Origin of the sequence: Yoonia sediminilitoris, assembly GCF_003058085.1 — a bacterium.
In the GTDB taxonomy this organism is placed as follows: domain Bacteria; phylum Pseudomonadota; class Alphaproteobacteria; order Rhodobacterales; family Rhodobacteraceae; genus Yoonia; species Yoonia sediminilitoris.
In genome coordinates, this window is the sequence record NZ_QBUD01000005.1 from 1 (window position 1) to 115343 (window position 115343).

Genomic DNA, 115343 nt, shown 5'->3' on the forward strand with positions numbered 1-115343 from the left:
ATCGCTGCTGTCAATGTCGTCTTGCCGTGGTCAACGTGGCCGATTGTGCCGATGTTCACGTGCGGTTTGTTACGTTCAAACTTTGCCTTAGCCATATCAAAAGGGCCCTTACTTTTGCGGGGCCATAATGGCCCGTTTCAACATCGCGGGCGATGTATTTGCAAACTGCCGGGAAATCAAGGGAATTGCGCGCCTATCCGTCTGCAATCCCGGAAAAAATATCATACTGCGGTTTGTAGATATTGCTGCGCATGCCAAAGGCCCCCATCACGCTGTGAAACGGAAAATCATGGGGGAAGCTGACATCGCGCATGATCGTTTCTTTTGTCACCCCGTGGCTTTGCGTAAACCCCTTTGACATCCAGACGAGGAATGGCACCCGCCGCTGCTGATCGGGCGCGATGGCAGGCGGTGTGCCATGCAGATACAGCCCGCCTTCGCCCAGCGACTGGCCATGATCGGACACATAGATCAGCACGCTGTCGGTATCGGGTAGGGATTCGAGCTGGGCGATCAAATCCGCAATCAGAAAATCACTGTAACGCAGTGTATTGTCATAGGCGTTATAAAGCGCCTCCTGGCTGCAATCACTCACTTGCACGGTTTCACAAATGGGCTGGAAATGGGCAAATTCCGGCGGGTACTTCTTGAAGTAGCTGGGTCCGTGGCTGCCGGTTTGGTGCAGACCAATGAATATGCGCTCCGCATCTGACTTGGCAATCAGGTCAGCGACCCCCCAATTCAGCGCCGCATCATAGGCACCATCGGGGCAATCGTCGCCCGCACAATCGGCAACAATTTCACGGGCACGCTGGTACTGCGTGACCTCAAGAGGTGGCGGGCCACTGTTGTTGCTGCGCCAGACCGTTTCAACACCGTGGCGGGTCAGATAGGTCGGCAAGGGCTCTTGCACGGTCCGGGCAGAGGCATCGCGCCCTTCATGGGTCAGGATGCAGGCAGCCGATCCGATGGTATAGGTGGCGCAGGACAAGCCCGCAGGCAAAGCTACCAGATCGGTCTGCATGGTAAAGGGGTTGGTGTCACGGTCATAACCGTAAAGGGCGAAATTATCGGCGCGGGCGGCTTCACCAAGCACCAAAATCACCGCCTGTTTCCGGCCATTTTTATTTTCGGCAAAGGTGGCGTCCGGCAGCCGGATCACCTCACGGTTACGCAGGGCATATCTGTTCAGATACCGCCCGCTGTTCACAACATAGGACCACGGCAAGATCCGCGCGCCCATGCGTGTGGCGTGGGCATCATACCACAGCCACGTAAAAGAAGTGGCCACCAGAAACGCCAGAAGCAGCGCAAATACCCCAACCGAAGATACCAATCCAACCACCCAACGCGGCTTGACCAGCTTGACCCAGAACAGCAGAAGGCCCGGCAGCAGACCAAGGCCGCCAAGGTACACAAAGATCGACCAATGCAGCAAGTTCGACGTCTCGCGGCTGTCTGTGTTGAGGATATTGGCAATCATCGAGAGATCGATCTCGATCCCGTAGGTGTTCATGAAATAAAGGGCGGCGGCGTTTGTCAGCATCAGCAAGGTGCTGATCAGCTTGAACAGCAACTGCGACAGTGTGCCGATGAGCATCAGAAAGCTCGCCAGCAGGCAAAACTGCAGCATTTGCAGCGACGTGATCTGGATGAACCCGCCAAAGCCCGGCGCACTCACTGAATTGGCATATCGTAAAAGCGGCCCTTGAAACGCCAGCAGGTGCAGCAGGCAAACCAAGGCAACCGCCGTAAAAAGATGCAGTGTGGGACGCGATCGAAACAAGAGTGTACCGCCTGTTATTTCCTTCGGAGAGAGCAGTGGATGCATATGGTCCGGCGGCCTGCAAGACAAGATGCGTCTGCTGACATATGATGACCGCAAAGCCAATTTGAAAGGAGTACATTATGAAACTGGGCGCATTTTCAATCAGCCTGAACGTCAAGGACATTGCAGTATCCCGTGACTTCTATGGAAAACTGGGGTTTGAGCCATTTGGCGGTGACGCAGCTCAAGGATGGCTGATGCTGCGCAATGGTGAAACGGTCATCGGCTTGTTTGGCGGATTTCTGCAAGCCAATACACTGACGTTCAACCCCGGCTGGGATCAGAATGCGCAGAACCTCGAGGAATTCGAAGACGTGCGCGACATCCAGAAACGCCTCAAGGCGCAAGGGGTCGCGTTCTTTACCGAGGCTGACGAAACGACCAGCGGGCCCGCCAGTTTTGTGGTCATCGATCCTGACGGGAACCCGATCTTGGTGGATCAACATCGCTGAAACCGGGCAAGCATGTCCCGCCAGACCATATCCAAAAATCAGGATTTACACGGTGCGTTGCCATGCAATAGCCTAAAGCCATTCCGTTTTTAACATGCCCAGCTGTACTGTAATCCATTTGTGACAAAAGAGGTCTTGTGATGAGCAGACGCCGTTCCGTAGCGACCAAGCCGCCGCAACACGTCCCACATCGGCCCGCACCCCGGCGAACCGACAGCGCCCCGCATTCTTCTGAAATGCCCCGTGCGCTGGCCCATTTCCAAAGGCTTGCCAATGACAGCGGACCGGTGCAGCGGCTCCGGTCGCTTCAGCAATCCGCTAGTGAGGGCGGGCCGATCCAGCGTGTATTGGGTTATAATCAGGCCATCGCAAAGGCCGACGTCGCCAATGTTTCCAAACTCGCGCACAAAGTATGGCTGCTGGAAGGTCCGCAAGTACAGGGGAATGCACCGTCGGTCGTGATCAAGCTGGAACTCAGGGTCAGCCAAGGCGAAGCAATGACTGATTTTCGCGCGCGCGAGGGCATCACCCGCGAGATGGGCGCAATGGTTTTGGACGGTGTACCCGGCGCGAACCCCGCCAGCGCCAATGATCTGGCCGTCATCGGGACACTGGACAATGCAAACTGCCTGAACGTACAAGCGCAAAACGAACTGGCCGAATTAAAGGCTGAGTTGAATGGCCAGAATGCGGCGCAAACTGTGGTCATCAAGGTCGCCAAAGTTGCCAATATCCCCAAGTCGGTGGGGGATCAGATTTTTGAGGCCAAACAGCAAATGCAAGCCAATCTGTCAAAGGGCGGCAAGGTCAAATCTGTTGGCAACACCGCAGCGGGCGTCAACGCGGTTGCCAGAAACATCCTGCAATTGCCGGTCGCGACCAGCCTGGGAAAGATGGCCGCCTTTGATTTGATCGTTGGCAACTTTGACCGCTTCAGCCACGACGGAACGATCAATATTCAGAACCTTGAGGTATTTGGCAATCAGGCATTGGGATTGGACAACCTTAACCCCTACGGCGCCATCCGGGGCATTGACCCCGGCAATCAGGGGGCCGGGGTGGTAACGTTGCCTTGGCCGGGTGGGTCGATTGTCACCGACACCAGCAAAATTAACGTCTACGCAAAACGCATTCAGGGTGACATTCTCAAATCGGTCGACCTTTTTGGTGCGGTCGCGGATGAGTTGGGGCCAACCGGGCTGGCCACTTGGCAGATCACCTTCATCAATGGGCTGATCGCGGCGATCCGAACGCTCAAACACCACGAGACGAGCTTGCGTCAGCGCTTGGTGCAGCAGGCAGGATCTGCCGAAGACCGACAAGCCTGGACGATCATGGCTGATCGTCTGGCCCAAATTCCCAAGATGTAAGGGGCAGGGTCTTAGACCTGCCCCCACTATGCCTTAGTTTCAGCCAACCATCGCGTTGTCGTCGCGCTTGACCGCAACGATGGTTGAACGTGGCAACATGCCTTCACCATCAGGGAAGGGTGCGCCCGGATGCTGGATACCAACAAACATTGTCCGGCGATCCGCGGACCACGTCAGACCCGTCACTTCAGACCCTTTGGGTCCTGTCAGGAACCGCTCGATCTGGCCGGTGGCCGGATCGCCCGCAAGCATCTGGTTGTTGCCCATTCCGGCAAACCCTTCTTCGTTGCTGTCGTTCCCGTCGGTTTGAATCCACAGCAAACCGGTACTGTCAAACTGCATCCCGTCGGGCGAGTTGAACAGATTGCCCGCATTCACATTGGACGATCCGCCATATGCGTCATCATGCACCGTGGGGTTGCCCGCCATGACATAAAGGTCCCATGTAAGGGTGTCCGTTCCATGGTCATCATTGCTGGGATACCAGCGCACGATCTGGCCATAGTTGTTTTCATTGCGCGGGTTCGGACCGTTGGCCGATGTGTCATCACCGCCCGCGTTGGGCTTGACCCCGCGATTTCGGTTGTTGGTCAGGCAGCAGTACCCTTCAGCCGCAACCGGATTGACCGCAACCCATTCGGGCCGATCCATCGTCGTGGCCCCAACGGCAGAGGCCGCATCACGGCTGAAGATCGCGATTTCTGCTGCGTCCATGCCAGTGGCTTCTGGTGTGAGCGCCACCCATTGACCGGTCAGATCATTGTTGAATTTGGCCACATATAGCTGACCGTCATCGAGCAGGGCCGATGTGGGACCGCCGGGGGTATAGACCCCGTTCGAAACGTATTTATACATAAATTCGCCCCGTTCATCATCGCCCATATAGACGACAACGCGGCCATCGGGAGCAATAACAGCGGCGGCATTCTCGTGTTTGAAGCGGCCCAAAGCGGTGTGCTTGATTGGCGTGGATGTCGGGTCCGAAGGGTCGATTTCGACGATATAGCCAAAGCGGTGCGGCTCGTTCGGGTTTTGAGAAACATCAAACCGCGCATCGAACTTTTCATAGCCATAACGCCCCTCTTTGCCGATCCCGTACCGGGCGTAGTCGGCGGGCAATTCAAAGTCCGGATCAGACGATCCGAAATAGCCGTTAAAGTTCTCTTCGCAGGTCAGATAGGTGCCCCAAGGGGTCTTGCCTGCACCACAGTTGTTCATGGTGCCCAGCGCTGTTGTGCCCGCAGGATCGGCAGCGGTCTGCATCAGCGGATGCCCGGCGGCGGGACCTGCAATGGTCATCGGCGTGTTGTGGGTGATACGGCGGTTGAGGTCGCTATCTACCACAACGCCCCAGCCATCCGGCCCTTCGGCGACTTCCATGACCGTCACACCCTGCATGTTTTGCAGGGTCAGCACGTCGTCTGCGCTGGTTGTTTCGCCACCGCTTGCGGGCAGGTTTACCTTGGTGTTCACATACTCATGGTTCACCGCAATCACCTGACGGGCGCCGACAACGAACAGTTCCATCCCGTCGGTGTTTTCACCAAACACACGGTCAGAGCTGCCAACGCTGACACCATTTTCCTGGCTCAGCGGTTCAGCATCGGAAAACAGCGGATCGCCCCAGCTGATCAGCGCCTGCCAGCTATAACCGTCAGGCACGTGCACGGTGCCATCGGTCTGGATCGGAATCGGCGTGAACCCGAAACGGCTGACGGTCTGTGCCTCGGCCGAGGTGCCGGACAATAGCCCCGACCCCATGACAGCCGCGCCAGAGCCATAGGCCACAATACCGCTCAGAAATCCGCGCCGCGAAATTGCGGCTTCAACGACGTCATCAAATGCGACAGATTCCGCCGCTGGTCGTTGCAATTCGTCCCAGTCGTCCCATGACAGGTCAGTTGTATCAATATCTTTCATGTTGCTAGCCCTCCGCTTGCGTTACGACACTTTGCGACCCATAGGCGTGGCAATTAACAGGTTTGTGACAACAGGGTTGCTGCGTCAATTTCCCTGCCCCAACGACAAGGAAATCCCTCATCGCCTGGCACATCAGGTCGCCCGGTGGCCTTGCGCCACCTTCGGCTGCGTACATTAAACCCGCTGCATACCAAGAAACATTGGGGCACCCCCGCCAGAAGACAGAAACAACCAAACGCTTTTCCAGACAGTTGCGTTCATGCAAGCACTCAAACCACTGGCGCTGCGGGCATCACCCCCCTGATCTTGCCGGGCGGCATATCAACCGCTTAGCAAAACCAAACACCGAAAAACGGCATTCAAAACCACAGCATGTCCATTCTGCGACAAATTCAACCATTGGTAAAGCGCCATGGCCGCACGATCAGATGCACAACCTCATTTCCGGCTAATCCAGCAAGCCGCTATAGGCACCTACGTTGCGGTATGCGCGCTGACCAAATCAGCGCACGCATCACCGAGCGCCAGAACGCCGAGGGCAACATGTTTGGCCATAACTTACTGAAACAGCCGCAGGTTGGCGCGCCCGCCTATCTAATTGAATTTGTTGTCGCGCGGGAAGCCGCGCGGCGCCATCCGGCCAGCGCTGGCGCGCTTGCCTTTCCATTCGTCCAGATCGGTCTGGGTGCGGGTGCGCCCTGCGGGGTCGAGCCAGCTTAGCCCTGCCTCCAACACAAAGGTCGTCACATCGGACATGCCACCGTCTTTATATTTTTGCAGCCGAACGCCCTTGCCGCGCCCCATCTCGGGCAATTCATCCAGCGGGAACACCAGCACTTTGCGGTTTTCACCCACAACGGCCACATGATCCCCTTTGATCCGCTGGCAAACCCGTGCTGCACCGCTGCCCACATTCAAGACCTGTTTGCCGCTTCGGGTCTGGGCGACAATATCATCCTCGGGCACGACAAAACCGTTGCCCTCGGCAGAGGCCACGAGGATTTTTGACCCTGGCTTGTGAATCAGAATATCGATGATCTCTGCCTCGTTCGGCAAGTCGATCATCAGACGCAACGGTTCGCCCATGCCCCGTCCGCCGGGAAGGTTCGATGCGCCTACGGTATAGAATCGCCCATTCGCCCCGAAGACCAGCAAACGATCCGTGGTTTCCGCATGGAAGATAAAGCGCGGCCCATCGCCGTCCTTGAACTTCAGTTCCCGTGTCAGGTCGATATGGCCGGTCATGGCCCGGACCCAGCCCATTTTCGAACAGACGACCGTGATCGGCTCGCGCTCGATCATCGCCTCTAGCGGGACCTCAACAACCTCTGCGGCTTCGGCAAATTGTGTGCGACGTGCACCGCCCGCGCTGCTTTTACCGAATATCTTGCGGGTTTCGCGTAGCTGTTCCGCGATTTTGGACCATTGCAGGTCATCGCTGTCGAGCAAATCCTCGATCCCGGCGCGTTCTTCCATCAGCGCATCACGCTCGGCGATTAGTTCCATTTCCTCAAGCCGGCGCAGGCTGCGCAGACGCATGTTCAGAATCGCCTCGGCCTGCACCTCTGACAGGGTGACTTCGCCGTCGGTATCCAATGGCGGGCGATAGTCGGCCTCGGACGTGGCGCGGACATGATCCTTGGACCAATCCTCCCTCATCAGCGCCTGCTTGGGGTCGTCGTCATAGCGGATGATGTCGATCACACGGTCCAGATGCAGGAAGGCAATGATGAACCCTTCCAGCACTTCAAGACGGTGATCGATCTTTTCCAACCGGTATCTGCTACGCCGGACCAGTACATCGCGGCGATGGTCAAGGAACGCGCGCAACACTTCCTTGAGCGAGCAAACCTTGGGCGTCAGCCCATCAATCAGCACGTTCATGTTCAGGCTGAAGCGGGTCTCTAGGTCGGAATTGCGGAACAGCATCCCCATCATGACCTCGGGATCGACGGTCTTGGCGCGAGGTTCCAGCACCACGCGGATGTCATCCGCAGATTCGTCTCGCACATCAGCCAGCAGCGGGACCTTTTTGGTCTGAATAACCTCGGCCAGTTTTTCGATAAGCTTGGATTTCTGGACCTGATAGGGGATTTCAGTGACAACGACCTGCCATTGACCACGGCCCAGATCCTCAACCTCCCACTTCGCGCGCAGGCGGAAGGCGCCGCGCCCGGTGCGGTAGGCTTCGATGATGTTTTCGCGCGGCTCGACAATTGTACCACCCGTCGGGAAGTCAGGGCCGGGAATGATGTCGATCAAAGTCTCGTCGCGGGCATTGGGCGCCTTGATCAGATGCAGGCAGGCGTCGATCAATTCATGCAGGTTGTGCGGCGGGATGTTCGTGGCCATGCCCACGGCAATCCCGCTGGACCCATTGGCCAGCAGGTTTGGAAAGGTCGCGGGCAGCACCGATGGCTCGGTCAGGCGGCCATCATAATTGTCGCGAAAATCAACGGCATCCTCTGAAAGCCCCTCTAGCAAGGCCTCGGCGGCGGTCGTCATCCGGGCTTCTGTATAACGTGACGCTGCGGGGTTATCGCCGTCGATATTGCCAAAGTTCCCCTGCCCGTCCACCAAAGGATAGCGAACATTGAAATCCTGTGCCAGACGCGCCATCGCATCATAAATCGCCGCGTCACCATGGGGGTGAAAGTCGCCCATCGTGTCGCCACTGATCTTGGCCGATTTCAGAAATCCGCCCGTCGGTGACAGGCGCAGGCGGCTCATCGCGTAAAGGATACGGCGATGCACCGGTTTCAGCCCGTCGCGCGCGTCCGGCAACGCCCGGTGCATGATCGTAGACAGCGCATAGGTCAAATAGCGGTCGCCGATCGCGCGGCGCAGCGTTTCGGTTACATCGTTGGGGCCAAGGCCGCTGTCGGTATCATCATTCATAGGATTGGGTTTAGCGGGGCCGGATTCCCGCGTAAAGCCGAGAAAAGTCCAGCGTTTTTGTAATAATTCAGGTATAGGTTGTGTTAATATTTGTGAATGTGATTCTTTTCAATGAGTTGGGGGCACTGCCATGTCCAAGTTTATTATTTCGACCTGTCTTTTTACCTTCTGGGCATTTTACGAATTGTCCGGGGGCGCTGATTTTCAACCGCGCGAGCGGGTGATTATCGCCGCATCAACATCTTCTGCAAAAACCGAAGTACCCGTCATACAAGCGGCTTTGCCCGTTGCAGCACCGCAGCAACCCACTGCGGGCGTAACGCCCGTTGCCTATCGGGTGATCCCGGCGCCGGACGCAGAACCTGTTATCGCACAGGTTGCTCTGGTAAGGGAAAACGTCGTGACGGCGCCTGAACCGTCCTTCGCTGATATTCGTGTCGTCGCCGGGGACTGGGTCAATATGCGCGGCGGGCCAAGCACGCATGACATTGTACTGGACACCCTCCCGCGCGGCACACAAGCCGAAGTCATTGCCGTCAATCCCGATGGCTGGGCACAGATACGTCTGGCAGACAACGGGCAAATCGGTTGGATGGCCACGCGTTTGCTCTCTGACAGTTAAGGTCAGGGCCGATTAATCCTGCATCGTCAGTCTTTATCGGGCCTGACCCTAGGCGCTTGCCAGCCTGACCCGATGCGGGCAAACAGGCTGGCATGACACAGAAATCAATACTGATCACCGGCTGTTCCTCTGGTATTGGACTGGATGCAGCACGCGGCTTGCGCGATGCGGGGTGGCGCGTTTTTGCCAGTTGCCGCAAACCCGAGGATTGCGCCCGATTGCGGGCAGAAGGCTTTGAAAGCCCGCTGATCGACTATGCCGATACATCAAGCATCTTTGCCGGGTTGACCGAAACGCTCGAGGCCACGGGCGGTACGCTTGATGCCTTATTCAATAATGGGGCCTATGCCTGTCCCGGCGCTGTCGAGGATTTACCACTGGGCGCGCTTCGCGAGATATTCGAGACCAATCTGTTTGGCTGGCACGAACTGACGCGCCTTGCGATCCAGGTGATGCGGGCGCAGGGGCATGGGCGGATTATCAATAATTCATCTGTTCTTGGCTTTGTTGGGATGCGCTGGCGCGGGGCCTATGTGGCAACGAAATTCGCGCTGGAGGGGCTGACAGATGTCTTGCGGGTGGAAATGGCGGACACGCCAATCAAGGTGATCCTGATCGAACCGGGGCCGATCACATCCAAATTTCGGGAAAATACGATCCCGCATTTTGAAAAGTGGATTGACTGGCAAAATTCGGCGCGGCGCGGGCAATACAAGGAATTGCGCGACCGGTTCAAAGAGAAAACCGGACCCGACCGGTTTGAATTGCCCGCAAGCGCCGTTACCGCCAAACTGCTACAGGCGCTGACATCATCGCGCCCGAAACCACGTTACTATGTCACCACGCCGACCTATCTGATGGGTTTCTTGCGGCGGATTTTACCGACGCGGTTGCTGGATGCTGTAATATTGAGAGTCTGAGGGTTTTCTTGTCCGCGGCGCCTGCTACATAGCGAGTCAACTTATTGAAGGACTTCACAGATGGCAGATGATCCATTTTTCTGGCTGGTCGCCGTTGCTGTTCTGATCGTGCTGGGCATTCTTTTACTTGGGATCGGCGGATTCGGCAGAGGCGGCGACTTTAATCGCAAACATGCCAACAAGATCATGCGCTGGCGGATTGGAGCTCAATTTGTGGCCGTGATCCTCATTGTCCTTTATGTCTATTTACGTCGTGGAGCCTGAATATGGTTGTCTTGAACAAGATCTACACAAAAACCGGAGACGCGGGCGAAACCGCACTGGGCAATGGCAGCCGCGTGGCCAAATACGCGATGCGGGTCAATGCCTATGGCACAGTGGATGAAACGAACGCCACAGTCGGGCTGGCCCGGTTGCATGCATCAGGCGAGTTGGACGCGCAACTTGCGATGATCCAAAACGATCTGTTTGATCTGGGTGCCGATTTATGCCGCCCGGACATGGAAAAAGACGCCGAATCCGAATACCCCGTGTTGCGAATGACAGACGGACAGGTCAGTCGGCTGGAAACAGAAATTGACGCCATGACCAAACTGGTTGAGCCGCTGCGCAGCTTCATCCTGCCCGGCGGGTCGGCACTGGCTGCACAACTTCACCTTTGCCGGACGGTGTCGCGTCGGGCCGAACGTCTGGCGGTCGAACTGGCATCCCTTGAATCAGTCAACCCGGCCGCGGTGACCTATCTTAACCGCTTGTCGGACTGGTTTTTTCAGGCAGGCCGGATCGCCAACAACAATGGTCGTGATGATGTGCTTTGGGTGCCGGGGGCGAACCGTTAAAGGGGATGGGTTAAAACCCATCTTACGGTCGGGTGCCTGCCGCATGCTGTATCTGCGTGGCAATGGCGCAATCGCCTGTGCGAAAAGGACCATCGCTTAACCCGCTTGAGAAACGTGGCGTCCCTGACCTGCGCCGCGTCGATTTTGCACTGTTTTTGCCTGCCCGCGCACGATAGTAACGTCCCGAGAACAAATCAGATTAGATTCTTTGGGAGTGTAACGCAGATGAAGGTCATTGTACCCGTCAAGCGCGTGATCGATTACAACGTGAAAGTTCGTGTCAAGGCGGATGGTTCAGGTGTCGATCTGGCAAACGTCAAAATGTCGATGAACCCATTCGACGAAATCGCCGTGGAAGAAGCGATCCGTCTGCGCGAGGCAGGCAAGGTCGAGGAAGTGGTCGCTGTCTCTATCGGCGTCAAGCAAGCCCAGGAGACATTGCGCACCGCACTTGCGATGGGTGCTGACCGGGCTATCCTGATTGTCGCCACGGACGATGTACACACCGATATAGAGCCTTTGGCCGTTGCCAAACTGTTGGCCGCCGTTGTGAAGGAAGAAGAGCCGGGTCTTGTTATTTGCGGCAAGCAGGCCATTGACAACGATATGAACGCCACCGGCCAAATGCTGTCTGCATTGTTGGGCTGGTCACAGGCCACGTTTGCCTCTGACATCAATATTGACGGCGACAGCGCCTTTGTTACCCGCGAGGTCGATGGCGGTCTGCAGACCATCAAGGTGAAGATGCCCACAATCATCAGCGTGGATTTGCGCCTCAATGAGCCGCGCTATGCATCGCTCCCCAACATCATGAAGGCAAAAAAGAAGCCTTTGGATGAAAAGACACCAGCCGATTATGGCGTTGATGTCACGCCACGGCTGAATGTGGTCAGTACGACCGAACCAGAAACACGCAAGGCGGGTATCATTGTGGGTTCTGTGGATGAACTCGTCGAAAAACTCAAAGAAGCGGGGGCTGTGTAATGGCTGTTCTTTTGATTGGTGAAGTCACCGACGGCGCTCTGGCTGTTGATGCAACCGCAAAGGCGGTGACGGCTGCAACCGCGCTTGGCGATGTGACTGTTCTATGCGCCGGAGCCAATGCGCAGGCCGCCGCTGATGAGGCCGCCAAGATTGACGGCGTCGCCAAGGTGTTATGTGCAGAAGACCCCGCATTGGGCCATCGTCTGGCCGAACCGACTGCGGACCTGATTGTATCTTTGGCTGGCGACTATTCACATATCGTAGCGCCCGGCACGACCGATGCCAAAAATGTCATGCCACGCGTCGCGGCACTTTTGGACGCAATGGTGATTTCCGAAGTCACTGGCATCGTTGATGGCGACACGTTCGAGCGCCCGATTTACGCCGGGAACGCGATTCAGACCGTCAAATCATCGGATGCCACGAAAGTCATGACGATCCGTACAGCTGGTTTTGACGCGGCAGGCCTGGGTGGTTCTGCGTCAGTCGAGGCCATTGGAGGCGCTGGAAATCCGGGCCTGTCCGAATGGGTCGAGGACAAGGTCGCCGCCTCTGACCGGCCCGAGTTGACGTCGGCCGGGGTGGTTGTATCCGGCGGTCGCGGCGTCGGGTCAGAAGAAGATTTTGCTATCATTGAAAAGCTGGCGGACAAGCTGAATGCGGCGGTGGGCGCGTCCCGCGCAGCAGTCGATAGCGGCTATGCCCCCAATGATTGGCAGGTCGGCCAGACGGGCAAAGTTGTCGCCCCTGATTTGTATGTCGCCGTCGGAATTTCCGGCGCGATCCAGCACCTTGCCGGGATGAAAGACAGCAAGATCATCGTCGCGATCAACAAGGACGAAGAAGCGCCAATCTTCCAGGTTGCTGATTATGGTCTGGTTGCAGACCTGTTTGCGGCGGTGCCGGAACTGACCGAGAAAGTCTAGCCATAGGCAAAGCCTGACTTTCAGACAACACAAAAGGTCCGCAAAATATTGCGGACCTTTTGGATTCCACAGCCTTTCGCATTTAATCTGAGACTTCAGATAGCGTTGAGCCGCCCACACCATATAAACGATGCACGGCGTTGCGCGAAAATCTGTCAGAAAGCTCTTCCGCAGAACGCTTCAGACGGGTTTGTAAAGATTTTCGCGCAGCGACGGGATCAGGGCGGCACAGGCTTCCGTGTGGCAGTCAACGCCCATCATTTCAGATGCCGCACTTTCCTGACTTTCGGGGTAGATCATGCCGCAGGTGCCTTGGGAAAGCGCCTCTGATGAGGGGTTCACCACGACAATATCCTGCACAAGCGGCCGCAGGTCTTCAAGCATCGCGCGCGTGACAAAGAGGGGGTCAGCCTGCAACTGATTGCTGCGATCCGACCAATGCTCATCGTTTAAATCATCTTCGGAAAACCACAGCAGAATCGTACGCCGACCTGTCTGCCGCAGCATGTTTGTCATGCGGGCGGTCCACGCCTCGCGCAATTCCTTGACGACGGTTTCAAATCGATCCGGCGATTTGGCATGCAGAGCGCCCAGCATATGACGGATAAAGGAAAAGTCGGAAAAATCCACGTCCTGATAGATCGCCTGCAACACGGTCGAGGCGCGCAGGAAACGGTCATTGCGGCGCGGGTGGACCGAATAGAATCTGTTCGACAACAGGTTGGCGCCCATGATCTGCACCACGGTCATGTCGGCACCCTGACAGATTTCCATGATTGTCGGGTCGTTCACAAAGGCATCAATGCCCCCGTTCACACAGCCAAGATTAACACATGTCTGGCGCATGATTTTTTCGACCTGCGCGGGAAACGGCTTTGAAATGAATTTGCCATAGGTTTCAGTCCCACCGATAAAGGCGATGTAGGGACGATCCAAACGCCGCCTTGGCCCGCGAAACAACATCCGGGACGCCCCATAGCGACATGGGGAGTATGACAGTTCTTCTGTCTCGATGACTTCTTGCTTCATGATTCCCGCCTTCTGACTACCCGAACAGAGATTCGATGATTTCGGTTTCGAATTCGCTAATGGTACAATTCAACTAAAGTTTTACGCACGCTCTCTGCTTGAAGCCCCCCCATTCACAGGCCTATGGTGCTGACAGGTCAGTCAGGGGATTAGCATGACAATCGAACGTGTGGGCATCGTAGGTGCAGGGCAGATGGGCAACGGGATTGCACATGTTTTTGCATTGGCGGAATACGACGTGTTGATGACGGACATCAGCGAAGATGCGTTGAACGCGGCTGTCGCGCTCATTGACCGCAACCTTGACCGGCAGGTCACTCGCGACCTGATCAGCGCGGATGCCAAAGCCGCCGCAATGGCGCGGATCGACACGACCGTGACGCTGACCGAACTTGGGCAAACCGACCTGATCATCGAGGCCGCAACAGAGCGTGAAACAATCAAGACCGCCATTTTTGAGGATCTTGTGCCGCACCTGAAACCCAATACGATCCTGACGTCAAACACCTCTTCGATTTCGATCACGCGGCTTGCGTCCCGGACGGACCGCCCGGAAAAATTCATGGGGTTTCACTTTATGAACCCAGTCCCGATCATGCAGCTGGTCGAACTGATCCGCGGGATTGCTACTGATGAAGAGACATTCAAAGCCTGCCACGGCGTAGTCGAGCGGCTGGGCAAGACCTCTGCCACCGCCGAAGATTTCCCGGCTTTCATCGTCAACCGTATCCTGATGCCTATGATCAACGAAGCGATCTATACGTTGTACGAAGGTGTCGGGTCCGTGCAGTCCATTGATACGTCGCTCAAGCTGGGGGCAAATCATCCGATGGGGCCATTGGAACTGGCGGATTTCATCGGGCTTGATACTTGCCTTGCAATCATGAACGTACTTCATGACGGTCTGGCGGACACCAAATACCGGCCCTGCCCTTTGCTGACCAAATATGTCGAAGCAGGCTGGCTGGGCCGGAAATCAAAACGCGGCTTCTATGACTACCGGGGCGAAACGCCTGTTCCCACGCGCTAGGATCGGGACGCTACTCTGACTTGCCCAAAGCCATGGTCCGTTCGCGGAGCCACGCCATAAAGGCGCGCGGCTCGCCGATTCGCTTTGCCACGTCCTCCGCAGCGATCACTTTGCCGATAACCGGTTTCTGCGGCTTGCCACAGGCCTTGAGGACTTCTGAAAGCAAGAGCCCCTGCCGCCATGTTGCGGACACCCGATTTGCAATCTGGTACCAACGCGAATTCGAACCGGGGAAAAAGCAGGGCACGACCTGTGCCCCTGACTTGCGGATCATCTTTGCCGTGAACACGTTCCACTCGGCCTCTACCGCCGGGCCAAACATTGTCTCGGACGATGCGACGACACCGGACGGGAAAAGCGCCACAAGACCACCATTATTCAAGTGATCCATTGCGGCAGTGCGCATCGCGACCATCTTCTTTTGGGCGTCAGGTTCATGCGGGAAGGGCACCGGGATCATGAAGTTGGCAGCGTCTTCATCAATGCCAGTGAGGATGGACCGGGTCAGGATGCGGTAGTCAGAGCGGACGCGGCCTATCATATCGGCCAATATCATGCCATCCACCAGACCATGTGGATGATTGGCCACGAACACGACCGGACCCTCAGCAGGGATATTATCCAGCTGGGCCTGCGGCGTTTGTAGTTCAATCTCCATCACATCCAGCGTCCCGCGCCAGAATGCCTGCCCGTGGAACTTGCCGAGCCGCTCGAATTTGCGGGTCAGCCGCATTGCCCGGACCTTGCCGGTCAGCCATTCGATGGTGCGGATGATGTTGCGTTTGACGGGATTGTCGAAAGTGTTCGAATAGGTCAGGCTGCTCCGGTCGTAAACGCGTGGCGCATCCTCTGTAATGATCGGCTCAACTGAGACTTGGCGGCTGGTGTCGGTCAATGATTTGCCCCGTTTGGTCGCTCAGACTTTCAGTCTTCTTCCCCGAACTTGTCTGCGACAAGCTGTGTTATGGCCTCGGCCAAAGCATCCGCCTGCGGGCCGGAGGTTTCCACATCAATAAAGCTTCCACATGAAGCTGCCAACATCAAAAGTCCCATGATGCTGTCACCACTTGCGCTTTCGCCGTCCTTGCTGACGGTTGCATCTGCGTCAAAGCTTTCCACAAGCTCAACCAACCGGGCAGAGGCGCGGGCATGAAGTCCCTTGATATTCACGATTTTCAAGCGGTGTGTTGTCATTGCGGGGTCCCGCCTGCGTGGCTATTGATATATTTATGTGCGGCGGCAATTGCGGCCTCGACAGCGTCGGGCACCGAGCGTTTGCGCGATTTCGCCAGTTTTATCAGCATAGGCAGGTTTGCCCCGTAAAGGATCCGCCGGTTTTCGGGATTGCAGGCGCGCATCGACAGGTTGGATGGCGACCCGCCAAACATATCGGTCACAATAACGACGCCGTCCCCCTCGTCTACTGCATCGGCGGCGGCACAGATTTCGGCCTGCTTGGCGGCACGATCATCTTCCGCACCAATCGCGATACTGACCATACCGTCCTGCGGACCCACCACATGTTCGACCGCAGCAAGATATTCACGCGCCAGCCCGCCATGTGCCACAATCACGATACCAATCACGTCACTTGTCCCTTACCCGCAGGCGCATCCCCGCGGCGCCGCTCCATTTCCCGATGTCGTTTAGATACCGGCCATCCATCTTTCGCAAGAGCAGAGGCAAGCTGCTCCGCAACAACAACTGACCGGTGTTGCCCTCCGGTACATCCAAAGCCAATGGAAAGATGCGCCTTGCCTTCATCGGTATGGGCGGGCAGCAGCATATCAATCAAGCCTTTAACCCGGTCAAAGAACTCGTCAAAACGCGCGTCAGCCGCCACATAAGCCGCAACCGCCGGGTCGCGCCCGTCCAGAGCACGCAGGTCTTCATCCCAATGCGGGTTGCGCAGGAACCGGCAGTCAAACACAATATCCATCCCCCGCGGCAACCCGCGTTTGTAGGAAAAGGAATGTACTGTGACGCCCAACTGGCGCCCGTCCCCGGTCGCGAACCAGCGGTCGATTTCCGCACGCAGATTGTGTGGCGACAAATCTGATGTATCGATCAATACGTCGGCGCGGGCGCGGATCGGCACCAGCAGGTCTTTCTCGCGCATGATACCCGCCAGCGGTGGCCCCGCAGGGGCCAAAGGATGCCTGCGCCGCGTTTCGGAATAACGGCGCACCAGCACTTCCTCTTCTGCATCAAGGTACAGGACCTGTGCCGCCTGATCCGAACGCGCCGCCAATGCATCGATAATTTCGATAAGAGCGTTTGTGCTGAAATCCCGATTGCGCACATCAACACCCAACGCCAAGGGGCGGCTAGGCGGCGGTCCCTCAAGCAGGCGTGGCAGCAGGGATAGTGGTAAATTGTCGATTACTTCGAACCCAAGGTCTTCGAGCGCATTGATGGCTGTAGACCGCCCAGCCCCCGACGGCCCCGTGACCAATACGATAGTCGGGGCGATACGGTCCGCAGGATTTGTCCACTCTGTCATCGATTACTCCACCCTGCCTTGAGGAGTTGCAGGATTGCCGGTGCAAAATGTGGCCCCTCAACACGATCTATCAAGGGGACATCCAGTCCCAATAACGTGATAGACCGCCGGTCGGGCAATCTGTCTTTTTCCTCCCGATCAAGATCAACGACCAATGTAACCGCAGCCTTTTCCAGCGGATCACAATTCAGGATGCCGATGCCGCGCGCTTCGATAAGCCCAAGAATGGTCTGCGGCGCGCGCGCCCATAGCCTGCCCTCTTGGACAAAGAGTGCAACCCGGTCATCAGCGACCAATTGGCATTGCATACCGATCAGGGTCAAACCAAGAGTGGATTTGCCCGTACCAGACGCACCAATTATCAAAACGGCCCGATCATTCCACGCAACACAGGTGGCATGAATAGGTTGATTTTTCGTCAATTTGTCACCTTAGACCGGCAGGCCGACCACGAACCGCGCGCCAAGCGGTTCAGACGTGGCATCGGCATCGGTTGGACGGATGTTTTCTGCCCAGATAACACCCCCATGCGCTTCCACAATCTGCTTGGAAATCGCAAGGCCAAGTCCCGAGTTGTTACCAAACTGTCCTTCGGGGCGCTCGGAATAGAACCGCTGGAAAATCTTGGTCAGTGCCTCATCAGGGATCCCGGGGCCTGTGTCCTCGACCACGACCAACACACGGTCCTGACGGCGGCGGGTCCAGACCCTGATCGCATCGCCTTCTTGGCAAAAAGACACTGCGTTGGATATCAGGTTGACAAAGACCTGCGCCAGACGCCCTTCAAGCCCCTGCACATACATTGGCTCATCCGGCATGTCGGCAATGAAATCAATGCCCCTGTCTGTCGCGTCCTTGCTGAGGAACTCGATGATATTGCGCAGCATTTGCAGCAGATCGAAGGTTTCCTCTTCTTCCTTGACCAATTCGCTATCAAGCCGCGAGGCGTTCGAGATATCGCTGACCAGCCGGTCCAGCCGTTTGACATCATGTTCAATCACCACAAGCAGCTTTTCGCGCTGGTCATCACGCTTGGCCACACGCATCGTCCCCACAGCAGAGCGTAGCGACGCAAGCGGGTTCTTAATCTCGTGCGCCACATCGGCGGCAAACTGTTCGTTGCCTTCGATCCGTTCGTAAAGAGCCGAGACCATGCCGCGCAACGCGCCCGACAGACGGCCAATTTCATCTGGGCGATGTGTCAGATCAGGGATGCGGACACGCACCGGCGACATGCGGCGCGCATTCTTTTCGTGGCTTGTCTCGGCGGCGGCCGCCAGATCCGCCAGCGGGTTCGCGATCGTCGAAGCCAGAACAAGGCTCAGGCCGATGCTGACCATGATACCCACCAGGAACAGACGCAGGACAAGTTCGCGCTCTTTGCGGGTCAGGCTGTCCACCTCGCCCGCAGCAGTGATGACAGCAATCACACCAATGGTTTCATCAGCGCGCGTGATGGGGGTTGTGACGATGAAACTCGTTATCCCGCCGATTGAAGTCGCTTCCAGCAAAGTGCCCTTTTCGACCGACCGCGCAACGTTACGCTGGGCCAGTTCAATCAGCCGCTGTTCGGCGGTGATCGCGTCTTCATTGCCCATGAAGAGCGTGAAAAAGCTGTTCCATATACTGCCGAAGAAATCCGTGACAAACGTGCCGCCGGTCGATTGCACCAGTGCGGCAATTTCATTGGCACCCAGACTGCCGGTAGCCTTGGCCACAAGCGTGGCATCGGGCGAAAAGACCGAAACTTCGACACCGCCGCGCAGGTTCAGACCGCCAAGCGTTTCGGTGGGGTTTATGCCATCCGCTGTCACCAGATTGACCGGCGCAAGTTTGGGCAGTTGCGCTTCGAACACGTTGGCGATGAGTTGGGCTTCGTTCACGACGCCCTTGGCGCGCTGAAAAGCAAGGTTGTCGCGGGACGGGTTCAGATAAAGCACACCGGCAATCAGCAGGATCAGGGCAATCAAGTTGAAAATTACGATCTTGCGTGCAATCGGCGACCCGCTCAGAGAAAATATCCCGCGGGACGCAACCGGCGCAGAGTCATCGTCGTTGGATTGCTGATCGGAAGAGAGCCAGTCGTCGCCCAGTGAAACATCGGGCTCGCGCGCAGCCGCACGCACTGACTTCAGATCGCGTACGTCAACCTTGGGGGCGGCATTCATGCCTTACTCTTCGTTGTAGCGGTACCCGATTCCATAAAGTGTCTCGATCGCAGAAAACTCGTTATCAGTATTACGCATCTTCTTGCGCAAACGTTTAATATGGCTGTCGATTGTCCGGTCATCCACATAAACCTGATCATCGTAGGCCACATCCATCAACTGATCCCGGCTTTTTACAAATCCCGGACGCTGTGCCAAGGCCTGCAACAGCAAAAACTCGGTCACGGTCAAGGAAACGTCCTGCCCTTTCCATTTCACCGCGTGGCGCAGCGGATCCATGACAAGCTCTCCGCGGATCATGACCTTGGTCTCTTCGGTCTCTTCGATCTCTTCACCAGCAAGGGCGTCCTGACGGCGCAAGAGTGCGCGGATCCGTTCAACCAGTAACCGCTGCGAGAATGGTTTTTTGACGTAATCATCGGCCCCCATGCGCAGTCCCAGCACTTCGTCGATCTCGTCGTCCTTCGAGGTCAGAAAGATCACCGGCATCGCTGATTTCTGCCGCACCCGCTGGAGCAGGTCCATACCGTCCATGCGTGGCATCTTGATGTCGAATACCGCCATGTCGGGCATCCGCTTGTTGAACGCATCCAACGCCGCCTGACCATCGTTGTAGGTTTCGACCTCGAAACCTTCGGCTTCAAGTGTCATTGCCACTGACGTCAGGATATTCCGGTCATCATCGACCAATGCTATTCTCGACATGGGTTGCCCCCCTCATCTTATTAGAGTCTTTTTACTTCTTTAACTATTCGACTGTTTATCATGCCGAATCAATGCCTAACTCTAACCGAGAGGCATTCCCGCCTAAAATGCTTCAATTTTGCCAGTCCAGGACATCAAAAGCGGTTGGACGGACCTGGGCAAGGAAATGGTTGCGCTAACACCAAATTGGTTGCGCTAACTATGCAAACAACACTATCCGCCCTTCGAAACATGATGCTAATGATAATATGTTGCTAGGCCGTTCCGGCCAGTCATTCAAAGGAGCGAACCCATGGACCAAGGTAAGGTCAACCCCACGATGAAACTTGAAGATCAAGGCATCACAGGGCTGGGTTATGTGTATTACAACCGTTCGGAGGATGAATTGCACGCCGCCGCCGTTGAAGCAGGTGAAGGTGTCACGGGCAAAGGCGGCACGTTTCTTGTGACCACGGGAAAACATACCGGCAGGTCCCCGAAAGACAAGTTTGTGGTGCGCACCCCTTCGGTCGAGAATACGATCTGGTGGGAAAACAACCCGCCGATGGACCCGGAAAAGTTCGACTCTTTGTATGCCGACATGCTCGCGCACATGAAGGGCGGAACCTACAATGTGCAGGATCTTTTCGGCGGCGCGGACCCGGCGCACCGCCTGGACGTGCGGGTCGTGACCGAACTTGCATGGCACGGCCTTTTCATACGGCATTTGCTGCGTCGTCCCGAGGCGGCAGAACTGGAAACATTCAACCCGGACTTCACGATCATCAACTGCCCGACCTTCAAGGCCGACCCTGAAAAGCACGGCTGCCGCTCGGAAACAGTGATCGCCCTGAACATGGATGCCAAGCTGATCCTGATCGGCGGCACCGAATATGCCGGTGAAAACAAGAAATCTGTCTTCACCCTGTTGAATTACCTGCTGCCCGAAAAAGGCATCATGCCGATGCATTGTTCAGCCAACCACGCACCAGGCAACCCCGTCGATACGGCTGTGTTCTTCGGCTTGTCCGGGACGGGCAAAACGACATTGTCCGCTGATCCAGAGCGCGTGCTGATCGGCGACGATGAACATGGCTGGTCTGATCGCGGCATCTTCAACTTTGAAGGTGGCTGTTATGCGAAAACAATCAACCTGAGCGCCGAGGCCGAACCGGAAATCTTTGCGACCTGCTCCATGCCCAATACGGTCATCGAAAACATGGTCTTTGATCCCGATACGATGGAACTGGACTTCGAAGATGACAGCCTGACAGCGAATATGCGCTGCGCCTATCCGCTGAATTACATCTCCAACGCGTCTGATACGGCACTTGGCGGACACCCCAAGAATATCATCATGCTGACCTGTGACGCATTCGGGGTTCTGCCTCCAATCTCGCGTCTGACACCGGCCCAGGCGATGTATCACTTCCTGTCCGGCTTTACCTCCAAGGTGGCTGGCACCGAACGGGGCGTGACGGAACCAGAGCCCACATTCTCGACCTGCTTCGGCGCCCCCTTCATGCCACGCCGTCCCGAGGTGTATGGCGATCTGCTGCGCAGCAAGATCGCAAACCACGGGGCCTCATGCTGGCTGGTGAACACCGGCTGGACCGGTGGCGCATACGGGACAGGTAGCCGGATGCCGATTAAAGCAACACGCGCCCTGCTGAGTGCCGCACTTGACGGATCACTGAGCGAAAGCAGTTTCCGCAAGGACCCTTACTTCGGCTTTGATGTGCCGGTCGAGGTTGCCGGCGTCGACAAGACCTTGCTGAACCCGCGCGACACATGGGCTGACAAGGCTGCCTACGACGCGCAAGCCAAAAAGCTGGTCACGATGTTCAGTGACAATTTCGAGAAATACGTCCCCTATATTGACGAAGATGTCAAAGCCGCAGCCATCGGTTGATAGGGCTTCAAAGTGGGGTGGATCAAGATCCACCTTACGACCACAAGGCTGTCGCGCGGAAGGCTTGCTTTCGCGCAATGCGTCTGATGAGGGCCGGTTGCACTCGACATTGTGCTTGCAGGCTTTAGCTTGGGGCACATGAAACCTATCATTGCCCTGCTTGTCTGCCTGCCCTCAGTGCTGTTGTCCGAAACGCTTTCTGAAGATAGAATAAGTGACCAGATTGCCAGTTTCGAGGCCGGGATCATCTGCGCCCCGGAACCTGTCGGCAGCACACCGGCCCCCGGCACCGTCGCGGGCACGACCCATGTGATAGATGTGGACCCTCCTTTTGTCTCAACAAACCGCAGGGTCCCTGCCGTTATCGGCATCGGCTTCGGGGTCAAGGCAATGGCACGTGATCCCGCAGGACTTCAGGGGGTGACAATATTGGTGACACATCCCCCGATGGGCAAGGACCGGGTTGAAGAGCAAAATTTCGGGAGCAAAATCAGCGGGAGCGCCCCTTCAGTGACATTTTACCAATTCGATGCACCCTACGAAAGGGTCTACGGGACATGGAACATGACGGCGATAAAAAATGGAGAACAAATTTACAGCGCCGACTTCGAAGTCGTCCCGGCCAGTCAAGTGCTGGAACTGGCCAGCGTCTGTGGCTTTGAGGCCTTGCTGTCGTAGCGGAGCAGCGGCCAAACCGTAAGATGGGCTTTAACCCATCATCCCCCGCCGCAGAAGATTCAAACCCGCAATCAAAAGGACGATCAATGTGACCTGACGAAAGACCTGTTGATTTATGCGGTCCTGCACGCGAAACCCTACCGCCATTCCCGCCGACGCAGGCACAACCATACCGGCAGAAAGCAGCCAGGTCTCTGCCCGCATCACGCCCGAATGCGAATGCGCACCAAACAGGGCAACCGTCCCAAGCCCGTAAATCGCTCCCTGTACCCGCATCTGATCCGCTTTTGGAAGTATTCACAGCCATCAGGTAGGCCACGGTGGGCGGACCCCACACGCCCGATACCCCCCATGAAACTCGCAAGACTGCCCACCGCGGCTTCAAGCCGCAGTGGCTTTTTTGCTGAGCGGGGGGGCGCCTCCCGGCGATTTGCATCACCGTAAATAGTGTTAAAATAACGCCTGGAAACAAATATAGCAGCGACTGGGGAATGGTGCGCACCAATTGTGCGCTCAGAATCAGGACAAACAAACAAGTCACAAGATAGACCCGTTACTCCATCACGGAACGCCAGCTGCGACCACACCTTGCCGCATCACCTGCCAAATGTTGCTTGAAAGTGTTGGCAGGATCAAATCGGCCAAGGCGATCTCCGGGGACAAAAACATGCTCAGCCCCGAAATCAGGATCATCGGCATGGCAAAACCGACGGTCCCCTTCACGACACCCCCAAGGAAGGCTAAAGCTGCAGGGGCGCAAAGAAACCCGGGCGATATTAGCTGAAAAAGCTGGTCCATTGCCTGATCCCTTTCAGCGCATATTGATGCCTTGCACTCGAAATATCTTCGCGACACTTTTGTTCATAAAAAAACCTTTTACGGCATTATTATTGCGCTGCACCTGCAAAGCAGATATCTCTGCATCTGCATAAAAGAGGAATCGACATGGCACACGACGGACAGGACATGAGCATGCAACAGAATCCAATTCTGGATGATCTTCTGGGCCTGACTGCAGATGCACTGCCAGCGGTGAATGCTGTTCTTGCGGCAGCGAAATCTGCGGTGAAGTCCATTGTCAGCGACGAAAACCGCATTTCAGGACAGTTGATCGAGGCAAACCAGACCGCTGCGCACGGGTTTGCGTGGCTTGCGACCTATGCGCAGGCACTTGAGCAGATGCATAATTGGGCTCGCAAACTGAACAGCATGGGCCGATTCGGAGAGGTCGAAAAACTCATCCTTCAAATCACGTTCGGCGAATATCTTTGGCAAATCCATGGCGGCATCCAGATGAACCAAGGCGAAATCATTCGCCTACAGGACATTGGCGTGCCCGCAGGTGATCAGTCCGCCTTCCTGACCTCAACTGTCACAACCCTCACCCAGAACGGTAATACGCAGGCCGCGCGTACACGACTGGTTGAACTGATGCAGGAACAATCCGCAAATGTCACGGTAGGCGCGTCCGGGCTGGATGATGAGCTTGAAATGATCCGCGAACAGTTCCGCCGTTTCAGTGTCGAAAAGGTTGAACCCTACGCACATGAATGGCACCTCAAAGACGAACTGATCCCCATGGAGGTCATCGATGAAATGGCCGAATTGGGCGTCTTCGGCTTGACCATTCCCGAAGAATACGGTGGATTCGGGCTGTCGAAAGCCTCCATGTGCGTCGTGTCAGAGGAATTGTCCCGCGGGTATATCGGGGTCGGCTCGCTGGGGACGCGATCGGAAATCGCAGCCGAACTCATTCTTTGCGGCGGCACGGACGCACAAAAAGAAAAATGGCTGCCCGGCCTGGCCAGCGCCGAAATCCTGCCCACCGCCGTGTTTACCGAACCAAACACCGGGTCCGATCTGGGGGCCTTGCGGACCCGCGCGCGCAAGGATGGTGAAGACTGGATCATCACAGGCAACAAAACTTGGATCACCCATGCGGCCCGTACCCATGTCATGACGGTTTTGGCCCGCACCGTGGCAGACACAGACAATTACAAGGGGCTGTCCATGTTCCTTGCAGAAAAGACGCCAGGCACAGACGAACAGCCCTTTGTCGACCCCGGTATTTCCGGCGGCGAGATTGAAGTGCTGGGCTATCGCGGCATGAAGGAATACACGCTGAACTTTGACGATTTCAAAGTGAAAGGCGAAAACCTGCTGGGCGCAACCGAAGGTCAGGGCTTCAAGCAATTGATGCAGACCTTTGAATCCGCCCGCATCCAGACTGCCGCCCGCGCCGTCGGGGTGGCGCAATCAGCGCTGGACGAAGGGATGCGCTACGCGCAAGACCGCAAGCAGTTTGGCAAGGCCCTGATCGACTTTCCGCGGGTCTCTGGCAAACTGGCAATGATGGCGGTTGAAATCATGGTCGCACGTCAACTGACCTATTTCAGCGCCCACGAGAAAGACAACGACCGGCGTTGTGATCTGGAGGCCGGGATGGCCAAACTGCACGCCGCGCGCGTGGCTTGGGCCTGCGCCGATAACGCGCTGCAAATCCACGGCGGGAACGGGTTCGCGCTGGAATACAAGATCAGCCGGATATTGTGTGACGCGCGGATCCTGAACATCTTTGAAGGGGCTGCTGAAATTCAGGCGCAGGTCATTGCGCGTCGCCTGCTCGACTGATGGCATCCAAGAGCCGCCCCCGCGCTGCGGGCATGGGACGGTCGCCCAGACTGCGCATGAGCCTGTGTTCAATGAAATAGCCTGTCGTTTTCAAGGCAGTTAGAATATCTGCTGTGTTGGCATCACCCTTGCCCGCCAAAACAGGCGGCAGGGGCAACATGCGCTCTACCCATTCGCCTGCCGCCTCCCGGCTGACAGCCCGCCCTGACTTGGGTGAGACATAGATCAGGTCTTGGTTGACGCCCCGCACCGCACAGCGCGACAGATCCATCCCGAACCCCATTTCATCCAGCAAGGCCTGCTCCCACCGCAAATAGGCCAACGGCCAAACGTCGCCTTGCCCCAGCAAATCCAGCAGACTGATTGTGCGTTGATAAAGCGGTACATGCGCCTCGCGCTCTGGCAGCACATGCGCAAGGATGGCACAAACGGCATTGAGACCGGCAAGCGACAGCCGGTCCCGCATTGCCACTGCGGTGCGACTGCGCAGCGGTTCAACTGCAAAGGTCCCCAGATGGCTTTCCAGCCGTGCCTTCCATGTCAGCGAGACCTGCGCACCTGGCTGCAACGCAGGGCTGCGTTTGCGGCTATTCCCGCCGCGAACTACCCCCGCATGGCGACCATGTTGCGCGCAAAAGACTTCGATAATCACCGAAGTTTCACCAAACGGGCGGCTGGCCAGAATAGCACCTTCGTCGGTCCAATCGATCATGGGCTCAATATCATCGCAAAATAGCCATCTGTGCAACGTACATCAGTTTGCGGATGCCTCCGGCGGGGATATTTTTCGGCCATAAGAAGAGGGGGGATGCGCTAAAAAGATCAAGCATTGTCGGTAAAAAGATCAAGCATTGTCGGTCGCTCATCGTCGCTGTGCCCATCGCTTCTTATGGCCAGAAATATCCCCGCCGGAGGCAAAAAAACCTCATTCAAGCCCCGGTTCGTTCAAAAGGTGCCGCCCTTGTTTGTCCTCGACCTCGATCACCCAAAGGTCGGGGTCAAAGCTGCGTTGTTTGCTGATCGACGCATCGATATCCGGTTCTGGCCCTTCGGTCAGCACCATCCACTGGCGTTCGCCTGTGCTCAGATCAAAACTGCGCTGAAAACATCGCGCCATCCCGTCCAGGGTGTTCAGTTTCACCAGAACGGCCCCTGCCGTTGCGTCACCGCGGCTGACGACAAAGGCCGGGATATTCTGAAGCCTCAGCCGGGTCAAATAGGCCGACACCCATATGTCGGCGGTCAGTTTCACGAATTGCCGTCTTTGAAATCAAGGCCCATTTCAGAGTACCGCTCTGATTCCTCCAGCCAGTTTGGCCTGACTTTCACCTTGAGAAACAAATGCACGCGGCGGCCAAGGAATTCTTCCAATTCAAGCCGTGCCGCTGTGCTGACGCCCTTGACGGTCTCTCCACCTTTGCCCAGCACGATGCCTTTGTGCCCGTCGCGGGCGACATAGATCAATTGATCAATGCGCACCGATCCATCTGGGCGGTCTTCCCAATTCTCGGTCTCGACGGTCAACTCATACGGCAATTCCTGATGCAGGCGCAGCGTCAGCTTTTCGCGGGTCATTTCGGCCGCAATCATGCGCAGCGGCAAATCCGCAATCTGATCCTCGGGGTACAGATACGGCCCTTCGGGGACTTGTGCGACCAGCCAGTCGCGCAAAACGTCGCAGCCATGCCCACGTTCGGCCGAGATCATAAAGGTTTCGGCGAATGGATAAGCATCATTCATGTCCTTGGTCAGCGCCAAAAGCACTTCGGATTTCACTTTGTCGATCTTGTTGATCGCCAACGCTATCGGCGCTTGTCCTGCCCGTTCGGCAAGCGCCTCCAGAATGGCCTTCACCCCATCTGTCATGCCGCGGTGCGCCTCTATCATCAAGACGACCACATCTGCATCAGCGGCCCCGCCCCATGCGGCGGCGACCATGGCGCGATCCAACCGCCTACGGGGTTTGAACAGGCCCGGTGTATCGACAAAGATCAGTTGCGCATCGCCGGCCATCGCCACGCCGCGAATGCGCGCCCGCGTGGTTTGCACCTTATGCGTCACAATCGACACTTTCGCGCCGACCATGTGGTTGAGAAGGGTCGATTTCCCTGCGTTCGGTTCTCCGATCAAGGCAACGAATCCAGCTTTGGTCATGCGCTTACTTTCTTCAAAAGGGCCGTCGCCGCAGCCTGTTCAGCCTGTCTTTTTGATCCGGCTGTTGCCTGCTGGGACGGGCCAGAGGCAAGCCGCACCTCTATCGTGAATATGGGCTGGTGGTCAGGGCCACTGCGGCCCACTTCCACATATTGCGGGGGGACTTCGCCGCGTGCCTGTGCCCATTCTTGCAGCGCGGTCTTTGCGTCACGCGCATCTGCCGCAACATTGCGAATGCGGTCGCCCCATTGGGCAAGAACGACCCGGCGCGCAGCCTCGTATCCGCCATCCAGATAGACCGCAGCAATGACAGCTTCCATCGCATCGGCCAGCAAGGCTTCCTTGCGGCGGCCACCTGATTTCATCTCTGACCGGCCAAGCTTCAGCACGGCGCCAAGATCAATCTGTCGGGCCACATCGGCACAGGCTTCGCGGCGCACAAGCGCGTTGTAGCGAGGCGCAAGCAACCCTTCGGGCGCGGACGGGTCCGCTTGCAGCAAGGCTTCGGCCATCACCAGACCCAGCACCCGGTCCCCCAGAAATTCCAGACGCTGATTGTCATCGCGGTGCGGACTCAGCATCGACGCATGTGTGACCGACCGCACCAAGAGTTCCGGTTTGGTGAAGCTGTGACCAAGCCGGACAGACAAGGCGGACAGGTCTGCGGAAAGCTTCATGCACTTACCCCATTCTTGCCGTCTGCAATCATGCCAAGGCCCCTAGTCAAGCGCTTTGAAAAAACGGTCGCTGCGCCATGTCCAGAACGCCAGCATGGACCGGCCCGCAGATGAAAAGATCACGCGGTCGGCGCGGCCAACGATATCTTTGCGATCAACAAAACCGACCCCGCTGCGGTTTTGCGGCACCCGGCTATCGGTTGAATTATCGCGGTTGTCACCCATGAAGAAGAACTGGTTGTCCGGCACCGTGAAAACGCCCGTGTCATCAGTCGACGCCTGATCAATAATGTTGAGGATGCTGTGCTGCACCCCGTTGGGCAGCGTCTCGATCTGGCGGCTTTTGGTGCAGTCCGCCCCCGGCCCCACCGGTGCATTTTCGCACCGTGGCGTATTACGTAGGGGACCTTGTGGTTCCTTCACTTCGGTGAATACACCGCCATCTGCGACCTCGGTGGCCACGTCATTGATGTAAAGGCGACCTGCTTTCATCTGAATCCGGTCACCGGGCAAACCGATCAGCCGTTTGATGAAATCGACCCCTGTGACAGGGTGGCGGAACACCACGATATCACCTCTTTCAGGGTCCGATCCGAGCAGCCGGCCATCTTTTCCTTCGAACCAGCCACAGAAATCATCTGCACCCACATCAAGTCCAAGCTGCGGAATCCGCACAGACGGGCAGGACGCATAGGAATAGCCATAGGCCATCTTGTTTACGAACAGGAAATCTCCGATCAGCAACGTGTCTTTCATCGACCCTGACGGAATCCAGAATGGCTGGAAAAAGATCGTCCGAAAGATGCCCGCAATCAGCAGCGCCCAAAAGATTGTTTTGAGCGTTTCGATAATGCTGCCGATAAAGCCTGTTTTTTCGGCCATAGTCTGATCCTTTGTAACGGTTTCTCGCTACATGGGCGGATGGGCGTGCCCTGTCAAGCGATGGCCCTCGCTTCGATCACGACAAAAGCCTGTGCCCACGGGTGATCGTCAGTCAGCGTGACGTGGATAATGGCCTCGTGCCCATCTGGCGTCATGCTGTCCAGTCGTTCTTTGGCCCAGCCGGTGACATGCATAACGGGCTGTCCAGTGTACAGGTTGCTGACTGACATGTCTTTCCAGGCGATCCCCATGGCAAGCCCGGTACCCAGCGCCTTTGAACAGGCCTCCTTGGCGGCCCATCGTTTGGCGTAGGTGCCTGCCACGTCTTTGCGCCGCTCTGCCTTGGCCTGTTCAACGTCGGTGAACACCCGATTGCGGAACCGGTCGCCAAAGCGTTCTAATGTGCCTGCGATCCTGTCAATGTTGGCCAGATCAGTACCGACGCCGAGGATCATGCACCCGCATCCAGATCAACGACGGTAATCCCCGTCACCCCGCCATTGCATAGTGCTACCAATCGACGGCCCAATGCGGCATGTACCGGATGGACGATATAGGCCCGAGACGTATCTTCATTCGCGAACTCGCAGATGAATCCATAGTCGCATCCGGGTGACATCCCTTCAAAGTCGCGGTTTGGCCCGTGGTCAAAACCGACAAAACCGTCCAGCTGGGACCGAAGTTCATCCAGCCCGGTCATGACCGCCTGTAATTCAGCGGTGTCGTGGTCGGGCAATAAATCCAACGTAACAATATGCTTTATCATGACCGTTTCTTTTGTCCGTAAATATGGTGAACGCGATCTTCGTCCAACCCACCGTACCAGTCAAATGCGCCTTCACAAGCGGCATGAAAATCCAGAATTGTCAGTTTGGGAAACCTGAAAAAGGCCGGGGCGGTGTTGGCCTGCTGGGCGGCAAAGACCACCCTTGCGATCCGCGCCCAACGCATCGTGGACAAGCACATTTCACAGGGCTGACAGGACGAAACCAGCGTCGCCCCGGTCAGATCGCGTTTACCCAAGGCGTCGGTCGCTTTTGCAATTGCCACCACTTCCGCATGGCGGCTGACATCGTTTGTGTCCGCCGCTTCGTTTCTGGCGCGCGCGACAACCTTGCCATCCATCACAATAGCGGCGGTAAAGACAATATCCTTACCCTCGGCAGCCAGAGCGCAGGCATGGTCTGTGACCTCGCGCATTGTGGCGCGCTCCAACCGGGTCGGCTCAAGCTGCCCTTGCATCACGCGCGGGCCACGTCCATGCAGCGGCGCATTTCGGCAATCGCCGGCCCCAGCCCGCGAAAGATCGCCTCGCCGATGATGAAATGGCCGATGTTCAGCTCGGCCACGCCCGGCAGCGCCGCAATCGGACCAACGCTGTCATAGGTCAGGCCATGGCCCACATGGACCTCAAGCCCCAGTTCCTGGGCATAGGCGGCCATATCGGTGATCTTGGACAATTCGCTGTCACGTTCGTCCCAGCGTTCTTCGGCCCATGCATCGGCATAGGCGCCTGCGTGCAATTCGATGACAGGTGCGCCAATCCGTGCTGCCGCTTCTACCTGCGCCTTGTCGGCGGCGATAAACAGCGAAACACGCGACCCCGCGTCGGTGAAGGGTTTGATATATTGAGCGAGCGCATTGTCCTGCTTTGCCACCTCCAGCCCGCCTTCGGTCGTGCGCTCTTCGCGTTTTTCGGGGACAAGACAGACCGCATGGGGTTTGTGGCGCAGGGCAATCGCCTGCATTTCCTCTGTCGCCGCCATCTCGAAATTGAGCGGAACCGTCAATGCCTGCATCAAGCCGTCGATATCGGCATCGACAATATGGCGGCGGTCTTCGCGCAAATGCGCCGTGATCCCATCGGCACCAGCCTCTTGGGCGATGACCGCCGCACGAATAGGGTCAGGCACATTGCCCCCGCGCGCATTGCGCACGGTCGCGACATGATCGATGTTCACACCAAGACGCAGCTTGTTGGTCATGCAGATTTCCTTTGACAGCGACTATTTTCAGTCTCGCGATGATGTGGTTTTTTTCTTGAGTTGGTCAAGCTTTGCGCGCAGGGCCGACCGGCGCCGTTTCTGATAGGCTGCAATCAGCGGGACGGACATATAGTAAGAGGCCAGCGCACATATGGCGCCCGGCAGGATGCCGCCAATCATGTAGGGGTAGAACACCTCCACATAGAAATCGATAAGCCCGTGCCAGTCTGCCTTTTCAGGCGTAAAGATCGCCCGCAGATTGTGCCAGATATCGTTGAAGGCATTGCCAAACCGGCACCCCAGCCCACAAAAGTTGTCGTCGGTTCTTTCGCCAATCCCGAACAGAGCCGCGTTGAATGGTCGCCCGATCATCAAATAGCCGGTACCCAGCGATGCGACGCCGATGGGGATGTAAGTCAGCGGATTACCGAAGAAGGTGCCCAGTAATGACGCCAGAATATTCCCACGCATCAGTCGTGCGATAATCGCAGCAATGATGAAATGCAGACCATAAAAGGGAGTGAAACTCGTGAAAACGCCAGCGGCAATGCCGCGCGAAATCTTTTCGGGCGTATCCGGCAATCTGCGCAAACGGTGTTTTACATATTGCGCAGCACGCCCCCACCCGCCGCGCGGGTAGAGAACACCGACCGCAATCTTCCAGATCGGTCGCCTATCCCTGCGCTTAAACACCAATGAAAGCTATCCTTTGCGCCAAACCTAGCGAAGTCCCATTGTATTCAGCGCAGGGTCCCTGTGCCGCGCAATAGACGATACGTTGCTTTCCGCTTCAAGCGCCGTCATCACACGGTGCAGATGTTCGGCATCCCGCAAATCAATATCGATCAACAGTCTATAGTAGTCAGGTTTCCGGTCGATGAATCGCAAATCAGAGATATTTGCATCCTGTTCGCCGACCAATGTACAAATCCGCCCCAAGACCCCCGCATCGTTTGAAATCGTGATATCAAGGGTCACGGTGTTGACCGCACTGTGGGTGCCTTCCTGCCAGCGCAGGTCAATCCAACGCTCGGTCTGGTCTTCGTAATCCGCAAGGGCTGCGCAATCAATGGCATGGACCACCACGCCCTGACCGCGAAACGTGATGCCCACGATCCGTTCGCCTGGAACGGGCTGGCAGCAGTTCGCACGCTGCTGCGATTGCTCTGGCCCCAGCCCCACGACAGCGCGCTTCTGGTCAATGACCTCGCCTTCGTTGTCGTGCAGTTCAGGATAGATGGCACGCACCACTTCACGGCCGGTAATTTCGGCACTGCCAAGCTGGGCAAGCAGTTCATCAACGCTGTCGATTGCAAGGGATCTTGCGGCAGTACGCAGCGCCTTTTCGGTGGCTTTCTTGCCCATGTTTTCAAAGGCAACGCGAGCCAACTCGCGGCCCAGACGGACGAAACGTTCGCGGTCTTCTTCGCGCAGGCTGCGGCGAATGGCTGTCTTTGCACGGCCCGTCACGGCAATGTCGATCCAGGTTGCCTGCGGCGTCTGGCCTTCGGCGGTGATCACCTCGACCGACTGGCCATTCTTTAGCCGGGTCCAAAGCGGGACGCGCAAGCCATCCACCTTGGCCCCCACACATGCCGCGCCAATGCGCGTGTGGATGGCATAGGCAAAATCAATCGGTGTCGCCCCACGGGGCAATTTGATCACATCCCCCTTTGGCGTGAAACAAAACACCTGATCGGTGTACATTTCCAGCTTGACAGCCTCGAGGAATTCATCGTGGTCCTGATCGTCCTCGAACCTTTCGGTCAGCGACGAAATCCACTGCACAGGATCAACGGCAAACCGGTTTTCTACCCGCTCCCCGTTCTTGTAGGACCAATGGGCAGCAACCCCGGTTTCGGCCACCTCATGCATTTCGCGGGTGCGGATCTGTACCTCGACCCGTTTGCCATCACGACCCGACACGGTCGTGTGGATTGAACGGTAGCCGTTGCTTTTCGGCTGACTGATGTAATCCTTGAAACGACCAGGCACAGCGCGCCATCGCTGATGGATGGCACCCAGCGCCCGGTAACAGTCGCTTTCGTTAGCGACAATAATCCGAAAGCCGTAGATGTCGGACAGGCGGCTGAACCCTTGATCCTTTTCCTGCATCTTGCGCCAGATTGAATAGGGCTTTTTCGCCCGGCCATGCACGTCAGCAACGATATTGGCCTTTTCAAGCTCTGTGCGCATGTCCGCAGTGATCTTTTGCACCACATCGCCGGTTTCACGTTGCAGCGTGATGAAACGGCGAATGATGGAGTTGCGCCCCTCGGGGTTCAGGACCCGAAACGACAGATCCTCAAGCTCTTCACGCATCCATTGCATGCCCATGCGCCCTGCAAGGGGGGCAAAGATATCCATGGTTTCGCGGGCTTTTTGCGCCTGTTTTTCAGGGCGCATGGATTTGATCGTGCGCATATTATGCAAACGGTCCGCGAGTTTGACCAACGTCACCCGCAAATCGCGGCTGGTGGCCATGAACAGCTTGCGGAAATTCTCGGCCTGCTTTGTCTCGGTCGAATTAAGCTGGAGATTGGTCAGTTTTGTCACGCCATCGACCAGTTCGGCAATCTCGCGGCCAAACCGTTTTTCAACCTCTGCAAAAGAGGCAGGGGTATCTTCGATCGTGTCGTGCAACAACGCCGTGATCAGCGTGGCATCATCCATTTGCTGTTCAGCCAGAATGCTGGCAACGGCAACAGGATGGGTGAAGTAGGGTTCACCGGAATGGCGGAATTGCCCTTCATGCATTTGCGCACCAAAGGCAAACGCATCCTGAATAAGCACTTCGTTTGCGCGGGGATTGTAGGCGCGGACCGCCCCAATCAGATTATCGGCAGTCGACATCAGGGCCTAACACCTAGTTCATGAAAGGCCCCTTGCGTGACCCTAACGCTGTCCTTGCGCATCCATAAGCGCGCGCAGCAGCTTTTCTTCTGACATATCATCTTCGACCGGCTTGTCATTTTCGGCCCCCATCAACAAGGACATGCTGTCCTCTTCAGGTTCGTCAACCTCGATCTGGGTCTGGTTTGCTTCGATCATACGCTCGCGCAGATCGTCGGCCTGCTGTGTTTCTTCTGCAATCTCGCGCAGGGACACAACGGGGTTCTTGTCGTTGTCACGCTTGACAGTCAGCGGAGCGCCGGCCGAAATTTCGCGCGCACGGTGTGCCGCAAGCATGACAAGGTCAAACCGGTTAGGAACTTTGTCGACGCAATCTTCAACGGTGACGCGGGCCATAGCGTACTCCAGTAAGCAAAAAGGACTTAGAAGGCCTGTATTTAGTAGCAAGAGAAGCCAATGACAAGGGCAATGATGGGCGCGATCCCCTTGAAAACTGGGTTTTTGCCAGCAGTGCCTTCATTGCGGCACAGGTCTCGGGCCAAGATGCCCCGAATCGTCACAATGGCTGCACCGTGTCGCGTTCGGCGGCGGGCCGCGCGGCCAGCATGTCAGTGACCGTCTGCCCCAGCAACGGATGGCGCCAGTCCGGCGCGACATCGGCCAGCGGGACCAGCACGAATGACCGATCCTGCACACGGGGATGCGGCAGGATCAGCCGATCAGGCGTTTGTTCCATTTGCGCCTGCGGCGAAAGGGCCCGCCATGCTGTTTGGGTCGCGGCATCGGGCAAGACCTGATCGCCGAATGCGATCAGGTCCACATCCAGCGTCCGCTGCCCCCAGCGTTTGTGCCGTGTCCTACCCGCCTGCCGTTCAATATCCTGCAAGGCATCAAAAAGTGACGTCGCATCACCAGCCACCGTAATAGCCATGGCCGCATTGACGAATGGCGGGTCCGTCGGGTCCGGAAATGCAGGGGTTGCATAGAGTTTGCTGCAATTCGCCGGGGCCGGTGAAAGTTGCGCTGCGAGCAACATTGCTTTTTGGGCAGTTTCCCTTGCGTCACCCCAAATTGAATTTTCATTACTTCCCAATGCGATAAGGGCAATTGATTGATGAGCCGTCATGATTGCACCTTGTCTCTCTGCACCAAAAACGTACATTAACATATCCTCGCCGGGCATAACCACTCACCAAAGGCTCATTGGCGATGGATTTTGGAAGGAAAAATTATGTTTTATCGTGATGAGCGATTGGCGCTCTTTATCGATGGATCAAACCTCTATGCGGCGGCAAAGTCGCTGGGCTTTGACATCGACTATAAACTGTTGCGGCAGGAATTCATGCGACGCGGCAAGATGCTGCGGGCATTTTATTACACCGCTTTGCTGGAAAGTGACGAGTATTCCCCCATTCGTCCGCTGGTCGACTGGCTGCACTACAACGGCTTCACGATGGTGACAAAGCCAGCCAAGGAATACACCGACAGCATGGGCCGCCGTAAGGTCAAGGGCAACATGGACATCGAACTTGCTGTCGATGCGATGGAGCTTGCTCCGCATGTCGACCACGTTGTGCTGTTCTCAGGCGATGGCGATTTCCGCCCGCTGATCGAAGCTTTGCAGCGCAAGGGCGTGCGCGTGTCTGTCGTTTCGACCATTCGCAGCCAGCCCCCGATGATTGCCGATGAACTGCGCCGACAGGCCGATAACTTCATCGAGTTGGACGAATTGCGCGACGTCGTTGGCCGACCAAGCCGCGAGCCGCGCGTTGAACAGACCGAGGAAGTCGCTGAGGAAACCTAGGGTCGAGCCCTAGCACTTGCTGAAACCTTTCGTCACAGGTTTGGGCGCTGGACCTTGCGCGCCCAAACCCTTACCTCTGGCATAAGTATCGGAGGCTCAAATGACCAAATCCCCTCTCACGCTTTATCTGGCCGCGCCGCGTGGCTTTTGCGCTGGCGTTGACCGGGCCATCAAGATCGTCGAAATGGCCTTGGAAAAATGGGGCGCACCGGTCTATGTCCGCCACGAAATCGTCCACAACAAATTTGTCGTGGATGGCCTGCGGGACAAGGGCGCCGTCTTTGTCGAAGAACTGGATGAGTGCCCCGACGACAGGCCCGTAATCTTTTCCGCGCACGGTGTGCCCAAGGCCGTGCCTGCCGCCGCAGCCAAGCGCGAAATGATCTATGTTGATGCCACCTGCCCGCTTGTCAGCAAGGTCCATATCGAAGCCCAGCGCCATGCAGACAACGGCCTGCAAATGATCATGATCGGGCACGAGGGCCACCCAGAAACAGTCGGCACCATGGGCCAGTTGCCCTCTGGAGAGGTTTTGCTGGTCGAAACCGTGGATGATGTGGCCACAGTTGAGGTGCGCGACCCGGCCAAGCTGGCTTTCGTGACCCAGACCACCCTTTCGGTCGATGACACTGCTGATATCGTCGCGGCCCTGCATGCCCGGTTTCCCGGCATCGTAGGCCCCCACAAAGAAGATATCTGCTACGCCACGACAAACCGTCAGGAAGCCGTCAAAGCCATGGCACCCAAATGCGATGCCATGCTGGTCGTCGGCGCTCCCAATTCGTCAAACTCCAAACGGCTGGTCGAGGTCGGCGCACGTGCAGGATGCGACTATGCCCAACTGGTCCAACGCGCCGCCGATATCGACTGGCGTGCGCTTGAGGGGATCACATCCATGGGGATCACCGCAGGGGCCTCTGCCCCCGAAGTGCTGATCAACGAGGTCATCGACGCCTTCCGCGCCCGCTTTGACGTCACGGTCGAAATGGTCGTGACCGCCGAGGAAAACGTGGAATTCAAAGTCCCCCGCGTCTTGAGAGAGCCCGCATGATGCGGATAGAGACCATTCTGTTCTTGCCGCGTGTCATCCTGACGGTTGGCATTTTTGCGGCATGGGCCTTGCGACTGGCATTTGAAAAAGCATGACGGCAATTCCAAGATCCGCGCTCATTCTCGGCCTTGCGGGCCTGCTGCCGTTTCTGTGGGGGGCGCTGACTGTTCTGGTGCCGTCGCTCGGCGCATGGGGCCAGATTAATTTGGGGGGCCGTTTCATCGGCCCTTATGTCCAGTTGTTCTATGGGGCTGTCATCCTGTCGTTCATGTCAGGTGTTCTGTGGGGATTTGCGACCAAAGCGACCGGTCGCATCGCGACAGCAGGCTATGTGCTGTCCGTCATTCCCGCACTTTGGGCGTTCTTCATGACAGGTGGCGGCCCGGTGACGGCGGCAACCAACCTGATCGTGGGCTTTCTGGCCCTGCTGCTGCTGGATTGGCATTTCTGGCGGCTAAAACTCGCGCCGCCATGGTGGATGCACCTGAGGGTCCTTCTGACGACAATCGTTTGCCTTTCATTTCTGCCGGTGATTTTCTGATGCCGGACCCCAAGACAATCGCGGTCTACGACATCAAAGCCAGCGCCTATGCCGAACTTGCAAAAGGCGATGCCCCTGACACGGACTTGCAGGCCTTTATTGACCTCATGCAGCGGGACGCGCATGTGCTTGACCTTGGCTGCGGGCCTGCGTCTGCGTCGGCCTATATGCGCGCCGCAGGGCTGCGGCCTGATCCGGTGGATGCTTCACAAGGTATGGTGACGCTGGCGAACGACCGCCACGCCATTGGTGCGCGTCTGGCCACTTTTGACGAGATTTCGGGCAATGCGATATATGACGGGATCTGGGCCAACTTCAGTTTGTTGCACGCCAAGCGCACGGAACTTCCGCACCATCTAGCAGCACTTGCCGCGGCCCTTAAGCCCGGCGGTATTTTTCATATCGGGATGAAAACGGGTGACGGATCGGCACGCGATAGGATCGACCGTTACTACACATATGTGACGGTGCCGGAACTGCGCGGACTTCTGCAAGATGCCGGACTGACCGTCATTGCCGAACGCGAAGGCGCAGCCCCCGGTTTGGACGGCACCGTTGCCCCATTTGTGATCATGCGTGCGCGGAAGGACCAAAATGCCTGAGTATTTTGCCTATACGGACGGTGCCTGCTCGGGCAATCCCGGCCCCGGTGGCTGGGGTGCCTTGCTGATCGCCCGCGAGGGCGACACTGTTGTGAAAGAACGCGAACTCAGCGGTGGCGAGCCCGAGACGACCAACAACCGCATGGAACTGTTGGCTGCGATCAACGCGCTGGAAACGCTTGAGCGCGGGACCGCCCTGACCCTTGTGACCGATAGCGCTTATGTCAAAGACGGGATCACCAAGTGGATTCACAGCTGGAAACGCAACGGCTGGAAAAAGAAGGGCGGCTTGAAGAACGTGGACCTTTGGCAACGGCTTGACGCCGCCACCGCCCGCCATGACGTGACGTGGGAGTGGGTCAAGGGCCACGCAGGCCACCCCGAAAACGAACGCGCCGATGAATTGGCGCGCGCGGGCATGGCTCCGTTCAAGGCGTAAACTGAATAGCTTCAAGAATGCGTCCCGCCCGGCCGCCCTTCACTTCTTGTTGGCATGCTGCCAGCAATTGGATGTCACCTAACCCACCTTCAGGACGATCTTTCCGATATGCGCACTGCTTTCCATCCGTGCATGGGCGTCAGCGGCATCAACCAACGCAAATTCCTGATCCATGACAGGCGCGACCTTGCCCGCAGCCAAAAGCGGCCAGACATGGGTCCGCAATTCATCGGCAATTCGCGCCTTGGCCAAATCGGATTGCGGGCGCAGGGTCGATCCGGTCATGGTCAATCGGCGGGTCATGAGTTGCACCATGTTCAGTTCGGCCTTCATCCCCTGCAAAAACGCAATCTGCACCAGCCTGCCGTCATCGGCCAATGTCTTGAGGTTACGCTGCATATACGGACCGCCGACCATATCAAGGATCAGGTCGGCACCACCTTCAGCACGGACCGCCTCAACAAAATCCACATCACGGTAGTTGATCGCCATTTCGGCACCAAGTGCCATGCAAGCCGCGCATTTTTCGTCCGATCCAGCGGTCGTAAAAACGCGCGCGCCCTTTGCCTTGGCCAGTTGAATGGCGGTTGTACCAATCCCCGAACTGCCGCCATGTACCAGAAAACGCTCGCCCGCTTGCAGGCCCCCGCGCATAAAGACATTGGACCAGACGGTAAAGAATGTCTCTGGCAGGCAGGCCGCTTGTTTCAGGGTCAGACCGTCAGGCACGGGCAGACAATGCGCAGCAGATGTTGCGACATATTCCGCATAGCCGCCACCGGGCAACAGGGCGCAGACCTGATCGCCAACCTTTGGGGTCGTCACGCCCGCGCCAACGGCAACGACTTCGCCTGCGGCCTCAAGCCCCGGCAGGTTGCTGGCGTTCGGCGGCGGATTGTAAAGGCCCGCGCGTTGCAGCGCATCGGGTCGATTGACCCCGGCATAGGCGACCTTGATCACCACCTGATCATGGGCAGGCTCTGGCATGGGGCGGTCACACAGTTGCAGAACCTCTGGCCCGCCGGGTTTGGTAATTTCAATTGCTTGCATTACTGCGGTTCACTCCAGGTTCCGGGCAAATCAGCCCGTGGTGTTTGTGACGGGGCTTTGATGCTACCCATCAGACGGCCAAGCGGGCCAGTCAGGGGCTTGAGCAACGGGTTCTTGTTCACGCTGGCCTTGACCTTTTCGAACTGCATCACGTCGTCTATGCGCCGGTCGATAAAGGCATCGGTGGCTTGCTGGTCAAAACTGTCATCACCCAGCCAGAACAGAACGGTCGCACTATAGACACCCGACAGGATCAGGCGTTTGCTGTACCAGTTACCATCCTGCGAGGTATCGCCCAGCGCATCCCAGATCGCATCGGCGGTGCCCCAAATCAGTTTTGCCCCGTCGGGCGCCATGTGCGGCAGGGCAAACAGGGCAGTACCCCGGCGCACGGCCTCTTTGTCGTCGATCGCGGCCAAGCGCAGGCGAATGGCATAGGCCACTTTGTCACGAAAGCGCATGTCGGACATATCCGCCGTTGCCAATGCGGCGCGCATCTCCGCATCGCCACGCTGGTGATAGGCCACCGCCAGATCGACGGCACCACGCGGGCACAGGGTCTTGGCGTGGGCCGGGTCAATGTCGACTTCGGCCACAGCCGCATTGAACGCAGACGGGGCCCAGCCATCAAAGGCAACATGAGGCAGGATGGCATCCAGTAATTGCATCTTGGCCGGGTCGATAGGTGTATTCAGCATGGCTTGGTCTCCTGCGTGATAAGACTCGACAATGTAGCCCGTCATTGCTATGTGCCCAGTTCCTGCAAATTTTGCAAATTTAACTTAGAGAGGTGGTGAAAACCACATGCAGGTTAGTGTTCGTGATAACAACGTCGATCAGGCGTTGCGTGCTCTGAAGAAAAAACTTCAGCGTGAGGGCGTTTTTCGTGAAATGAAGCTCAAGCAGCATTTCGAAAAGCCGTCTGTGCGCAAGGCGCGCGAAAAAGCAGAAGCTATCCGCCGTCAGCGCAAGCTGGCGCGCAAGAAGCTTCAGCGTGAAGGTTTGCTGTAAAGCAACCTGACAGAACGAAATAATAACCTCCGGCTGAGAAATCAGGCGGGGGTTTTTTTATGGTACAATAGATGAGTTTTCGACCTATTGGCAACGTAACGGGAACAACACCCGTCAGGGTTTCGCCTCTACCCGCTGACAACGTCAAATTGAGTAGAATTTTCAGAAATCAGCGATTTTGAACAAGCTGACACCGCACGACATGCGCCACACGCATCTTGGCAAGCATCTGATAGCGGATTCTTATCCGGAAAATGGCTATGCCGCGATTGACATATGCATCTGCGACGCATGGCAACCCATGCGCAGCCTTGAGGTACTGCGCCGATAATTCGGTCCCGGTCGCGAAGATGTCCAACTGATTGAACGCGGTTGTCCAGTGCAGTTCATCGCCTGATTTTTCCGATGCGTGCATATCACTGGTGCCTTGATCAGCGGGAGGGGGCTGCCATGTTTGAATTCCTGTTCGGCAGCAAGGGCCGTGCCCTGAAACCCCTGCCGCCCACGCACATCGGGCGCGTGGTACGGTCGGACGGTCAGCGTTCCGGCAAGTAAGTCAGCCGGACACACCAAAGCCCAGCAAAGCGCCGCATTGTCGGTCTTATTCATGCACACATCGGAAAAATCAGATGTCACAACGTGAACATAGCTCTGTAGATTTGCCGCAGAAGCAGGCTGTGGTCCTGCTTGGCTCAATTCTGGCCGTTGCCGTTTGCGAAACGTCGCGCCCGGACCGAGGGAAGCACGAGAAGCGCCCGCCCCGTAGGGGCGGTTCGGGCGCTGTCCAAGCTTTGCTTGGGAATTGGGTGTGCACAGGATACGTCAGTTTGGAACTGCCAGTAGCCAGATTTTTTGAAGGTAAGCATCCTGAAATGCGCGATCATGGCGAAAACTTCGCCTGGCTGCAGAAATGATCAGGCACCGCGCCATGCGCCTTCGACTGGCCAATAATTCAAAGGCGAACTCCTTTCGAGCCCGCTCTATTGCTGTTCCGGCACCAGAATTTCGCGCTTGCCCACATGGTTGGCAGCACTGACCACACCTTCATCTTCCATCTGCTCGACCAGACGCGCGGCCTTGTTATAGCCGATCGCAAGTTTGCGCTGGATGTAAGAGGTTGAGCATTTGCGGTCCTTGATCACAATCGCCACGGCGGTGTCATAAAGCGCGTTCTCGGAGTCGGATCCGTCGCCAAGCCCCAGCACCATGTCGATGCTGCTTTCCTGATCGTCTGACGGGCCTTCAACCACGCCGGACATATACTCCGGCGGGCCGAAGCCCTTGAGGTGGTTGACGATTTCCTCGACCTCTTCATCGCTCACAAAGGGTCCATGCACACGCGTGATTTTGGAACCGCCCGCCATATAGAGCATGTCACCCATGCCCAAGAGTTGCTCGGCGCCCATTTCACCAAGGATCGTGCGACTGTCGATTTTCGACGTGACCTGAAATGAAATCCGGGTCGGGAAGTTGGCCTTGATCGTGCCGGTGATCACGTCCACCGACGGGCGTTGTGTGGCCATAATTAGGTGGATACCTGATGCACGCGCCATCTGCGCAAGGCGCTGGATACAGGCTTCGATTTCCTTGCCGGCGACCATCATCAGGTCGGCCATCTCATCCACAATAACAACGATATAGGGCAGGATTTCGGGCTGGAACTCCTCGGTTTCGAACACCGGATCACCGGTTTCATCGTCAAATCCGGTTTGCACCGTGCGGCTGAACATTTCATCCTTGGCCAGCGCGTCCTTCACCCGGCCATTATAGCCGTCAATGTTGCGCACGCCCATTTTGGACATCTTACGATAGCGTTCTTCCATCTCGCCCACGACCCATTTCAAGGCGACAACCGCCTTTTTGGGGTCGGTCACAACGGGGGACAGCAGATGCGGGATGCCATCATAGACGCTGAGTTCCAGCATCTTGGGGTCAATCATGATCATCCGGCATTCTTCGGGCGTCAGCTTGTAAAGCAGGCTGAGGATCATGGTGTTGATCGCAACCGATTTACCTGAACCGGTGGTCCCTGCAATCAAGAGGTGCGGCATCTTGGCAAGGTTCGCGATAATCGGCTCACCCCCGATATCCTTGCCCAAGGCCAGCGGCAGCTTGTGATTGCCATCGCCAAAATCGCGGTGCGACAGGATTTCGCGCAGGACAACCTTTTCGCGGTTTTCGTTGGGCAGTTCGATCCCGATAACCGACCGGCCCGGCACCGTGGACACGCGCGCTGATAGCGCCGACATGGAGCGCGCAATATCGTCCGACAGACCAATCACGCGGGATGCTTTCAGACCCGGCGCAGGTTCAAGTTCGTACATGGTCACAACCGGGCCGGGGCGGACCGACACGATATCACCTCTGACGCCGTAATCATCCAAGACGCTTTCCAGCATGCGCGCGTTTTGCTCCAGTGCTTCATCACTCAGATGATGGCGCTGGATTTCAATCGGGTTCATCAGCAAACCCAATGGTGGATGTGCGTAGTCAGCATATTGATCGTCGAATTTGAGGGCTGGCTGTGCCTCTGCCTTGGCCTGTTTGGAAGGCTGCTGCGGCTTTCTGGGCGGATGTTGCACGACGCTGCGCGGCTCTGGTGCAAAGCTGGGCGCAGGGGGGATATTCACCGCCGGGATTGGCGAATGCGGGGCCGCCATGCGCGGGGAGTCCGGCGCATCCTTCATCGGGTCGAAGTCTTCCAGAACCGGGTCAGCCTGTTGGTCTGACTCACTCTCGCGCCCAAAGACCAGCGGTTTGGGGCCTCGGCCTGCGGTCAATGACGGCTCTATCCGCACGCCGGTGGGCGACGGCGGCTTTGACCGGTTCTTGATCGCATCTGCAATGCGCGCGCTGACGCGGTCGGGATTTCCCGGCTCAGCGTCGGCTGCCAGCTCTGGCGCCACCAACTCCGGTTCCGGCATCGGGTCATTGCGCTTCAGCAGACTCGACAGAAACCCTGTTGGTGCAGGCGCGGGTGCGGCTTGCGGCACCTCGCGCGTGGCGGTGAGTGGTGGCGCAGGCGGCATCTTGCGCGCCGTCAGTGGTGGCTCTTGCGTTTGCAGCACCGGCTGGGAGCGCACAACAGCGGCAGCGCGGGCTTTGTAGTCGGGCACCTGCACAGAGCCTTCTGCTGGTCCATCAAGGATAAAATCATCTGAATGGCTGCGTGACCGGCGCTTTTGAAGGGTGGCCGTCATCCCTTGGGTCGCCTTTGCCGACAGCACTGCCCCACGACCAACCAGCTTCAAGAGCGTGGCATAAAGCAAGACCGTCCCCAGAAACAGAAACCGTCCGGTTGCTTTGACCTCTGGCTTGGTGAAGCCAAGCACAAAGGCCAGACAGCCGATCAGCGCCAGAAAAGAGAGCAGGGACAAAAACTTGACCCCAAAACTGGTGCCAAATGGCACAATTGTCAGGATCACACCCAGCACAGTGTCACCAAACAAACCGCCCAACCCAAAGTTGACCGGCCAGTCCGCGCCCGGTGTCAGCGTGGCCGTATAAATCGCGGCAAGAATGATCGCGACAGGCGCAAAAACCAGCCGCCCGATTGCGCGTTCCTGACCGTAATGTAATACAAATCGCCCTCCCCAGACCAGCAGCACAAGGGGCAGAACCCAAATCCCAAGGCCGATAATCATCATCAAGGGTGCGGCAATAGAGGCCCCAACGTGGCCCAGCCAGTTTTGCACTGGCGCGTCAGTTGCGGAAATCCAACTGGGATCATCTGGCGAATAGCTGCCCACCAACGCTGCCACCAGCAGGCCCACGACAATCAGGGCGATTCCGAGCAATTCGCGCCCGCGTTTTTCGATTGCCGCCTGCGTCGTGCTGTCCAATAGGGGGTCGCGTTGCCGTGTCTGATAAGATGCCATGATACCGTTCCTCAGCCGTACAAACAGTCACGGATCAGGGTCAGACCGCGCTGCATTTCTTGTGTTGGGGCCACCAGAGCGACCCGGATATATTTGGCTCCGGGGTTTTCCCCGTTCACCTCTTGACTCAGATAAGCACCGGGCAAGGTCCGCACACCAGTTTCCTGCCACAGCTTCAGTGCGGCAGCTTCACCATCATCGACCGGCAGCCACAAAAAGAACCCCGCCTGCGGGGATTGATAGCCATTGATGTGGCCCAAAATGTCGTCGGCGATCTGATACTTGCGATTGTAGAGCGCGCGGTTTTCGACGACATGCCCTTCGTCGGCCCACACCTTTGTCGCTACCGCCTGCAACGGGCCGGGCAAGGGCGCACCGGCAAAGGCGCGCAACTGCCGCATCCGCATGATAGATTTTGCGCCTCCCGCCGCAAAGCCGCAGCGCAGGCCCGGAAGGTTTGACCGTTTGGAAAGCGACTGGAAAATCACAACCCTGTCCGGATCGGCCCCCATGTCCGTTGCAACCTGCAAGGCACCGGGGGGCGGCGTGTCACGGTAGATTTCTGAATAGCATTCGTCGGCGAATATCTTGAAATCATGGGTTTCAGCCAGAGTGATCGTCCGGCGCCAGTAGTCTTCATCGGCCACTGCACCCTGCGGATTGGCCGGCGAACAGACATAGGCACAGGCCGTGCGCGCCAGCGTCTCGGGCGGCAGCGCTTCAAAATCAGGAAGATGGCCGGAGGCTTCGGTAGCAGGCACATAGATAGGTTCGGCCCCGACGGACAAAGCGGCAACGCCGTAGACCGGATAAAACGGATTGGGGGTCAGCACGACGGGTTGCTCGCCATTCTTTGTCTCGGGGCACAGGGCCATCGCCGCATTATACAGCCCTTCGCGGGTGCCGTTGAGCGCCAGAATTTGATCGTTTGGCACATCCAAACCGTACCGACGCTTGAGAAACCCACCCATCGCCGACAGCAGATCAGCCTGCCCTTCGTTACTGGGGTAGCTGTTGAAGCCCGCCAGATTGTCCGCAAGGATATCGCCCACAAAAGCGGGAAACGCATGGCGCGGCTCGCCAATCGTCATATTGATCACGTCCGACGCCTGACTTGGCACGTCCAATAACGCACGCAAGCGCGGCCACGTCGCAACCGGGAGGTTCGAAAACCGCTCGGGAAAATCCATAACTGCCTCAATACGCGGGATCATTTCGCCCCGCTTTTGTCCAAACTAGCCCGAGCACCGCCGCCCTGTCCAGAAGAAGGGACACAGGGGGCGCATTTTGTGGCTTTTTGGTCAGGCGGCTATGGGGCTGCCGGTTTACGCGCGCAACGCATCCGCGGCGGCTGCACAAATCCGCAGCAACGCCGCCTCTCCGCCCGCCTTCCCGTTGAACATGATCCCGCATGACGGCGTGTCTGTGGGCAGCGTGACGCTGCAGGTGCCCATCATGTTGGCCACGCGGGTATTGCGCAGGGCCAGCAGGTTTTCCGTCTTATAATATGCGTCATCATCCAGAAGCCGCTGCGCATGGGGGGGTAAAATCGGGGCCGTGGCCATGATAACCGCGTCAAAACCCGCAGTTTCTTTCGCATATTGGGCGCGCACATCATGCAGCAGTTGCCAGGCGGCAACAAAATCCGGCCCTGACACCTCTTTGCCCCCGCGCACCCGCTCAAGGATCTGCGGAAACATCTTTTCTGGATGTGCTTCAACCAGTTCGCGCCACCAGCCATAACTGTCGGCAGCATAAAGGGCACCTGCGACGTTAAAAGCGTCGTGCATACGCGGGAATTCACGGCGATGGGTCGTGGCGCCTGCGGCCTCCAGCTTGGCCACGGCCTTTTCAAAAGCGGAGCCGGGCGCATCGCGGACCTCATCCGACACGATGGTTTCGAGGATCATAAACCGCAGCCCCGCCAAGCTACCGCCAGCAAGATCGGTTGGCTTGTTCCCTTCCAGCGCGCCCAACAACAGCGATGCATCCTCAACCGAGCGGCACAGCGGCCCAACCGTATCAAAGGTCAGACATAGCGGCACGACCCCTTCAAGCGAAACGCGGCCATGGGTGGTTTTGAGGCCGACAAGGTCGTTCCACGCCGCCGGAATGCGCACCGACCCGCCCGTATCAGAACCTATTCCGGCTGCCGCCAACCCAAACGCGACCGACGCCGCAGCGCCAGACGATGAGCCGCCCGCAACAGCATCGGTGTCATTGACACAAGGCGGGGTCGCCGTGATCGGGTTCAATCCCAAACCGGAAAAGGCGATTTCCGACAAGTGGGTTTTGCCCAGACAAACCAGCCCGGCAGCGGTTGCGTTTTCCAGAACCTTTGCATCGCGGTCGGGGATGCGGCCCGCCATCAGTGCTGTGCCTGCCTCAGTCGCGATCCCGGCTGTGTCAAAAAGGTCTTTCCATGAAATCGGGACCCCGTCCAACGGCCCGCGACGAAAACCAGACTGCGCTCGTGTTGCGGCGGCGGCGGCCTCGGCGCGGGCGCGCTCATGGGTCACGCGCGCATAAATGCGGTCGCGGAATTCGTGCGCATCGATGGCGTCCAAATAGGTATCCGTCAGCGCAACAGGGTCAATCGTGCCCGCAGCAATCGCGCTGCCCAGATCCGCCGCCGTCATCCATCGCCAGTCTTGCATGTGATTATTCTCCATCGTTTGGCGAAACGGTAGCGGCCAAGAGGCGCATGGACAATCCCATCTTGCTACGCATATTTGGCGCATGGAGACTCAAATCATCATTGTTGGCGGCGGCCTGAATGGCCCTGCCCTTGCTTTGGCCGCAGCTCAGGCCGGATTTCATGTGACACTCATTGATCGTTTGCCGATCGACACCCGGACCGACCCCGCGTTTGACGGGCGCAGCTATGCTTTGGCGCTGGCCTCCAAGCGCCTGCTGCAAGGCATTGCGGTTTGGGATCAAGTCGCCGCGCAGGCGCAGCCGATGCTGGAAATCAAAGTCACCGATGGCCGTGCAGGTCAGGGGCCAAGCCCGTGGATGATGCATTTCGACCATGCCGAAATCGAAGAGGGCCCGATGGGCTTCATGGTCGAAGACAGGCACTTGCGCCGCGCCATGCTGGATGCTGTCGCCGCAGATGATCGGATCACCCATCTGGCGGGCGAAACTGTTGTCAGTCAATCCGTTACCGCCGCTGGCGTGACTGTAACGCTTGGTTCGGGCGGGACAGTCAGCGGGCAATTGGTCGTTGGCTCTGACGGGCGCAACAGCGAAACCGCCGCGCGTGCGGGCATCAAGCGGACCGGGTGGGACTACGGGCAGACCGCCGTGGTCTGCGCGCTGGAACACGAGCAGCCCCATCACGGCATCGCGCATCAATTCTTTATGCCGCATGGTCCGCTTGCGATCCTGCCACTGACCGGCAACCGCTGTTCCATCGTATGGAGCGAAAGCAGCGCCCGTGCCGCTGAACTGGCCGCGATGTCAGATGCCGATTTCTTAAGTGCCCTGAGGCCCGCCTTTGGCAGCTTCCTTGGGCAGATTGGCCTTGTCGGCGCGCGCTTTACCTATCCGCTGGGCCTGTCATTGACCACTGATCTGATCGCGGACCGCGTGGCGTTGGTGGGTGATGCGGCGCACGGGCTGCACCCGATTGCGGGCCAGGGATTGAACGCCGGGCTGCGCGATGTGGCCGCATTGATTGATGTTCTGACGCAAGCACGTGCGCGCGGCGAAGATATCGGCAGCCGCCAGACCCTTGAACGTTACCAACAATGGCGCAGGATCGAGATCGCGACGCTGGCCATAGCCACAGATACTTTCAACATACTGTTTTCAAACGATAATCCCCTGTTGCGTGCAGCACGTGACATCGGGATGGGCGTGATCAATGCAGCGCCCCAGCTGAAACGGGGGTTCATACGGCAGGCCGCCGGGCTGTCCGGCGAACTGCCGTCGCTGATGCGAGGCTAACCCGCCTGAAAAGGCAATTGCCGAAGTAAGATGCTTGTCGCCCGACAGGTGCCTGTCCGTGCTGCGCTCTTCCGCCGCAGCACGACAGCATTATCTCGGCCAATCTCACACCCAAAGCACGGCGGGTTGGGGCCCTGCCCCCGGATAGAACCAAATTTCCAAGATCTCCGTTTTCCCCGCTTGGTCACGCCATGCACGCATCTTTGCTACCGTTTGGGAGGCACCAATCGGCTCACAGTCGCAAAGTTTCCGTACAGGCCCATGCAAATTAGCAAATACTGGTGTCAGAAATCTGCCCACGCCTCATGTCTGGCAAACACCTTCTTACGCAAGACTAGCAGCGGCAGTTGCGGGGCGGGTTTGGGCGGCTTGGGCAACGTGCCGAGCGTGCTTTTGACAGGCGCGATTTTGGAGGCAACCGACCCTGTGCCCGCGGCCCCGCCCCCTGCATTCAGAACCAACAGATTTGTCTGGCGTGAAATGTCGGACATAGCTTCGGTGATTTTCGTAATCATTTTTAACGAATCCTCGCCCGCGTCAATTGTGTTGATCGTGTTGGCGCCCATTTTTGCGCGCTCTGCCGAAAGTTTCACGCTTGCTGTCAGGTCTTCCAGCGCAGCCACGGTCTGTTCAAGCGGAGTGGCCTGCCCTGCTGTCGGCGCAGTTGCCCCGCCGTGCAGCGGGCGTTTGATCCATCGCCCGACCGCGATGCTGATTGCACCGGACAGGAGCAGCGCCACCACCCCCAAGGCGGGTATGGCGAAGAGCATCTGGCGGGCCAACGCACGCCCTCGAAGGCCAAGTTCATTCTGTTGGTCCACAATATCATGGGCCGGGTTGTCCGGAATGTCGCGCATCTGCGCGGCGGTCCAGATGCGTGATCGGTCACGCAGGGTCACATACTGCAAAAGCGCGCCGCGCATATCAGCCGCCGCGCCTTGCAGCGCATCAATTTCGGCAAATGCTGTATCAACCAGCGCAATCGCCTCATTTTCCCAGCCGTATATGCCGCCCCTTGCCAAGCCAGACTTTGCCATGGTCAAGGATGTGGCAGCACTTTGAAAAGCACTTGCGGCGGCCTGATATTGCGCCTCATCGGCTGCGCTGAAATATGCATCAACATGCATATGGGCAAGCAACAGCGCCTCGGTCGCTTGTGACTGGCGGCGCAGGACCGAGACGCTGCCGTTTCCGGCGGCCAACTGGCCAAGGGCCGTCAAGCTGGCGCGCGTATCCTCGCTCAAATGCGACAATGCATCATGCGCCAGCGCCGCATCTGCGCGCGCTTCACTGATCGTCTGAAAATCATGGCCGTAGGCCGCTGCTAGCTGCACAATCCGGTCCGCCACAGCAATACCGGCCGCATCTGACTGTGTGTCACGATAGTTTTCGGCCGCGCGTCGCAGGGCGGCAAACCGGCTGTTTCCCACGTCCTTTGCCGCGTCTGTGGGGACGTCACGATATGCAAATGCAGCGGTGCGTGCCTGTAACAGACCATCCGCCAAACCATTGATCGCAAGCGTTTGTTTGGACGCTTCGCGATAACTTTGGTAGTTTTGGCCCACGGCTGCAACCGCGCAATAGGCCAGCAGACCCAACACCAAAACGAGCAGGGTCATCGCCAGAAAAGCAAGGTTTACACGCGTGGCAATTGAAAAGCGCGTCACTGTCAGGCCCCAAAGAGGTCGGTTCCTACTCTGTCTATGGCCTCCCCGTTAACAATCGCTAAACTACGATTCCGCGCTCGGCCTGAACCCGCCGACCATATTTCCAACCGCAAACGGGGTTAATCCTCTGCCGGTGCAAGCAAGCCCATGACCGCCCGGCGCAATTCCCACGTACTCACCGGCTTGCTAAAGACCTCCCGCTGGGCCAGCGACGCAGGCAAGTTGACTTGATCCCCATAACCCGTGACGAAAGCGAACGGGATGTCACTTTCCTGAAGCTCTTGCGCAAAGGGAAGCGATGTTACCTCTGGCCCGAGGTAGATGTCGAGCAAGACAGCATCCGGCGTGTCCCACTCCATCATTGATTTGGCTTGTTTGACGTCGGCCGCGATTTCAATATTCGCAAATCCAAGATTGCGCAGGACTGATTTCATATCGATGGCAATCATGAAATTGTCCTCAACAATCAAAATCTGTTTTTGGGAAATTGGCGCGGTCACTCTGTCTAATTTCGCCTGAGGCAACCGGGTTGGATCGGGGTCAGACACTGACGGCAGCTTGGTTCCCAGCGGTTTCAATATCCTGTTGGGCAGGAATAAGCGTGCAAAAACACCTTCGGGACGGAAATCAAGCTCGGACTCGCCACCAAGTTCGTAGGGCACAGCCTGTTTGATCAATGTCGTACCAAAGCCCTGATTTGTGGGCAACTGTACTGGCGGACCACCGGATTCTTTCCAAGTGATGTCAAGACCGGAATCAACAGGTTCAAGGTTGATCTCAACAACGCCTTTGGCGAAAGTTAGCGCGCCATATTTGGCAGAGTTGGTCAGCAACTCATGTACAACCAGCGCAAAAAGGGGGGCCGCTTCGGCAGAGATTTCCAGATCAGCACCTGTAATCCGGACATTGTTCTTGAAATCGTCGGAAAGGTATGGCGCCGCCTCGACCTGCAAGAGCCGTGAAATTGGCACAGCAGAGACAGCAGCACCCGACCCGATGTCATGAGCGGCAGCCAATGCCTGAATCCGGGCCTCCAATGCTGACGAATAGCTTTCGAGCGAACCGTAATGAAACCGCGCCTGACGAGAGACTGAGCGCACAAGTGAAAGGATATTCCGGACCCTGTGGTTGAGTTCATCAATCATTAATGCCTGCTTGCGATTCATCGCATTCATCAAAGAATGGCGATCCGCCGTCGCCAGCAGGCCCCAAAGCTGCTCAGCAATGCGCATGTCGCGGACAGTCCATGGGGCCGATCTGTCTTCAACAGTTTGCAGATACAGCGCGAATGAATTGCGCGGATGCAGAATAGCTTTATCACCGACAAGGTCGATTCCCTTTTGCGGCTCGCCCGCCCATGAGATCTGCTTGGTTGTTGGCCGCCGAAAGACAAGGATCGCCCGGTCATCAAGGAAAGGCGTGATCAGGCACCCGGCCAATCCATTCAGATCGGCCTTCAGCGCAGGGAATGTTTCGCCCAAGTTGTCATAGGTACGCATCTTGCCGCGCGCGGCATATGCAATCTCCAGCAAATGCCTTTGGGCAACCTCATTGGGAACGTCCCCATAACTGGACGTGAAATCCGGCGACATCAAGACAGTGCCGTCAGCGTCAAACGCTGTCAGGATGTGCGGTGCAAAGCGCGTCAGGCTCTCGTCAAGCGAGTTGCCAAGGTCGATCGCATTTTCAAGGTCGGCTTTGACCTGTTCCAGCTCTCGCCCGAATGCCAATTGGGCTTCTTGCAGCAAAGTAACCGTGCGGGTGGCTATGATTGGCTGAAACGTCCGCAGAATTGTACGGTGGTCCACGTCAGGTATCTTGGGACTATAGTGGTGAAATGAAATGATGCCCCAAAGCCTGTCTTCGATCACAATCGACAGAGTCATCGTCGCCTGGGTTCCCATATTTCTAAGGTATTCGAGGTGTACAGGCGACACACCACGCAGTTGCGCATAGGTGATATCCAGGGGCGGCAGATCATCGCTGGCGGCCTTGATCAGCACAATTTCCTGATCAACATCTGCTATGAATCTTATCGGGGCAACCTTCATTATTTCGCGCACTTGCTTTGGAATATCCCAACTGGGGAAACGCAGACCCAAAAAGGGCTCAAGTCTGCTGCGCCGGGCTTCTGCAAGCACTTCGCCATTAAAGTCGGAATCAAATTTGTAGGCCATGACCCTGTCGTACTGGGTCATATGCCGCAACAGTTCAACGGCCTGTTGGAACAGTGCGGTTTCGCTCTTGGCGTTCTGAATATGATCCATCATGACGGCGAGGTTCGACGTGAAGTTTGCGGACAACCCGCTTTCGCCTTCTTCTCGCTCGATTTCGACAATCACGTCGGTCTGACTGGGCAAAGCATTGAATGCATATCGGGTGCCCGCAATATCAAATACACCGACCAAGTCGCGCTTTGACTGCGCCCCCAGCATGGAAAGCGAGTTTGTCACCCCGTGCCAGACTTGCGGTCCAAAAATATCTCGCAGTTTCTTTCCAAAAAAGCCGCCTTTGATATGGGGTAACAGCTCTGACAGATTTTCACTGGCGTAACGGATCAATCCGGTGTTCTGGTCAAAGGCCAGAAGATATCCAATCGGCTGGATACAACCAGCCAGATGAACCTGTTCGCTTTCGCAGGTCGCCAGCGCCGCTGCAAAATCCGCACTAGTAGGTTTGTTCTCGTGTCCCATGTTTGCCCCAACTGCGCGGGACACTTCCCCACATCTTCACCCACAATCAAAAATACTACCACTGGGGCAACGGATAATCCTTAAGTTGTGAAGCTGATGTTTGGTGCAGTACCTTGAGTCAAATCGTCCCAATTCTCTTGAGACACGGTCGTTTGACACGACGAAAGTCGGCATCGCGATGCCTAAGTCATTACAATTGCTATGATCTGGTGCACCAAAACACCGATAAATGATGTATTTCTTCGCCCCGGCGCCGCTGCAACTCACGCATTACCGGGCGGGAGTTACCTTTTGTTAATCTGCGATTGACGCACCCACATTCGGGTCAGGCGATGTTTTTAAAGTGTGAAGTGTCCTGTGAAATCCTTTTTGGGCAATCTGAAGGCGTCTTTGACGCGCTCAGATTCTGCGCGAGACACGCAGGCGTCAGCCTCGAACAAACAAGCCGCCGACCACGGTCAAGGCAAATACAAGGCCGATCAGGCAGATCCGGTCGATTCATCAAGCATCTCTGGCGAAGGGACACTGTTGGTGGCGCTCGCCGTTCTGTCAGGGCTGATAAAAGCTGACGAGACACAAGCAGGCCCGGTCGAAAGTGCAGTCACACCGCCTTCGACAACTGCCCGCTCCAACGGATCAACCCCGCCAGCCAGCGCCGTGCGTGCAACACGGCAGCAAAATGCGATCCAACCGCAGTCGGACAACGATGCCCTTCGTCCGGCACCGGACAACCTACCGAAATTTACCGAGCGTCTTATCGCTGGTACCACAGACGCCGCTGAAACTGCCATCAAAAGCCCTGAAGTGGCAGTGCCAGACATTGATGAAGCCACCGCACCGCAGACCTTGACCGTGACGCCAAAAGAAGCGGTCGCTCAGGGTAATGAAACAAAAGAAAATATCCGGAGTTCTGACACCCCGACAGAAAATGACCCGACCATTGCGTCCGAACTTCCGACAGAGCAATCCGCCCCGATTGCGCCAACTGAAACGCCGCAGGACAACCCGGAGCCGCAAAACACTACGCCCAGACAGGCCAGTGTTGCCAGCGGCGGGGCCGTTGCGGAAAATGCCGCCGATGGCACGGTAGTGGCCGCACTCACCGCCACCGATGCGGATGCCCTGCTACTTGTGGCTGTTGTCGGCATCCATCTGGTTGTCGGGCTCATCAGCTATCCCAAGATCACGCGGGCCTCGCAGGATTTGGCTGGCCTGCGTCCGGAATGCTTACGCCTCCAGAAGGAAACTATCAGCCAGCGCGATCAGATTGTGCAACGGGATCTCGGTCGGGTTTGGGCGGCAAGGATTGCCCCCAGTATGCAGGAATTGTGCAGAGCACGCGGCAGTCTAGAGCAGGTCTGGCGAACACTTAACAGTCTGATCACCGTGATGTCGCCCCTTGCCATCGGTGGCGTGATTGTCGTCGGGGCGACGCGGGTGGTGGCTGATAAAATGTCAGGGGGGTTTCCTGATTGTTTGCATGGTTGTCTCAACCCGGCTGCTCGGTCCTGTACAACAAGCACTTGTTCTTGCCGTTCGCGCACCTGAGCTGACCAATATGTTCAGGCAAGTCGGCACAACGACGCAAATCACTTCGGGAGATTCACCCAAGCCGCAAAATGCGCCTCATCTTGAAGACAGCACCGTCACGGCCCCCGATATCACGCTTGATAGTCTTGTCTTGCGTTAACCACGCGCTGTCACACCTGCCTTCAAGGGTGTCAGCCTTCGCTTCAAAGGGGGCAGCCTGACATGTATCACCGGTCCGTCAGGCGCAGGCAAATCGTCCCTGCTGCGGGTCATTATGGGGCACTACCGGCCCCAAAACGGGATCGTGCTTGTCGGCAACGACAACATCGAACAATTCAGTTCACAACGCAAAACAGACGTCATCGGCTACCTTGGGCACCGTGCGCTGCAAATCCACGGGACGATTGCACAAAACCTGCTGCTGACACGCCCCGAAGCGACACAAACAGAAATTGAAGCCATTTGTGACGAGGTCGGCCTTATGGAGACCATTTCCCGGCTACCCGAGGGCTTTCAAACCCGCCTGGATCAGCTGTTTCGTTTCCGCTGCTCACCTACGACTTCACCCGCTTCGGCGACATCACTGTAATAGTCGAGCGGATTTCGCCCACCAGTTTTGTCAAGGATAACGGCGACACCGTGTTTCGCGTGCGACTGTCATTGTCTGATGACAGTATGGACCCGGAAGGTATGCCCATGCAGAACGCCCATCCCACCTCTCCGGGCATGACGGTTGTTGCAGACATCAAGTCCGAACGCCGGACGGTCCTGTCGTTCCTTCTCAAATCCGTTCACGTCATATCCGACCGCGCCATGACAGAAGCCTAGAACAGGTCCTGCCAGATCGTGCCATCAAAGCAGCGCAGTTTGTTCGTCGTGTTGTCAAAATAGATGTCACCCGCCGCAGCGTTGGGCGGTGTTGCACTTGGTGTTACACCCAACAAATCACCGATCTGTACCTTGGCCGTTGCAGCATCGATAAGCAACGCAGTCGCAAATGTGGTTCCGTCGCCCGAGACTTTGATGCTGAAATCATCACTTCCGGCAAGCCCCATTTCAGCGCGTCCGGAAAACCCGCTTTGATAAACAAGTGATGCCGTATCTGCCAAGGTGGCCTTGTTGACCTTAAGCTGATGACCCGTCCCCTCATGACTAAGCAGTGTTGCATCGCTGGCAACGCTCAGCCGGTTTGTCGAATCCGCGGTTGTATTGACACCCACACCGGCCAGATTGTTCAGATCATTCTGGTACTGTGCTGCCCATTGACCATCTGTAAAAACATGCAGCCCGTTGCTGGCACGGACCCAAGCCAGCCAGCCATCGCGAGGCGTCACAAACAACCAGCCACCGCCACGCCATGTGGCGACCCTATCATCCTGTCCCGACCATTGCCCTGTGGCCGCGGCCCCCACCCCCCACGCCTGCCCTTCGGTTGCACCAACCGGTGGCGCTGTCACATCAATGTTTTCCAGAGTGAGTTGCACGATCATATCCAGCAACTCAATCGCTTCATTGTGGGTGACGTGCTTTTGCGCCTGTGCGGGCAAAATGAAGGGCAAAGACAAGTTGGGCGTCTGATCTGGCATGGCGTTTCACCTTCCGGGGCGTAAATGAACATCGCTCGCAGTATTGCGCCAGATTCATCAATGAAACACTGCCGCACCGTACGGTGGTTAACCCAAACTTAATCCAACTGAGCCACCAACAGGGTTAAGGGCAGCTTAACGTGCGTAGCGAAAAGGAAATGACGGATGAAGACAGCACTGATTACCGGTGTAACGGGGCAAGACGGATCGTATCTGGCAGAGTTCTTGCTGGAAAAAGGCTATCAGGTCCATGGCATCAAGCGTCGCGCATCACAACTGAACACAGACCGGATTGATCATATCTACCAAGGTACGCAAACCGAACACGCCCGTTTCAGGCTGCACTACGGCGATTTGACTGATAGCTCCAACCTTACCCGGATCATCGCGCAAATTGCGCCTGATGAAATCTACAATCTGGGGGCACAGTCCCATGTTGCTGTCAGTTTTGAAGCCCCCGAATATACCGCCGATGTGGATGCATTAGGCACATTACGCCTGCTTGAGGCGATCCGTTTTCTGGGGCTCGAAAAAAAGACGCGATTCTATCAAGCGTCGACGTCCGAGCTTTATGGTCAGGTACAACAAAGCCCGCAGTCGGAGATGACTCCGTTCCATCCGCGCAGCCCTTACGCAGTTGCCAAGATGTTCGCCTATTGGACATGTGTAAACTATCGCGAAGCCTACGGTATGTTTGCCTGCAACGGAATTCTGTTCAACCACGAAAGCCCACGCCGGGGTGAAACCTTTGTTACGCGCAAGATAACCCGTGGTCTGGCAAACATCGCCATGGGCCTCAGCGATTGCCTGTATTTGGGCAATATCGACGCCAAACGCGACTGGGGCCACGCCAAAGACTATGTCGAAATGCAATGGCTGATGCTCCAACAGGACATACCGGAGGATTACGTCATAGCGACAGGTGTGCAGCACTCCGTACGCGAATTCGTTATGTGGGCCGCCGCCGAATTAGGTGTCTCACTCAGGTTTTCAGGACAGGGCCCACATGAAATCGCAACGGTCAAGGCGATCACAAGTGACCGGGCAGGCCATGTAAAGGTTGGTGACGTTATTATGCGCATCGACCCGCGGTACTACCGGCCAGCCGAAGTTGAAACACTGTTGGGCGACGCATCCAAAGCCAAAGAAAAGCTGAACTGGTACCCGAAAACGACGGCCCATGAAATGTGCCGTGAAATGGTCGCAGCCGACCTTCAGGAAGCGGAACGTCATGCGCTCCTGAAACGTCACGGGCTGGCCCTGCCCATGCGGATTGATGCTTGACGATGCGTATCTACGTTGCCGGACACAACGGAATGGTTGGTCAGGCCATTTGTCGTGCCCTGATCGCGCATGGCCAGCACGACCTGATTACCGCAGATCGCGAACAGCTTGATTTGCGCGATCAGGCCGCAGTACAGGCATTTTTCAAGGCAGAGCGACCGGATTCTGTTATCCTTGCTGCCGCAAAGGTTGGCGGCATCGCGGCAAATAGCGCTTATCCAGCGGATTTTCTGTACGACAATCTGATGATTGAGGCGAACGTCATTCGGGCCGCATTTGAAACCGGCGTCGGACGTCTTTTGCAGCTTGGGTCATCATGCATCTATCCGCGTGACGCCCCGCAACCCATCAACGAAGAGTACCTTTTGACAGGCCCGCTTGAGCCGACGAATGCGCCCTATGCGCTGGCAAAGATCGCAGGCATCAAACTGTGCGAAAGCTTCAACCGGCAGCACGGTACGGACTATCGGTCTGTGATGCCGACCAATCTTTATGGTCCCGGAGACAACTTCCACCCAGAGAACGCCCATGTCTTGCCGGCACTTATCGCACGGTTCCATGATGCGACCAGAACACACGCACCGGAGGTCAAGATCTGGGGGTCTGGCAGGCCACTGCGGGAATTCTTGCATGTTGACGATATGGCCACGGCCTGTCTGTTCGTTTTAGACCTCACGCCCGATATATATGGCAGTGCGACATCACCCACCCGCAGCCATCTCAACGTTGGCTCCGGACAAGAAATCAGCATTGTAGCACTTGCCGAACTTACTGCAGAGGTAACTGGCTATACGGGGTGCATCACTTTTGATCCCGCAAGGCCCGATGGCACACCCCGCAAACTATTGGATGTTACGCGCCTGACCGACCTGGGTTGGGTCGCGGGAATACCGTTGCGTGACGGGATCGTTTCAACTTATGACTGGTACAAGCGCCAGCTTTTTTCTGGCGAGATACGACAGAAATAGGAATTATAAGTGATGATTACGCCTGTTTTGCTTTGTGGCGGTTCCGGAACGCGACTTTGGCCGCTGTCACGCAAAAGCTATCCAAAACAATTCTCCCCGCTCACCGGCGAGGAAAGCCTGTTTCAGGCCAGCGCACGGCGCTTGAATGGTGAAGGTTATGATGATCCCGTGGTCGTGACCGCTGATCCCTTTCGCTTTATTGTCGTCCAGCAATTGGCGGCCACAGGGATCACCCCCGATGCCGTCCTGATCGAGCCAGAAGGGCGCGACACCGCACCCGCGATCCTGTCAGCGGCGCTGCATGTGGCCAGGACCGCACCTGATGGACTGATGCTGGTGGCCCCTTCTGACCATGTTATCCCCGACACGGACGCATTTGCGCAAAGCGTGGCAGCGGCTGTACCTGCTGCACAGGCAGGCCAGTTGGTGACATTTGGCATTGCCCCCGACAGGCCCGAAACCGGCTACGGCTATCTGGAACTTGACGCCGCTTTGACGGACGATATTGCACCAACGCCCCTGCGATCATTCGTCGAGAAACCCGATGCCGCGCAAGCGGCAAAGCTTATCGCCACTGGCCGCCATTTGTGGAACGCGGGCATCTTTTTGTTCAGAGCCGATACCATCATTGCTGCGTTTCAGGAAAAAACGCCCGACTTGTTGACGGCCGTAAAGGCCGCCGTCGATGAAGCGCGGGCCGATCTGGGCTTTCTGCGCCTCGCTCCTGAACCATGGGCAAAGGCAGAAGCGATTTCTATCGACTATGCGGTCATGGAAAAGGCCAAAAATCTCAGTGTTGTGCCTTATCGCGGCAAATGGTCAGACCTTGGTGATTGGGCGGCTGTCTGGCGGGAAACGGCGCAGGACGGGATGTCACTCTCTGGTCCGGCCACTGCGATTGACTGCACCAACACGTTGCTGCGGTCCGAGGTTGCCGAACAAACGGTCGTCGGCATCGGATTGGACAATATCGTTGCAATCGCAATGCCTGACGCCGTACTCATCAGTCACAAGGACCGGGCGCAAGACGTGAAACAAGCGGTGCAGGTTCTCAAGACGAAACAGGCCCCACAGGCCGAAAGCTTTCCCAAGGATCACCGTCCGTGGGGGTGGTTTGAAAGCCTTGTGATCGGCAACCGGTTTCAGGTGAAACGCATTGTCGTGAACCCCGGTGCAGCATTGTCATTGCAATCACACCATCACCGGTCCGAACATTGGATCGTGGTCGAGGGTACCGCCAAGGTGACTGTAGACGAGGACGTGAAACTGGTCACGGAAAACCAGTCTGTCTATATCCCGCTTGGTGCCACACACAGAATGGAAAACCCCGGCAAGGTGCCGATGGTTTTGATCGAGGTCCAGACCGGCAGTTACCTCGGTGAAGATGACATCATTCGTTATGAAGATGTTTACTCAAGAGAATAGAAACTTAGGAAAATCAGCCGGAATAGAACAGATTTGACCGCCAGCCTGCAGTAAATTTGGCGCTCTGGGGCCATAATGTCGCCCTACCCCAATCAACACACGGATTGTGTTTTTGATGGGGGTCATCCAATGTCTGATATTCCGGCGAACGCCGCAACAACTGCAACACTTGGCTTTGACAGGGCCGTTTCCGGTCGTCTGGATTACTCTGGCGACCGCGACTGGTTTCGCATCGATGTCGCCGCGGGGGACTGGGTGAAAGTGACCCAACGCGCTGCGGGCAGTGACCCTCTCGAGGATTCGATGATCAGGGTCTATGACGCCGATGGGCGTCTGATTACCGCAGATGACGAGTTGAACACATCCACCTCAAACACCGATGGCGCAGTCACTTTTGGCGGTGGCGCCGGCGGCACATATTTCATCGAGGCCGCGTCATACAGAAACTATTACAGCGGCGACTACAAATTGAGCGCCGATCTTGTCAATGCGCCAAGCGGCAACCCGGTCGAGGCCCTTGATAGCGGCACACAGCGCAGCGACAGCAACATCACTGTTCACTTCGTCACTGGTGGGCAGCGCGCTAAATTCGGATATCTGACCGGCGACACCCAAGACGACATTCGCTCGGAAGGCTGGAGCAGTTACGAAAAATCCCGCTTTATGTCCGCCCTTGATACGATCACGGCCGTGACCAACCTGACCTTTACGCAAACTACGGACAAGAACGCAGATTTTCAGGTGGTTCTGGACACGAACGAACTGAACAATTCTGGTCTGCTCGGGTATTTCTATCTGCCGTCAGGGACCCGCGCGAGTGTCGGGGTATTTAACGGTAACGGACTGGGCTGGGATGACTATGCCGGCGGCGGGCTGGAAGCAGGTGGTTTGGGCTTTTCAACAATCGTGCACGAGGTCCTGCATGGGCTTGGCCTGACGCATCCCCACGATTCCGATGCTGCGATTCCTGGTGTAGACACACCATTTCGGGACTTGGGTGCAAATGGCCTGAATCAAGGCATTTTTACTGCCATGACCTATAACAGCGGCTATGCCGACCAGCCAACCTATAGCAACCGCAGCGGCTACGAATCCGGGCCGATGGCGCTGGATATTGCGGCGCTGCAAGATTTGTACGGTGCAAACACCAGCACGGCGACAGGCAATAACACCTATGTCTTGCCCGATCTTGGCGATACCTATCGCTGGCAGGCGATCTGGGATGCAGGCGGGAATGACACCATGCGCTATGACGGCGCGCGCGACAGTATCATTGATCTGCGCGCTGCCAGCCTGACCTATGACATCGGAGGCGGCGGGTTTGTGTCTCATGCCGGCGGGATCACCGGCGGGTTCACAATTGCAAATGGCGTCACAATCGAAAATGCGGTTGGCGGCATCGGTGATGACCGATTGATCGGCAATAGCGCTGCGAACACCCTGTCCGGCGGCGCTGGCGATGACGACCTGCGCGGTGGCGCGGGCAATGACACGTTGAACGGAGGTGCGGACAATGATCGCTTGTCGGGCGGTACCGGTCGCGACACGATTGATGCAGGATCAGGCAACGATGTGGCCAGCGGCGGAGCCCAAGACGATCTGATCATCGGCGGCGCTGGCAACGATCAACTGACCGGTAATTCGGGCGATGATGTTATTTCTGCCGCGAGCGGGGCGAATACCATTCTTGGCAGAGGCGGGGCAGATAGGCTGACAGGTGGAACCGGTCAGGACAGGATCGAGGGCGGCAGCGGTGCCGATGTGATTGACGGACAAGGTGCGGACGACACCGTGATTGGTGGTCGTGGAGATGACACGATCGATGGCGGCGACGGCGACGACGTGATCAAGGGAGGCATGGGTGCGGACTTGCTTATTGGCGGTCTGGGTGCTGACAGGTTCGTCTTTGATTTCGTGACTGACAGCGCACCCAATAGTGCCCTGCGCGATGCAATCAGCGACTTTGCGCAGGGTCAGGACAAGATCGACCTATCTGCTATTGACGCCGATCGCTCCGCCGTTGGGGATCAGCTTTTCGTCTTCGTCGGCACTGATGCATTTGATGCCGCAGGCCAACTGCGGCTGGACGAACAGGCCGGTGACACCATCGTACAGCTTGACCGCGACGGCGACGGCTTCGCCGACATGGAGGTTTTGATTACGGGCATCACCGGCCTGACCAGCGAAGATTTCATCCTCTAAGGCGCCGCAAAAACATTGCGCAATGCGGCCAATCCCTTTTGCAGCATTTCATCTGCAATCGCCTCACTTTCAGCCTCTATGTAAAGCCGGAATTCGGGCGCATTGCCAGAGGGCCGCAGATGAACAATGCGGTCATTTTCCAGCGTCATGCGTAACCCGTCCAAGCTATCCAGCCCCGCCTCTGCGGCACTGAATGTCTGCAAGAAGGCCGCGCGTTTTTCAGCATCCTTGGCCAACGCGTTCACATAAGCGCCCGAACTTTCGCTCGCAATCCCTTGCAGTCGGTCTGCGGCGGTAAACCGGGGAGGCTGATCCTTGACCAATGCGCTGACGGTGCGCCCGCGCGCGGATGCCAGACAGCACAAGATGGGCAAGACCGCATCCCTTGTCATCAGCTTGGCGATTGGCCCGGTCGGGCCTGCGGCATCAAAACCCAAAAGAAATCCGCCATTTGCCTCGTAACCGACGGTGTCATCATCCGCCGCTTGCATCTCGGCTATCACATAGGGCGACCCGATTTTGGTCCGCATGACAGTCGTGAAAGCTCCTGACTTCTCAACCCCGCTGTTGGATGAAATTGGAGTCACAACTGTCGTTGCCCCCAACATCGCCGCCGTGATCTGACCCAACACATCGCCAACCACGATGCGCCCATCCTCGTCAGCGACAAGCGGGCGATCACCGTCAGCATCGGTCGAAATGATCGCGTCGGTTTGATGTACGCGCGCCCACTCCATCATCTGCTGTCGAATGGTGGGGTCCACTGCCTCTGTGTCGACGGGAATGAATGTATCGGACCAGCCCAGAACGATCACCTTGGCACCCAGCCGTTCCAGCAAGCTCTGCATCAACTCACGGCCCACGGCGCTATGAGCATAAAGACCGATGCGCGTGCCAGTCAGGGCACCCGCGAAAGCAGCTTGATAGCGGTCAATATAGTGCTGCGCGACATGTTCGTTCTGCGCAAACTGGCCATGCCGGGCGGTCGCACTCACCGCCCCTTTTGCAGCGACAATAGCCGCTTCATCATCTTTGGTGATTTCGCCCGAGGGCGTGTAAAACTTTAATCCGTTGCGATCTGCCGGAATGTGACTGCCTGTCACCATCAAGGCCGCAGCCCCGGAAGACATCGCCGCAAGCGCAAGTGCTGGTGTTGGCACCGGACCACAGGCGGTCACGTCAACGCCTTGGATCTTTGCGGCCTGTGCCACCATATTTGCAATATCCGGCGACGAGGCCCGCAAATCATGCCCCACGAACAGGCCGGTGCCCATATCGCAGGATGCCACAAAAGCGTTGATATAGTCGGTGATGCAATCGGCCGTCAGCTCTGTCACCAAACCACGCAAACCACTTGTGCCAAACTTCGGTGCCATCTTCACCCTTTCCCCGGTTGTCAGATCATTCCTAGCAAAGCCGCCCCGATAGATACAACGTTAACCACGACCATACTTGGTTAACTTCTCTGTCCTAGGTTGCGGGTGGAGGGGCAATTATGCCGTCATTGATTGCAGTGGACTATATCACCGACGGGGTGGAACTAGGCCATTCGCGCATTACAGATCTGGATATTCTCGACAATAACGGCACGCCGTTATTGATCAGTTCAACGCGTTATGACGGCCTGTTGGAAAGCTGGGATATTGCAACAGGCACACTGGCCAGGATTGACAGTTTCGCCTTTGGCGGCGTCGGGCAGGCCGGGGTCACACCATCACCAACCGATCTCGAAATTGCGGGAAATCCGGGCCTGTTCAGTGGCGGTGGGGTGGGCGGTGATCTGCAAACGCTACGGCTGAATGCCAATGGGACTTTTGGCGCTGTCACGCTGCTGACCAGCCTGCCCCACGCCATGGCCAGTTTTCAATCTGGTATCACGGTTGCGTTGCCTGATGGGTCTCAAGCCATTTTTGGCAGTCTGGCAGAGGAGGCCGGCATAACCCGCCTGACATTCAGTGCAGCAGGCATCCTGACCAACACCCAGACGTTCCTGACGGCACCGACAAGTGCCGTATCCGCCCTTGGTGCCGCAGTCGTTGATGGGCAGCAATTCCTGTTCAGCGCAAATCCCGACCTGAATGCCGTCATTAGTTGGGAAGTTGATGCCAGCGGCGGGATTTTGGTCGCCGACCAGCTTGATGGCGCCGATGGGCTTTATATTGCAAGCCCCAGCGTGATGCAGACCGTGGTGCTTGGTGGGGCGACCTATCTGATCCTCGGGGCGAGCGGCAGCAACAGCATCAGCGTGATCGAAGTTGCCCCCGATGGCAGCCTGACCACACGCGACCACGTCCTTGACGGTCTTGACACACGTTTTGCCAGTGTCCTGTCGCTTGAGGTTATGACCCATGATGGCCGCACCTATGTGGTCGCCGCCGGTTCCGACGATGGGCTGTCTGTCTTTATGCTGCTGGAAGGGGGCCGCCTTATCCCGCAGGCCAGCATCGCCGACACGACCAGTATCGGTCTGGACAATATCAGCGCCATCGCGATGCGCGGACGTGGTGAGGGGTTGGATATTTTTGCAGCCAGCAGCAGCGAACCGGGGCTCACCCAGCTGCGGCTGGAAACCGGACCGCTTGGCGCCACGCGAACGGCCATCCTCGCGGGCGGGTTACTGGCCGGCACGACAGGCAATGACATCTTACAGGGCCACGATGGTGAGGACGTGATCACTGGCAGTGCAGGTGACGATATTATCCGTGACGGCGGCGGCAATGACACGCTGACCGGCGGTGCGGGAAAGGACATTTTCATTTTGTCCCGCGATGGGACGACGGATGTGATTTCCGATTTCACGGCGGGTGAGGATGTGCTTGATCTCGCATTATGGCCCTTTTTGCGCGATATCAGCCAACTGACTTTTTCGCTGCGGTCCTATGGGATGGATGTGGCCTACGGGGATGAACGACTGATCGTTTACAGTTCTGATGGGGAATTCATCGACTACCGGTTGCTTGATGATATTGATGTGATTGGTGTCGGCGGCAGGATTGGCACAACGATTGAACCGGGCTACCCCGGCCCGGACACCCCGCCCCCTGACCTGAACCCCGCCGCAAACACGCCGATCCCTCCGGAACCGGGAGAGTTGTTCGACATTCTGGCGATCATTGGCGTCGCAAGCGGGAGCAATTTCAGCCACTTGCGGAATGCGGCGGGTGGCAGCCCACTGAAAGGGCGCTGGACCGACATCACATCGCTTGACGGCACTGATCGGGGAGACCAGATCACCGGAACCGTTGGAAATGATATGATCAGCGGCGGCGATGGGGCTGATATTCTGGTGGGGGGTGCGGGTCATGATATCGTAGCCGGCGGAAACGGTGCCGACGTCATCATGGGTGGCAGTGGGCGTGACACACTCAACGGCGGGAACGATGGTGATCTGATGATCGGCGGCAACGACGAAGACGTGCTGATCGGTGGTTCAGGCCGTGACCAACTTTACGGCGGCGAAGACGATGACCAACTGGATGGCGGACGTGGTGATGACATGCTGTGGGGTGAAGGAGGCGCGGACGAGTTTATCTTCAGTGGTGGCAGCGATGTCTTTGTTGATTACGTGCAAGGGTTGGATTCGATCACTCTTGGCAGGGAAATCTGGACCGGCCTGACCTCGGTCGAGGATGTGTTGTTTCTGTACGGATCATACGGCGGCACGCGCGCAACAATTGATCTGGGCGACGGCAATATCCTGCAAGTGGAAGGCGTGACAGACTACGCGACCTTTGCGCAGGACATCGCCCTGTTTTAGCAACGCTACTGTGTCACCGTGGAAATAGTGTTGAACACATTCAACAGCGTGAACGCAGGCCCAAGCACGCTTTCGGTGCCATAGACCAGATCGTCGGGCTGAATGCGGAATTGTGCCGCCGAGAACAGCCCGTCAGCAGAGGTCAGGTCAAGCGTGAACACCACACGTTCCTGCGGCGGCCCTGCCCCATCCTCGCGCACGGTCAAGCTGTCATATTCGCGCAGAATCAAAATGCCTTCGGGGTTGGCGCGGCCCGGATTGACCCCGCCCACAATCGCCATCGCATCAAGCGCGGTCACTTCCTCTGTTGGGAACGGATGGATCGCCTGACTGCCGGTCGTGCCGAGCGACAAAAAGGTCCGCTTGTCTTCTTCGACAAAAATGCGGTCGCCCCCACGGACAGTCGTATCAAGCGACGGGTTTTCCAACAGGCGGCTGTAGGCAATGCCGTAGACGTCTTTGCCACGCGACAGCCGCACCATCGGATTGACCAAGGTAGAGGGCACACTGCCTGCCTCGGACAACAGATCCAACAACTTGGTGTTGCGCGAACCCAGCGGATATATCCCCGGTGCCGCGACCCCGGTCACGACATTGACCGTATTCACCCGGCCCGGCAGCAAGTTCAGTTGGACTTGCGCAGACGGAATCGTCAGGTTCAACTGTTCTTCGATGCGCGCGCGCGCCGTGTTGCTGGACATGCCAGACACTTTCAATTCGCCAATGTAGGGCACAAAAATGCGACCGGCAGAGCTGACCTCGATCTCCTGCAATTGCGTCACGCGCTGGCCGGCACCCGCCAGCAATGAATTCTCTTCCGCGTCCCAAACCGTCAATTGCAGCTTGTCACCGGGCGAAATCAACAGCGCCGTTTCGGGTTGGGTGTCACTGACCCACCGATAACGCTGCTTGTCCTTGTCCGGCCATGACTGCAATTGCGGCAATGTTGCCTTTGTCACTTCAAAAACTGCGAAGTCATAGACCTGTTCAACGCTGCCGTCATCCTGACGGACCGACGACGCAGCCAGCACTTCCGACTGGAAACCGGCACCGCGTGGTATCCCGCAACTGGCCAAACTTGAAACACAGGCAAATGCCAGAAGATTACGGAATAGCGGCAGCATGATTCCCCTTTCAAGAGATGTCGCACACTATCAAGGAGTTGCGGGCAGCAACAACCTGTTTCCCCGTGGCGCAGAGCGACATGTGGCAAGACGCAGTCGTGCTATCCGATTTGGCCGCGCACGCCACCTGTCTGGCCCCGATCCAGCAACAGATGGTCAAGGATCACGCAGGCCATCATCGCTTCGCCCACAGGCACCGCACGAATCCCGACGCAAGGGTCATGTCGTCCCTTGGTAATCACCTCGGTCGCGGACCCGTCCATGCGAATCGACTTGCGCGGTGACAGGATGGAGGACGTTGGCTTTACCGCAAAACGCACGACGATATCCTGCCCTGTGCTGATGCCGCCAAGGATGCCACCCGCGTGGTTGGATGAATATTCAGGGCCGCCCTGCCCCATGAAAATTTCGTCCGCGTTGTCGCGACCGGTCAGGGCAGCCGCCGCCATGCCTTCGCCAATTTCCACACCTTTGACCGCATTGATCGACATCATGGCCGCCGCAAGATCAGTATCCAACTTGGCGTAGACCGGCGCACCGATCCCTGCCGGGACGCCGCGCGCCACAACTTCGATAATTGCGCCGACAGAGTTGTGATCGTCCTTGCGCAGCCACGCCAGATAGTCATTCCATTCGGCAGCGGCACCCGCATCGGGACAGAAAAAATCATTCTTGTCGATCTGCGACCAGTCCATCTTGGATCGGTCAATCTGCTTGGCACCCATCTGGGTCATGTAGCCCCTGATCTGGACATTGGGCGCGATGGTCTTGATCGCCTCGCGCGCCACGCCGCCCGCCGCAACACGGGCCGCCGTTTCGCGAGCCGAGGACCGCCCGCCACCGCGATAGTCGCGCAGGCCATATTTCTGATGATAGGTAATGTCAGCATGACCGGGGCGGAATGTATTGGCGATATCGCCGTAATCCTTTGACCGCTGGTCGGTGTTGCGGATCATCAACTGAATGGGCGTGCCGGTTGTATGCCCCTCGAACACGCCCGACAGGATTTCCACGGCATCAGCTTCTTGCCGTTGGGTCGTGTTTTTGTTCAGCCCCGGACGGCGCTTGTCCATCCACTGCTGAATCATCGGGGCCTCCAACGCCACACCGGGAGGGCAGCCATCAACGGTCGCGCCCAAGGCCGGCCCGTGGCTTTCACCCCATGTGGTGAACCTGAAGAGATGGCCAAAACTATTGATAGACATGCGCGCCCCCTTTTGCAGAGGGGTCTAGCGGGGGTGGCAATCAGGCTCAAGCGGTTTCCCTTGCCAAGCGCGCCGTTCCGTCCTACCTAAGCCGTACCTCGGGGGGCCAAAACTGGCTGAGATTGCGCAAGCTGACCCGTTGAACCTGAACCGGTTAAGACCGGCGGAGGGAAGGTCAGGCAATTCCGCTTAGCCCCCAATCCGCCCGTCGCATTTGGAGGATAAGATGACAAAAGCCACCTTTCTACCAGTTGTCGCGGGACTTGCCCTTTGTGCCGCAGGCGCATGGGCCGAGACCCCCGTACTGCAAGTTTACACCTATGACAGCTTCACCAGCGAATGGGGCCCCGGACCCGCTGTCGAAGCGGCGTTCGAGGAAACCTGCGCCTGTGATCTGCAATTTGTCGGTGCAGGGGATGGAGCCGCTCTATTGGCCCGCTTGCAGCTGGAAGGGCCAAGCACCGATGCGGACATCGTGCTGGGCCTTGATACGAACCTGACGGCCGCCGCAAACGCGACGGGGTTGTTCGCACCACACGGTGTCAACGCCGACCTGTCATTGCCGATTGCGTGGGACGATCCCGATTTCCTGCCATTCGACTGGGGCTATTTCGCCTTTGTCGGGAACAAGGGCGAAGCGGCCCCCGCTTCACTGCAAGAACTTGCCGACAGCGATATCCAGATTGTTATTCAGGACCCAAGATCCTCGACCCCCGGGCTGGGGCTCCTGATGTGGGTCAAGGCAGCCTATGGCGATGAGGCCGACGACATCTGGGCCGGATTGGCCGACAATATCGTAACAGTCACACCGGGCTGGAGCGAGGCCTATGGCTTGTTCCTTGAAGGCGAGGCAGACGCGGTCTTGTCCTACACCACATCGCCAGCCTATCACCTGATTGCCGAAGAAGATGCGAGCAAAGTCGCATGGGGCTTTGAAGAGGGGCATTATCTGCAAGTCGAAGTGGCTGGAAAGCTGGCTGGCAGCGACCAGAGCGCACTGGCCGATCAGTTTCTGGCATTCATGGTAACTGATGCCTTCCAAAGCATCATCCCGACAACCAACTGGATGTATCCCGCAGCGACACCCGCTGAAGGATTGCCAGCCGGGTTTGAAACATTGCTTACCCCGTCAAAGGCGCTTTTGCTCTCTGCGGATGATGCGGCAGCAGTACGCGATGCGGCGCTGGACGAATGGCGCACAGCCCTTTCACAATAAAACTCCGCTGGCCCGGCGCCCTTGCAGGGGCGCTGGTGCTGCTTTTGACGCTTGGCACGTTGGGCGCCGTTGCATGGCAGGCTGAATGGGTTGGCGGGCTGTCGCCTGCCGACTATGCGGCGATCCGGTTTACTGTGCTGCAAGCATTGGCATCCGCGGCTATCAGCACCATGCTGGCAATTCCTGTTGCACGGGCATTGGCCCGGCGGCAGTTTCGCGGGCGATCCATCCTCATCACGCTTCTCGGCGCGCCATTTCTGCTGCCTGTGATCGTCGCCGTGCTTGGTTTGCTGATGATCTTCGGGCGCAGCGGTCTGCTGAATGGCGGGCTGGCGTGGCTGGGGCTGCCCGGATTTTCTATTTACGGGTTCCACGGCGTCGTCATGGCGCATGTGTTTTTCAACCTGCCGCTGGCAACACGTTTGATCCTTCAAGGGTGGCTCGCAATCCCGGCAGAGCGGTTTCGACTGACAGCCAGCCTCAACGCGTCAGTCTGGCAACTGCTTGAACGACCGATGCTGCGTGCAGTAGCCCCCGGTGCGTTTCTTGTTATCTTCCTGATTTGCCTGACCAGCTTTGCCGTCGCACTGACCCTTGGCGGCGGACCACGCGCAACAACGGTCGAACTTGCGATCTATCAGGCTCTTCGGTTTGACTTTGATCTCGGCAGAGCGGCATTGCTGGCCGGGATCCAGTTTCTGCTTTGCGCATGTGCTGCTCTTGTCGTGTGGCGCCTATCAACGGCAGATATGCTAAGCGGCGGCATGGACAGACGCGTACAACGTTGGGATAGCGGTGCCGCATGGTTGGATATGCTGGTCATTTCTGCCGCGGCGATTTTCCTCTCCCTGCCGCTGGCAATGATTGTGTTTCGCGGTCTGCCCGGCCTTGTCGATTTGCCGGTATCAGTCTGGTGGGCTGCGGCACGATCCATCAGCGTCGCACTTGTTTCCGCCCTGCTGTGCAGTGGCATGGCTGTCGCACTTGCCCTGTGGGGCGGGCGGTTCGTGGCGGTTGTGGGGGTATTGCCCCTTGCCGCATCGGGGCTGGTCATCGGAACCGGGGCATTTCTTTTGATCTATCCGGTGATGAACCCCGCAAAGGCAGCACTTGTCGTCACCGCATTGGTGAATGCAACGCTGGCCCTACCCTTTGCCTTACGTGCGCTTGAACCCGGCATTGATACCGCCAAGCGTGATTTTGACCGACTGGCCGCATCTCTTGGGTTCGGCCCGTGGCGATTTGCCAGAATGATCATCCTGCCGCGCGTGCGGAGGCCGTTGGGGTTTGGCGCCGGGCTGGCAGCAGCTTTGTCGATGGGCGATTTGGGGGTCATCGCACTTTTCGCGGGCGACGCACAGGAAACGCTGCCGCTTGCGATGTACCGACTGATGGGCGCCTACCAAATGCAATCGGCTGCGGGTGCAGGGCTTTTGTTATTGGGGTTGAGCCTGTCGCTGTTCTGGATTTTTGACAAAGGGGGGCGCGCCCATGCTCAAATGTGAAAACCTGTTCCTGAAACAGGGCGATTTCACCCTGCAAGCGGATCTCAACTTTCCAAAAGGGGCTGTGACGGCCTTGATGGGGCCGTCAGGCGCCGGGAAATCCACCCTGCTGGCAGCATTGGCTGGATTTCTGCAACCCGTCTCTGGGCGGATTCTGTATGATTCTGCCGATCTGACCCATATCCCACCCGGAGACCGTCCAATCAGCATCCTGTTTCAGGATAACAATCTGTTCCCGCACCTTACAATTGCACAGAACGCAGGCTTGGGGGTGCGGCCAGTCCTGCGCCTGAAATCGGACGAATTGGCCCGCGTTGCAGAGGTGTTGGAACAGGTCGGTCTGGCCGGGTTTGACGCACGTTTGCCCGGTGATTTATCCGGGGGCCAACAAAGCAGGGCGGCGTTGGCGCGTGTTCTCTTGGCGGAACGACCCGTCGTCCTATTGGACGAACCCTTTGCAGCACTTGGCCCCGGCCTGAAGCATGAGATGCTTGATCTGGTGAAACGGACGCTGCTCACGCCTGACCGGACGATTGTCATGGTCACGCATGACCCCGATGATGCAAAACGGGCAGCGCAGCATGTTGTTCTGGTGGCAGAGCACACGGCCAATAAACCCGAACCTACATCATCAATCTTTGCATCGCCGCCCGCCGTATTGGCCCGGTATCTTGGTACGGGGATGGATTAAAATCCATCTTACGAATGCAAAAGGGGCCCGCCATATCGGCGAGCCCGCTCTTTAATACGTGTCTGTCTGGCCTAGTGCTTTTTCTTGTGCGGTGCCCACAGACGCTTGTTTGTGAGGTACAAGAGCACTGTCAGCACCGTCAGAAAGAGTACGCCGGTCAGACCTGCCTGCTTGCGTGCCATCATCTTTGGCTCTGCCGTCCACATCAGGAAGGCCGCCACATCCTGCGCAACATGCTCAAGATCAGTTGAATGACCGTCTGCATATTCGACATCATCACCGTAAAGCGGCTGGCTCATTGAGATCCAGCTGCCGGGAACCATGTGGTGCCCGTGTTCGTCGATGCAACTGGCAGGAAACCCGCCCGCTGCAAAGGCAACATTGTATTGGCCATCCATATTCGCGTCGGCAGCACATTCGGGTTCCTCGTGGTACCCAGTCATAAGCGATGCGATATATTCAGCACCCCCCATCCCTTTGACCAACTGGTTAATCCCGGTGCCCGCAGGACCGTGAAAGCCAGCCCGCGCCTTGGCCATCAGGCTCAGGTCAGGTGCGTTTGACAGGCTGGATGATGGAAATTTGTCAGCCGGTGTCGCCGGACGAAAATCTCCTTCGCCATCAAACAAGCTTTGATCGAACACCTCATAGAACTCGGCGTAAGCCCGCATCTGATCTTCCGGCAGGCCGGGCCCACCTTCATCATGCAAATTGCGGAATGCGACCAGTTCCAACCCGTGACAGGCAGAACAGATTTCGGTGTAGACCTGAAGACCGCGCTGCAATTGCATCTGGTCAAAGCTGCCAAAAGGTCCTTCGAAAGAAAACGCGTAGTCTTCGATTTCCGTCTCGACCTCAGCGGCGATCGCAGGCGCAGTTGCCATTGCCAACGTTGTAACTGCGGTCAGTGTAAGTTTGCGGAACATGTTTCTTTTGTCCTTTCTCACTCGGCCGGATTGACAGCGGCAGCGCCACCATCTTTCGGCGCGTAGTGCGCATTGAAGTCCTCTTCGATGGTCGCAGGCGGTGTCAGCGGTTTTTCGATGACACCAAGCAATGGCAAGATGACCAGGAAGTAGGCAAACCAGTAGGCCGAAGCTATCAGTGAAATCCAGTCGTAAGGGAATTCAGCTGGACGCGCACCGACCCACATCAACACGATGAAGTCGACCACCAAGAGCCAGAACCACCACTTGAACATTGGGCGATAGCGGCCGGAGCGCACAGTTGAGGTGTCAAGCCAAGGTGCCAGCGCCATCACTGCGATCGCGCCAAACATCGCCAGAACACCGAAGAATTTCGCGTCAATGATCCCGAAGCTGAGGAAGTTCACGATCTGCACAACCCAAACATCTGCAGTGAAGGCGCGCAGGATCGCGTAGAACGGCAGGAAATACCATTCGGGCACAATGTGCGACGGTGTTACAAGCGCATTTGCAGGGATGTAGTTATCCGGGTGGCCCAGATAGTTAGGCATGAAGCCTACAACTGCCATGAACACGGCCAGAATAATGGCCAGCGCGAACAGGTCTTTGATCACGAAATATGGCCAGAACGGTAGCGTATCTTTCTGCGCGTCTTCCTTGCTTGTGCGGCGCACTTCGACCCCGGTCGGGTTATTGTTGCCGGTGGTGTGGAACGCCCAGACGTGAACAATTGTCAGGCCCAGCAGAACGAATGGCAGCAGATAGTGCAGCGAGAAGAACCGGTTCAGCGCAGGCTGACCGACGGCCGATGCACCCAGGAGCCACGTCTGAACACTATCACCGACGAACGGAATTGCGCCAAACAAACCAGTGATAACTGCAGTTCCGTGGAACGACATCTGCCCCCAAGGCAAAACATAGCCCATGAACGCTGTCCCCATCATGATCAGGTACATCAGCATCCCGATGATCCATGTCACTTCGCGCGGGGCCTTGTAGGACCCGTAATAGAGTGAGCGGAACATGTGGGCATAAACGGCAACAAAGAAAAGCGACGCGCCGTTCATATGGAAATAGCGGATCATATGGCCGCCGTTCACATCACGCATGATATGTTCAACAGACGAGAAGGCCATGTCGACATGCGGGATGTAGTGCATCACGAGCACGACGCCGGTTGCAATCTGCAAGACCAGCGTAAAGACAAGAACAATCCCCCAGATCCACATCCAGTTCAGGTTCTTGGGCGTGGGGATCATCAACGTGTCGTATAGTAATCCAACAATCGGCAGGCGTTTGTGCAGCCACTTTTCGCCGTTGGTATTTGGTTCGTAATGGTCGTGGGGAATACCACCCATGGCGCGCTCTCCTTAACCGAGTTCGATTGTTGTTTCGTCGACAAATTGCGCGACGGGAACAGGCAAATTGCGGGGGGCAGGACCTTTGCGGATCCGGCCTGATGTATCGTAGTGCGAACCATGGCAGGGGCAGAACCAACCGCCAAAATCGCCTTGTTCGCCAAGCGGCACACAGCCAAGGTGCGTACAGACGCCCATTTGGACCAGCCAAACACCATCTTCGGACAAGGCGCGATTTTCATCGGTCGCGTCCGCTTCAGGGCCGAGGTTTTCGTTCTCGGCATTCTGGTCGGGCAGGTCTGCAAGATCGACCGCGCGGGCTTGTGCGATTTCGTCTTCTGTCCTTGCGCGGATGAAAACAGGCTTTCCCTGCCACAAAACAGTCAACTGGGTGCCAGGATCAATCGCGCTGACGTCTACGCGAATCGAAGCGAGCGCCAGAACGTCAGCTGAAGGGTTCATTTGGTTGACCAGAGGCCAAACGGCCGCCCCTGTGACAACGACACCGGACCCTGCGGTTGCATAATAAAGAAAGTCGCGGCGTGTGCCTTGCGGTTCGTCTGTGTGTGACACGGGGTACTTCTCCGATATTTTTGGGCTTTTTTGCCCTCACAACGAGGTGAACCGCCCACTTTGCGGTCCATTCCGCCGCTGTTTATCCATCAATCGTCAGGAGGTCCAGCGGACATTAGGGCGCAGTTCGTACTATACGTCCCAGATGGCTGAAATTTCGCAACAGTTTGTAAAGATGGGTCATCTTCTATTCCGAAGACTGGCGATCCGTCATCTATCCCCTCTTCCTGTGCTCTTCCGCCGGCACATCGCCCCATGTGCCGCTTGGCGGATTTCCGCCAAAAACCCTTAAATTCAAGGCGTTTGTGACTGATCCGACACAGAAGAGGCGACTTGGTTATCCATCGGTTAATGTTTGTTTGTCATTCTGGACGCGGAATTTAACCCTCTGCATAGAACCTCTGCTCGCACGGGACCACTGCCATGAACCGCGCCTTTGCTGCCTGCATTTGCCTGCTGCTTTTGACATCCGCCGCTTTAGCGGAGGTTGAAGTGACCATTTATGGCGGCTTCCAGTCCGTACCAGAGTCCAACATCGTGATTCGTGACGCCGATGTCATTGCCGACGCTGATTTTTCCGAGGATTGGCAAGGGCAGTCATCGTCGGCGCCGCTGTATTACGGTATTCGCGCGACCTCATGGTGGTCGCCAACGTTCGGTCTTGGGGTCGATCTTGCGCATAGCAAGCTTTCCCCCAAGGATGACGATCTGCCTGCCGGTTATGACCTGATCGAATCTACGGATGGTGTGAACACAATGACCGTCAACGCATACAGACGGTGGTTGAATCGATTTGGCGAGGTAACACCCTATATCGGCGGCGGGGTCGGACTGGCCGCCCCGCATGTTGAAGTGACCAACGTCGCATCTGAAACATTTGGCTATCAGCTGACCGGGCCAGCCGCCACATGGGTTGCCGGCGCGCGGTATCCGATCAACGAACAGGTGTCAGTCTTTGGCGAATATCGGGGCACCTACTCTGCCAACGTGGCCGACCTGAGCACCGGCGAAACGTTGGAAACCGATGTTACGACAAATGCACTGAACCTCGGTCTAAGCTTCAATTTCTAGGGTTCTGACCTAGGCTGGCGGTGCCGTGGCTTTCATGCTTTCCCTCTCAACAAAGTCCGCGTGCCAAGCTGCGAGTGGCACATTTCCAGCACGCCAGTTACGCGCATCATGGCGCAAATCCAGATAGGAAAGTGCGCAGGCAACCGCGATGTGCGAGATATCCATCGGGCCGCTCAGGTGGCTCATCCATCGTGAATCAATCGCCGCGACAGCGCGCGTGACCTTTTCCCATTGCGCTTCGATCCATGCAGGCGACTGCTCTTGTTGCGGACGCAGGCGAACTTCGTAGGCCATGGAAACAGCAGCCTCCATGATTGCGTCGGCGGTGGCCTCCAGTGTCAGGACTTCCCAGATGTGGTGCCGCGGATAAAAATTCGCGTTGGCAAGATCATCAAGAAACCGCGTGATCACCCGGCTGTCATAGATCGCAGGGCCATCATCGCGCACAAGGGCAGGGATCTTGCCCAAGGGGTTCACTGCAATGATTTGCGGATCGGTCGCAAAAGCGGTTGTCGTGACTTCAAGTTCTTCAACCTGATCGAGCTGGTCGGTTTCGCGCAACAACACCCGCACTTTGCGTACAAAAGGTGATGCAGGTGACATCAACAGTTTCAAGGTCAACTCCTTTTCGGTGCTCAGGGAAACAAGATCCCGTCCTGACCCGGTTCCCAAGGCGTGTATTTTGTCATGATCGCAGCAAATTCGTCAGATACAAGAAAACGGTCCAGCCACCCGGACAGCGGCATCATTTTTTGCGCATCGAACCACGCACGGTCCGTGTTTGCGAACTGCCGGACAAAAGGCAGGATCGCCATGTCCGCCAGAGTGCGTCGTGACCCCATCAGGAATTGTTGACTGTTAAGCCGACTGTTCAGATCGTGCAGAAACACAAGCGCTTTGGCGCGTTCCTCTGACACATCGACATCGGGATATCTTACCGCATATTTCGTGCGGTCAAGCGCCTGCTTGAAAGGACCGTCGTTTTGGTCAATCAACTCATGTCCTTCATCAGGCATGTCGCACCACCCTCCCGGATCGGATTGCGCAAGCGCCCACAGCATGATGTCCCGGCTTTCGGCGATGACCTGCGTGCCCGTGTCAATGACCGGCACAGTTCCTTTGGGAGAAGTGGACAGGAAGGCCGCGGGCTTGTCACGCAAGAGGATTTCGCGCAGGGCAACCCGCACGCCACTTGACCTGATCGCCAGCCGGGCGCGCATCGCATAGGGGCAGCGCCGAAACGACCAGAGGATCGGCATTGGTGTCATTGGGCGGATGCCTCCGGCGGGGATATTTTGGGCCATAAGAAGCCTAGGCGACCAGTTGATGACCGGCAACGCCAGTGATCTTGGCACGCACGATCTGGCTTTCGGGTTGATCGGTCGCAAAACGCACTTCGGCGAATTGTTCGGTCCGCCCCATGCGCGGGTTTTCCATCAATATCTGATGCGTCCGCCCCTGCTGGGCACGCAGATGCGCATCAACTTTTGCCTTTCCCTCAGCCCGCAAAATGGCAGCCCGTTCCTTGACCATAGCCCCATCTAACTGCGGCATCCGTGCAGCCGGGGTGCCCGCGCGTGCTGAATAGGGAAAAACATGAAGCCAAGTCAGATCGCAGTCATTCACAAGCGCGCGTGAGTTGGCGAACATCGCATCCGTCTCGGTCGGGAACCCGGCGATGATGTCCGCCCCAAAGGTCATGTCAGGCCGCAGTTTGCGGGCATCCTCGCAAAAGCGAATCGCATCGTCGCGCAAGTGTCGCCGTTTCATCCTTTTCAGGATCAGATCATCCCCATGTTGCAGCGAAAGATGCAAATGCGGCATCAGCCGTGGTTCGTTCGCAATCGCCTGCATCAGGTTTTCATCGACTTCGATACTGTCGATCGAGCTGATGCGCAGCCGCGGGAGATCAGGTACCAGCCGTAATATCCGCATCACCAGATCGCCAAGCTTTGGCGTCGCTGGCAGGTCAGCCCCCCAGCTTGTCAGATCGACCCCGGTCAGAACGACCTCGTTGAAGCCGCGATCTGCCAGCCGCTTGATCTGTTCGACAACGACCCCCGCCGGCACCGACCGTGAGTTGCCGCGGCCAAAGGGAATGATGCAGAATGTACACCGGTGGTCGCAACCGTTCTGCACCTGTACATAGGCACGGCTACGCGTTCCGAAACCATCAATCAGATGCCCCGCCGTTTCGGTGACGGACATGATGTCGTCGACCTGCACGGGCTCTGTCTGGCCAATCAGGTCCGGTGCCATCTTCGCCCATGTCGCCGGGTTCATCTTTTCGCTGTTTCCCAAAACGACATCGACCTCGGACATGACGGAGAAAGTTTCAGGCTCCGTCTGGGCGGCGCAGCCCGTCACGATCAGTTTTGCGTTCGGATGATCCCTGCGCAATTTACGAATGTCCTGGCGGGCCTTGCGGACCGCCTCTGCGGTGACGGCGCAGGTATTCACGACAACGGCGTCCGCTACACCCGATGCGGCTGCCAGTTCTTTCATGGCAGCCGTTTCATAGGCATTCAGCCGACAGCCATGATTGGAAAAAACAGGGGGTTTTGCACTCATCGTAGCCACCATTTCCCGTCAAAAACATGTGCCGTCGGTCCGGTCATCCATACCCCATCGTCTGCCCAGTTGATGTCCAGAACGCCGCCGTCAAGCGTGATCTGCACAGTGCGGCTCGTCAGGCCACGCCGCGCAGCCGCAACCGCAGTCGCACAAGACGACGACCCTGACGCCAGCGTGACCCCGGCACCACGTTCCCAGACCCGCATCCTGATCTGGTCCGGCCCAGTGACTGTCGCGAACTGGACGTTGGTCCGCTTCGGAAAGAGCGGATGATGTTCAAACTTCGGCCCCTCGTCAGCGAGCGCAATGGACTCCGCATCATCTACAAAAAAAGTGCAGTGCGGGTTACCCATGCCGGTTGCGGTTGGCGCCCCTTCAACCGGGAGTTTCAACGTGTCCAATTCCTGAGACAAGGGAATATCCGACCAATCCAGTTGCGGATGACCCATGTTCACCGATGTCAGACCGCTGCCCGCATCCACTGCATGCAGTACGCCATGCGTTGTTTCCAAATTGAGGGCACGCTGACCGGTTTCATCCATCAGGTAACGCGCCACGCAGCGGGTCGCATTCCCGCAGGCCGCCGACATTGACCCGTCACTGTTCCAAAATGTCAGAAAGACGTCGGCTTTTTCCGTTAATGACAGCACCGCCAGCTGGTCAAAGCCGACCCCGCGATGGCGGTCCGCCAATGCAACAGCAAGCGCCGAATCAACTACGGCGCCAGTATGGCGTTCATCCACAACGACAAAATCATTTCCCAGACCATGCATCTTCATGAACGGGATAAAAGGGTGCTTTGGATCAGTCATGGCGCGCATATAGACAATGCTTGCGTACTTATCCAGCACGCTGGTCTATTTGGGGGTTGACCCCGGCCCAGTAGCTTCCTAATTAGCGCCCATTGTGGGCCGTTAGCTCAGTTGGTAGAGCAACTGACTTTTAATCAGTAGGTCGATGGTTCGAACCCATCACGGCTCACCATTTTATCATTTAATAACATATGCTTGTGCTGCTTGCAGCAGCCTTGGTTCTTACCGCATCGTCTGCCGGAAGCTATACGGAAGCAACGTGACCCAGATTCTAAGTGCTGCAACGCTGCACTGCGCTGACTGACCAGAAATGCTCTGGCGGTTAGGTTTGCCCTGACGTGCTCAAGAATCAACGTGTTATTCTCGGTCGGGAACAGTTCAGCTGAACGGTTCCAGCGGCTCTCAAGCCGCTGCGTGATCAGCAATATGTTCTGAAGTTTGCCAAAACGAAATTAGTAGGAATAAACATATGCAAAAGGCAGGAATAGTAGCACTAGCACCGTCAGCGCTGTCCCCCGCGCTCGGGCCTTTTATTTGTATCGGCCTAGTTGGCGCCGCGCTCTTTAAACTCTTGAAGGATGACGATCCCGAGCCCGAACTTGTGAACGGCGAGGAAAGCTCTGCAGGCGGCCAAGAGGTTGTGAGCATTGATGGAACATCCAGAGCCGTCCCTTCTTCGGTTGCTTCATTGGCACTTTAAGCCCCTCTCGCCGCCAGATCCGTTCAACACGCTTATCGTTGACCAACCAGCCTGCTTCCCTCAGCAGCGCCGCAATCCGACGATAGCCATAGCGACCAAAGTGGCGGTTCAACTCGATCATGTCGGCGACCAGTCGATCCTCATCACCTCGACCAACAGGCAAACGCCTCTGTGTGGATCGGTGCTGCCCCAAGACACGACAAACCCGCCGTTCCGACAACCTGATGTGACTGCGGATGTGGTCGATGCAGGCACGACGGCGCGAGGGGTTTAGTAGTTTCCCCGTGCAGCTTCCGACAGAATCAGCTTGTCCAATGTCAGGTCAGACACCGCTCGGCGCAATCGGTCAATCTGCTTCTGGAGCCGTTTGAGTTCTCGTAGCTGGTCGGTTCCCATACCGCCGTATTGCTTTCGCCAGCGATAGGACGTCTGCTCGGTTATCTGAACCTGGCGGATAGCATCAACACGCGGCATTCCTTGGCCGCATAGAACCTCAACCTGCCGTAAATTTCGTGACTATCTCTTCTGGCTTGTGTCGTTTGATTCCCATCTTTGATCCTCCGTTTCCCAACTATAGGGCCGGACCAATTCAAAGGGGGAGGATCAGTGCTCAAGCGTTCTGGGCGACAAATGCCACCGCGCCGGCAGTTCTTCCTGTGTAATCTTGCTCATGAGACCTCTCTCAGCTTCATCACCAGTCGAGTACATACGACCGGTTTGTGCTTAGAAAGGTGCAGTTCGGGCGCAGAAAAACCTGCGGTCAGAGGCCCAGAAGATGTGACATTGAGACTGCCTAACTAGCTGTTTTATAATGGACCAACGAACTGATTTGTGGTTGCAACTCAAAAAGGCGTGACAAGATCTGTCTCAGCACACATTCCGACCATCCCTTAGGCGCGACGATACTGGCTTAAGGTCATCGATCGACTTCTGACCTTTGATCCCTTCAACCTGAAGCTCCATCCCAATTTGCATTTGCGCGATGTTGATCGCGACCGTTACCCGTACACGACTTGTTAATCAGGTTGGTGGTTTGACGCGGACGCCAGAAAATTTGACGATCTCTGATACGAGGACGTCAAGCGAGTCGATAATGGGGACAGAGGTGCGAATACGGTTACTAACCAGCGAAAACTCAGAGCACCCAACAATCACCTTTTCCGCTCCGCGTTTGACGAGGGCTGCAGCTTCATTCTCCAACAGGATGATGTCATCCTGCGTTGGACCGGACTTCTTGATCCTGCGGATCGCGGCAAGGATGCCAGCCTCATTTTCAGGGTAGGCTGACGTGACGCCGTACTCAGCCAGAAATCCGTCGAAAAGACCGCTGCTGTTCGTGGCGGGTGAGGCAAGAACGCCCACGATCTCGCCGCGTTGCATGCCTTGCGCGGCGCGCGCACAGGCAAGCTTTGGCATGTTCAGCAAGGCAATCCCGACGTTTTCTTCGATCTGCAACGCGTATAAATGGGCCGTGTTGCAGGGCATCGCGAGGACCTCGGCCCCAGCCTTTTCCAGCCTTGCAGCCATTTGAGCCAGAACTGGGCCCGGATCGGGCCCATTCTTTTCAATGACATGACGGATACGGGAGGGGACCTGTGGGTTTATGTCCGCAAGAATCGGAACATGGTCCTGATCATCGTCGGCCTCTGTCGCCGCGTGCACCCGTTTCAGCAGCTCAAGCGTTGCTTCGACACCCATACCGCCGAGAATGCCTATCCTGCGAAATCCACCCGAAGCGCCGGTCATTTGTCTCCCCCAATCAGGACCAGCGGTCGGAAAAGTCGAAGGCTGCGTCGTACCCGAAAAGTGCCACAGATCCGCCTGTATGCAGGAAGACAACGCGCTCGCCCTTCTTGAAATGGCCCTTTCGGATCAGATCGATGAATCCGGCAGCGCCCTTGGCCGAGTAGACGGGATCCAGCAGGATGGCTTCAAGCTCGGCAAACATCTTGATCGCCTCAAGCCCGCTCTCGGTGGGAATGCCATACCCGTCGCCGACATAATCGGAGTTGGCCACGACATCATGCCGCTCGACGACGCCGGGACAGCCCAGCTTTTCCGCAGTTTTGCATGCAAGGCCAAAAACATTCTCTTCCTGTTTGGCCTTCGGCGCGCGCACGCCGATTCCCAGAAGAGGAATCTGCGCGTTCATTGCCTTCAGTCCGACGATGAGACCCGCCTGTGTTCCAGCACTGCCTGTTGCCGTCACGATGTGATCAATTTTCATGCCACTGCCGTTCACTTGGCTCAGAATCTCAAAGGCGCAGTTCACATAGCCCAATGCACCCGTTGGGTTCGAGCCACCGCCCGGGATTGCATAAACTTTCTTGCCATCGGCCCGCATCTGGTCGGCCATGTCCTCTATCAGGGCATTGAAGTCAGGCCCAGTCGCGCGTTTTTCGGTTGTGGCTCCGTGCAGGTGATCCAGCAAAATGTTGCCATTGTTGTTGTAGTTGGCGTTGTTTGATCCGGTCCGGTCTTCAAGCACGATGTGGCACTGCATGCCCATCTTTGCGGCGAAGGCTGCGGTCTGACGTGCATGGTTGGATTGAGTGGCGCCTTGCGTGATGACCATTTCAGCGCCTTGCAACTCTGCTTCTGCCATCAGGAATTCCAGCTTGCGGGTCTTGTTGCCGCCGGTGGACATGCCTGTGCAGTCATCGCGTTTAATCCATATTTCCGGCCCACCCAATTCTTTGGTCAGGCGGTCAAGACGCTCAAGTGGCGTCGGCAGATGAGCAAGAAATCGGCGAGGAAAACGGGCAAGATGCATTCTGAAAGTTCCTTAGTTTGCTTTATCCGAGGTTTAGCCGTTTAAGACTGCAATTGATAATGCAAATTAGCCCATGTAAATTGCAGTTTCTGCAACATTAACTTGAGAACAAAAAATGCGGATGGAATGGATCGACGATATTTTGGCTGTGCTTGATACTGGGTCGCTGGCGCGCGCGGCCGAGAAACGGCTGGTCACGCAATCGGCCTTCACAAGGCGTGTGCGCTTAATCGAGGAAAGCATCGGCGCAGAATTATTTGATCGGCGGCGTAAACCTGTCACGCTCTTGGCCGGGGTCGAGGCCCTTGCGCCGGAGTTGCGCGACCTGAGCATCCGGCTAAGACAAATCAGACATAAGCTTCATACAGCAAACAGCGAGGCCGGCAGCGCGCTTAGCTTTGCATGCCAGCACGCGATAACCACAACCGTATCGCCCTGGATCGTGCGCGCTCTGACCACACAAGGCGACGGCCCCGTCAGAGTGCGGTCCAGCAATCAGGAAGAATGCCTGATGCTTCTGCTTTCAGATGAGGTTGACTTTGTCGTCATGTACACGGTGCCCGACATGCCAACACCCTTTTCAGAAAGTGCGTTCGAGACATTAACACTCGGGGGCGATATTTTGATTCCTGTTTGTGCACCCGAACTGCGGGACGCCCTGCAATCGAACCTTCTGACCACCATTAGCTATCCGTCAAATGTATTTTTGGGTCAGGTCTTTGACCGGCATATCGTGCCGCGTCTGAACTATGAGATACAAGTCGCGACCAAGGCCGAAACTGCACTGACACTTGCGGCATATGAATTCGCCGTCGGCGGCATCGGAGTGGCATGGTTACCGCGTTCACTGGTCCTCGCGGCCATAGCAGAAGGGGCATTAATCTCGCTGGAAGGGGAACTTCCGGTTCAACCACTCGACATCAAGGCATTTCGACTGTCCGGTCACACTGGGCTGCAATCGCAATCCGCATGGCGGGACACGCTGTCTCAGATTGCTTTGCCCGAACACCTGAAACCTCTCACTCATCTGACTGCGGACAACGCGCCATCCAGTTAAAAAATCATACTTACGACCGGCCAACGCTTGTTCGGCCATGAACCGAAGCAGGTTGCATTTTCAGGTCTTATGTTTTCAGCCCCCACGCCGGGGCAAGACTGTTTGTCGCGACAGCCCTCCAGTCTTCCGCAGTCGAACGCCCGACTTTCAAATTTTGGGAGATCCTAGAAAACTTGCATTTTTCGCATTTTATAGGCGCAATTTTGCATTAGACCTGCGCAAAATGTGGCGGTAACGTCAGAAAAATGCGCAAAAGCCGTGATTTTCATAGACGCAGGTGTACGGCGCTTTCATGATAAAAACGGCAATAAAAAATAAATGCCGGTGCTTAGAACCAACAAGGAGACTACGAATGCTATTCAAAAACACAGTTTTGACTGCGGTTGTCGCACTGGGCCTTTCGGCTCCGGTCGCGTTTGCCGAAGGTCATGGCGGAACTTTGGACAAGATTGCTGCCAGCGGTGAAATTGTGATTGGGCACCGCGAAAGCTCGGTCCCGTTTTCCTATCTAGATGAAAACCAGCAGCCGGTTGGGTACTCCATTGATCTTTGCATGAAGATCGTTGAGGCCGTCGCGACCGAACTAGAGCAGGAACTGACGGTCAGATATGTGCCAGTCAACCCAAAGACGCGCATCGCGCTTATGGCGAATGGCACAATTGATCTGGAATGCGGTTCGACGACAAACAACCTTACACGGCAACAGCAGGTCGAATACCTGCCTGTGACCTTTGTGACGGGCACCAAAATTCTGACGCGCGTCGATTCCGGCATCAATTCTGTTGCGGATCTCGATGGCAAGGCAATCGCGCTTGCCCAAGGAACAACAAACGAACGCGCCGTCATGGCCGCTGTCGAGGCTGCCGGCATGGATGTCAAGATCTTGCCAGTGCGCGACCATGCAGAAGGTATGCTGTCGCTGGAAACGGACCGTGTCGATGCCTATGCGACAGACCACATCCTGCTTCATGGCCTGATTTCAAAATCCAAGACCCCGGAAGACTTTGCGGTCGTCGGCGATTTCCTGTCATTTGATCCTTATGCCCTGATGGTGCGGCGTGATGACAGCGCGTTCGAGCTGGTCGGAAAGAAAGCTTTGGCCGAGGTATTCCGGTCGGGCGAGATCGACGCGATCTATGCGCAGTGGTTTGATCCGCTAGGCGTGCCCGCTGATCCGCTCCTGACCGCCGCATTCCGGCTTGGCGCATTGCCAGAATAAAAAACTAATCAAGAACCGGCAGGATTTCCCTGCCGGTTCTTTTCCCAACGGGGCGTGACATATGGACTATAATTGGAATTGGGCCGTCCTGTTCGAGGAACAATACCTTAGTTGGCTGATCAGTGGGTTCGGCTGGACCGTCTCGGTTGCGCTAAGTGCATGGTGCATTGCGATCGTGATCGGTGTTTTGGTTGGTGTCGGGAAGACGATTCCCAATCGCTTCGTTCGCGCCATCTGCGCCACCTATGTCGAAATTTTCCGCAACGTCCCGCTCTTGGTGCAGATGTTCATCTGGTACTTTGCGGTTCCCGAAATGCTCCCCGAAGACTGGGGCAGGTGGATGAAAAGGGACATGCCAAACCCAGAGTTTGTGACAGCCGTCGTCGCCTTGGGTCTGTACACCGCATCGCGGATCGCCGAGCAGGTGCGCGCAGGCATCGAAACTGTCCCACCCGGACTGACAGCGGCGGCTACGGCCCATGGCCTGAGCGTCGGTCAGACCTACCGCTATGTGCTGCTGCCGATTTCCTTCCGGATGATTGTTCCGCCGCTCACATCGGAATTCTTGACGGTATTCAAGAACTCCTCACTGGCCTTGACCATCGGCCTGCTGGAATTGACCGCCCAAAGCCAGCAGATCGCCGAATATACCTTTCAGGGTTTTGAAGCCTTCACCGCCGCGACTGTCATTTACGTCTGCATCGCACTCGTGGCGACGGTCCTGATGCAGGTGATTGAAAAGTACACCCGCATCCCGGGCTATGTTGGAAAGGAGGGCTGAACCATGGGAGACTTTGATTTCAGTGTTATCTGGTCCTCGCTGCCGTTCCTGTGGGAGGGGCTGCAACTTAGCCTATGGCTGACGTTCCTTTCCATTATCGGCGGGATCGTTCTGGGCACGCTGCTGGCGCTGGCGCGCTTGTCGGGCATTGCCCCGCTGTCAATTGCTGCGGCCACATATGTGAACCTTATCAGGTCGGTGCCGTTGATCCTTGTGATCTTCTGGTTCTTCTTCCTTGTGCCGCTGGTGATCGGGCGGCCAATCGGCAGCTTTTACTCTGCACTCATTGCTTTCGTGCTTTTCGAGGCGGCCTATTATTCGGAAATCATGCGCGCCGGCATTCAAAGTGTGAAACGCGGACAAGTGCATGCAGGGCAGTCGACTGGCCTGAACTACTGGCAAATCCAGCGTTACATCGTGCTTCCGCAGGCATTCCGGAACATGATCCCTATCCTTGTAACGCAGGGCATTATCCTGTTTCAGGATACGTCGCTTGTGTTTGTGGTGTCGTTGCGCGACTTCATGACGGTCTCTTCGATTGTTGCACGCACCGAAGGCAGGCTGGTTGAAATGTATATCTTCGCCGCCATCGTCTATTTCGTAATCTGCTTCTCCGGCTCAATGCTGGTCCGAAGCCTTAAATCCCGGATGAGCACATGATCAGCATTGAGAACATCAGCAAATGGTACGGTGATTTCCGCGTCCTGACCGATTGCACAACGCGTGTTGAAAAAGGCGAAGTGGTCGTCGTGTGCGGCCCGTCAGGTTCGGGCAAATCGACGCTCATCAAATGCGTCAACGGGCTGGAACCGGTGCAAGAGGGCAAGATCACCGTCGACGGAGACGAGGTGACAGCCAAGCGCGCCGACCTGACCGCGCTGCGATCACGCATCGGCATGGTTTTTCAGCATTTTGAACTTTATCCGCATATGTCGGTTCTGGAAAACCTTTGTCTGGCGCAGGAAAAGGTTCTGAGCCGGCCGCGGGCCGAGGCCGTCGCACGATCAGAAAAGCTGCTTGCGCGGGTTGGCATGGCCGATCACGCGAAAAAGTACCCCAGCCAACTTTCGGGGGGCCAGCAGCAACGGATCGCAATCGCAAGATCACTTGCCATGGACCCGATTGCGATGCTCTTCGACGAACCGACCTCCGCGCTTGATCCCGAGATGATCAAAGAAGTGCTCGACGTGATGGTGGAACTTGCCCAAGAGGGGATGACAATGATGGTCGTGACCCACGAAATGGGTTTTGCACGCAAGGTTGCCGACAGGGTGATCTTTATGGACGAAGGCGCCATTATCGAAGACCGGCCAACAACCGAATTCTTCGACAACCCCAAGAGTGAACGTGCAAAAGACTTCCTCTCGAAGATACTGAACCATTGATGATCAGGCTTAGCGCGTCATTTCGGACATTCTGAACTGGGCGATTGTCCCTCAGACACTCGAAGGTCTGGAGTATCAGCCCAAGCTGAGTTTGCGAGGCCTGCGCGGGTGACGGCATCGGATTGGTCAGCTTTCGGCGCCAGAAGACGGCACTGTGCCGCCGCTACCTTGGCCGAGTATTGCTCCGCCGTTCACAGGAACGCCACCTCTACGCACGATCAAACTTCAAGCTCAACCGCGCCGCCGCTCTGTCCGAATGGCGCCAACTTTGTTCCGGGCAAGTTCAGGCTGATTGCCCGAAACCGAGATGGGCTCGAATTCGTCTGACAGCACCCACATCGCGATAGTGCAGTTCAGGTTGGACCAGAGCTACTTGTATCTTGGACGATCTTCCGACTAATAATTGCTGGACGCTGAGATCACAGTGAGTGCAAGGCCATGTCGAGCAAGCGAATTCATCTGATATTCAAGACGCATCTCGACATCGGCTTTACTGATTACGCGTCCGAAGTGTGTCGCCAATATCATGATCATTTCATTCCAATGGCGCTTCGCACGGCCGAGCACCTTTGGGAGGAGAATCCAGATGAGCCCAAGTTTATCTGGACAACCGGCGCTTGGCTGATCCACCAACATCTTGAACAGGGCTCGCCCGAGGGCCGGCGAAGACTAGAGGCCGCGATTGAGAAAGGCCTTATTGCCTGGCACGCTCTGCCTTTCACGACACATACCGAGCTTCTTTCTGTTGAGCTTTTCGACGCGGGTTTGGGTTACGCCCGCGATCTGGATCGGACATTCGGACGAAAGACGACAGTTGCGAAAATGACCGACGTTCCGGGGCATACGATCGGCATCGTACCGCTTCTGGCGCGCGCGGGTGTCCGGTTTTTGCACATTGGTGTCAACTCAGCGAGTACGCCGCCGGACGTGCCCCCCGTTTTTCGATGGCGCACGCTAGACGGTGACGAAATCCTTGTCATGTATCAAAACGAATATGGGACTACGTATTTTCCAAAGGGAATCGGCGATGGCATCGGGTTCGCGCATACGATGGACAATATGGGGCCGCAAAGCATTGCTCAGGCCGTCGATGCGCATCGTTTGATGGCGCTGGATAACCCCGGCACAAGGATCGTTGCGTCTACGCTGACCGACTATGGCGACCTGCTTTGGGCCAGGAGGGAGGAGTTTCCAGTCGTCACGGACGAAATTGCAGATAGTTGGATCCACGGTGTTGGGACCGCGCCGGCCAAGGTATCCAGGTACATGGGGTTACGCCGGTTGTATGGCCAATGGGCTGCGACAAGCCTGACCGAACAGCGTGAAAAAATGGGTCGTGGGCTCTGTATGGTTGCGGAGCACACTTGGGGCGTTGATATCAAGACTTTCCTGCGGGATGAGAGTGCTTGGGATCGACCGGATTTTCAGGCGGCTAGGCTGTCCGACCCACGGTTCGCGTTGGCGGAACGTTCTTGGCAAGAGCAGGACGAATTGATTGAGGTTGCGATCGCAGAGTTGCCGCCGGACGACTTGGCTGAAGCAATCGAGGCGGCGTCGTTGCCGGCAGTCTCGCCGGCTGAGATCGCTGTAGCGAGGCAGAGCGCTGCGCCCCTGGACGACGGTGAACTAACTTTCGACATGGCGAGCGGGAGTTTGGATGGTGTGCGGTTTCCGAACGGTCGCGAATTGAGAACTGACGGCGGGCTTTTGGGTGCAATTAGTTATGAAAGCTACGACGCAAAAGACTACGCCGACTACAAGAATAGCTACCTGACGCTTCGTACACATTGGGGAGAGCAGGATCACGGGAAACCCGGCTTGGAGAAGGCGGGGACGTCGCAATCAGCTATCTGTCAACCGAAGTGGCTTGGCGTCGGCATCGACGACACGGGCCACGCCATCAGCAAGTTTCGCTTTGACGGGGTTGCGGCGGGTGACCTTGGGGCGCCCTCAGTTGCCGAGGTGCGCTATCGCTTCGTCGATCACCAGACCTTGGAGATAATGGTGTGCTTTTTTGACAAGCCTGCAAACCGTATGCCGGAGGCGTCATTCCTGACCTTTGCTCCTGCGGTTGATCCGGAAAGCTGGCGCTTTCAGAAACTTGGTTACAAGGTCGATCCGACTTCTGTTGTCCATAATGGAAACAGGCAATTGCATGCGGTTGAGGCAATTGAATGCAAAGATATGCAAGGTGAGCATATTGTTATTACTCCGCTTGATAGTCCGTTGGTTGGTCCCGCAGAGGCACAATTTCTTGTGTTTCATCGGGACGATATTTCGATGAAGGACGGCATTCGTTTTTGCTTGCACAACAACAAGTGGGGCACGAATTTTCCGATGTGGAGCGAAGGGGACTTCGTGTTCCGGTTCCATGTTTCTGTGGAGTAATCGGTGCGCGTGCATAGGCAAAGAGTTTGCGACGGTGTCTGGTGCGAGCGCTTGATTGGTTGGAGTTGAATGCAGGCATCTTCGGTCGTTCAGTTCTGGGAAATCGCGCAAGCCCACGGTTTGAATATCTGTATAGATGGCGGCTGGGCTGTGGATGCGGTCTTGGGAGTGCAGACGCGCCCGCATGGTGATCTTGATATTGCGCTGCCCGCTTCCGAGGTCCTGGCTCTGACATCGCTGCTTGGGGAACGCGGTTTTCGCGAGGTTGCGCAGCCTGATAGTTGGGAGCACAACTTCATCCTTCAGACAGACAGCGGAGATACCATCGACGTGCATTCTTACGAGTTGCATGCTGATGGGAGCAACCAGGATGGCGTCGCCTATATCGAGGATCATCTAAACGGCGAGGGGCACATTCTGGGGTGTCGCGTTCGGTGTGTCCCGCCGCATTGGCTTGTCCAGTTCCATACCGGGTACGAGGTTGACGAGACTGACTGGCATGACGTCCGATTGCTGTGCGAGAGGTTTGGTTTGACCATTCCGGATGCTTACGAGCGGTTCACCGGGACCGAATAAAGATTCTGGCATGAGCATCAGTTTTGGCGTGAGTAGTCGTGCGAAAACACAAGCTGGGCGCTAAAACAGGCATCCGGCGTCAAATAAATTTTACAATATTTGTACAGGCTTGAAGGAGATTTCTCCGGCATGGGCGCACGCTTCACCGGAATTTTCTTTTCAGATTGAAAGAAGTCTGCAATCTTGTTTGCACACGTGTGCAACGACATGCTTATATTAACCATTGGGAGGTAAATAAATGACTAACGAAATTCGGACTTCTGCCCTTGCCGGTGCCATTGCTGTACTAGCAGGCCCGACATTCGCCGAAGACATCAACATTACCGTTTGGGCTGGTGGCTCGAACGACAGCGATAGTTACCGGATTGAAGCGATTGAGATTGCGGCTGACATATTGGAGCGTGAAGCTGCTATCCAGGGCGAAGAACTGAATATCACAGTTGAGGGCCGTCGCGACTTCACCGGATGGGATGAATTCAAGCAGGGTATCACGTTGGGCGCTGAAGCCGGTACGGCCCCAAGCATTGTTGTAACGTCACACCTCGATATCGCGCCATGGAGTCAGGCAGGATACATTGTCGCGGTCGAAGACTACGTTGATCTCGATTCCTGGCCGCTGAACAACGTTTATCCCAACCTTATGGAAATCGCCTCTTATGCGGGCACGCAGTGGGGTATCCCGCAGGATTCCGAGTCGCGTCCGTTCTTCTTCTGGCGCGAAACCATGACGCAATTGGGCTATAGCGAAGACGATATTGATGCGCTTCCTGCAAGAGTCGCCAGTGGTGAGTATACGCTTCGCAATGTTCTTGAAGACGCCAAAAAGGCCGTCGAAATGGGGATCGTTGAGGAAGGTTACGGTTTCTATCCACGCCCCTCCAACGGACCGGATTACGCACAGTTCTACCTGTCGTTCGGCGGAGAGCTGGTGGATGCCGACACTGGCAAGCTGGTGCTCGACAAGGCATCGATGACTGAGTTCTATCAGTTCTTTGTCGATCTCGTGGCCGCTGGCGCGACCCGCCAGAACCATATCGGGACTGACTGGAACCAGTGGTACAACGAAGTCGCAAATGGTCGTGCTGCATTCTGGCACGGGGGAACCTGGCATTTCGGCCGTTATGCACGCGAGGGCAATGACGATTTCTGGAACACGATCCAGTTTTCCCTGATCCCTGCGGGTAATGATGCCGGACGTCCCAACACAATCACGCATCCGCTGGTGTATCTGGTGATGAACCAGGAAGACGACCGGGTCGAAGAGATCGCAGCACAGCTTATCGCAATCGCAACAGAGCCACGTCTGAATTCGCTTCATGCGATCCAGTCCAACCACCTCGCAGTTGCGAAAGCTCAGAGCAATATCGATCTTTACAGAGGCGATCGCTGGGCGTCTGAGGCGACCGAGGTTCTTCTGAGTTCGGCGTCGTCACAACCGAACCACCTTCAGTACGGCGCTTTTTCCGAAGCCATGTTCCGAGGTCTGGAGTCGGCATGGTCCGGGGTCCAGACACCTGCTGAAGCAGTCGCAGAGGTCGAGGCTCAGATGCGGGCCACAATCGGCGACGACCTGATCGTACGCTAAATCAGTAAACTGGCGGGGTGCGAATTTTCGCGCCTCGGCCACCTTCACCAAGGACATAACGCCGATGACGTCCCGAATGCTGGGCATAGGTTTTCTTTCGCCCGCGATCATTGCAGCCTCGATCTTCTTCCTGCTCCCTGTTCTGCTGACGGTTATGTTTGCTTTCACGAACATGTCGACTTCGACGGGGATCATGGGTGGAGATTACCGGATCAACACCGAACAACTGCGCAGCGTCGGCGAAACCGGCATCAGTGCCGAGTCCGTGGAAAAGCTGGAGACAGCAGGATTTCAGATAACGGAAACCGGCTTGGCTGCACTGGCCGATCAATTCGACGAGAAGGTAGCGGACGAGTTGCGCGAAGATTTTCTGGGAGAGTCCTTTGCGGCACGGCGAGATCTTGAACGCGTATTGCGCCAACTTGATGACCCCATCCGCAAAACGCGGGATCGCAAGGCCGCGGCCGATCTTTTTGCGGTAACGATCGTCGGCGAGCGCTTTGATACCGAAGAGCAGTTCAGAGCGGCCCTGAGCGATACCGGGATCAACCCCGCTGACCATGACGTATTGGCAGAATTCGCCTATACTGGTTGGACCTGGACCACGGACAATTTCAAGCTGTTGATGGAGTTGCCATCGACGGTTCGCTTTGCAACCAACACAGCATTTTATGTGGTCTGCACGCTGACGTTCAATATTATCTTTGGCCTGTTTTTGGCGATCTCGACGTTCTATCTGCCGGGCAAATACGCCAATACATTCCGTGCCATCTGGTTTCTGCCGCGCATTCTTCCGCCCGTTCTATATGTTCTGATGTGGAACTGGTTCACCTGGGATAACGGGTTCATCGCCACCGTGACGGGCTGGTTTGGGGTCCCGCCACAAAACTGGATGATGCAGACGGCACCCCGAGCCTGGACGGTGATAATACTGATCAACGGGTTCGTCGGCGCGTCATTGGGAATGATTTTGTTCTCATCCGCCATCAAGGCCATTCCGTCTTCGATGCTTTATGCGTCGGAGGTAGACGGTGCGAACCGTTGGCAACAGGTCCGGTATATAATTTTGCCGCAGATGCGCTGGCCGATCTTGTTCATGACGTCGTATCAGACACTTAGCCTTCTGACGTCATTTGAATATATCCTTCTTGCGACAGACGGAGGGCCAGGGAGAACGACGGAAGTCTGGGCGCTGGCAGCCTATCATACCGCGCTGAACAATTATGGCGGGAACCTGCAATACGGGTTGGGTGCCGCGTATGCTCTTGCGCTGGTCTTTATCGGAATTGCGCTGTCCGTCCTTTACCTCAGATTCTTCAACTTCAAGGAACTGCTTGCCAAACCGAGGATCGAACAATGACCGCTAATGCACGTATCTGGCCACTTGTCTTGATCCTGACAATCTTTTCGGCGCCGCTTGTCATCATGTACTTCTATCAGGTTGTCGACAGTATCGCGCAGCCGGAGCCTGGCTCGTTGGTACCCGGGGCCATAGACGTTTCGAACTGGCGTTTTCTCTGGGAGAGGATCGACACAGGGCGTCCGTCCATATGGGTTGTGACCTTTAATACCTTCCTTTTTGCCAGCACCACGGCATTTTTGGTAACCGCCCTTTCGACGACGGCGGGGTATGCCCTGTCGCGGCTAAATATGCCGGGAAGGCCCTATTTTCTTGGCGGGCTGATCATTCTTCATGCGTTCCCGACGATCACTCTGATCATCGCGATCTTCATCATTCTTCAGTTTCTCGGCCTGTTCGACACGCTGCTTGGCATCATTCTCGTGAAGGCGGCGCTGGAACTGCCGTTTGGTGTCTGGATCATGAAAGGGTTTTACGACACTGTGCCTTGGGAAATTGAAATGGCCGGTGTTCAGGATGGGGCAAGCCGGCTGCGCGTCTGGTGGGAGCTTGTATTGCCACAGGTCAAGCCGGGGCTTGCTGCGCTTCTGATCATATCGTTCTTGTCCGGTTGGTCAGAGTTTGTGTTGCCGTTGGTTCTGGCACCCGGATCAGGCACACAGGTTCTTGCGACTTATATGAATGCAGTCATTCAAGACGACGCAACGGCTGATTTCGGCCTCTTCAAGGCGATCGGCATGTTCTACTCAATCCCAGTCATCATTATCTATCTGGTGTTCCAGAAGCAGTTGATGAACATCTACGGCGGAGGCACCAAAGGCTGATGAAACTCAGGCTCGAAAACTTCACAAAACGCTTTGGCGCCCTGACCGTCATCGAAGAAATGGACCTGACGGTTGAGAGCGGCGAGATGATGGCCCTTCTCGGTCCTTCGGGGTGCGGCAAGTCCACCACGCTTTTTGCGGTTTGCGGAATTCATAAGATGAGTGGCGGCAAGCTTTACTTCGGCGACAGCGACGTGACGACCTTGCCAGCGCAAGAACGTTCGGTGGGGGTCGTGTTTCAGAACTACGCGCTCTACCCGCATATGACGGTTGAGCAAAACATCGGCTTTCCGCTGAAGGTGCAGCGAATGTCCAAGTCCAATATCCGAGCCGAGGTCGAGCGGCTTGCGGACTTGGTTCAAATTGGCGAACTGCTGGACCGCCGTCCCGCGCAATTGTCTGGCGGGCAGCAGCAGCGGGTCGCTTTGGCGCGCGCGATGATCCGCAAGCCGGATGTGTTGTTGCTTGACGAGCCGCTTGCCAACCTCGATGCGAAGTTGCGGTTGGAAATGCGATCCGAGATCCGTCGGATCCAGCGCGAGACCGGAATCACCGCTATTCTTGTGACGCATGACCAGGTTGAGGCGATGTCGATGTGTGACCGGATCGCGCTGATGAGAGACGGCAAGATCGTTCAGCTCGACACACCGGAACAGATGTATAACAATCCACGCTCGCAATTCGTCGCGGGCTTTCTTGGCAATCCACCAATTTCTTTTCTCCCTGCGATGGCGGGCGACGTTCTGTCGTTTGGGCAAGGGCAGACGCTTGCGCGCCCGCCAGCGTTGGAGGCTTCGGGCGACGTCATCGTGGGCATTCGGCCCGAGCATTTTGGGCCGCAACACGGTACGGGATTAAGGGGCGAGGTGACTTTTGTTGAACCGCAGGGCCGCGAAGAATTGATTGACGTTCGGCTGGATGGTGGCGGTGAGATCCGTTCGATCTTGCCTGCGGGCGAGCCAGTGCGGGTCGGGCAACGCATTGATTGGGGGGTTGCAACGGAAAGCATCCTTGCGTTTGGGAAAAACGGGGACCGATTGTGACGTTCCCCGGCATTCCACCGCGTCCCTATTCCATTGCGCACCGTGGGGCGTCGGCCTACGCGCCCGCAAATACGCTGGCGGCATTTCGCAAAGCGGCGGAGTTGGGCGCCGATATGTGGGAGGTGGACATCCGGGTGTCTGCGGACGGTGTTCCCATTGTCCATCATGATGCGGCTTTGGCAAGCGGAGAGGCTGTGAATGCATTGTCGCGCGCGGCTTTGCGGGACATCATGCCGGATTGTCCTGATCTGAGCGAAGTTGTCGCGCTGGCAGCCAAGCTTGGCGCGGGCATTTATGCGGACATCAAGGATGCAGACGCCGCGCTGGCCACCATGCATCTGTTGCAGGAAGCCGAGATTTCGCCTGTGATCATCGGAGCTTTCAGGCCGGAAATTGTTCAAACTTTGAAGGAGGCTGGGAGCACCTATCTTGTTGCCGGTCTTGTGCCGCTGGGGGCCGATCCCCATCTGCACGCAAAGGACGCAGACATTATTCACTTGTGCTGGGAGCGTATGCCCAGGCCGCAAGACACACTGACCCGGGAGTTGTTTGGCCGCGCGTTTCGCGAAGGCAAGGAAGTGGTCTTGTGGCACGAAGAGGACCCCGAGCGGATGGCCGCGATCCGGACGAAACCTGTGACTGGCATCTGCTCTGATATGCCTGAACTCGTAAACCCGTTTTGCGCCCCTTCGGACTATCCTTTCGATATTGTCTGTCACCGGGGCGCCAATCTAATCGCCCCTGAAAACACGCTGCCTGCGTTGGAGTGTGCCTTGGCGGCAGGGTTCGGCTTCATTGAAGTCGATTTGCATGTCACATCGGATGGCGAGATCGTGACGATACACGATGATTTTCTTGATCGTACGACAAATGGCTCTGGGCCGGTGACACAGCATTCTCTGGCCGAAATCCGGGAACTGGACGCGGGTGGTTGGTTTGATCCATTTTTTGTCGGCATCAAAGTCCCGACGCTTGGTGAAGTTCTGGATTTGTTGAAGCGGTATGACGGACGCGCTTATCTAGAGTTCAAGTCCGCGCCGCCCAAACCTGTTCTGGAGCAGGTCGAACGCGCTGGATTGCTGGACCGGGTGTTTTTCTGGTCATTCAACAGAGATTTCCTTGTCGAGCTTCGTCGCCTCAGCCGGGATGCCAGAATAATGGCACGCCGTCAGGATTATGCGTCGTTGGAAGAAACGATTTCGGATTTCGATGCAAATATCGTCGAATTCATTCCTACAGAGGAGGCGTTGGAAATAGCGCCGCTTCGAGGGAGCCAGGTGAAATCGATGTTGGCCTATATGGGAGGCGACACCGCGGTCTTTGCACAGATGCTTCAGGTGCGCCCGGATCTTTTCAACCTCAATCAGCCGTTCGCTTTTTCGCGTTTCGTCGATCGGGGACGACGTGATGGCTAAGAACGTGCAACGCAAAGCCACTTCATTCGACGTGGCCCGTCTTGCGGGCGTTTCGCGGTCTGCCGTCTCTCGGGCGTTCACGCCCGGCGCCAATATTGCACCTGAAACGAAAGAAAAAGTGACCAAAGCGGCGTTGGAGCTTGGCTATCGCGTGAACTCTTTGGCGCGTGGTTTGCAGAAAGATCACTCCGGCCTTGTTGGCCTTGTGGCTTCGCGACTGGACACGCCGCTGCGGTCGCGACAGGTCAGGCAACTGAGCGAGGCCCTGATCCGTGAAGGACTTAAGCCGATGTTGATCACGGCAGAAAGCCCGGATGAGGTCGGTAGCCTGATCGAGTCACTTCTTGGCTATAGTGTCGCCGGGATGATTTTCACATCAGATACGCCACCTCGTGCTTTGATTGAAGATTGCGGGCGACTTGGTCTTCCCGTGGTGCTTGTGAACCGCGCCGGCGCGTCGAATTGGGGTGATCGCGTCGTTGCTGACAACGCCCAAGCGGGACAGCTTGCGGCGCGGATTCTTGTAGACAGCGGTGCTAAATGCCTTGGTTGTCTTGTTCCCAGAAAGAAGACCTACTCGGTTTCGGGCCGTGCCGAGGCGTTTCTCGGCGCAGCCGCCGAGCGTGGCCTGTCGACTGAAATTCTTTACACGCAGGATCAGGGATACGCGGATGCGCGGCTTGGAATAAATGAAACGGACCGCGCCGTATTCGACCGCATTGACGGCTTGTTTTGCTCGACGGACCTGATGGCACTTGGTGCGCTTGATGCGCTGCGGATTGATCTCGGAATTGCGGTACCTGACCAGATACAGGTATTGGGTTTCGATGATATCGAGCAGGCCAGTTGGGGGTCTTTCAATCTGTCTACCATTCGCCAGGATGTCGACGCGCAAACCAAAACGGTCGTGCGCCTCTTGAGAGAGCGGATTGCTGATAGTTCCTTGACCAACAGGGTAGAGCGGCAACCGTTGAATGCGGTTCTGCGCGGGACAACACGTCATGATGGATGACCGCCTTAAGGCAGCGCTTAATATGGCGCACGAGGCCGGAGAACTGGCGAAAACGATGCGCGAGAGCCCAAGTGCGTTGGAAACGAGTTCCAAGGGGCGTATGGATCTGGTCACAGCCGCAGATCATGCGGTCGAGGCCTTGTTACGTGAGCGGATTTTGAAGTTCGAGCCGGATGTTGCCATTTTGGGCGAAGAAGGTGGCATGGAAGGGACCGGCAAAGCAGTCTGGATCCTTGATCCTATTGACGGCACGATGAATTTCTCGCGGGGGCTGCCAGATTGGGCGATTTCGATCGCCTTTTTTGACGGAACGCAAATCACACATGGCGTCATTCATGCGCCTGATCTAGGTATTACCGCTTGGGCAAAGCGGGGGCATGGCAGTTTCTTGAATGGTCGTCAGATTGTTTTCGGAGACACGGTGCCAGAGAGTCCTATCGTCGCATTGGGTTATTCACCGCGAGGCGCTTTGACCGACTATTTCGCGCGCATCGAGACGTTGTTGGACGCTGGTATTGAGCACCGGCGGCACGGGGCCGCTACGATTGGCTTTTTAGGCGTTCTTGCGGGATGGTTCGATGCTTTTTTCGAACCCGCGCTGAATATCTGGGACGTGGCGGCCGGTCTGTTGATAGTTGAAGAGGCAGGTGGAGTCGTACGGCACGATCCATTCTCAGACTTCCTTGAAAGGCCATCTAATGTTCTGGCGCGCAATCGCGGTTTCCCCGGTTTGACGACCATTGTTGATTCCGCTGAATTTGCGTGACGCCTGTCAGCGATGTCATAGGAAACCGGTGTCGGTCGCAAAGGTGAGTTGACCGAGAAACCAGCCGTATTGCGAAGGGTGATCATACACTATGGCTGATAGTTGGTCTGGCAAGGTCGCAGTTCTCGCGGATCCACATTTTCATGATACAGGCGCTGGGCATGCGTATGGGCTTGGAGAGAGGGATTGCTTTCGCAGCCTTGCAGAGTCGACCGCTTCCACCAGGGTGTTCAACGAAGGCGGTGCGGCTTTGGTTCGCGCTCTGGATATTCTGGTCGAGCGAGGTGTGCGCCTAGTGATGATTGCGGGAGATCTGACCGACGATGGTCAGGCTCCAAATTGGCGTGCTTCATCGGATTTATTGGATAGCTATTCTCAACGGCATGACATGCGGTTCTTCTTGACGCCGGGCAACCACGACCAGTGGTTCGGCGACGGCAAGCCCCTTCGACAGGAGATGGTGCGTTCCGATGGAACGACCTTTGTGGTGTCGGGCGATAGATCGCACGAGACTGCACACTTCGCTCCAGAAATGTTCCAGATAGGGCAGGCGGATGTGCTGAATTATGCCTCGGGGTTCGGGCTTTGCCGCCACAGGGACGACCTCCACTGGGAATCTCCTTTCGGCACTTCGGATGCGTTGGAAAACCGTATTGGATTGCTCTACCGGACCGGGTTGGATCCTATTGAGGCGCCGGACCTGTCTTATCTTGTTGAGCCGGTTGAAGGACTTTGGATCCTGGCGATTGATGCCAACGTCTATTTACCGGATGCAAACGGATGGCGCGACTTCGCAGCAGAGGGCTGGATTGCCGTATTGCGTCACAAGGCTTGGCTGCTCGACTGGATCCGCGATGTGTCTCGTCGCGCACGGGAGTCAGGAATTCAGCTTATGTGCATGTCGCACTTTCCTGTGTGTGATGTCCTTGATGGGGTTCCTCGCGGACTGGCCGAGCGCGTCATGCCAACTTTGGACGTGGCGCGTGCGCTTGCACATACGCGTATGGGGCTACATTTCAGTGGGCATTGGAACATAAACCGCACCGGTTTGCAGACTGTAGGAAATGATTGGCTGGTGAATGTGGCTGTGCCGTCCACCGCGAGTTTTCCTGCGGCGTTTAAGCTGGTCGATGTGCAGGAGACGCAGGCACGGATCGAAACACTTCGGCTGGGATCGGTTCCAGGGTTTGATGCTGCATTCGAGCACTATCTTGCGGAACAGCCGATGACGCCGTTGGCTCAAACCGGTGATTATGACAGTTTTCTGGCGCAGCATTTTGCGGGTCTGATCGGACAACGCTATCTGGTCCACGACTGGCCTGAGGAATTCAGTGCATCTTTGGAGAATTGCACATTGGCAGATATGTTGTTCAGGATTGGTGCTTATGTGCCGACGACGTGCAGCGTAATTCCTATGCGTTTGGCTGTAGAAGACTACTATGCTCTTGAACAAGGCGGGCAGCTTGCCGGAGTTCCCACAGAGCGTCTCGCCGTTTACAGAAGCTTTGACGTTTCCGCATCCATCCAAGGAACTGAAAGTGAGCGCAGACTGTACTTGGGCCTGACTTGCTACAGCAGGACGCATCCAGACGACAGTTTCGTTGTGGATCTTTTGGATGGGCACTGTCAGAAGAAGCCAGCTTGAGGCGGGCAGGAGCCATGTATAGCATTCGGCCATGTCCGGATCTGATCCATTCCGCTACTTCAAAACGAGCCGCGAGATTATTCGCTTGGCGGTGATGCTGTATGTTCGCTTCCCTCTGTCCCTTCGCAACGTGGCAGATCTTCTTCATGAACGGGGCATCGATGTCAGCCACGAAGCCGTGACACATTGATGGCATCGGTTCGGTCCAATGTTTGCAGCCGAGATCCGAAGGCGTCGAATCTCGGGCATGAAGTCGAGCAAGTGGCGTCGGCACCTGGACGAGATGTTCGTGAAGATCAACGGCGAGCGGCACTACCTTTGGCGGGCCGTGGATCACGAAGGCGAAGTCCTGGAAAGCTTCGTTACGAAGACCCGTGATAAGAAGGCCGCCTTGAAATTCCTAAAGAAAGCAATGCGTAAGCATGGTCGCACCGAGGTGATCGTTACGGATCGGCTGCGGTCATATGGTGCTGCGCTGAAGGAGATTGGCGCAGCACACAGACAGGAAACTGGCCGCTGGACCAACAATCGCGCTGAGAATTCTCACTTGCCATTTCGACGACTTGAGAGGGCCATGCTTCGTTTCAGGCGCATGCGAAGTTTGCAGAAATTCGCCTCCCTTCACGCCTCGGTTTACAACCTGCTCAATTCGGAAAGAAGCCTTCACTCACGATCCAATTTCAAACTCAACCGTGCCGTCGCTCTGGCCGAGTGGCGCGGTCTCGGTGTGGCATAAAGGGCAGTCATAGAAGTTAGGCCCCTTCTCGGTGGTAGGCACATCATCGTCTCGGGGCTCCGCACCCGCCATTGGAACGTCAGCGAAGCAGTCGGGTCCCCGGCCAATGGTTCCAATCCGAGACTGGGCTGCCCCAGAACTGGATGCGCGACTACGACCCAACTCTGGGGCGGTAAATCCAAGCGGACCCGCTCGGGCTGGTCGATGGGGCGAGCGTCTATGGCTATCCGCCTTTGCTCAACTTCCCAGCCATGACTTCTGCTGCAGCCCGGAGTGGTTCATCAGCAAGATGAGCATAACGCTGTGTCGTGAGCGGATTTGTGTGACCGAGAAGCCGTCCAACGATCGTGAGGCTCATGCCGCTCGAAACAAGTTGCGATGCATGTGTGTGGCGGTTGTCATGTATCCGATAGTCGTGGATTTCTGCATCAGTGAGAACAGACTTCCAGAACTTCTTAAGATCGACAATATGCTTAGTCTTCGACCTGCCGGGGAAAACAAACATTGATTCATTGCTTTGCGTTTCACGTATGCCCTTAAGCAAAACGACCGCAGCCTTGGCCAAGGGCAGGTGCGCACCCTTCGATGCTCAATATGAATTCAGCGCGGACCAGAATTGTCCCTGAACCAGACGGCGCGGGACATCATCCTCAAAGCGCTTGCGAAAGTAGCATGCTCAAGGATCAAAGCCTTGCGCTACGGACGGTCAGCAAAAATTGCGGCAGTGATTGCTGTTCCACCGATCCAAGAGGTGAGCGGAACCGCCTTTTTTAAAGAACAGGTTACACAACAGCATCGCAAAGGGCAGCCGCAAGAGTTCAATCAGCTTGGGTATCAGCTGCACGAATGCCACAATCAAGGCCTCAAGCGCCCAATTCACTTCGAACCTGCCAGCAATGCTGCGTTGCTTGGCCTGTCCCATTTCCTGTTATCGTTGTTGGATATCTCCCCGCACGCGGTCTGAAATCGCGAGACCGCTGCATCACCTCCCCGAAACATCCTGACCACCGGGACGCACGCGTGCCGCACTTTTGTCCGCGAAGGCGGCAAGCCGCGCGCGCGCGTCTGGCTGGGTGTTCACCACCCCCGCCACGACGGCTTCGGCATAGGCGGCATCCATGGCAGACATATTCTGCAAATGGCTGACCGCCGAACAGATCGCAAAATTTGACAGCGGCAGGTTCTGTGCAGCCTTACGGGCCAAATCGAGTGCAGCATCAAGGCTGGACCCATCCACCATATATTGCGCCAACCCAAGATCCACGGCGTCTTGCCCCTGATAGACCCGGCCCGTCAGCATCATGTCGACCATGCGGGCTTTGCCCACCAGATCTGTCACCCGGATCGTGGCGCCACCGCCAGTGAAAAGTCCGCGCTGCCCCTCAGGCAATGCAAAATATGCGGTCTGATCCATGACGCGTATATGGGCAGAGCTGGCCAATTCCAGCCCACCTCCGACGACGGCCCCCTGCAAGGCCGCGATGATCGGCACACCACCATATTCCATCTTGTTGAACGCCTCGTGCCAGCGCAGGCAGACATGCATGAAATCCGCCGGGCTGCGGTCGGCATCATGATGTTCGATCAGATCAAGGCCCGCACAAAAATGGTCCCCCGCCCCGGCCAGAACGACGGCCCGCACACCCGCGCGCGGTGCCACAGAAAAAAAGTCAACAAGTTCATCGATCGTATCGATGTCCAAGGCGTTGCGCTTTGCAGGGCGATTCAGCGTGACCACCCAGACACCATCGTCGTGGGCTTTTATGTCGAGGTTCTGAAAACGGGTAAGGTCAATTTCGATAGGCATGGGGACATCCCGTCTTGGTCAGTGTTTGTGTCGCACAAAAACCTGTGATTGTGGTCTTTGCGGTTCTTGAGGCCACCATCTTTGCCGGAAAAAAAACTGACCGCAAGGAAACTGATCACGCAAAGTTCTTCTTTTCCAACTCAGAGTCAGGTGCTATCAGCCGACGTCATGAAGATTTGGTTGCGCAACCTGACCGCCAGAGTTCTGGTCTTGCTGCTGACGCTTGCCTTTGCAACGTCCGGTTTTGCACATCGTCTGGCATCACCACAGGACGCACAGCTTGCACTGGCCGCCGCTGAACTGGGCCTGAGCGTCAGTGATATCTGCGGCGATTCCGGTGATGAACATGCGACCAGCAGCACCTGTGAGGTCTGTCTTCTGACTGCGGCGAGCGGTCTACCACCTGTGTCATTTGCTTTGCGTGCGCTGGATACCACAACGATTGGCGGGCTTTCCGACCTGCGTACGTCGACTGTTCGCAGCTGCGCCGACAATACGGCCCATCCCGTGCGCGCACCCCCATTTGTCTGAAGCGTTTCTGAACTAAGCGAAACCTTCTCCGGCGCATCCCGCTGGCAAAACACAAATGGAAACGACAGATGAAAAAGCTTGCTTTGCTTGCAGCCGTCGCTGCATCCCCTGCCCTCGCCGACCAACCGGTCACAATCAACTTTGCCGCCGAGATCGGGGGCGCGCCCTTTGACTGCGCGCAGACCTATAGCGGTATTGGCGCAACGGGCGCTGATATCAAAGGCACCGACTTTCGCACATATGTCAGCGATTTGGCCTTGGTCGCAACCGATGGCACCCGCGTGCCCGTCACACTGGATCAGGATATCTGGCAATACGAAAACGTGGCGTTGCTTGACTTTGAGGATGCGACAGGGGCCTGCACCAACGGCACATCGCAGACCAACACAACAGTACGCGGCACTGTGCCAAACGGCACCTACACAGGGGTAGCGTTTTCTGTTGGCGTGCCTTTTGAAATGAACCATGGCGACCCGACGGTCGCACCCTCACCACTCAACCTGACCTCTATGTTCTGGAACTGGCGCGGCGGTTACAAGTTCGTGCGGATCGACATGGTGCCTACTAACCCTGCGGAAAACGGGCCCAAAGGATGGTTCCTGCATCTTGGCTCAACCATGTGCAAGGCGGGCTCCAAAACCGAGGCACCGACCGCGGTCTGTGGCAATCCCAACTTGATAGAGGTTGCATTCGACAGCTTCGATCCGGCTGCAAACACGATCATCATCGACCCCGCCGCCGTGGTTGCCGAGGCAGATTTGCGACACAACACACCCGAAACATCGCCGGGCTGCATGTCGTTTCCCGGTGATGCGGATTGCACCACGGTCATGACCCGGCTCGGGCTGCCTTACGGTGATATCCCCGCGTCATCGCAAGCGTTATTTGTGAAGCGCTGAGCAGATGCGCACTGCTGTTCTATGGGCGGCGGCAATCCTTTTGTCAGGGGCGACAACCGCCCCGGCAGAAGGGTACGATTGGGATTTGCCTGACTGGATGCCCCGCCCCGCAATCCCCGAAGATAACCCGATGACCGCCGAAAAGGTCGCGCTGGGGCGGCATTTGTTTTATGATGCCCGCTTGTCTGCGGATGGCACCGTTGCCTGTTCGTCCTGTCACGACCAGACCCGCGCATTCACCGACGGCCGTGAAACCGCCATCGGGATCGATGGCACCTCGGCTGGCAAAAACGCACCGCCCTTGATGAATGTCGCCTATTTCCCCGTGCTCACGTGGGCCAACCCGCATATGACAACGCTTGAGTTTCAAGCGCTGGTGCCACTGTTTTGCGAAAACCCCCAAGAGATGGGCGGCGGCGGTCAAGAGACCGCGATATTCGCACGTCTGCGCGGTGATCCCTACTATGCAAGCGCTTTTGCCAAGGCATTCCCCAACACACCCGACCCTGATCTTTTTACGGTAACGCGGGCGCTGGCTGCTTTTCAACGCAGCCTGATGTCATTTGATGCACCCTATGACCGCTTCAAATACGGCAGCGATCTGGACGCGCTCAGCCCTGCGGCCCAGCGCGGAGAGCAGCTTTTCTTTGATCACCGCTTCGAGTGTTATCACTGCCATCAAGGGGTGATGTTTTCGGACAACTTCCAGACCGAAGGCAGCCCTTGGTCAGAGACTGGGTTTCATAACACGGGATTGTATAGCACCTATCCGGCAGAACTTCCCGGCCTGATCGAATTTACCGGACAGGCCGAAGATGCCGGGCGCTTTCGCACGCCAAGCCTGCGCAATATCGCGGTGACCGCCCCCTACATGCATGACGGGTCAATCCCGGATTTGCGTGGCGTGCTCGATCATTATGCAAAGGGCGGGCGCGAAGGGCACGCGATGCAAGACGGCATGATCGTCGGCTTTGATGTCACATCGCAGGAAATGGATGATCTTGTCGCTTTTCTGGAAAGCCTGACAGACGACGCATTCCTCACCAACCCCGCTCATTCAGACCCATGGCCGGCAAACCACCCGGCCCGTGTCAACCGGGCGGACCCCTAATCTTGGCTGCTCACTCACAAAAGGAACACATCCCATGAAAAAACTACTTCTGACCGCCGCACTGTCGTTGACCGCTGCAACACCCCTTTTTGCCCATGACATGGTCGCGGGCGATCTGCACATCATCCACCCGTCCATACCTGACCCGTTGCCAACCGCAAAATCAGCGGCGGGCTATATGGTCATTTCGAACGACGGCGACACACCCGAACGACTGCTGGAGGTGCGCACGCCCTTTGCCAAAGTCTCCACCATCCATGAAACGGTTATCGATGATGCTGGCGTCGCGCGGATGCAGCCCGTAGTCGATCTGGTCATCGCGCCAAACGACATGCTGGTACTGGAGCCGGGGGGGATGCATGTGATGTTCATGGGCCTGACCAGCACCGCCGACGAAGGCGACATGATCCCCGCGACGCTGATCTTCCAAAACGCCGGCGAAGTGGTCGTTGAATTCATGGTCGATCCAAGCGGCGGCATGGACCATTCAGCGATGGGGCACGACTAGAGGCGGGCAAGCCGCGTTTAAATCCCGCTCTGGCAAAAGTTTCCGGTTTGCCCGACAGCAAACCGGACTAACCCATCTGCGCGCGCGCCGCAGGCATGATCGCCGCTTCGATCAGTTGCTTGAGTTGGCCGAAATAGCCGCCACTGCGCGCGGGCCGCGTCGGGTCAGAGGTAATGGCAACAGTCAGCCCCAGCTTTGGCGAAATGCAAATAATCTGCCCGCCATAGCCCCGCGCCAAGGCATAGTCATCACCGCCTGCCCGCCCCAGAAACCAGCCATAGCCATAGCTGAGCCCCGAATAGGGCGAGCGGGTCACAGGCCGCAATGACCGGTCGACCCAATCCTTGCTGAGCACCTGGACCCCACCCCAGCGCCCGCCATTGCGATAAAGCTCGCCAAAACGGGCCATCGCAGGCAATCGCAGGGCCATTTCATTACCCCCGAGATAACGGCCCTGCGGGTCACGGGTCCATGCTGGGATCTCTATCCCGAGGGGGTCGCCCAGGCGGGCGCGCGCAAGCGCCAGCAAGCTTTGACCAGAAATCTCTGACAGGACCGCGCCCAACACATGAAACGACCCCGTCGAATAAAGCATTCTTTCGCCCGGCTCGGCCACAAAGGGGCGCGACAGGGCATTCGCGACCCAATCGCTGCTGCTGACCCATCCGCCGTAGTTGCTGCCCGACGTGCGTTCCAGCCCTGCCTGCATCGTGACGAGGTTTTCAACAGTGATCCGGCCAACCCGTGGATCGGCCCCCGCAGGAATGAGTTGCGGCGCAAGATCGGCCAGTGTTGCATCCAGCGCAGGGATATCACCACGATCCAGCGCCGCGCCAGTCAGGGCCGCCACGATTGTCTTGGACACCGATTTAATCGGGACCGCACGCGTTATGCCGGGGCCGCGAAACACCTCTGACAGGACGGAGCGGCCATTCAATTGCACCAGAAGCGCATGACATTGGTCAAGGGATCGCGCCTGCATGGCAACTGTGCCCCAATCCGCAGCCTGTGCTCGGGCAGGCAGAGTGGTCAGGGCCGTGGCACCTGCCAGAAAAAGACGTCGGTTGAGGTGGTTCATGCATACTCCTGCAATAGGTTTTCAGAACCTGTCGGTCAGCGCACCGGCCGCGACGAGGGCATCGTATTTGTCCCGATCGAACCACCAAAATTCAACGCCCCGATTGAAATCATAAATCGCGCGCTGTTCGGGCATATCGAACACATCCCAGACCGCCACCCGGTGCGCGCCAAGATGCCAGTTGCCAATCCACAGGTGCTTGGACCGCAGCACCCGGTCGAGTGCGCGGGCCGCCGCAACCAGATCATCGCGCGTCGGGGCAGCAACCACCTTTTCGATCAGCGCATCAACCACCGGGTCAGCCACACCGCTGAGGTTATTGCCGCCCTCTGCTGCCGCTGAGGCAGAGCCGTAGAAAGCCCGCAATTCCGCGCCGGGCGTGACCTCGACCCCCCAAGCGGTCAGTGACAGGTCAAAATCATAGGTCTGGCGTCGCTCGCTCCAGGAACTGGGGTCGATGATCTCGAAGTTGATGTCGATGCCGAGGCTCTTGAGATTCTCGGTAAACGGCACAATGACCCTTTCTAGGCTGCGACTATCGTCGGGAAAGGACAGCGACAAGAGCTCTCCTGCTGCATTTCGGCGCATCCCGTCATCTCCCGCAATCCAGCCCGCATCGTCCAGCAATCGGGACGCGGCACGCAATGCCGCACGGTCCCGTGGTGACGCGGCACCAGCATAGGGGCTGTGGGGCGGTTCGGTAAACACGTCTGCCGGAAGGTCGTCGCGAAACGGTTCAAGCAAGGCAAGCTCTGCGCCTTCGGGGATGCCCGATGCTTCCATCTCTGTATTTTCAAAGAAACTGTCGGTCCGGTTGTAGGTCCCGTAAAACAGGGTCTCGTTGGTCCACTCAAAATTGAACGCATATTCCAGCGCCTCGCGCACGCGGATGTCTTGCAACGCGGGTTGTCGCATGTTGAACCAGATGCCCTGCGCGCTTGGCGGGCGGCCGTCAGGCAGCATCATCTGTTTGACCCAGCCATTCTGCGCCGCCGGAAAATCGTACCCCGTTGCCCATGAGGCAGACCGATATTCAACCCGCATCAGATATTCGCCAGCGGCAAATGCTTCTAAACCGACAGTGTCATCCACAAAATATTCATAGTTGAAACAGTCAAAATTGTTCTTGCCCGCATTCACAGGCAAGTCGCTGGCCCAATAGTCGGGGTCTTTGCAGAATGTGATCGTGCGCGGGGCGTCTGCCGTATCGACAACATAAGGACCGGACCCGACCGGGATCGTCATCCAGCTTTCGTCAAAGGGCACATCATCATAGAAATGCGCGGGCAGCACGGGCAGTTCGGCAATGGCACCAAGCACGCCGCTGCCGGCTTCCGGGGCAAGGTCGAACCGGACGCGGTGGTCGGTTTCGGCAGTGATGTTCTGAACATCGGACAACAAGTTGCGATAATACGGGTGCCCGTCTGTCTTGAGCGCATTGATCGTAAAGACGACATCGGCGGCGGTGACCGGTTCACCATCGTGAAAACGCGCCTCGGGCCGCATGTCAAAGGTAACGTAAGACAGATCATCGGGGTAGGTGATGGTTTCCGCGATCAAACCATAAAGCGCGTCGGGCTCATCGTAGGCGCGCACCATCAGGCTGTCGTAGATGTGATGTGTCACCTCCGGGGCACTGTCGCCCTTGATGATGAAGGCGTTGAGGCTGTTGAAGGTCGGCGTGCCGTAAAGTTGGCGCTGACTCATCGTGCCGCCTTGGGGCGCATCGGGGTTGGCGTAGTCGAAATGGGGAAAATCCGGGCCGTATTTCAGATCGCCAAAAGTCGAAAAGCCGTGACTGACAGTCACATCGGCGCAAACCGGCGTGGCGAGCGTGACACAAATAAGGCTTGCGCGGATATCAAGGTGCATTGTCTGGCTCCAGTTTTGGTCTGAGAGTCAGCATAGCGCGGCTGACCCTTTCGTCCATACGAGATAGCCGGCGCATTTGTGGGTCAATCACAGCAGAATTGATTGGACCCTTCAGGGTTGCTTGGGCATCTTGATCTCATGAAAATCGCCCTGATCCTGCTGGCCCTGCTCAGTCTGAGCGTTGCGCGCCCTGCGATTGCTGATGAAATCGAAGTGGACCTTGAACTGGTCTTGATGGTCGATGTGTCGCGGTCGATGACCGAACGCGAACTCGAAATCCAGCGCCGCGGTTATGCAGAGGCCTTGCAATCCGACAGTGTGTTTTCGGCGGTTCAATCGGGCCTGCTGCAACGGGTGGCGATCACCTATATCGAATGGGCCGGCACCCAAGAGGTGGTCGTCGGCTGGCGCGTCGTGCAGACCCGTGCCGACCTTGATGCCTTCGCCCGCAGTCTGACGTCGAAATTCAACCCCGCACTGCGCCGCACCTCCATTTCGGGCGCGCTGAGTTATGGGACCGCCCAGTTGAATAACAATATTTACAAGGGCCTGCGGCGGGTGATTGATATATCGGGCGATGGCCCCAACAATCAGGGCCGCTACGTCGTGCAGGCCCGCGACGAGGCGCTGGCGCAGGGCATTATCATCAACGGACTGCCCCTGATGACCCGCGAGGGAATGGGCAACAGCTGGCATCTGGACGACCTGGATGTATATTACCGGAACTGTGTCATTGGCGGGCCAGGGTCTTTTGTGATCCCTGTGCTGGATTGGGCGGATTTTGCAGAGGCGGTGCGGCGCAAGCTGATCCTTGAAATGGTCGCCACTCCGCAGCCGGACATACTGGTGCAAGTCCAGTCCACATCACGCGACCCCAGCGATTGTCAGATCGGTGAAAAGATATGGCGGGACCGGCAGCAGTATTGGGGCGATCCTTAGAGTCTTATCCTTCGTCAATCTACGCAAAGCGCGCAAGCCTCAGGCCCGTGTCGCGACCAAACCTACAAAATCGCCCATCTTGACCAGTCCCGGCACGTGGCGCGCCGTCAGTATGCCTGCCCTGCGCGCGCAACAGACAGTCGGTTCTGCGCCCGTGCGATTGGCTGGCCAGACCCGCGCGATGGGTTGATCTTCGGCCACGGTGTCACCCATTTCGACCAGATATTCGATCAGGCCCGCAACTTGGGAAATCACAAAACATAGCTCGTCAGGCATGTCCAGTTGCACGGTTTCTTGCAGGTCGATCTGACCTGCCATTATGCCCGCGTGAATCAACAGATTGCGGATGCCTCTGCGCGCGATCCCAACCGTCCGCGGGCTGGCTGTTCCTGCCCCGCCAAGTTCGGTCGTGACAAAGACCTTGCCCTGATTTTCGACCTCGGTGTCGAACATACCAACATTGTCGATCTCCAGCATCCGCACCGAAAAGGGCGCGTTAAAGGCCTGCATCGCGGCCATGCAGGCGGCTTCTTGTGCCTTGTCATCTAAAATATGTGCGGCGGCAAAGGGCAGAAAATCCAGCGTGCGCCCACCGGAATGAAAGTCGAGCACGATGTCAGCCTGCGGCACCAGCTGGGTGGCGATGAAGTGGCTTATCTTTTGCGTGACAGTTCCGTCCGGACGGCCAGGAAAACTGCGGTTCATGTTGCCCCCATCGATTGGGGAGCAGCGCGCACCGGCGGCAAAAGCGGGCAGGTTCATCATTGGCAGGATAATGACGCGCCCGGCGATCTGGTCAGGTGTCAGCGAAACGGCCAATTCTTGCAGGGCAATCGGCCCTTCGTATTCGTCGCCATGGTTCGCCCCGGTCAGCAGTGCCGTCGGCCCGTCGCCATTGGCAATCACGGTGATCGGGATCATCACCGCCCCCCATGCGCTGTCATCGCGGCTGTAGGGTAATTTCAGAAACCCGTGATGAACGCCCTGGGCATCCAGCGGAATTGTAGGGCTGATCGGATTGGCAATCATGCCTTGACCCACAATTCGCGCGGGGTTGTGCAGAAACATTCGCATCCGGTCTCTGTAATCAGGATCGGCTCTGTTATCTCTAACCCGCCATCGTCTAGCCACAGGGCAGGCATGAAGTGAAATGTCATGCCGGGTTCCAGCACTGTCGTGTCACCCCGCCGGAATGAAATCGTCCGCTCGCCCCAATCGGGGGGATAACTGATGCCGATGGCATAGCCGCAGCGGCTGTCTTTCTCGAACCCGGCCTTGTTGAGCGTCGCGTTGAAGGCATTGGCGATGTCCTGTGCCTGATTGCCGGGTTTGGCCTGTTCCAGACCAGCTTCAATCGCGTCCAGTACGGCTGCTTCCGCGTCACGGTATTTTTGTGGAACATTGCCCAGGAAAAGCGTGCGTGACTGCGGGCATTGATAGCGCCGATGCGCGCCAGCGATTTCAAAGAATGTCGCCTCGCCGGTCTTCATCGGGCGGTCGTCCCATGTCAGATGCGGGGCGGTCGCATCAAGGCCGGATGGGGCCATCGGCACAATCGCGGGGTAGTCGCCCCAATATCCGTCGGCACCCCTGATTCCGGTTGCGTAGATCTCTGCGATCAGGTCATTCTTGCGCAGGCCCGGTTCTGCAAGGTCCAGAATTCGGCTGTGCATCGCTTCAACAATCCGGGCAGCGCGACGCATATAGGTCAGTTCCTGCGGGGATTTGACAGCGCGTTGCCAGTTGACCAGCGCGGTGCTGTCCACGATCTGCGCGCCGGGCAACCCCGCGATCAGGGCGGCATGGGCGGCAGCAGAATAGTAGTAGTTATCCATTTCGACACCGATGCGGGCCGTCTCAAGCCCCAGTTCGGTCAACAGCAGCGCCAATTCCTGCATCGGGTGCTTGTCAGGGTTCTGCACAAACGTGTCGTCATAGCCGCGCAGATTATCGTCGCTTTCCATGAACACCGTCCGGCGCGCGCCGACCGAATCCATTGCGCGGCCCCACCAGACCGGGTCGCCCTCAAGCGTCAGAATGACCCCCTGATGCACATAGAACGACCACCCGTCATACCCGCTGAGCCATGACATATTCGACGGGTCACTCACGACGATTGCGCCCAGCCCCCTCGCGGCCATGGCCCGCCGGGTTTTGGCAATCCGCTGTCGATATTCTTCGGTGGTAAAGTTTGCTTCGTGTGTTGTCATGTGGCAATCCTGTTCCCTGATCCCGCCTGCGGGATATCGCGGGGAAACCGTCGTTTGTTTTATCGAAATTGACAAGACAACAAACGATGCTGCCCCCCTAGTGATCAGTGCGAATTTCGATTAGGTCTCGACCAGAATGGGCGCGCCGCCTACCCCCTCAAGACCGGAGCAACAGATGACAACGACCCAGACAAACGACCAGCTATCGCAATGGGATCATGACCACTTTTTTCACCCATCGACGCATCTTGGCCAGTTTGCACGCCGCGAGATGGGCAACCGCATCATCACCGGGGCGAACGGGGTACATATTACTGACCGCGAGGGGAAATCGTCGCTTGACGCGTTTGCGGGGCTCTATTGCGTGAATGTGGGCTATGGCCGGACCGAGATTGCCGATGCGATTGCTGCGCAAGCGCATGAATTGGCCTATTATCACTCCTATGTCGGGCATGGGACCGAAGCCTCCATCACTTTGTCGCGCATGGTGGCAGAGCGGGCGCCCGAGGGTTTGAACCACGTATATTATGGGATGTCCGGATCCGACGCGAACGAGACAAACATCAAGCTGGTCTGGTACTACAACAATGTGCTGGGCCGCCCGGAAAAGAAAAAGATCATCTCGCGCTGGCGTGGCTATCATGGCTCTGGTCTGATGACCGGGTCGCTGACCGGACTTGAATTGTTCCACAAGAAGTTCGACCTGCCACTCAATCAGGTGGTGCACACGGAAGCGCCGTATTATTTCCGCCGCGCCGACCGGTCGATGACCGAGGAAGCCTTTTCCGCCGATTGCGCACAAAAGCTTGAGGCCCTGATTGAACGCGAAGGCGCCGACACCATCGCGGCATTCATCGGTGAGCCTGTGCTGGGCACCGGCGGCATTGTCCCCCCACCTGCGGGCTATTGGGAGGCGATCCAGAAAGTCTTGGCCAAGCATGACATTCTGCTGATCGCGGATGAGGTCGTGACCGGCTTTGGCCGTCTTGGCACGATGATGGGGTCGGACCATTACGGGCTGAAACCTGACTTGGTCACCATCGCCAAGGGGCTGACATCGGCCTATGCGCCGCTGTCGGGGTCTATCGTGTCAGACAAGATATGGCAGGTATTGGAACAGGGTACCGATGAATTCGGGCCAATCGGGCATGGCTGGACATACTCGGCCCATCCGATCGGGGCTGCCGCGGGTGTGGCAAACCTGAAACTGCTCGACAGTCTTGACCTTGTATCAAATGCGGGCACGGTGGGGCAGTATCTAAACACCGCGATGGCCGACGCGCTGGGCGATCATGCCAACGTGGGGGATATTCGTGGCGAGGGCATGTTGTGTGCCATTGAATTGGTCAAGGATCGCGACGATCACGTCTTTTTCGATGCCGCCGACAAGGTCGGGCCACGCATTGCCGCTGCCATGCTTGAACATGGGGTAATCGCACGGGCCATGCCGCAGGGTGACATCATCGGGTTTGCGCCGCCGTTTTCACTGACGACCGCGCAGGCAGACCAGATCGTCGCCGCCACCCACGCCGCCGTCAAAGAGACACTTGGCTAAAAAGCATCCGTTATCGCAGCGATGGCGCATGATGTCGCAATGCAGAACCATGCCCAGTCAGCCGGCCCAGCTTTGTCACTATCGGCGGATTGTCCGCCGCAAAGTTGGTCCGGCAGCGATGACCCCACTCTCGGTACCTTGTGCATCAAGCGGATCAACGCGCTAGGACGACAGGCGGCTAGGTAATCCGTTTGATACTCTGCGCGATCTCTTCGGGTTCAAAGACGCGCTTCCAGTCATCGCGCATTAAGACCGGCTTGCCGAATTCAATGGCCTTGTTGCAGGCATCGGAAAAGACGCCATCTACCTCACCAAAGATGACAGCACCCAGGATATTCATATGGCCCAGCAGGAAGTCACGCGCGGCCTCTCGCGGAACACCCCGCGCAACAACTTCATCCATCGCTTCACGCATGACGTCCAGCAGCGATGCGCAGACGGTTTCCGACAAGCCGGGCTCCAATAACGCCATTTGTTCAACCGTGACGCGGTGGGACCGCGCGACAGGGGCAAAGATCGCTTTGCCGACTTTCTCACCCAAGGCATAGTCCGCTTCAGGACCCTGCATCAGTGCATTGACGATCCCTTGCTGGGCAGCAATGCCGCCAAAATAGTCCTTGCGCCCTTCCGCTGTCGTTTCGTCGTTGAAAATTGGAGGATGACAAGGATGGCTTACGAAATATGTCACATCTTTCCGCTCGGGCAGATGTCCGGCAAAAGGGGCCGCTGCATCCAGACAGACAATCATCGCCCCCGATGGGACCTTGTCGATAATTGATGCCGCGACGCGCCCAATAACCGTGTCAGGCACGGCAAGAACGACCACGTCCGCCCCGTCCAACGCACTGTCAGGCGATTGACAGTCAAACCCCAGCTCCGTCTTCAGACGTTCGCGCCCTTCGGGCGAGACTTCAACATGCGCTGTCTCAAAATCTGTGGCGGCCAGATTGCGGGACAAACGGACCCCCATTTTCCCACCTGCTCCGAACAAGGCCAGTTTCATACGATGTCCCCCTGATCTGCGATGTGCTAACGGTTCGGATAAAGGCCCCGTCAATTCGCGAAACCTGACAATAGGTATGCAGGCAAGTCAAGCAGCGCGATTGACTGATCGTGAATGACCAGGCTGGCGAACCGCCACTCTTGAATGGCGTCTTTGCGTGTTGCATGGGGCAGTTCGAATACCATCTGCGGCCAATACGTTCGCGTCGACACAGGTAGGGCTCATGGAGTTTTGTTTGGGCAAAAGCGGGATCAGCGCAGCAAAAAAGGCGCAAATCCAAGCGCGTATGCTGAATGAAAACGCCACTGCAATACGCGCATAGAAACATCCAAACACTTAGGGGCAGGACCCATTAATCCTGCCAAATGATGCGGCATCGCATTTGATGTCCGCCAAAACCGACTTACAAATAATTTGCGGTGAATACCGGCAAGGGAAACAGATGTTAAACTCAGGCGCTCTTCATGGCCGATCCTGCACGTCGAGACAGGAGGTCTCGCAAGCCGTCAAGAGGAACTGGCTTTGAGAAAGCGTAGCCCTGAAGGGTATGGCAGCCCATGTCCCGCAGCAGATCTGCATGCTCCATCGTTTCGACGCCTTCGGCGACAACGGTCAATTGGGTGGCATGCGCGATGTTCATAATGCTTTGTACCACTTCGCGGCAAATGGCGTCATCTACAACGGATGATATCAGGCGCCGGTCAATCTTCATTGCGTCAGGCCGAAGCTGCATAAGCCCGACAATGGACGCATGCCCTGACCCAAAATCATCAATCTCAATCGCAACGCCAGCTTCACGCAGCGCGTCAAGACCAAACCGAAAATGGTCTCCCTGATCTTCAATCAAAACAGATTCCAGTATCTCGAAAGCAACCTTCAGACCGGGCGGCCGATTTTCAACGACTGTCTGTGCAGTTTTTACATCCTCTATACGTGCTGCCGTTACGTTGAAAGACGCCCGGTGAAGCCCGAAACCTTCATCAAGGAGTTGTTCCAACTCACGCATGGCGCGCTTGAAAAGGGCCACATCAATATTGTCTACAATTGCAAGGCGTTGGGCAACAGGCAGAAACTTGTCCGGCATGACAACTCCTTGCCGGGGTGAATGCCACCTTCCGAGCATTTCAACGCCGACGACCTCATGTGTCTGCGCATCCACCTGAATTTGGTAGTGCGGCTCGAAATCGTCCTGTTCCAGTGCCTCTTTCAGACCCTCGGGCATAGATCGCCTGGTTTGCAGGTTCTCGTGTAGAAGCGGGCTGTATAACTGGACCTGGTTGCGCCCGGACTCTTTCGCCTCATAGAGTGCAGCATCAGCGCCTACATTCAGGGTACTGTCATCCAGAAGACCATCCAGTGTACTGGCAACGCCGAAACTTGCACCGACCCGAAGCTGCTTGCCAAGATAGTCAATTGGTTCCTGGATGTGCCTCAAGGCGCGCAGCGCAAACTCCTCCCCTTCTTGCAGCGATGTCCCGGGCGCCAGCAATACGACAAATTCATCACCCCCGATACGGGCCGGCAAATCCTGGGCACGGCTCAACTTTGACAGCGTCTTTGCCACATCTACCAAGACAAAATCACCCGCAGCGTGCCCAAGTGTGTCGTTGACATATTTGAATTGGTCCAGGTCAATGCGGACCAGAGTTGCGCCCGCCCCGCTGTCTTTCTTATCTGTGCCACGTCGATGCAGTTCCTGGTCAAGTGCCCGGCGGTTCGGCAGACCTGTTAACGGATCGTGCAACGCCTGATGCTCGACCTCGTTCTTGGTTGACTCCAACTCCTGCTGTTGTTTGACAAGATTAGAGATGTCAGTCGATACGCTGATATAGCCACGATATTCCCCCGCGATCCCGAAGTAGGGTGAAATTGACATCCTGATCCAATAATCATCGCCCGACTTATTTTGACTTGGGATGTCACGTCGGATTGTGCGCCGTGCCGCGATCGCTTCTTTCAGATCATCGAAGTCTTTGGGGTTCATCTGATCGCTGCCCAACAGCTCGATTGGCGTTTTGCCTACGACCTCATCAAGTGTTGATCCGGTTAACCTCTCGAAAGCGGGATTAACCCAGGTAATTACGCCATCGGGCCCCGTTACAGCGATTGAATCGTTTACACTTTCG

The 115343-nt window shown here is 56.9% G+C and carries 107 protein-coding genes, 1 tRNA gene, 4 pseudogenes and 1 riboswitch (1 of these 113 running past the window's edge); of the genes and pseudogenes, 56 read left to right on the forward strand and 56 right to left on the reverse strand.

Features of this window, described 5'->3' with window-relative positions:
* Window positions 1-95 (reverse strand): GTP-binding protein (locus tag C8N45_RS11325; protein WP_018590913.1); only part of this gene is annotated, 95 nt, incomplete at its 3' end.
* A gap of 98 nt (window positions 96-193) precedes the next feature.
* A complete protein-coding gene (locus tag C8N45_RS11330) occupies window positions 194-1786 on the reverse strand; it encodes a sulfatase-like hydrolase/transferase (RefSeq protein ID WP_168769461.1) in 1593 nt (530 codons plus the stop codon).
* A gap of 122 nt (window positions 1787-1908) precedes the next feature.
* Between C8N45_RS11330 and C8N45_RS11335 the strand changes: the two genes are divergently transcribed.
* Window positions 1909-2280: a VOC family protein gene (locus C8N45_RS11335; RefSeq protein WP_108386380.1), complete on the forward strand. Its 372-nt coding sequence runs from the start codon at window positions 1909-1911 to the stop codon at window positions 2278-2280.
* A 140-nt stretch (window positions 2281-2420) separates the two neighbouring features.
* A complete protein-coding gene (locus C8N45_RS11340; RefSeq protein WP_133175972.1) occupies window positions 2421-3650 on the forward strand; it encodes a hypothetical protein in 1230 nt (409 codons plus the stop codon).
* A 39-nt stretch (window positions 3651-3689) separates the two neighbouring features.
* Here C8N45_RS11340 and C8N45_RS11345 read toward each other — a convergent pair whose 3' ends face one another.
* Window positions 3690-5570: a PhoX family protein gene (locus C8N45_RS11345; RefSeq protein WP_108386382.1), complete on the reverse strand. Its 1881-nt coding sequence runs from the start codon at window positions 5568-5570 to the stop codon at window positions 3690-3692.
* Between the two features lie 594 nt (window positions 5571-6164).
* Window positions 6165-8468, reverse strand: coding sequence for a DNA topoisomerase IV subunit A (gene parC, locus C8N45_RS11350; protein ID WP_108386383.1), 2304 nt, complete (start codon window positions 8466-8468; stop codon window positions 6165-6167).
* 130 nt (window positions 8469-8598) lie between these two features.
* Between parC and C8N45_RS11355 the strand changes: the two genes are divergently transcribed.
* The 6 genes from C8N45_RS11355 to C8N45_RS11380 all read left to right on the forward strand — a co-directional run bounded on the left by C8N45_RS11355 (window position 8599) and on the right by C8N45_RS11380 (window position 12759).
* Window positions 8599-9090 (forward strand): SH3 domain-containing protein, encoded by a 492-nt coding sequence (locus C8N45_RS11355; RefSeq protein ID WP_108386384.1) that lies wholly within the window; start codon window positions 8599-8601, stop codon window positions 9088-9090.
* Window positions 9091-9182: 92 nt separating this feature from the next.
* Window positions 9183-10010: an SDR family NAD(P)-dependent oxidoreductase gene (locus C8N45_RS11360; RefSeq protein ID WP_108386385.1), complete on the forward strand. Its 828-nt coding sequence runs from the start codon at window positions 9183-9185 to the stop codon at window positions 10008-10010.
* Between the two features lie 60 nt (window positions 10011-10070).
* Window positions 10071-10274 (forward strand): twin transmembrane helix small protein, encoded by a 204-nt coding sequence (locus C8N45_RS11365; RefSeq protein WP_108386386.1) that lies wholly within the window; start codon window positions 10071-10073, stop codon window positions 10272-10274.
* A 2-nt stretch (window positions 10275-10276) separates the two neighbouring features.
* Complete coding sequence (locus tag C8N45_RS11370; protein WP_108386387.1) at window positions 10277-10849, forward strand: cob(I)yrinic acid a,c-diamide adenosyltransferase; 573 nt, start codon at window positions 10277-10279, stop codon at window positions 10847-10849.
* A gap of 225 nt (window positions 10850-11074) precedes the next feature.
* Window positions 11075-11833, forward strand: a complete 759-nt coding sequence (locus C8N45_RS11375; protein ID WP_108386388.1) for an electron transfer flavoprotein subunit beta/FixA family protein — start codon at window positions 11075-11077, stop codon at window positions 11831-11833.
* On the forward strand, window positions 11833-12759 hold the full coding sequence (locus C8N45_RS11380; RefSeq protein ID WP_108386389.1) for an electron transfer flavoprotein subunit alpha/FixB family protein: 927 nt from the start codon (window positions 11833-11835) through the stop codon (window positions 12757-12759). Before C8N45_RS11375 ends, C8N45_RS11380 begins: the two co-directional genes overlap by 1 nt.
* Before the next feature lie 180 nt (window positions 12760-12939).
* On the opposite strand, the gene C8N45_RS11385 is transcribed toward C8N45_RS11380, so the two are convergent.
* Window positions 12940-13788, reverse strand: coding sequence for a DUF6473 family protein (locus tag C8N45_RS11385; RefSeq protein WP_108386390.1), 849 nt, complete (start codon window positions 13786-13788; stop codon window positions 12940-12942).
* A 154-nt stretch (window positions 13789-13942) separates the two neighbouring features.
* Between C8N45_RS11385 and C8N45_RS11390 the strand changes: the two genes are divergently transcribed.
* Entirely contained in the window at window positions 13943-14818 is an 876-nt protein-coding gene (locus C8N45_RS11390; protein WP_108386391.1) for a 3-hydroxybutyryl-CoA dehydrogenase, read from the forward strand.
* 10 nt (window positions 14819-14828) lie between these two features.
* Here the strand turns inward: C8N45_RS11390 and C8N45_RS11395 are convergent, their stop codons facing one another.
* From C8N45_RS11395 to C8N45_RS11425, 7 genes are read right to left on the reverse strand one after another with little or no spacing between them, the layout of a single operon-like run.
* Window positions 14829-15713, reverse strand: coding sequence for a lysophospholipid acyltransferase family protein (locus tag C8N45_RS11395; protein ID WP_245882642.1), 885 nt, complete (start codon window positions 15711-15713; stop codon window positions 14829-14831).
* A gap of 29 nt (window positions 15714-15742) precedes the next feature.
* A complete protein-coding gene (locus C8N45_RS11400) occupies window positions 15743-16012 on the reverse strand; it encodes an HPr family phosphocarrier protein (protein WP_108386392.1) in 270 nt (89 codons plus the stop codon).
* Window positions 16009-16404 carry a PTS sugar transporter subunit IIA gene (locus C8N45_RS11405; protein WP_108386393.1) on the reverse strand — a complete coding sequence of 132 codons (396 nt, stop codon included), beginning with the start codon at window positions 16402-16404 and terminating at the stop codon, window positions 16009-16011. Before C8N45_RS11405 ends, C8N45_RS11400 begins: the two co-directional genes overlap by 4 nt.
* On the reverse strand, window positions 16401-17321 hold the full coding sequence (rapZ, locus tag C8N45_RS11410; RefSeq protein ID WP_108386394.1) for an RNase adapter RapZ: 921 nt from the start codon (window positions 17319-17321) through the stop codon (window positions 16401-16403). Before rapZ ends, C8N45_RS11405 begins: the two co-directional genes overlap by 4 nt.
* The gene (locus tag C8N45_RS11415) at window positions 17318-17743 is read right to left on the reverse strand and encodes an HPr kinase/phosphorylase (protein ID WP_108386395.1); all 426 of its coding nucleotides are present in this window, start codon (window positions 17741-17743) and stop codon (window positions 17318-17320) included. The genes rapZ and C8N45_RS11415 overlap by 4 nt, the downstream gene beginning before the upstream one ends.
* Window positions 17744-17752: 9 nt before the next feature.
* On the reverse strand, window positions 17753-19489 hold the full coding sequence (locus C8N45_RS11420) for a sensor histidine kinase (protein ID WP_108386396.1): 1737 nt from the start codon (window positions 19487-19489) through the stop codon (window positions 17753-17755).
* Between the two features lie 3 nt (window positions 19490-19492).
* Window positions 19493-20194: a response regulator transcription factor gene (locus C8N45_RS11425; protein WP_108386397.1), complete on the reverse strand. Its 702-nt coding sequence runs from the start codon at window positions 20192-20194 to the stop codon at window positions 19493-19495.
* A gap of 292 nt (window positions 20195-20486) precedes the next feature.
* On the opposite strand from C8N45_RS11425, the gene C8N45_RS11430 reads away from it, so the two are divergent.
* The gene (locus C8N45_RS11430; protein WP_108386398.1) at window positions 20487-22085 is read left to right on the forward strand and encodes a phosphoenolpyruvate carboxykinase; all 1599 of its coding nucleotides are present in this window, start codon (window positions 20487-20489) and stop codon (window positions 22083-22085) included.
* A 138-nt stretch (window positions 22086-22223) separates the two neighbouring features.
* Window positions 22224-22763, forward strand: a complete 540-nt coding sequence (locus tag C8N45_RS11435; RefSeq protein ID WP_108386399.1) for a DUF3859 domain-containing protein — start codon at window positions 22224-22226, stop codon at window positions 22761-22763.
* A 30-nt stretch (window positions 22764-22793) separates the two neighbouring features.
* Here the strand turns inward: C8N45_RS11435 and C8N45_RS24010 are convergent, their stop codons facing one another.
* Both C8N45_RS24010 and C8N45_RS24015 read right to left on the reverse strand, forming a co-directional pair.
* Window positions 22794-23039: a hypothetical protein gene (locus tag C8N45_RS24010; protein ID WP_309498861.1), complete on the reverse strand. Its 246-nt coding sequence runs from the start codon at window positions 23037-23039 to the stop codon at window positions 22794-22796.
* Window positions 23040-23324: 285 nt separating this feature from the next.
* On the reverse strand, window positions 23325-23561 hold the full coding sequence (locus tag C8N45_RS24015; protein ID WP_309498863.1) for a hypothetical protein: 237 nt from the start codon (window positions 23559-23561) through the stop codon (window positions 23325-23327).
* A gap of 147 nt (window positions 23562-23708) precedes the next feature.
* On the opposite strand from C8N45_RS24015, the gene C8N45_RS11445 reads away from it, so the two are divergent.
* Window positions 23709-25394 (forward strand): acyl-CoA dehydrogenase family protein, encoded by a 1686-nt coding sequence (locus C8N45_RS11445; protein WP_108386400.1) that lies wholly within the window; start codon window positions 23709-23711, stop codon window positions 25392-25394.
* Here C8N45_RS11445 and recO read toward each other — a convergent pair.
* The 13 genes from recO to folK form a co-directional block, all read right to left on the reverse strand.
* Window positions 25369-26106: a DNA repair protein RecO gene (gene recO, locus C8N45_RS11450; RefSeq protein WP_108386401.1), complete on the reverse strand. Its 738-nt coding sequence runs from the start codon at window positions 26104-26106 to the stop codon at window positions 25369-25371. The two genes, C8N45_RS11445 and recO, sit on opposite strands and share 26 nt — an antisense overlap.
* 213 nt (window positions 26107-26319) lie before the next feature.
* Entirely contained in the window at window positions 26320-26646 is a 327-nt protein-coding gene (locus tag C8N45_RS11455) for a DUF1491 family protein (RefSeq protein ID WP_108386402.1), read from the reverse strand.
* Window positions 26643-27548: a GTPase Era gene (gene era / locus C8N45_RS11460; RefSeq protein ID WP_108386403.1), complete on the reverse strand. Its 906-nt coding sequence runs from the start codon at window positions 27546-27548 to the stop codon at window positions 26643-26645. The genes C8N45_RS11455 and era overlap by 4 nt, the downstream gene beginning before the upstream one ends.
* A complete protein-coding gene (gene rnc / locus C8N45_RS11465) occupies window positions 27545-28225 on the reverse strand; it encodes a ribonuclease III (RefSeq protein ID WP_108386404.1) in 681 nt (226 codons plus the stop codon). The genes era and rnc overlap by 4 nt, the downstream gene beginning before the upstream one ends.
* Window positions 28226-28267: 42 nt before the next feature.
* Window positions 28268-29107, reverse strand: coding sequence for a signal peptidase I (gene lepB / locus C8N45_RS11470; protein ID WP_108386405.1), 840 nt, complete (start codon window positions 29105-29107; stop codon window positions 28268-28270).
* 53 nt (window positions 29108-29160) lie between these two features.
* Window positions 29161-29562 carry a holo-ACP synthase gene (gene acpS / locus C8N45_RS11475; protein WP_108386406.1) on the reverse strand — a complete coding sequence of 134 codons (402 nt, stop codon included), beginning with the start codon at window positions 29560-29562 and terminating at the stop codon, window positions 29161-29163.
* Complete coding sequence (locus C8N45_RS11480; protein WP_108386407.1) at window positions 29559-29873, reverse strand: Dabb family protein; 315 nt, start codon at window positions 29871-29873, stop codon at window positions 29559-29561. Before C8N45_RS11480 ends, acpS begins: the two co-directional genes overlap by 4 nt.
* Window positions 29870-30349, reverse strand: coding sequence for a nucleoside deaminase (locus C8N45_RS11485; protein ID WP_108386408.1), 480 nt, complete (start codon window positions 30347-30349; stop codon window positions 29870-29872). The genes C8N45_RS11480 and C8N45_RS11485 overlap by 4 nt, the downstream gene beginning before the upstream one ends.
* The gene (locus C8N45_RS11490) at window positions 30349-31092 is read right to left on the reverse strand and encodes a pyridoxine 5'-phosphate synthase (RefSeq protein ID WP_108386409.1); all 744 of its coding nucleotides are present in this window, start codon (window positions 31090-31092) and stop codon (window positions 30349-30351) included. The genes C8N45_RS11485 and C8N45_RS11490 overlap by 1 nt, the downstream gene beginning before the upstream one ends.
* Before the next feature lie 27 nt (window positions 31093-31119).
* The gene (locus C8N45_RS11495; RefSeq protein WP_108386410.1) at window positions 31120-31788 is read right to left on the reverse strand and encodes a DUF2062 domain-containing protein; all 669 of its coding nucleotides are present in this window, start codon (window positions 31786-31788) and stop codon (window positions 31120-31122) included.
* A gap of 24 nt (window positions 31789-31812) precedes the next feature.
* Window positions 31813-33945 carry a RelA/SpoT family protein gene (locus C8N45_RS11500; RefSeq protein WP_108386411.1) on the reverse strand — a complete coding sequence of 711 codons (2133 nt, stop codon included), beginning with the start codon at window positions 33943-33945 and terminating at the stop codon, window positions 31813-31815.
* Window positions 33946-33987: 42 nt separating this feature from the next.
* A complete protein-coding gene (rpoZ, locus tag C8N45_RS11505) occupies window positions 33988-34341 on the reverse strand; it encodes a DNA-directed RNA polymerase subunit omega (protein WP_108386412.1) in 354 nt (117 codons plus the stop codon).
* A gap of 160 nt (window positions 34342-34501) precedes the next feature.
* Complete coding sequence (folK, locus tag C8N45_RS11510) at window positions 34502-35071, reverse strand: 2-amino-4-hydroxy-6-hydroxymethyldihydropteridine diphosphokinase (RefSeq protein WP_108386558.1); 570 nt, start codon at window positions 35069-35071, stop codon at window positions 34502-34504.
* Window positions 35072-35176: 105 nt separating this feature from the next.
* On the opposite strand from folK, the gene C8N45_RS11515 reads away from it, so the two are divergent.
* From C8N45_RS11515 to rnhA, 5 genes are all read left to right on the forward strand, one after another.
* Window positions 35177-35749, forward strand: a complete 573-nt coding sequence (locus tag C8N45_RS11515; protein ID WP_108386413.1) for a LabA-like NYN domain-containing protein — start codon at window positions 35177-35179, stop codon at window positions 35747-35749.
* A gap of 100 nt (window positions 35750-35849) precedes the next feature.
* Entirely contained in the window at window positions 35850-36800 is a 951-nt protein-coding gene (ispH, locus tag C8N45_RS11520; protein ID WP_108386414.1) for a 4-hydroxy-3-methylbut-2-enyl diphosphate reductase, read from the forward strand.
* Between the two features lie 91 nt (window positions 36801-36891).
* On the forward strand, window positions 36892-37341 hold the full coding sequence (locus C8N45_RS11525; RefSeq protein WP_108386415.1) for a DUF3429 domain-containing protein: 450 nt from the start codon (window positions 36892-36894) through the stop codon (window positions 37339-37341).
* On the forward strand, window positions 37341-37943 hold the full coding sequence (locus tag C8N45_RS11530; protein ID WP_108386416.1) for a methyltransferase domain-containing protein: 603 nt from the start codon (window positions 37341-37343) through the stop codon (window positions 37941-37943). The genes C8N45_RS11525 and C8N45_RS11530 overlap by 1 nt, the downstream gene beginning before the upstream one ends.
* On the forward strand, window positions 37936-38382 hold the full coding sequence (gene rnhA, locus C8N45_RS11535; protein ID WP_108386417.1) for a ribonuclease HI: 447 nt from the start codon (window positions 37936-37938) through the stop codon (window positions 38380-38382). Before C8N45_RS11530 ends, rnhA begins: the two co-directional genes overlap by 8 nt.
* Window positions 38383-38460: 78 nt before the next feature.
* Here the strand turns inward: rnhA and C8N45_RS11540 are convergent, their stop codons facing one another.
* Both C8N45_RS11540 and C8N45_RS11545 read right to left on the reverse strand, forming a co-directional pair.
* Window positions 38461-39432 (reverse strand): NAD(P)H-quinone oxidoreductase, encoded by a 972-nt coding sequence (locus C8N45_RS11540; RefSeq protein ID WP_108386418.1) that lies wholly within the window; start codon window positions 39430-39432, stop codon window positions 38461-38463.
* Entirely contained in the window at window positions 39432-40130 is a 699-nt protein-coding gene (locus C8N45_RS11545) for a COQ9 family protein (protein WP_108386559.1), read from the reverse strand. Before C8N45_RS11545 ends, C8N45_RS11540 begins: the two co-directional genes overlap by 1 nt.
* Before the next feature lie 106 nt (window positions 40131-40236).
* Here C8N45_RS11545 and rpsU point away from each other — a divergent pair, with 106 nt between their 5' ends.
* A complete protein-coding gene (rpsU, locus tag C8N45_RS11550) occupies window positions 40237-40443 on the forward strand; it encodes a 30S ribosomal protein S21 (RefSeq protein ID WP_008231221.1) in 207 nt (68 codons plus the stop codon).
* A gap of 980 nt (window positions 40444-41423) precedes the next feature.
* Here the strand turns inward: rpsU and C8N45_RS11565 are convergent.
* The 3 genes from C8N45_RS11565 to C8N45_RS11575 all read right to left on the reverse strand — a co-directional run bounded on the left by C8N45_RS11565 (window position 41424) and on the right by C8N45_RS11575 (window position 46978).
* Window positions 41424-44321: a DNA translocase FtsK gene (locus C8N45_RS11565; protein ID WP_108386421.1), complete on the reverse strand. Its 2898-nt coding sequence runs from the start codon at window positions 44319-44321 to the stop codon at window positions 41424-41426.
* Between the two features lie 11 nt (window positions 44322-44332).
* Window positions 44333-45511: an aminotransferase class I/II-fold pyridoxal phosphate-dependent enzyme gene (locus tag C8N45_RS11570; protein WP_108386560.1), complete on the reverse strand. Its 1179-nt coding sequence runs from the start codon at window positions 45509-45511 to the stop codon at window positions 44333-44335.
* 135 nt (window positions 45512-45646) lie between these two features.
* Window positions 45647-46978, reverse strand: coding sequence for an amidase (locus C8N45_RS11575; RefSeq protein WP_108386422.1), 1332 nt, complete (start codon window positions 46976-46978; stop codon window positions 45647-45649).
* A gap of 82 nt (window positions 46979-47060) precedes the next feature.
* On the opposite strand from C8N45_RS11575, the gene C8N45_RS11580 reads away from it, so the two are divergent.
* Window positions 47061-48272: a UbiH/UbiF/VisC/COQ6 family ubiquinone biosynthesis hydroxylase gene (locus tag C8N45_RS11580; protein ID WP_108386423.1), complete on the forward strand. Its 1212-nt coding sequence runs from the start codon at window positions 47061-47063 to the stop codon at window positions 48270-48272.
* A 284-nt stretch (window positions 48273-48556) separates the two neighbouring features.
* On the opposite strand, the gene C8N45_RS11585 is transcribed toward C8N45_RS11580, so the two are convergent.
* Both C8N45_RS11585 and C8N45_RS11590 read right to left on the reverse strand, forming a co-directional pair.
* Complete coding sequence (locus tag C8N45_RS11585) at window positions 48557-49939, reverse strand: methyl-accepting chemotaxis protein (protein ID WP_108386424.1); 1383 nt, start codon at window positions 49937-49939, stop codon at window positions 48557-48559.
* Window positions 49940-50058: 119 nt separating this feature from the next.
* Window positions 50059-52632, reverse strand: a complete 2574-nt coding sequence (locus C8N45_RS11590; RefSeq protein ID WP_108386425.1) for an HWE histidine kinase domain-containing protein — start codon at window positions 52630-52632, stop codon at window positions 50059-50061.
* A 390-nt stretch (window positions 52633-53022) separates the two neighbouring features.
* Between C8N45_RS11590 and C8N45_RS11595 the strand changes: the two genes are divergently transcribed.
* The 3 genes and pseudogenes from C8N45_RS11595 (at window position 53023) to C8N45_RS24245 (ending at window position 54990) form a co-directional block, all read left to right on the forward strand.
* Window positions 53023-54180, forward strand: coding sequence for a hypothetical protein (locus C8N45_RS11595; RefSeq protein WP_133175974.1), 1158 nt, complete (start codon window positions 53023-53025; stop codon window positions 54178-54180).
* Window positions 54181-54358: 178 nt separating this feature from the next.
* Window positions 54359-54751, forward strand: a pseudogene (locus C8N45_RS11600) (ATP-binding cassette domain-containing protein); the annotation flags it as partial.
* On the forward strand, window positions 54742-54990 hold the full coding sequence (locus C8N45_RS24245) for a hypothetical protein (RefSeq protein ID WP_511259878.1): 249 nt from the start codon (window positions 54742-54744) through the stop codon (window positions 54988-54990). The pseudogene C8N45_RS11600 and the gene C8N45_RS24245, both read left to right, overlap by 10 nt.
* Here C8N45_RS24245 and C8N45_RS11605 read toward each other — a convergent pair.
* On the reverse strand, window positions 54987-55748 hold the full coding sequence (locus C8N45_RS11605) for a DUF2793 domain-containing protein (protein WP_108386428.1): 762 nt from the start codon (window positions 55746-55748) through the stop codon (window positions 54987-54989). The two genes, C8N45_RS24245 and C8N45_RS11605, sit on opposite strands and share 4 nt — an antisense overlap.
* 165 nt (window positions 55749-55913) lie before the next feature.
* Here C8N45_RS11605 and gmd point away from each other — a divergent pair, with 165 nt between their 5' ends.
* The 4 genes from gmd to C8N45_RS11625 all read left to right on the forward strand — a co-directional run bounded on the left by gmd (window position 55914) and on the right by C8N45_RS11625 (window position 61627).
* Window positions 55914-57032, forward strand: a complete 1119-nt coding sequence (gene gmd, locus C8N45_RS11610) for a GDP-mannose 4,6-dehydratase (protein ID WP_108386429.1) — start codon at window positions 55914-55916, stop codon at window positions 57030-57032.
* A 2-nt stretch (window positions 57033-57034) separates the two neighbouring features.
* Window positions 57035-58000, forward strand: coding sequence for a GDP-L-fucose synthase family protein (locus C8N45_RS11615; protein ID WP_108386430.1), 966 nt, complete (start codon window positions 57035-57037; stop codon window positions 57998-58000).
* A gap of 12 nt (window positions 58001-58012) precedes the next feature.
* Window positions 58013-59425: a mannose-1-phosphate guanylyltransferase/mannose-6-phosphate isomerase gene (locus tag C8N45_RS11620; RefSeq protein WP_108386431.1), complete on the forward strand. Its 1413-nt coding sequence runs from the start codon at window positions 58013-58015 to the stop codon at window positions 59423-59425.
* Between the two features lie 129 nt (window positions 59426-59554).
* Window positions 59555-61627, forward strand: coding sequence for a M10 family metallopeptidase (locus C8N45_RS11625; RefSeq protein ID WP_168769462.1), 2073 nt, complete (start codon window positions 59555-59557; stop codon window positions 61625-61627).
* Here the strand turns inward: C8N45_RS11625 and C8N45_RS11630 are convergent.
* Window positions 61624-63003, reverse strand: a complete 1380-nt coding sequence (locus C8N45_RS11630) for a phosphomannomutase (protein ID WP_108386433.1) — start codon at window positions 63001-63003, stop codon at window positions 61624-61626. The genes C8N45_RS11625 and C8N45_RS11630 overlap by 4 nt on opposite strands.
* 119 nt (window positions 63004-63122) lie before the next feature.
* Here C8N45_RS11630 and C8N45_RS11635 point away from each other — a divergent pair, with 119 nt between their 5' ends.
* Window positions 63123-65384 carry a calcium-binding protein gene (locus tag C8N45_RS11635; RefSeq protein ID WP_108386434.1) on the forward strand — a complete coding sequence of 754 codons (2262 nt, stop codon included), beginning with the start codon at window positions 63123-63125 and terminating at the stop codon, window positions 65382-65384.
* A gap of 5 nt (window positions 65385-65389) precedes the next feature.
* On the opposite strand, the gene C8N45_RS11640 is transcribed toward C8N45_RS11635, so the two are convergent.
* A complete protein-coding gene (locus C8N45_RS11640; RefSeq protein WP_108386435.1) occupies window positions 65390-66508 on the reverse strand; it encodes a polysaccharide biosynthesis/export family protein in 1119 nt (372 codons plus the stop codon).
* A gap of 101 nt (window positions 66509-66609) precedes the next feature.
* A complete protein-coding gene (gene aroC, locus C8N45_RS11645; RefSeq protein WP_108386436.1) occupies window positions 66610-67713 on the reverse strand; it encodes a chorismate synthase in 1104 nt (367 codons plus the stop codon).
* Window positions 67714-67802: 89 nt separating this feature from the next.
* A riboswitch (TPP riboswitch) is annotated at window positions 67803-67902 on the forward strand.
* A 37-nt stretch (window positions 67903-67939) separates the two neighbouring features.
* Here aroC and thiB point away from each other — a divergent pair.
* The 3 genes from thiB to C8N45_RS11660 are packed head-to-tail and all read left to right on the forward strand — an operon-like array spanning window position 67940 to window position 71125.
* Window positions 67940-68929, forward strand: a complete 990-nt coding sequence (thiB, locus tag C8N45_RS11650; RefSeq protein ID WP_108386437.1) for a thiamine ABC transporter substrate binding subunit — start codon at window positions 67940-67942, stop codon at window positions 68927-68929.
* Window positions 68905-70434, forward strand: coding sequence for a thiamine/thiamine pyrophosphate ABC transporter permease ThiP (locus C8N45_RS11655; protein ID WP_108386438.1), 1530 nt, complete (start codon window positions 68905-68907; stop codon window positions 70432-70434). Before thiB ends, C8N45_RS11655 begins: the two co-directional genes overlap by 25 nt.
* Complete coding sequence (locus C8N45_RS11660; RefSeq protein WP_108386439.1) at window positions 70421-71125, forward strand: thiamine ABC transporter ATP-binding protein; 705 nt, start codon at window positions 70421-70423, stop codon at window positions 71123-71125. Before C8N45_RS11655 ends, C8N45_RS11660 begins: the two co-directional genes overlap by 14 nt.
* 71 nt (window positions 71126-71196) lie before the next feature.
* On the opposite strand, the gene C8N45_RS11665 is transcribed toward C8N45_RS11660, so the two are convergent.
* Genes C8N45_RS11665 through petA form a run of 3 tightly spaced genes read right to left on the reverse strand, consistent with a single transcriptional unit; the run spans window position 71197 to window position 73982 of the window.
* Window positions 71197-72051, reverse strand: a complete 855-nt coding sequence (locus C8N45_RS11665) for a cytochrome c1 (protein ID WP_108386440.1) — start codon at window positions 72049-72051, stop codon at window positions 71197-71199.
* 17 nt (window positions 72052-72068) lie between these two features.
* Window positions 72069-73409, reverse strand: coding sequence for a cytochrome b (locus C8N45_RS11670; protein ID WP_108386441.1), 1341 nt, complete (start codon window positions 73407-73409; stop codon window positions 72069-72071).
* 12 nt (window positions 73410-73421) lie between these two features.
* A complete protein-coding gene (gene petA / locus C8N45_RS11675; protein ID WP_108386442.1) occupies window positions 73422-73982 on the reverse strand; it encodes a ubiquinol-cytochrome c reductase iron-sulfur subunit in 561 nt (186 codons plus the stop codon).
* Between the two features lie 423 nt (window positions 73983-74405).
* Here petA and C8N45_RS11680 point away from each other — a divergent pair, with 423 nt between their 5' ends.
* Window positions 74406-75053 (forward strand): outer membrane protein, encoded by a 648-nt coding sequence (locus C8N45_RS11680; protein ID WP_108386443.1) that lies wholly within the window; start codon window positions 74406-74408, stop codon window positions 75051-75053.
* A gap of 9 nt (window positions 75054-75062) precedes the next feature.
* Here C8N45_RS11680 and C8N45_RS11685 read toward each other — a convergent pair whose 3' ends face one another.
* From C8N45_RS11685 to dapF, 4 genes are read right to left on the reverse strand one after another with little or no spacing between them, the layout of a single operon-like run.
* Window positions 75063-75668 carry a glutathione S-transferase gene (locus C8N45_RS11685; protein WP_108386561.1) on the reverse strand — a complete coding sequence of 202 codons (606 nt, stop codon included), beginning with the start codon at window positions 75666-75668 and terminating at the stop codon, window positions 75063-75065.
* A 20-nt stretch (window positions 75669-75688) separates the two neighbouring features.
* On the reverse strand, window positions 75689-76321 hold the full coding sequence (locus C8N45_RS11690) for a glutathione S-transferase (protein WP_108386562.1): 633 nt from the start codon (window positions 76319-76321) through the stop codon (window positions 75689-75691).
* Between the two features lie 43 nt (window positions 76322-76364).
* Window positions 76365-77624 (reverse strand): tRNA (N(6)-L-threonylcarbamoyladenosine(37)-C(2))-methylthiotransferase MtaB, encoded by a 1260-nt coding sequence (gene mtaB, locus C8N45_RS11695; protein ID WP_108386444.1) that lies wholly within the window; start codon window positions 77622-77624, stop codon window positions 76365-76367.
* Window positions 77621-78448, reverse strand: coding sequence for a diaminopimelate epimerase (gene dapF / locus C8N45_RS11700; protein WP_108386445.1), 828 nt, complete (start codon window positions 78446-78448; stop codon window positions 77621-77623). The genes mtaB and dapF overlap by 4 nt, the downstream gene beginning before the upstream one ends.
* A gap of 87 nt (window positions 78449-78535) precedes the next feature.
* Between dapF and C8N45_RS11705 the strand changes: the two genes are divergently transcribed.
* Window positions 78536-78611 (forward strand) — tRNA-Lys (locus C8N45_RS11705).
* A 484-nt stretch (window positions 78612-79095) separates the two neighbouring features.
* Here C8N45_RS11705 and C8N45_RS11710 read toward each other — a convergent pair.
* From C8N45_RS11710 to cuyA, 3 genes and pseudogenes are all read right to left on the reverse strand, one after another.
* Window positions 79096-79689: pseudogene (locus tag C8N45_RS11710) on the reverse strand (IS3 family transposase); the annotation flags it as partial.
* Window positions 79690-80159: 470 nt separating this feature from the next.
* Window positions 80160-80885, reverse strand: coding sequence for a cysteate racemase (cuyB, locus tag C8N45_RS11715; RefSeq protein WP_108386446.1), 726 nt, complete (start codon window positions 80883-80885; stop codon window positions 80160-80162).
* A 13-nt stretch (window positions 80886-80898) separates the two neighbouring features.
* Window positions 80899-81912 (reverse strand): D-cysteate sulfo-lyase, encoded by a 1014-nt coding sequence (cuyA, locus tag C8N45_RS11720; RefSeq protein ID WP_108386447.1) that lies wholly within the window; start codon window positions 81910-81912, stop codon window positions 80899-80901.
* 115 nt (window positions 81913-82027) lie between these two features.
* Here cuyA and C8N45_RS11725 point away from each other — a divergent pair, with 115 nt between their 5' ends.
* The 17 genes and pseudogenes from C8N45_RS11725 (at window position 82028) to C8N45_RS11805 (ending at window position 99704) form a co-directional block, all read left to right on the forward strand.
* Window positions 82028-82969 (forward strand): LysR family transcriptional regulator, encoded by a 942-nt coding sequence (locus C8N45_RS11725; protein ID WP_108386448.1) that lies wholly within the window; start codon window positions 82028-82030, stop codon window positions 82967-82969.
* A 352-nt stretch (window positions 82970-83321) separates the two neighbouring features.
* Window positions 83322-84188, forward strand: a complete 867-nt coding sequence (locus C8N45_RS11730) for an amino acid ABC transporter substrate-binding protein (protein WP_108386449.1) — start codon at window positions 83322-83324, stop codon at window positions 84186-84188.
* 61 nt (window positions 84189-84249) lie between these two features.
* Entirely contained in the window at window positions 84250-84969 is a 720-nt protein-coding gene (locus tag C8N45_RS11735) for an amino acid ABC transporter permease (protein ID WP_108386450.1), read from the forward strand.
* A gap of 3 nt (window positions 84970-84972) precedes the next feature.
* A complete protein-coding gene (locus tag C8N45_RS11740) occupies window positions 84973-85629 on the forward strand; it encodes an amino acid ABC transporter permease (RefSeq protein ID WP_108386451.1) in 657 nt (218 codons plus the stop codon).
* On the forward strand, window positions 85626-86354 hold the full coding sequence (locus C8N45_RS11745; RefSeq protein ID WP_108386452.1) for an amino acid ABC transporter ATP-binding protein: 729 nt from the start codon (window positions 85626-85628) through the stop codon (window positions 86352-86354). Before C8N45_RS11740 ends, C8N45_RS11745 begins: the two co-directional genes overlap by 4 nt.
* A 191-nt stretch (window positions 86355-86545) precedes the next feature.
* Window positions 86546-86623: pseudogene (locus C8N45_RS24220) on the forward strand (IS6 family transposase); the annotation flags it as partial.
* 169 nt (window positions 86624-86792) lie between these two features.
* Window positions 86793-88742 (forward strand): DUF5054 domain-containing protein, encoded by a 1950-nt coding sequence (locus tag C8N45_RS11755; RefSeq protein WP_108386453.1) that lies wholly within the window; start codon window positions 86793-86795, stop codon window positions 88740-88742.
* A 69-nt stretch (window positions 88743-88811) separates the two neighbouring features.
* Complete coding sequence (locus C8N45_RS11760) at window positions 88812-89318, forward strand: nucleotidyltransferase domain-containing protein (RefSeq protein WP_108386454.1); 507 nt, start codon at window positions 88812-88814, stop codon at window positions 89316-89318.
* Window positions 89319-89556: 238 nt separating this feature from the next.
* Complete coding sequence (locus C8N45_RS11765; RefSeq protein WP_108386455.1) at window positions 89557-90903, forward strand: ABC transporter substrate-binding protein; 1347 nt, start codon at window positions 89557-89559, stop codon at window positions 90901-90903.
* Window positions 90904-90967: 64 nt separating this feature from the next.
* The gene (locus tag C8N45_RS11770; protein WP_108386456.1) at window positions 90968-92263 is read left to right on the forward strand and encodes a carbohydrate ABC transporter permease; all 1296 of its coding nucleotides are present in this window, start codon (window positions 90968-90970) and stop codon (window positions 92261-92263) included.
* A complete protein-coding gene (locus C8N45_RS11775) occupies window positions 92260-93087 on the forward strand; it encodes a carbohydrate ABC transporter permease (RefSeq protein WP_108386457.1) in 828 nt (275 codons plus the stop codon). Before C8N45_RS11770 ends, C8N45_RS11775 begins: the two co-directional genes overlap by 4 nt.
* Window positions 93087-94130, forward strand: a complete 1044-nt coding sequence (locus C8N45_RS11780; RefSeq protein WP_108386458.1) for an ABC transporter ATP-binding protein — start codon at window positions 93087-93089, stop codon at window positions 94128-94130. The genes C8N45_RS11775 and C8N45_RS11780 overlap by 1 nt, the downstream gene beginning before the upstream one ends.
* A complete protein-coding gene (locus tag C8N45_RS11785) occupies window positions 94127-95545 on the forward strand; it encodes a glycerophosphodiester phosphodiesterase (protein ID WP_168769463.1) in 1419 nt (472 codons plus the stop codon). Before C8N45_RS11780 ends, C8N45_RS11785 begins: the two co-directional genes overlap by 4 nt.
* Window positions 95538-96557, forward strand: a complete 1020-nt coding sequence (locus C8N45_RS11790) for a LacI family DNA-binding transcriptional regulator (protein ID WP_108386460.1) — start codon at window positions 95538-95540, stop codon at window positions 96555-96557. Before C8N45_RS11785 ends, C8N45_RS11790 begins: the two co-directional genes overlap by 8 nt.
* The gene (locus tag C8N45_RS11795; protein WP_168769464.1) at window positions 96547-97323 is read left to right on the forward strand and encodes an inositol monophosphatase family protein; all 777 of its coding nucleotides are present in this window, start codon (window positions 96547-96549) and stop codon (window positions 97321-97323) included. Before C8N45_RS11790 ends, C8N45_RS11795 begins: the two co-directional genes overlap by 11 nt.
* Before the next feature lie 91 nt (window positions 97324-97414).
* Window positions 97415-98968, forward strand: a complete 1554-nt coding sequence (locus C8N45_RS11800; protein WP_108386462.1) for a metallophosphoesterase family protein — start codon at window positions 97415-97417, stop codon at window positions 98966-98968.
* Window positions 98969-98999: 31 nt separating this feature from the next.
* Window positions 99000-99704 (forward strand): annotated as a pseudogene (locus C8N45_RS11805) (IS6 family transposase).
* A gap of 223 nt (window positions 99705-99927) precedes the next feature.
* Here the strand turns inward: C8N45_RS11805 and C8N45_RS11810 are convergent.
* Window positions 99928-100269 (reverse strand): tyrosine-type recombinase/integrase, encoded by a 342-nt coding sequence (locus C8N45_RS11810; protein WP_245882644.1) that lies wholly within the window; start codon window positions 100267-100269, stop codon window positions 99928-99930.
* 51 nt (window positions 100270-100320) lie between these two features.
* Here C8N45_RS11810 and C8N45_RS11815 point away from each other — a divergent pair, with 51 nt between their 5' ends.
* A complete protein-coding gene (locus C8N45_RS11815) occupies window positions 100321-100668 on the forward strand; it encodes a hypothetical protein (protein WP_108386464.1) in 348 nt (115 codons plus the stop codon).
* Between the two features lie 18 nt (window positions 100669-100686).
* Here the strand turns inward: C8N45_RS11815 and C8N45_RS11820 are convergent, their stop codons facing one another.
* On the reverse strand, window positions 100687-101511 hold the full coding sequence (locus C8N45_RS11820) for a crotonase/enoyl-CoA hydratase family protein (protein WP_108386465.1): 825 nt from the start codon (window positions 101509-101511) through the stop codon (window positions 100687-100689).
* Between the two features lie 168 nt (window positions 101512-101679).
* Here C8N45_RS11820 and C8N45_RS11825 point away from each other — a divergent pair, with 168 nt between their 5' ends.
* From C8N45_RS11825 to C8N45_RS11840, 4 genes are all read left to right on the forward strand, one after another.
* Window positions 101680-102042 carry a polyketide synthase gene (locus tag C8N45_RS11825; RefSeq protein ID WP_108386466.1) on the forward strand — a complete coding sequence of 121 codons (363 nt, stop codon included), beginning with the start codon at window positions 101680-101682 and terminating at the stop codon, window positions 102040-102042.
* 68 nt (window positions 102043-102110) lie between these two features.
* A complete protein-coding gene (locus C8N45_RS11830; RefSeq protein ID WP_108386467.1) occupies window positions 102111-102941 on the forward strand; it encodes an MbnP family copper-binding protein in 831 nt (276 codons plus the stop codon).
* Between the two features lie 4 nt (window positions 102942-102945).
* Window positions 102946-104052, forward strand: coding sequence for a methanobactin export MATE transporter MbnM (locus C8N45_RS11835; RefSeq protein WP_108386468.1), 1107 nt, complete (start codon window positions 102946-102948; stop codon window positions 104050-104052).
* A 34-nt stretch (window positions 104053-104086) separates the two neighbouring features.
* Complete coding sequence (locus C8N45_RS11840; RefSeq protein ID WP_108386469.1) at window positions 104087-104560, forward strand: copper chaperone PCu(A)C; 474 nt, start codon at window positions 104087-104089, stop codon at window positions 104558-104560.
* A 67-nt stretch (window positions 104561-104627) separates the two neighbouring features.
* On the opposite strand, the gene C8N45_RS11845 is transcribed toward C8N45_RS11840, so the two are convergent.
* Entirely contained in the window at window positions 104628-105638 is a 1011-nt protein-coding gene (locus C8N45_RS11845) for a serine hydrolase domain-containing protein (RefSeq protein WP_108386470.1), read from the reverse strand.
* A gap of 21 nt (window positions 105639-105659) precedes the next feature.
* Window positions 105660-107510 carry an extracellular solute-binding protein gene (locus C8N45_RS11850; protein WP_108386471.1) on the reverse strand — a complete coding sequence of 617 codons (1851 nt, stop codon included), beginning with the start codon at window positions 107508-107510 and terminating at the stop codon, window positions 105660-105662.
* A gap of 138 nt (window positions 107511-107648) precedes the next feature.
* On the opposite strand from C8N45_RS11850, the gene C8N45_RS11855 reads away from it, so the two are divergent.
* On the forward strand, window positions 107649-108449 hold the full coding sequence (locus tag C8N45_RS11855) for a DUF1194 domain-containing protein (protein WP_108386563.1): 801 nt from the start codon (window positions 107649-107651) through the stop codon (window positions 108447-108449).
* 39 nt (window positions 108450-108488) lie between these two features.
* Here C8N45_RS11855 and doeB read toward each other — a convergent pair whose 3' ends face one another.
* Together doeB and doeA are read right to left on the reverse strand one after the other, a co-directional pair.
* On the reverse strand, window positions 108489-109478 hold the full coding sequence (gene doeB / locus C8N45_RS11860; protein WP_168769465.1) for a N(2)-acetyl-L-2,4-diaminobutanoate deacetylase DoeB: 990 nt from the start codon (window positions 109476-109478) through the stop codon (window positions 108489-108491).
* Window positions 109475-110659, reverse strand: a complete 1185-nt coding sequence (gene doeA / locus C8N45_RS11865; RefSeq protein WP_108386473.1) for an ectoine hydrolase DoeA — start codon at window positions 110657-110659, stop codon at window positions 109475-109477. The genes doeB and doeA overlap by 4 nt, the downstream gene beginning before the upstream one ends.
* A gap of 175 nt (window positions 110660-110834) precedes the next feature.
* Between doeA and C8N45_RS11870 the strand changes: the two genes are divergently transcribed.
* A complete protein-coding gene (locus C8N45_RS11870) occupies window positions 110835-112214 on the forward strand; it encodes an aspartate aminotransferase family protein (RefSeq protein WP_108386474.1) in 1380 nt (459 codons plus the stop codon).
* Window positions 112215-112392: 178 nt separating this feature from the next.
* Here C8N45_RS11870 and C8N45_RS11875 read toward each other — a convergent pair whose 3' ends face one another.
* Window positions 112393-113217, reverse strand: a complete 825-nt coding sequence (locus C8N45_RS11875) for a phosphogluconate dehydrogenase C-terminal domain-containing protein (RefSeq protein ID WP_108386475.1) — start codon at window positions 113215-113217, stop codon at window positions 112393-112395.
* 451 nt (window positions 113218-113668) lie between these two features.
* Window positions 113669-115343, reverse strand: the 3' portion of a protein-coding gene (locus C8N45_RS11880) for a putative bifunctional diguanylate cyclase/phosphodiesterase (RefSeq protein WP_108386476.1). It continues 620 nt past the right edge of the window; 1675 of the gene's 2295 nt are visible here — the last part of the coding sequence; its start codon lies beyond the right edge, outside the window — the gene reads right to left on this strand; it ends in the stop codon at window positions 113669-113671.

Coding starts and splice junctions, on each gene's coding strand:
- C8N45_RS11340 (WP_133175972.1), top strand. CDS start 2,421: ATGAGCAGACGCCGTTCCGTAGCGACCAAGCCGCCGCAACACGTCCCA.
- folK (WP_108386558.1), bottom strand. CDS start 35,071: ATGACGGCTCATCAATCAATTGCCCTTATCGCATTGGGAAGTAATGAA.
- C8N45_RS11525 (WP_108386415.1), top strand. CDS start 36,892: ATGACGGCAATTCCAAGATCCGCGCTCATTCTCGGCCTTGCGGGCCTG.
- rnc (WP_108386404.1), bottom strand. CDS start 28,225: ATGAAGCTTTCCGCAGACCTGTCCGCCTTGTCTGTCCGGCTTGGTCAC.
- C8N45_RS11680 (WP_108386443.1), top strand. CDS start 74,406: ATGAACCGCGCCTTTGCTGCCTGCATTTGCCTGCTGCTTTTGACATCC.
- C8N45_RS11480 (WP_108386407.1), bottom strand. CDS start 29,873: ATGATAAAGCATATTGTTACGTTGGATTTATTGCCCGACCACGACACC.
- C8N45_RS11355 (WP_108386384.1), top strand. CDS start 8,599: ATGTCCAAGTTTATTATTTCGACCTGTCTTTTTACCTTCTGGGCATTT.
- C8N45_RS11430 (WP_108386398.1), top strand. CDS start 20,487: ATGGACCAAGGTAAGGTCAACCCCACGATGAAACTTGAAGATCAAGGC.
- doeB (WP_168769465.1), bottom strand. CDS start 109,478: ATGATTGCCAATCCGATCAGCCCTACAATTCCGCTGGATGCCCAGGGC.
- C8N45_RS11420 (WP_108386396.1), bottom strand. CDS start 19,489: ATGAATGCCGCCCCCAAGGTTGACGTACGCGATCTGAAGTCAGTGCGT.
- C8N45_RS11375 (WP_108386388.1), top strand. CDS start 11,075: ATGAAGGTCATTGTACCCGTCAAGCGCGTGATCGATTACAACGTGAAA.
- C8N45_RS11875 (WP_108386475.1), bottom strand. CDS start 113,217: ATGAAACTGGCCTTGTTCGGAGCAGGTGGGAAAATGGGGGTCCGTTTG.
- C8N45_RS11445 (WP_108386400.1), top strand. CDS start 23,709: ATGGCACACGACGGACAGGACATGAGCATGCAACAGAATCCAATTCTG.
- era (WP_108386403.1), bottom strand. CDS start 27,548: ATGACCAAAGCTGGATTCGTTGCCTTGATCGGAGAACCGAACGCAGGG.
- C8N45_RS11870 (WP_108386474.1), top strand. CDS start 110,835: ATGACAACGACCCAGACAAACGACCAGCTATCGCAATGGGATCATGAC.
- C8N45_RS11755 (WP_108386453.1), top strand. CDS start 86,793: ATGTCGAGCAAGCGAATTCATCTGATATTCAAGACGCATCTCGACATC.
- C8N45_RS11725 (WP_108386448.1), top strand. CDS start 82,028: ATGCGGATGGAATGGATCGACGATATTTTGGCTGTGCTTGATACTGGG.
- C8N45_RS11580 (WP_108386423.1), top strand. CDS start 47,061: ATGGAGACTCAAATCATCATTGTTGGCGGCGGCCTGAATGGCCCTGCC.
- C8N45_RS11370 (WP_108386387.1), top strand. CDS start 10,277: ATGGTTGTCTTGAACAAGATCTACACAAAAACCGGAGACGCGGGCGAA.
- recO (WP_108386401.1), bottom strand. CDS start 26,106: ATGATCGATTGGACCGACGAAGGTGCTATTCTGGCCAGCCGCCCGTTT.
- C8N45_RS11665 (WP_108386440.1), bottom strand. CDS start 72,051: ATGTTCCGCAAACTTACACTGACCGCAGTTACAACGTTGGCAATGGCA.
- C8N45_RS11795 (WP_168769464.1), top strand. CDS start 96,547: ATGATGGATGACCGCCTTAAGGCAGCGCTTAATATGGCGCACGAGGCC.
- aroC (WP_108386436.1), bottom strand. CDS start 67,713: ATGTCTATCAATAGTTTTGGCCATCTCTTCAGGTTCACCACATGGGGT.
- C8N45_RS11850 (WP_108386471.1), bottom strand. CDS start 107,510: ATGCACCTTGATATCCGCGCAAGCCTTATTTGTGTCACGCTCGCCACG.
- C8N45_RS11335 (WP_108386380.1), top strand. CDS start 1,909: ATGAAACTGGGCGCATTTTCAATCAGCCTGAACGTCAAGGACATTGCA.
- rpoZ (WP_108386412.1), bottom strand. CDS start 34,341: ATGGCCCGCGTCACCGTTGAAGATTGCGTCGACAAAGTTCCTAACCGG.
- rpsU (WP_008231221.1), top strand. CDS start 40,237: ATGCAGGTTAGTGTTCGTGATAACAACGTCGATCAGGCGTTGCGTGCT.
- C8N45_RS11485 (WP_108386408.1), bottom strand. CDS start 30,349: ATGCAAGGGCAGCTTGAGCCGACCCGGTTGGAGCGCGCCACAATGCGC.
- C8N45_RS11640 (WP_108386435.1), bottom strand. CDS start 66,508: ATGCTGCCGCTATTCCGTAATCTTCTGGCATTTGCCTGTGTTTCAAGT.
- C8N45_RS11855 (WP_108386563.1), top strand. CDS start 107,649: ATGAAAATCGCCCTGATCCTGCTGGCCCTGCTCAGTCTGAGCGTTGCG.
- C8N45_RS11800 (WP_108386462.1), top strand. CDS start 97,415: ATGGCTGATAGTTGGTCTGGCAAGGTCGCAGTTCTCGCGGATCCACAT.
- C8N45_RS11625 (WP_168769462.1), top strand. CDS start 59,555: ATGTCTGATATTCCGGCGAACGCCGCAACAACTGCAACACTTGGCTTT.
- rnhA (WP_108386417.1), top strand. CDS start 37,936: ATGCCTGAGTATTTTGCCTATACGGACGGTGCCTGCTCGGGCAATCCC.
- dapF (WP_108386445.1), bottom strand. CDS start 78,448: ATGCGCGCCATGACTGATCCAAAGCACCCTTTTATCCCGTTCATGAAG.
- C8N45_RS11615 (WP_108386430.1), top strand. CDS start 57,035: ATGCGTATCTACGTTGCCGGACACAACGGAATGGTTGGTCAGGCCATT.
- C8N45_RS11565 (WP_108386421.1), bottom strand. CDS start 44,321: ATGGCATCTTATCAGACACGGCAACGCGACCCCCTATTGGACAGCACG.
- C8N45_RS11490 (WP_108386409.1), bottom strand. CDS start 31,092: ATGACCAACAAGCTGCGTCTTGGTGTGAACATCGATCATGTCGCGACC.
- C8N45_RS11545 (WP_108386559.1), bottom strand. CDS start 40,130: ATGCTGAATACACCTATCGACCCGGCCAAGATGCAATTACTGGATGCC.
- C8N45_RS11435 (WP_108386399.1), top strand. CDS start 22,224: ATGAAACCTATCATTGCCCTGCTTGTCTGCCTGCCCTCAGTGCTGTTG.
- C8N45_RS11760 (WP_108386454.1), top strand. CDS start 88,812: ATGCAGGCATCTTCGGTCGTTCAGTTCTGGGAAATCGCGCAAGCCCAC.
- C8N45_RS11825 (WP_108386466.1), top strand. CDS start 101,680: ATGAAGATTTGGTTGCGCAACCTGACCGCCAGAGTTCTGGTCTTGCTG.
- C8N45_RS11630 (WP_108386433.1), bottom strand. CDS start 63,003: ATGGCACCGAAGTTTGGCACAAGTGGTTTGCGTGGTTTGGTGACAGAG.
- C8N45_RS11385 (WP_108386390.1), bottom strand. CDS start 13,788: ATGAAGCAAGAAGTCATCGAGACAGAAGAACTGTCATACTCCCCATGT.
- parC (WP_108386383.1), bottom strand. CDS start 8,468: ATGAATGATGATACCGACAGCGGCCTTGGCCCCAACGATGTAACCGAA.
- C8N45_RS11380 (WP_108386389.1), top strand. CDS start 11,833: ATGGCTGTTCTTTTGATTGGTGAAGTCACCGACGGCGCTCTGGCTGTT.
- C8N45_RS11830 (WP_108386467.1), top strand. CDS start 102,111: ATGAAAAAGCTTGCTTTGCTTGCAGCCGTCGCTGCATCCCCTGCCCTC.
- acpS (WP_108386406.1), bottom strand. CDS start 29,562: ATGATCCTCGGCGTCGGTACTGATCTGGCCAACATTGACAGGATCGCA.
- gmd (WP_108386429.1), top strand. CDS start 55,914: ATGAAGACAGCACTGATTACCGGTGTAACGGGGCAAGACGGATCGTAT.
- C8N45_RS11425 (WP_108386397.1), bottom strand. CDS start 20,194: ATGTCGAGAATAGCATTGGTCGATGATGACCGGAATATCCTGACGTCA.
- C8N45_RS11540 (WP_108386418.1), bottom strand. CDS start 39,432: ATGCAAGCAATTGAAATTACCAAACCCGGCGGGCCAGAGGTTCTGCAA.
- C8N45_RS11575 (WP_108386422.1), bottom strand. CDS start 46,978: ATGCAAGACTGGCGATGGATGACGGCGGCGGATCTGGGCAGCGCGATT.
- C8N45_RS11840 (WP_108386469.1), top strand. CDS start 104,087: ATGAAAAAACTACTTCTGACCGCCGCACTGTCGTTGACCGCTGCAACA.
- mtaB (WP_108386444.1), bottom strand. CDS start 77,624: ATGAGTGCAAAACCCCCTGTTTTTTCCAATCATGGCTGTCGGCTGAAT.
- C8N45_RS11735 (WP_108386450.1), top strand. CDS start 84,250: ATGGACTATAATTGGAATTGGGCCGTCCTGTTCGAGGAACAATACCTT.
- C8N45_RS24010 (WP_309498861.1), bottom strand. CDS start 23,039: ATGCGGGTACAGGGAGCGATTTACGGGCTTGGGACGGTTGCCCTGTTT.
- C8N45_RS11590 (WP_108386425.1), bottom strand. CDS start 52,632: ATGGGACACGAGAACAAACCTACTAGTGCGGATTTTGCAGCGGCGCTG.
- lepB (WP_108386405.1), bottom strand. CDS start 29,107: ATGGCCGAAAAAACAGGCTTTATCGGCAGCATTATCGAAACGCTCAAA.
- C8N45_RS11845 (WP_108386470.1), bottom strand. CDS start 105,638: ATGAACCACCTCAACCGACGTCTTTTTCTGGCAGGTGCCACGGCCCTG.
- ispH (WP_108386414.1), top strand. CDS start 35,850: ATGACCAAATCCCCTCTCACGCTTTATCTGGCCGCGCCGCGTGGCTTT.
- C8N45_RS11770 (WP_108386456.1), top strand. CDS start 90,968: ATGACGTCCCGAATGCTGGGCATAGGTTTTCTTTCGCCCGCGATCATT.
- C8N45_RS11635 (WP_108386434.1), top strand. CDS start 63,123: ATGCCGTCATTGATTGCAGTGGACTATATCACCGACGGGGTGGAACTA.
- C8N45_RS11745 (WP_108386452.1), top strand. CDS start 85,626: ATGATCAGCATTGAGAACATCAGCAAATGGTACGGTGATTTCCGCGTC.
- C8N45_RS24015 (WP_309498863.1), bottom strand. CDS start 23,561: ATGGACCAGCTTTTTCAGCTAATATCGCCCGGGTTTCTTTGCGCCCCT.
- C8N45_RS11670 (WP_108386441.1), bottom strand. CDS start 73,409: ATGGGTGGTATTCCCCACGACCATTACGAACCAAATACCAACGGCGAA.
- C8N45_RS11620 (WP_108386431.1), top strand. CDS start 58,013: ATGATTACGCCTGTTTTGCTTTGTGGCGGTTCCGGAACGCGACTTTGG.
- C8N45_RS11345 (WP_108386382.1), bottom strand. CDS start 5,570: ATGAAAGATATTGATACAACTGACCTGTCATGGGACGACTGGGACGAA.
- C8N45_RS11390 (WP_108386391.1), top strand. CDS start 13,943: ATGACAATCGAACGTGTGGGCATCGTAGGTGCAGGGCAGATGGGCAAC.
- C8N45_RS11835 (WP_108386468.1), top strand. CDS start 102,946: ATGCGCACTGCTGTTCTATGGGCGGCGGCAATCCTTTTGTCAGGGGCG.
- cuyB (WP_108386446.1), bottom strand. CDS start 80,885: ATGACCGGCGCTTCGGGTGGATTTCGCAGGATAGGCATTCTCGGCGGT.
- C8N45_RS11790 (WP_108386460.1), top strand. CDS start 95,538: ATGGCTAAGAACGTGCAACGCAAAGCCACTTCATTCGACGTGGCCCGT.
- C8N45_RS11780 (WP_108386458.1), top strand. CDS start 93,087: ATGAAACTCAGGCTCGAAAACTTCACAAAACGCTTTGGCGCCCTGACC.
- thiB (WP_108386437.1), top strand. CDS start 67,940: ATGACAAAAGCCACCTTTCTACCAGTTGTCGCGGGACTTGCCCTTTGT.
- C8N45_RS11605 (WP_108386428.1), bottom strand. CDS start 55,748: ATGCCAGATCAGACGCCCAACTTGTCTTTGCCCTTCATTTTGCCCGCA.
- C8N45_RS11360 (WP_108386385.1), top strand. CDS start 9,183: ATGACACAGAAATCAATACTGATCACCGGCTGTTCCTCTGGTATTGGA.
- C8N45_RS11515 (WP_108386413.1), top strand. CDS start 35,177: ATGTTTTATCGTGATGAGCGATTGGCGCTCTTTATCGATGGATCAAAC.
- C8N45_RS11655 (WP_108386438.1), top strand. CDS start 68,905: ATGGCGCACAGCCCTTTCACAATAAAACTCCGCTGGCCCGGCGCCCTT.
- C8N45_RS11690 (WP_108386562.1), bottom strand. CDS start 76,321: ATGACACCAATGCCGATCCTCTGGTCGTTTCGGCGCTGCCCCTATGCG.
- C8N45_RS11730 (WP_108386449.1), top strand. CDS start 83,322: ATGCTATTCAAAAACACAGTTTTGACTGCGGTTGTCGCACTGGGCCTT.
- C8N45_RS11400 (WP_108386392.1), bottom strand. CDS start 16,012: ATGACAACACACCGCTTGAAAATCGTGAATATCAAGGGACTTCATGCC.
- C8N45_RS11530 (WP_108386416.1), top strand. CDS start 37,341: ATGCCGGACCCCAAGACAATCGCGGTCTACGACATCAAAGCCAGCGCC.
- C8N45_RS11765 (WP_108386455.1), top strand. CDS start 89,557: ATGACTAACGAAATTCGGACTTCTGCCCTTGCCGGTGCCATTGCTGTA.
- C8N45_RS11365 (WP_108386386.1), top strand. CDS start 10,071: ATGGCAGATGATCCATTTTTCTGGCTGGTCGCCGTTGCTGTTCTGATC.
- C8N45_RS11820 (WP_108386465.1), bottom strand. CDS start 101,511: ATGCCTATCGAAATTGACCTTACCCGTTTTCAGAACCTCGACATAAAA.
- C8N45_RS11570 (WP_108386560.1), bottom strand. CDS start 45,511: ATGGATTTTCCCGAGCGGTTTTCGAACCTCCCGGTTGCGACGTGGCCG.
- rapZ (WP_108386394.1), bottom strand. CDS start 17,321: ATGACAGAGTGGACAAATCCTGCGGACCGTATCGCCCCGACTATCGTA.
- cuyA (WP_108386447.1), bottom strand. CDS start 81,912: ATGCATCTTGCCCGTTTTCCTCGCCGATTTCTTGCTCATCTGCCGACG.
- C8N45_RS11775 (WP_108386457.1), top strand. CDS start 92,260: ATGACCGCTAATGCACGTATCTGGCCACTTGTCTTGATCCTGACAATC.
- C8N45_RS11660 (WP_108386439.1), top strand. CDS start 70,421: ATGCTCAAATGTGAAAACCTGTTCCTGAAACAGGGCGATTTCACCCTG.
- C8N45_RS11740 (WP_108386451.1), top strand. CDS start 84,973: ATGGGAGACTTTGATTTCAGTGTTATCTGGTCCTCGCTGCCGTTCCTG.
- doeA (WP_108386473.1), bottom strand. CDS start 110,659: ATGACAACACACGAAGCAAACTTTACCACCGAAGAATATCGACAGCGG.
- C8N45_RS11500 (WP_108386411.1), bottom strand. CDS start 33,945: ATGTCGACTGCCGATAATCTGATTGGGGCGGTCCGCGCCTACAATCCC.